This window comes from Mucilaginibacter sp. PAMB04274, assembly GCF_039634385.2.
In the GTDB taxonomy this organism is placed as follows: domain Bacteria; phylum Bacteroidota; class Bacteroidia; order Sphingobacteriales; family Sphingobacteriaceae; genus Mucilaginibacter.
The window spans coordinates 807,117-922,459 of sequence record NZ_CP155081.2 but is presented as its reverse complement, the minus strand read 5'-3'; the positions used below and the strand labels follow the sequence as shown (position 1 = coordinate 922,459).

The following is a 115,343-nucleotide window of genomic DNA, read 5'->3' as shown; positions in this document are numbered from 1 at the left end:
CTTTAACAGAATACAGGTCAAAAACATCAGACATTCTGCTGATGCTGCCCAAACCGTGCCCCATACTGCTTCCGGTCGAATAACCATCCTGCATCATTTTAGCCGGATCGACCATCCCGGGGCCGTTATCAATGGCTATAATTTCCATATAGTCACCAAGAGCATCCCGGCCTACCGAAACCAGTATTTCGCCATCATTAGCATACTTGTGCAAGTTTGAGGTAAGCTCGGCCAGTACAAGATCAAGCTCGGCAAGCCTGCCCGCGTTAAAACCTGCCTGCTGCGCTTTGTGGTGTATATCTTTTTTTAATAACGAAAAGTAACTCCTGTCGCCAGCCGGATAGCTGGTATGTGTTGCATCAACCATTAGCCCACTTAATTATGGTAACTGTAGTACCTTTTCCAGCCTCACTTTTGATATTGAATTCATTAACCAGTCTTTTGGCACCGGGCAAACCCAAACCCAGGCTTTTTCCGGTTGAGTAGCCGTCCATCATCGCTTTGGCAATATCAGGTATACCCGGCCCCTGGTCTTTAAACGTTAACCTGATACCGTTATCGCGGCCACGGGTAACTACTTCAACTACCGTTTCGCCGCCGCCGCCGTACCTGAGCATGTTACGCACCAGCTCGCTTGCGGCGGTAATGAGCTTGGTTTGATTAACCAATCCCATTTTTATTTTAACTGCGTGCTCTTTAACACGATTTCTGAACAAAATAACATCCTGCTCCTTATATACCTTGAGGGTATCTTTAGCTAAGGGCAGTATCGTCATCTTCTTCCTCTTCTGTTTCTTCGTCTATAATAATCAGGCTGCTTAATAGCGCCATGCCTTTTTCAACATTCAGGGCGGTATGCACACCCGGCAGTTCCAGGCCCAGTTCAACCAGGGTTATGGCTACAGCAGGCTGCATACCCACTACTACTGTTTCGGCGTCTAAAAGCTTCGACATACTGGCAATGTTGCCAATAATACGGCCCATGAACGAGTCCACAATGCTAACGGCCGAAATATCGATCAAAACAGCTTTAGCACCAGTGATGCTTACCATTTTTACCAAATCGGCCTCCAGGTCCATAGCCAGCCTGTCGTACAAATCCACCTGTATGGTCACCAGTAAAAAGTGACCCATTTTTAAAATAGGAATACGATCCATGTTTTAATTAATTCGCTTTTTCAACCACTACTCCAGCTTTCTTTTTCACCTCTAATCGCAGAGTAGCAAAAGCAAATTTAAGTGCATGGGCTAATGAAGCCTTGGTTACGATGTTAGAAAGATCTATACCGAGGTGAACAATGGTTTGCGCAATTTCGGGACGAATACCACTGATTATACATTCGGCACCCATTAAGCGGGTAGCGCTTACGGTTTTTATTAAGTGCTGCGCTACAAGCGAGTCAACCGCCGGTACGCCCGATATATCCAATATGGCAATACTGCTACCGGTATCTACAATCTCCTGCAGCAGGTTTTCCATTACTACCTGTGTGCGTGAGCTATCTAAAGTACCAATAATGGGCAGGGCTAAAATGCCGTCCCAAACGCGTATAACGGGTGTAGAGATTTCAGCAATCTCATCTGTTTGACGTAAAATAACTTCCTCACGACCCTTAATAAAAGTTTCAAAAGTGATAATGCTAAAATTGTCAATCAGGCGACTTACTTTAATGCTTTCTTCATACAAAGAAGCCAAGTCATTTTTAAGTTCAGTTTCCAGGATGGAAAGCAGCGCTTCCTTCAGGCTTAGTACGTAAGCTCCTGTTTCGCGTGGGCTGTAACCCTGGCGGGCACGTGTTATAGATATGCCACCCAGTATCTCAATAACACCGTCAAAGTCAGACGACTCGGCATCGGTAATATTATCTGCACTTAGCGAACCAATCAGCGTGTCTACCAGCTCTTCAGATTGTGAGCGTAATTCTTCGTTACTCATCAAATCATCGCGAAGGCCAGCATCAGTTAACTGGTTTTTCATCCATAGTTCCAGGATGTCATTTTTCTTGTTCTTTAAGATCTGTGCAGATTGAGCCATATTGTTCAGATTGAAACTTAGGAATGATTTTAAAATTATAATTGCTGATTTAGCAAAAAAGATAAATCAGTACCTATTAATTAATTCTCGGCCTAAAAGTAGGTATTTTAAATAAGTGATAACGGGATATTTTTCTATATTACATTTAAAGTAAATTTTATTCAGCACGAGCAACAAGTGAGCTGCTTTAATTAAAAAAGGAAAGTCCGGCTCTTATTGACCGGACTTTTAAAGTCTTACTTTTAATATGTAACGCCAGCTTACTTTTTCACCAGTTTAATTTGATACAATTTTGGCCATTTCTTGCCAGTTACAAATAAGCGCTTGCCTGCAGCATCCCAGGCTATGCCGTTCATGACCTCAGCGCCCGGAGAATTTGCGCGCGCATCCTCAGGATACAAGGTACTTAAATCTACCCGCTGTAGCACGGCACCTGTTTTAGGATCAATTACCACAATATCGTTGGTTTCGTACACGTTGGCGTATATTTTGCCATTAATATACTCTAATTCATTAAGCTTATTTACAGGGCCCTGATCATCATATACATCAATAGAACCGATTGCATGGTAATTGTTTTTATCCAGGAACCATATGCGGTTACTGCTATCGTCCATATATAGCTGTTTACCATCATAACACATTCCCCAGCCCTCAATGCCTACATTATTGGTAAAGGTTTGTAGCAGCTTAAATGTGTTAGCATCGTAAACGTAGCCAATCTTTTCGGTGTAGGTGAGCTGTACAATTTTATCGTCTACCAAGGCAATACCTTCAGCAAAAACTTTAGGGTCAACATCTGTTTTTTGCAGCACCTTGCCGGTGGTTAAATCTACTTTACGCAGGCTGGATTGCCCGGTTCCTTCGGCTACCCTGCCACCATCGCTTTCATATAAAAAGCCGTTATGATATACTAATCCTTCAATATAACTGCTGGTATCATGCGGAAAGGTCTTCTCAACCTCGAAACCGTAAGCCTCAGGTGCCCTGGCAGCCAACACGTTTATGTTGGTACTTACCTCCTGCACCTGGCCTGCAGCGTAAATTTTTGCTGTGATGATTTTTGGACCCAGGGTAATGCTATCAGTGGTAAGTTCAAACGCAGATGAGTCTTTACGACTGGCTAAACGAGCCGAATCGAGCAGGTACACTACTGAGTCAGTCTTCATATCGGCGGGGTAAGCAACCTTAATACTTACTTTATCGCCTTGTTTGTAATTGGTGCCGGCCTCGGGGCTAATGCCCAGGTTTACCGATTGATTTTTAGGATTACAACTGTATATGGCCAGCAAACCCGCCGCCAGGTATAAGATATGCTTATGCTTCATGCAAAATTTATAATCAGGCTGTTGGCCAAAAGGCATCTTCAATATGTTTTAATGTATACGTATCTTTAGGTGTAAATAGTATAGCCACAATATCAAATCGCACTTCGCCCTGATGATTCATTAAATAAATATATTCGTCGGCCGCATCGGCCAGCAGCTTCTGCTTTCGGCTATCCACAAAATCTTCGGGTTCACCAAAGCCGTTGCCGGTACGCGTTTTAACTTCGGTAAATATAATAACCTTGTCTTTATAAGCAATTAAATCTACCTCGGCGCGGCCAAAAGTCCAGTTTTCGTCCAGTATCTCATAACTGGCTGCTTCCAGATGCGCCTTGGCTAATGCTTCGCCTCGGCGGCCTAATTCATTGTGGACGGCCATTTTTATTTAATAATAACAGACCCCAGGTAATCTACAATGTGCTTTTCAATCTTCTTCATTTGCAGGTACTGCGTCATGATGATGTCCTGATCGGCCGGTTCCTGGGCATTTTGCAGATCGGTACGCAGCTGGTCTAGTATCTTGCCCACCTTTTGTTTTTTGAGGTGAAATATGGCGCCCAATATAGTGGCTTTCATGTTCATTTGCTCCTCGTGCACAAAAATGCGATGCATGTTATACCAGTTCTCGCTCAATGTATATTTGGTAGCCAGCAGATCTACTGTTAAATCAACAATCTGCTTATCAAGATGATGAATAAAAAACTGTTCTTCGGGCAATACACCGTTCTCAAGCTGTTGCTTATATATTTCAAAAAAGCTTTTGCAGGCGGCGTTCTCAAACTCCACATCGCTTAGCTCTGCTATTACAAACGGACCAATGTAAGTATTGGCAATATTATCCCAGTTAATGATCTGGTTGCCATAAACCAATAATAAACGTATCACTTCGCGCTCTTGCAGGAGGCTGGTTTCAACGGGCTTGGCTGGTGCAACAGGCTCATCAAAAAAGTGCGGTTCATCGGGCGGGGGCAACTCTTCGTATCCATAAGGCCGTTGTTGTTGCTGTTGCTGACCATCCTTTTTACTTTTGGCCAACCGCATCTTATTCAGTTCCGACAACAAAATACGCTCATCAATCTGCAACTGGTGACTGCACTCGCGAATGAATACCGATGCTTTAATAGAGTCGGGTATACGCGCAATGCTCTCCACTATTTCGCGTATTACGTTAGCGCGCTGTATGGGATCGGAGCCAGCTTCTTTAAGTAGGATGCTGGTTTTATATAAAATAAAGTCTTTTTTGTTTTGATCGATATAGCCCTTAAACGCATTGCTGCCAACTTCGCGCACGTAAGAGTCGGGGTCGTGCCCATCCGGAAAGAGCACTACCTTAACATTAAGTCCTTCTTCCAGTATAAGATCAAGTCCGCGCAGCGATGCCTTGATACCTGCCGCATCACCATCGTATAAAATGGTGATATTTTTGGTGAATCGACCAATGAGCCTGATCTGCTCCACCGTAAGCGACGTACCTGATGAAGCCACCACGTTTTCAATACCGGCCTGGTGCACCGACAACACGTCGGCATAACCCTCAACCAGGTAGCAATTATCCTCGTCGCGTATGCTTTTTTTGGCAAAGAAAAGCCCGTATAATACGCTCGATTTGTGATAGATCTCTGACTCGGGTGAGTTTACGTACTTGGGTACCTTTTTATCGGTTTTAAGCGTACGCCCGCCAAAAGCAATTACCCGGCCGGTAAAGCCGTGTATTGGAAACATTACCCGGCCACGATAGCGGTCATACAATGTACCATTATCACGTTTTACCGATAACCCGCTTTCTTCGAGATACTGCGGCTGGTAGCCCTTATTGATAGCTGTTGAGGTAAACGCCTCCCAATTATCGGGCGAGTAACCGAGCTCGAATTTCTTGATGATATCGGTTGTAAAACCGCGTTCTTTAAAGTAGCTCAGGCCAATGCTTTTACCCTCACTGGTATCCCACATGGCCTCCTGAAAAAACTTGGCAGCGTAGCTGGTTACCACCATCAGGTTTTCGCGACGGTTATCGGCCTCTGCATTTTCCGGCCTGTCCTGTAATTCGTCTACCTCGATGTTGTATTTTTTTGCCAGCCATTTTAGCGCCTCAGGGTAGCTGAATTTCTCATGCTCCATCAGGAACGTAACGGCCGACCCGCCTTTACCAGTGGAAAAATCCTTAAATATTCCCTTAGCCGGCGACACCGTGAACGATGGCGTTTTCTCGTTTGCAAACGGCGACAAGCCTATAAAGTTAGCCCCTCGTTTTTTCAATTGCACAAACTCCCCAATCACCTCAACAATGTCGATGGCTTCCATTATACGGTCTATGGTGGCTTTGGTAATCATGCAGGTACAAAGATATAACTAATTGCCCACAGAGTTAAAAACGGATTAGCTCATATCGGCTTTTCTGTTTTTGTGATAGATGTACTTAATGGCAAAAGTGTAAAGCACCAACGCTAACCCAATAAAGCTAATCATTGCATTTATCCAGTGATGGAAATAGTTAACCAATAAAATGCTACCTATAATAAGCACCCCGCCTATTATAAAGGCCCCGTCATGATACCGTTTGTATACCATGGTTTTGGAGTAAAAGATCCACTTTTTAATAATGGCATTGTCGGGTGTTAAAACCAACATCTGGTTAAAATGATCCAGCGCATTTTTGTAAAAGTTTAAATTGTACAGCGCCTCACCTTTAAAAAACATAAGGTGCAGGTACCATTTCTCTTGATTTGGCTGCATTTTTAACAGGCGCATATTTGCATCAAACTCCGTAAGCACAAGATCAACTTCATTAACTACTTTTTGGTACTGCTTGGTTTGCATCAACGCTTTAAAATACTTGCCAACAATGGCAGCCACTTTTAAAAGGTCATCCCGTTCGCGCAACTGGCCCGGTGCAGCCAGCACAGCCGGATTGAGTTCAACAAACTTGATCACGAAAGCCGGACTATCCACAAAATTGGTTTCGTAATCATCAAAGATTTGCTGGAGCGATTTAACGGGCATCTAAAATTTATGGCTGGTTTACTACAAAACTAAACAAATTAAAAAGCACCCCGCGAAGTGCTGATAATACTCTTGGTTCCCGGCTCTTGATTCTTGCATCTAAATTGTATTTTTGCGCTTCTTAAATTTTTAGACATGAGCGATCGAATTAAAATTAAAGCACTGTTGCAAACTATACCTACCGAACAGGAAGTAAACGTTAAAGGATGGGTACGCACCTTCCGTAATAATCAGTTTATTGCTTTAAATGATGGCTCAACCAATAATAACATTCAAATTGTTGTTGATTTTCAAAATACAGACGAGGCTTTACTTAAGCGCATTACCACCGGTGCTGCGCTGAGTGTAACGGGTAAACTGGTTGCCAGTTTAGGCAAAGGGCAGGCGGTTGATGTTAAAGCTACCCACATTGAGATTTTGGGCGATAGCGACCCCGAAAAATACCCCTTGCAGCCCAAAAAGCACAGCCTGGAATTTTTGCGTGAGATTGCACACCTGCGTTTTCGTACCAATACGTTTGGCGCCATCTTCAGAGTGCGTAACAGCCTGGCTTTTGCGGTGCATCAGTTTTTTCAGGAGAAAGGCTTTGTGTACCTGCATACGCCGGTAATTACGGCTTCGGATGCAGAGGGTGCCGGCGAGGCTTTTAAGGTAACCAACCTCGATCTGGCCAATCCGCCAAGAACCGAGACGGGTGAGATAGATTTTAAACAAGACTTTTTTGGCCGTGCCACTAATCTTACCGTATCTGGTCAGTTAGAAGGTGAATTAGGCGCTATGGCCCTGAGCGACATCTATACTTTCGGTCCAACTTTCCGTGCCGAAAACTCCAACACAACCCGTCACCTGGCGGAGTTTTGGATGATTGAGCCCGAAATGGCTTTTTATGACCTGGCCGACAATATGGACCTGGCCGAAGGCTTGTTAAAATACGTGATAAACTATGCCTTAGAGCATAACCGCGAGGATATTGAGTTTTTAACCCAGCGCCTGCAGGAAGAAGAGAAAACCAAACCACAACAGGAACGCTCGGAAATGACCTTGCTGGAGAAACTACAGTTTTGTTTAGATAATGAGTTTGAGCGTTTAACCTATACGCAGGCTATCGATATTTTAAAAGATTCGACGCCGAATAAAAAGAAAAAGTTCCAGTACCTAATTGAGGGTTGGGGTGCCGATTTGCAATCAGAGCATGAGCGTTACCTGGTAGAGAAACACTTTAAGAAACCGGTTATTTTAACCGATTACCCTAAGGAGATCAAGTCCTTTTACATGCGCCAAAACGATGACGGAAAAACAGTTGCCGCTATGGACATTCTGTTCCCTGGCATAGGCGAAATTGTAGGCGGTTCGCAGCGTGAAGAACGTTTGGACAAGCTGGAGCAGCGTATGGACGAGATTGGCATCCCTAAGGATGAGCTTTGGTGGTACCTGGATACCCGCCGTTTTGGTGGCTGCCCGCACGCCGGCTTTGGCTTAGGCTTTGAGCGCCTGGTACTGTTTGTAACGGGCATGGGTAATATCCGCGATGTGATTCCTTTTCCAAGGTTCCCAAAGAACGCCGAGTTTTAATAAAGTACTTACAAATAGAGCCTCCCTTACAGGAGGCTTTTCTTTTTTGTAATAAATCCATTAAAAAAAAGGCATTAAACAGCTTTTTGCCTACTTTTAATGCATTAACTTCTTATTTAACTCACTAAGTGCATGAAAAAACTCCTACTCCTGCTTACTGCATTTGTTTTAGCCCAAAGTACGGTGTTTGCGCAGCAACACTTACTCTGGATGCAGCAACCTACCCTATCTCCAGATGGTAAGTGGATTGCTTTTGAATACAAAGGTAACCTGTTTAAAGTAGCCGCAAGCGGCGGCACTGCTGTTCCCTTAACTATCAACAGCGCCTATAACGGCTACCCTGTTTGGAGCCATGATAGTAAAACTATTGCCTTTGCCTCCGACCGTTATGGCAATTTTGACGTGTATGTAATGCCTGCTGATGGCGGCCAGGCTACCCGCCTTACCTTTGCTTCTGAAAGGGATATTCCAATGGACTTTTCGGTAGATAATCAGAAGGTATATTTTGGCACCGACCGTCATGATATTTATACTTCGGTACGCTTTCCGGGCAATGCTTATTTTGCTAAGATGTACGCTGTGCCGGTTAAAGGCGGACGCAGTGTTATGATTAACTCGGCAGGTACAGAGTATGTACATTTTAACAAGACAGGCGATAAATTTATTTACCAGGACCGCAAAGGGTATGAAGACCCCTGGCGCAAACACCATACCTCAGCCGTTACACGCGACATCTGGGCGTATGATGTAACCAAAAAATCATATACCAAGGTATCAACCTACGTAGGCGAAGACCGCGAACCGGTTTGGGGCAACGGCGATGCCTTTTATTATCTGAGTGAACGCAATGGCAACCAAAACTTGTACCGCGCCTCATTAAGCGATTATAACAACCCTACACAGCTTACCACCTTTACCAAAGACCCGGTACGTAACCTTTCCCGCTCTGATGACGGCCTGTTGGCATTCACCCAAAACGGCGAACTGTTTACCATGAAAGACGGCCAGCAACCGGTGAAAGTAAACATTGGCCTCAGCGCTGATTTTAACGGCGACCAGGTACAAAACATGCCTGTACGCGGCGATGCTACCGAAATTACCGTATCACCGAACGGCAAGGAAGTAGCCTTTGTTTACCGTGGCGAAATATTTGTAGCCTCGGCAGATGGGAACATTACCAAGCGCATTACCAACACCCCTTACCAGGAGCGTATGGTAAAATTTAGCCCGGATGGCCGCACTTTGCTGTATTCGGTTGAAAATACCACATCATGGGACATTTATAAAACCAGCTTAGCCAACCGCAATGAGCCTTACTTTTTTGCATCAACCACGTTGGCAACCGAACCGGTTATTAATTCCTCCAAAGAAGAATTTCAGGGCGTTTACTCGCCGGATGGCAAAAAGATAGCCTACCTGGAAGAACGCAACACCGTTAAAGTGTATGACGTGGCTACCAAAAAGTCGGTCACTGTAATTCCTGCAGGCATTAATTTTTCTTACTCTGATGGCGACCAGTTCTTTTCATGGTCGCCCGATAGCCGTTACCTGGCTGCCGAATCAAGCGAGGGTGCTTATGGCCGTAGCGAAATAGCCTTAATAAAAGCCGATGGCACCGGCGACCGCATCAACTTAACCGAAAGCGGCTTCAATGATGGCCATCCGCAATGGGGACTGAACGGTAAGATGATCTACTGGCTATCCGATAAGCAGGGCCGTAAAAACTTCTCGCGCGGTGCGCAAGATGACGTTTATGCCATGTTTTTTGATCAGGCTGCCTGGGATAGGTTCCAGCTAAGCAAGGAGGACTTGGATATTCGCAAACAGGAAGAAAAGAGAGATTCGCTAAACAGATCATCGGCCACTACCAAATCAACACCTGCTAATGCCAAAACTCCGGCAGGCATAGCTCCTTATGCATATACGCCCAACCTTAAAAATCTGAGCGACCGCACCGTACGCTTAACTTTAACGTCTACCGATATTTCGGACGTTATTATGTCTAAAGACGGCGAAAAGGTCTTTTACCTGGCCCGTTTTGATAAAGGCTTTGACCTATGGGTGAGCATGCCACGTACCAAGGAAAGTAAAGTACTGGCTTCGCTTAATGCACAAGGCGGTTCGTTGGAGCTAACGCCCGATGGTAAAAGCCTGTTTGTGCTGGCTGGTGGTAATGTGATGAAAGTAAACGTTGATGACGGCAAAATAACGCCTGTAAAAATCAACAGCACTATGGATCTGGATGCTGCCGGTGAACGTGCTTATGTGTTTGACCATGCCTGGAAACAAGTAACCAAAAAGTTCTTCGATCCTAAACTGCAGGGCGTGGATTGGGATTACTACCATACCACCTATGCTAAGTTCCTGCCGCACATCAACAATAACTATGATTTTCAGATACTGTTAAGCGAGTTTTTGGGCGAGCTGAATGGCTCACATACTGGCGGCCGCTATTCGCCAGTGTTCCCTAACGCTGATGAAACCGGCGCACTGGGCTTGCTGTACGATCAAACCAAAGGCGGCAACGGCTTGGTAGTGGCCGATATAATAACCGGCGGTCCGTTTGATGTGGCCCGTACCAAGATGAAAAAAGGCTTTGTGATTGATAAAATTGATGGCGAAACTATTACCGATGATGCAGATTGGACAAAGCTATTGAACCACAAGGCCGATAAGTATACGCTAATTAGCTTCCATGATCCTAAAACCAATACCCGCTACGAAGAGAATGTAAAACCGGTACGCCCTGGTTTTGAAAGAAGCGTTCTACTGTACAACCGCTGGATCAGGCAGATGGAACACCTGACTGACAGCCTATCGAACGGACAGGTTGGCTATGTGCATGTACAGGGAATGAATGACCCCAGCTACCGCGTAACAGTTGACAAGGTACTTGGCCGCAACTATAACAAAAAAGCACTAATTGTAGATACCCGCTTTAACGGCGGTGGCTGGCTGCACGATGAATTGGTTACCTTTTTAGGCGGCAAGCTATACTTCCAGCTGCGGCCACAGGGCACACCAACCGAGGGAGGAGAATCATTAAGCAAATGGAACAAACCCAGCTGCGTGCTCATGAGCGAGGGTAATTACTCTGACGCATTTATGTTCCCATACGCTTATAAAGCTTTAAAATTAGGCAAACTGGTAGGTATGCCGGTTGCCGGCACAGGTACCGCTGTTTGGTGGGAACGCCAGATAGACGGCACCCTGGTGTTCGGGATCCCGATGGTGTCCTCATGGGGACCAGGTGAGAACCACCCGACAGAAAACCATCAGCTGGAGCCAGATATTCGCGTTCCGGCTGACTACAGCAAGATTTTGAACGGGCAAGACCAACAACTGGAAGCAGCCGTTAAGGAGATGCTGCAAACGGTAAAAGGTCACTAATCGCCACCCCTTAGAGCGGAGAGAGAGCTTTACAAAACATACAAATAAGCTCATCCATTCAAGATATCTCCCTGCCATTCGAGGTGATAGGTTTTATGGCCTTAAACACAAAGAGCCCGGCATTTGCCAGGCTCTTTGTGTTTTACCATCCGTTAACTCAGTATAAACAGACAACTATAAATGTATTTTACCAACCTGGTGCAAAGCCCATCTGGGAGGGTTGCCAGGATATTACAACAAATCAAATCCAATATCTTTCCTAAAATACTTACCGTCATAATAAATACGGCTTGCATCCAGTGTGGCTTGTTGCAGGGCGGTAAAAAGATCGTCCTGCAATGAAGTAATGGCCAGCACACGGCCGCCGGTAGTTATCACATCTTCGCCCTGCATGCCAGTGCCGGCATGAAAAGCGATGGATCCGCGCACATTATCCAATCCGCTTATTGCTTTATCTTTCAAATACTCGCCCGGATAGCCGCCTGCTACACAAACTACAGTAGCCGCTATTTTGGGTGATATGGTGAATTGTTTTTCAATCAGATTGCCTTCGGCCACGCCCATTAATAAATCTATCAGGTCAGACTCTATACGTGGCAACACGCTCTCGGTTTCAGGGTCGCCCATGCGGCAGTTATATTCAATTACCCATGGCTCACCCTCACAATTCATCAGCCCAATAAAAATAAACCCTTTGTAAGGAATGCCATCCTGCTTTAATCCTTCAACAGTGGGTATCACCACACGCTCTTCTACTTTCCGCATAAAAATTTCATCGGCAAACGGAACCGGCGATACTGAACCCATACCACCTGTATTTAAGCCGCTATCACCTTCGCCAATACGTTTATAATCTTTAGCCTCCGGTAAAATCTTATAGCTGTTACCATCAGTCAGTACAAAAACCGATAGTTCTATGCCTTGTAAAAACTGTTCTACTACTACTTTTGAACTGGCTTCACCAAACTTGGCTTCGGTAAGCATTTCTACCAATTCCTGCTGGGCTTCCTGCAGGGTAAGGCATATTAAAACGCCTTTGCCTGCCGCCAGGCCGTCGGCCTTTAAAACCACCGGCAAACCCTGGGTAGCCAGGTAGCTTAAACCATCCTGCAAGGTATCGCGAGTGAACGTGCGCGATGCCGCCGTTGGGATGTTGTGCCGCTGCATAAACTGCTTCGAAAAATCCTTACTGCCTTCAAGCTGAGCCGCTTCACGCTGCGGCCCAATAACCGGAACGTTTTTCAGTTGCTCATCATTTAAAAAGAAATCGTGTATACCTTTTACCAGCGGTTCTTCGGGTCCTACTATAACCAGGTTAATGCCGTTGCTAAGTACAAAGGCCTTAATACCTTCAAAATCGGTTACTTTAATATCAACGTTGGTACCATACTGGCCGGTGCCTGCATTACCGGGTGCAATAAAAAGCTGTTCGCATTTAGGGCTTTGGCTTAGTTTCCAGGCAAATGCACTTTCGCGGCCGCCCGAACCGATGAGTAGAATGTTCATGGCGGTAAAGATAATAGTTTGGGTTCAGAACCAAGTGCCAAGAGTCGAGAACCGGTTCGTATTTCTATAGCTCATTAAAAAACGTGGTTCCAAACGCTTGTTTCTTGAGTGTTGATTCTTGGCTCTATGCCTAAAAATCACTACCTTTACCTGCCATTATGCCACCCAAGGTGTGGCTGGCGTAATTGTTGGGATAGACGGAGTATTATATCGAAATTATGTTAGGATTTATTAGTAAGCTTTTTGGAAGTAAATCGGAAAGGGATGTAAAAAGCATACAGCCCCTGGTTGAAAAAATAAAAGGCGAATTTGCAAAGCTCGACAACCTCAGCAATGATGAGTTAAGGGCTAAAACAACAGATTTTAAAGCGAGAATTGCCGAAGGCCTTGCTGCCATTGATGAGCAAATACAAGCCATTAAAAGCGAAATTGAATCGGCTGATACCAACCTGGACGTGAACGCCAAAGTGGAGCTTTACAGCCGTGTTGACAAGCTTGAAAAAGACCGCAACAAAGAGCTGGAAGTTATCCTGTTAGATATATTACCTTCGGCTTTTGCCGTAGTAAAAGAAACGGCCCGCCGTTTTGCCAACAACCCTACTATTGAAGTTACCGCTACCGATTTCGACCGCCAGCTGGCTGCTAAAAAAGGCAACGTTGTAATTAAAGGCGATAAAGCCACCCACAGCAATACCTGGATAGCTGCAGGAAACGAAGTTACATGGAACATGGTGCACTATGATGTGCAGCTGATTGGCGGTATTGTACTCCATAGCGGTAAAATTGCCGAGATGGCAACCGGTGAGGGTAAAACCCTGGTAGCTACACTACCTGCATATTTAAATGCACTGGCCGGCCAAGGCGTACATATCGTAACCGTGAACGATTACCTGGCTCGTCGTGACTCGGAGTGGATGGGACCGCTGTACGAATTCCATGGTTTATCGGTTGATTGTATTGACAAGCATGAGCCTAATTCGGAATCACGCCGTAATGCTTACCTGGCCGATATCACCTTTGGTACCAACAATGAGTTTGGTTTTGATTACCTGCGTGACAATATGACACGCACTCCAGAAGAGCTGGTACAACGCAAACTTCACTTTGCTATGGTGGATGAGGTTGACTCTGTGTTAGTTGACGACGCTCGTACGCCTTTAATTATTTCGGGCCCTATACCACGCGGTGATGAGCATGAATTTTACATGCTTAAACCACGTATTGAGCGCTTGGTAAATGCACAGAAAACTTATATAAACACTGCTTTAAACGAAGCAAAAAAACAAATAAACGACGGCAAAACCGGTAGCGATGAAGGTGGCTTGGCCCTATTGCGTGCTCACCGTGGTTTGCCTAAGAGCAAAGCGCTGATCAAATTTTTAAGTGAAGGCGCTAACCGTACCGTTTTGCAAAAAACAGAGAATTATTACATGCAAGACCAAGGCAAGGAAATGCCTAAGGTTGATACGGAATTGTTCTTTGTAATTGATGAAAAAAACAACTCGGTTGAACTTACTGAAAAAGGTATTGAGCTGATCACTGCATCCGGCGAAGATCCTAAATTCTTTGTAATGCCTGATGTTGGTACCGAGATTGCAAAAATTGAGAAGTCTGATCTTTCGCCCGAGGAAAAATTGGCGCAGAAAGATGAGCTGATGCGTGATTTCTCTATTAAATCTGAGCGTATCCACTCTATCAACCAGTTACTAAAAGCCTATACCCTTTTCGAAAAGGATACTGAATACATTCTGGATGAAGGCAAGGTAAAGATTGTGGATGAGCAAACCGGTCGTGTACTGGATGGCCGCCGCTATTCTGACGGTTTGCACCAGGCTATTGAAGCTAAAGAGAATGTAAAGGTTGAGGACGCTACGCAAACCTTTGCAACCATTACCCTGCAAAATTACTTTAGGATGTACCACAAGCTTTGCGGTATGACCGGTACAGCTGTAACTGAAGCAGGTGAGCTATGGGAAATTTACAAGCTGGATGTGGTAGAAATTCCAACCAACGTAGTTGCCCAGCGCGATGACCGCCAGGATTTGGTATATCGCACCATGCGCGAAAAATACAACGCCGTGGCCGAGGAGATCGTAAAGCTTACCCAGGCAGGTCGCCCGGTGTTGGTAGGTACCACTTCGGTAGAAATATCAGAACTATTGAGCCGTATGCTTAAGCTGCGCGGTATCAAGCATAACGTACTGAATGCCAAAATGCACCAAAAGGAGGCCGATATTGTGGCCGAAGCGGGTCAGGCTGGTACTGTAACCATAGCTACCAACATGGCTGGCCGTGGTACGGATATTAAGCTAGGCAAAGGCGTAAAAGAAGCCGGCGGTTTAGCCATTGTAGGTACAGAGCGTCATGAGTCGCGCCGTGTTGACCGCCAGTTGCGCGGTCGTGCAGGTCGTCAGGGCGACCCGGGTTCTTCACAGTTCTTTGTATCGTTAGAGGATAACCTGATGCGTTTATTCGGCTCAGAGCGTATCTCTAACCTGATGGTACGCATGGGCATTGAAGAAGGCGAAGTTATTCAGCACTCTATGATTACCAAATCGATAGAGCGTGCGCAGAAAAAAGTGGAAGAAAACAACTTTGGTATCCGTAAGCGCTTGCTGGAGTATGATGACGTGATGAACTCACAGCGTACCGTAGTTTACGCTAAACGTAAAAACGCCTTATTTGGCGAGCGTTTGGATGTTGACATTAGCAACACCATTTTTGATGTGGTTGAGGATGTAGTTACCGAATACAAAGAGGCTAACAACTACGAAGGCTTCCGTATGGAAATGATCCGCTTGTTTTCGGTTGATCCGGAGATAAGCCAGGAAGAATTTACCGCGGCTAACCTGAATAACCTGGTTGAAGGCACCTTTAATGTAGTAACCGATTTTTATAAACGCAAAACTGAAGGCATTGCCGAGCAGGCATACCCGGTACTGAAAGACGTTTATGAAACCCGCGGTGAGTATGTAGAAAACATTGTAGTGCCATTTACCGATGGTGTACATGGCATACAGGTAGCTGTTCCGTTGAAAAAAGCGGTTGACAATCACGGTCTGGAGGTGTTCAAATCTTTTGAAAAGAACGTAACCTTGTACTTGATTGACGATGCATGGAAAGAACACCTGCGCGAGATGGACGAATTAAAGCAATCGGTACAAAATGCCGTTTATGAGCAAAAGGACCCATTGCTGGTTTACAAGTTCGAAGCTTTCCAATTGTTCCGTCAAATGCTGGCCAATGTAAACAAGGAGCTGGTTAGCTTCCTGTTTAGAGGCGGTATTCCGGTACAGCAGGCTCCCGAAGAAGTGCACGAGGCCCGCCCTATTCCGCGTACCGATATGCGTCAGATGCGGATGAGCAAGCCCGAACTGGTACACGAAACCAACGGCGTGCCCGATGAAGAGATACAGGAGAAACAAACACCTGTACGCGCTGAGCAAAAAATAGGTCGTAACGATCCTTGCCCGTGTGGTAGCGGCAAAAAGTTCAAAAACTGCCACGGCGCATAGGTTTCGTTAACACAAAAATAACTATGTAATGCTGTTTGCAGGATTTGAACACAAGCCTGTAAACAGCATTTTTTGTAAAAAATGGATAGAGGGAAATCATTTGTTAAACGTTATCTGAAGCTTAACCCTAGCGTATGCTTAATAACTTTTATTTGCCTTGCGTTATACCTGCCTGCCCAGGCTCAAACCCAGCAGCGCGGAAAGCTGGAGATAATAAAAGATCCGCGCATTGACTCTTTAATTGCGCACCGGTACAGTAAAAACAAAGGCACCGGCAAAGCTACCCGGAGCGGTATTTCGGCTTACGGCTACCGGGTACAGTTCTTTAGCGGGCCAAATCGCAAAGCCGCCTTTAACGCACAAAACAAATTTCAGCAGCTGCACCCCGAATTGCGCACGTATATTAATTATAAAGAGCCTAACTTTAAGGTAAAAGGCGGCGATTTCCGTTCCCGGCTGGAGGCATCTAAACTGGTGCAAGAGTTAAAGGGAATATTTAGCCCGCTTTATATTTTATCAGAAAAAATAAATTTGCCCAAATTAGATCCAAACACCACCCCGCAATGATGAAGGAACAAATACAGGAACTCTCGCAAAAGATATTTAAGGATGTAGTAGCCAACCGCAGGCACCTGCACGCCAATCCCGAGCTTTCATTCCATGAAGTGGCAACATCAGCTTATGTGGCATCAAAGCTTGATGAGCTGAACATTCCGTATGTACGCATGGCAGATAATGGCATTGTAGGGCTACTGAAAGGAAACAAGCCGTCGGACCAGGTAGTAGCCCTGCGTGCAGATATGGATGCCCTCCCTATTACAGAAGCTAATGACGTGCCTTACAAATCGCAAAACACCGGTGTAATGCATGCCTGTGGCCATGATGTGCATACTTCATCATTGTTGGGTACGGCCACTATATTAACCAGCCTAAAAGACCAGTTTGGCGGTACTGTAAAACTTATTTTCCAGCCAGCTGAAGAGAAGCTGCCTGGCGGAGCCAACCTGATGATACAGGAGGGCGTATTGGAAAACCCCAAACCGCAAGCCGTACTAGGGCAGCATGTAATGCCCCTTATTGATGCGGGCAAGGTAGGTTTCAGGGCGGGCAAATACATGGCCAGCACCGATGAGATTTACGTTACCGTAAAGGGTAAAGGCGGCCACGGTGCACAGCCACAGCAAAATATTGACCCGGTAATTATTACTGCCCATATACTTACCGCACTACAACAAGTAGTTAGCCGGTTTGCCGATCCTAAAAGCCCATCGGTGTTATCTTTTGGTAAAGTGATTGCCAACGGCGCTACCAACATTATCCCTAACGAGGTTTACCTGGAGGGCACTTTCCGTACCATGGATGAAAAGTGGCGCAGTGAAGCTCATATCCGCATGAAAAAAATGGCTGAAGGCATTGCTGAAAGCATGGGCGGCAGCTGCGAGTTCAACATCATGCGAGGTTACCCTTTCCTGATTAATGAAGAAAAGCTAACTGCATCGGTACGTGGCTATGCTGAAGATTATTTAGGTAAAGAAAATGTGCTGGACCTGGATATATGGATGGCTGCCGAAGACTTTGCCTACTACTCACAAGTAGCCGACGCCTGCTTTTACCGCCTGGGCACCCGTAATGAAAGCCGCGGCATCACATCAGCTGTACACACGCCGACTTTTGATGTGGAGGAAAGCGCACTAACAGTAAGTACCGGCCTGATGGCTTATATGGCATTAAAGCAGTTAGGAAATTAATAACGGTAAACAAATACCACTTAGTGGCGCCGTATAAAGTTGTTCTTAAACAACAAAGGCCTTTCGATAAATATCAAAAGGCCTTTGTTGTTTTTTTACTATATGATTTTACTCCGCTTTCGTTTTATCACTCTTAGCTAACACCTCGGCTAGCTTAGCATCTAAAGCATCGCCCCGTAAATTTTTGGCAATTACTTTTCCGTTAGGGTCAAGTAAAAAGTTTTGCGGTATAGCTTGTACACCCCAAGCTTTTGCTACTGCATTTTCCCAATATTTCAAATCAGATACGTGAGTCCACGTTAAACCATCTTTTTGAATAGCCGCCAGCCACTTGGCTTTAGCGTCTGGTCTGTCAAGAGATACGCCTAAAACAGTAAAATTACGGTCTTTGTATTTGTTAAACGTACGTACCACATTTGGATTTTCATGACGGCAAGGGCCACACCATGATGCCCACAGATCAACCAGTAAATACTTACCTCTAAAAGATGATAACTTCACCATCGTTCCGCTGGTATCGGCCATGGCAAAATCAGGAGCAGTGGCGCCAAGGGCTACCCTTTTCATCCCAGCCAATTGTTCACCGAACTTTTTACCGCTTTCGCTGGATTTTACTGATGGCGACAAAGCAGCGTATAACGGCGCTATTTCAGCATAATCGGCACCGTAAGCAATATTGCGCAACAGGTTCAAGCTCATTACAGATTTAGGATGGCTTTTTACAAAGTCCTTGGTAATAGCTTCTGACTTTTCATCAGCTGCTTTATCCATGGCTTCTATTTCCTTTTTAAATTCTGCCGATTCGCGCTGTTGAGGAGTTGCAGCTTTTGCTTTGGCATTCATAGCTGCATAAATATCATTCACTGGTTTGTTGGCATCTCTAAAAGCCTGATTATCCATGTTGGTGGGCGTACCGCTTACTGTTGCCATTTTCATGGTATCAACCTTGCTTTGCACAGTAATTGTTCCTTTCTCCAGGTAAATTAACTGATAGTCGCGGCTTTTATTTAAACCATTACCCGCCGGGTTGAGTAACAAATAAGCTTGTACCGGAGCTGCTGGAGCCGTACCGTTAAATTGAAACTCACCATTTTTAAGCGTCACCGAATCATCGATGGTTTTTCCATCCGCACGATACTCAAGGTAAGCTTTAGCCGGCGCACTTAAGTTTCCAACTTTCCCTTTTACGGTAAAAGTACCGGCAGGCGCCTGTGCCATTACCGCAACTGGTAGTGCAGCAAGGGCGGTTATTATTATTTTTTTCATGTTTGCTTAATTCTTTTTATGACCAATTGAAAGGTGTATAAATTCCAAATGCCCTATTACAAATCTAATATTGTGCTACCTCAATTACAACCATTTAACTGCTTTTATAATATTAACAATTACAAGCTTGTATATATCAGGCCCATTACAAATTCGGCATTATGCATTTCATCTATCAGTACCATGAGGTATTAAGCTGCTAATTTTCAGTTAGAGTAGCCAATTCATGCAAAAAATCATAAATTGCCACTTTACTTAAAATATATCAGGCCATGACTACTGAAACGCTTGACATCAAGATAACCAAATCTGCCCAATCGCGCCTGGCGCAAACCGACTTTAGTAAGTTAGTATTTGGACATACTTTTACCGATCACATGCTGGTGGCCGATTATGCCGACGGCGAATGGAAAAATTTCGAGATTGTGCCTTACGGCGAAATAGGTATGAGCCCGGCTATTTCATCATTGCACTACGGACAAGCCTTTTTTGAAGGGCTAAAAGCTTACAAACATGCCGACGGACAGGTCTCTGTCTTCCGTCCGGATAAGAACGCAGCCCGCTTTAACAAATCTGCTGAGCGCTTGTGCATGCCCGTAATGCCCGAAGAACTTTTTGTACAAAGCATTGCCGCACTGGTTGATGTAGAGCGCGATTGGATCCCTACCGCCGACAATCACTCGCTGTACATTCGTCCGGTTATGTTTGCTACCGATCCGTTTTTGGGTGTTGTTCCCTCAAAAACTTATAAATACGTAATTTTAACCTGCCCTGTTGGTCCTTACTTCAGCAAGCCACTGCGCGTAAAATTCGAAACTACTTTCACACGTTCGGCCGAAGGTGGCTTTGGCTACGCCAAGGCAGCCGGCAACTATGGCGGCGCAATGTTGCCTACCCGCCGGGCTATTGAAGAAGGATTTGACCAGTTGATCTGGACCGACGCCAAAGAACATTTGTATGCAGAAGAAATGGGTGCTGCCAACGTTATGTTTCTGTTGGATGGCAAATTGGTTACGCCATCAACCCGCGATACCATCTTGGATGGTGTAACCCGCGATACCGTAATTGCAATGGCTAAAGACTGGGGCATTACAGTTGAAGAGCGCCGCATATCTATTACCGAAATTTTGGAAGGTGCCCGTAGCGGCAAGTTAACGGATGCCTTTGGCGCCGGAACAGCTGCTACCATTGCCCCTGTTGGTGCCTTTAACTTTGAAGGCGAAGAATATACATTGAGCGATCCTGCTACCCGCGAATTCTCTAACCGTGTATTTAATACCCTGAACGACCTCCGCTACGGCCGTATAGCAGATACGCATGGCTGGAACTATATGGTATAAAACACCAATACGTGCATCAACAAAAAAGGCGTTTCTTTTGATAGAAACGCCTTTTTTGTTGTATTATAGCAAGTGGCTCAAGCCTTGTAGCCAATACACCTGGCAAAAAGCTAATAAATCATGTCAAATTATACGGTCTCTGCTTCGTTCAAAGGAACAACTAATACCGGAACCTTTGATTTACGAACAACCTCTTCAGCCACGCTGCCCATCAACAAGCGGTCGAATCCGCTACGGTGATGGGTGCCTATCACAATCAAGGTAGCGCCAAATTGAGCGCCGCAGTTCACAATACCATCGGCGCTCGAGCCGTAGTCGGTGTATTGGGTTACCTGCAAGTCAGTACCATATTTTTGTACAATACGTCCAAGTAAGCTATCGGCTGCCTGGTTTTGAGTATTCATCATTTCAACGGTGTTTATTTCGGCAGTACCTTCAAAAGGCAAACCAAAAGTGGTATCATTCATGGGCGAAACCACGGCAGGCACAGGCTCTATAATATTTACAATACCTACAGCGGCATCCAGTTTACGGGCAAGGTTAAAACCATACTCGGCAGCGTAGTCGGCATATTTGCTTTCATCTATACCTATCAATATTCGGGTAGTTTCCATCCTAAAAGGTTTTACGGTTTTATTACTTTATAACAGATGAAACAGGATATGTTTTTATTTAGAGAGGCAAGTGTACAGAATCGAGATTATGAACACAAAACTGCGCTTTTATCTCGATTCTATACACTTATTAATATAGCAGCCTAAATTTAATTGTATTTTCTATAGCTTTCAGTTCGCTGAGTATCTGCTCGTCGTAGCCGGAACTTACGTCGGTAATTACATAACCAATTTGTGCGTTAGTAACCAGAAACTCTCCTACAATATTAATATTATGGCGAGCAAAAACCTCGTTTATCTTGGCAAGTATACCCGGTACATTTTTGTGAATGTGTATTAACCGGTGTGCATTATTAATACGGGGTGGCTGCAAATCAGGAAAATTACAACTGGTATGGGTTTTACCCTCGTTCATGAAGGCTATAACCCTTTTAGGGATAAAATCAGCATTACGCGGATTATGCTTCGGATCATCAAAAATAATGATACCATTTTCGCAGGCAGCATCCATCACTTTTCTGCTGTTAACTTTGCCAAAGCAACCTATTACTTTTAACCGGCCTGCATTCTGTAATTGCTCGGGCGTGGGCTGGTGAGCTTCATCGCAAAGTAAAACACCGGCCTCCTGCAAATAGGATTCCTTTATTTCGTCATGATGGCGAATATTGTAACCTTCCTTTTGCATTTGTACCAGCGCCTCTTCTTCAACCTTACCTACCACCAAGCACTTTATACGATTTTTAGGGTAAGATATAGCCCGGGGCAAGCGATTAATGTATAAAAACTCATCGAGGCTGGGCGTTACGTGATCTGCCTTTTCCACTACCGATTTACGTTCGATGTTCTCCGTAAAAGCAAAAAACTTTTTAATAAGACCCGATTCCTTCAACTGAAAATCTGAATAGCCATCGCCAATGCCATGGATCTCGCCTTGTAAATTAAGTTCTTTAAGCAGCTTCACTTTACCGCCTTCTTGTGATAAAGGATTGCTGCGGTCGTAACCTATAATGTCGCCCTGCTCGTTAAACTCAAACGTGTTGGCGTATATATTTTCTTTTTTAATATAATACTCGCTTACAACAGGAGTAATAAATTCTTTAAAACCACCCGATACGATCAGTACCTCGTCCTGGTGATTTTTAAAAAACATACTGTTACGGGAAAAAGAAGGCGACACCTTTTTACGAAGATGTTTCACCAGTTGACTCAAATGCTCGCGGTTAGCGCTTAATAGTCTAATACGCCCTTCCAAACTATCAGCAAAGGAAAGCTTGCCTTCCATTGCCGCATTGGTTAAATCTTCAATCTGCTGGTAAATCTGTTCCCGCCCGGGATGATCTTTTAAACTGATACGCGCCAGTTCATCTAACGCTTCAACCTGTGTAAAGGTGCTATCAAAATCTATAATATAATATTGCCCCATGGTTGCGGCAAATATAGCAGATTGGTTGATTAGTTGAGTGGTTAAATGGCAAGTGGTTCCCTGGTTAAAGCTTGCAATATTGAATAGAATAAATAAAATATCGAACTAATCAGCCCCTTATCCATTCAACTACTTAGCCAGCTTTAGCGCCTCGCAAACCTCTTTGATGGTATTTGCCACAGATTTAAACTCCAGGCCAGTTGCTTTTTTAATCTTACTGTTATCGTAGTTTTGCTCAACAGTAGCAGAGCGGGCGGCAATCTTATCCAGTGAGGGGTCTTTACCTGTTAGCGTGGCTACAAATGCGGCGCTGCGCCAGGCTAGTTCCAGCATCCATGGCTTGGCCTCGGTGGCGGGTGGCTTTATCTGGAAACATTGGGCTATGGTTTGGGTGAGTTTTTTAAACGTCCAGTTCTCGGCATTTATAATGTAGCGCTCGGCTGTTATATCGCTGTTCATCAACATAATCATACAATGGGCTACGTCTTCCACATCCACTAAGCCGCAGCTGCCGCGGGTATAAAATTTCAGGCCGCGGCGTACTGTTTCAAATATTTTACCGCTGCCATCAACACCTGCAGCAGGCCCTATAATTACCGACGGGTTTACAATTACGGCATCCAACCCTTCAGCAATACCGCGCCAAACTTCCATCTCGCTTTCCAGTTTGGAGATGGCATATCCGTTGTTAGCCGGCGTTTCTTCGAGGTGATGTTTCTCACTGATCAACTCGCCGGGCTTGGCCTGCCCTATGGCGGCTATTGAGCTTACATGCAGCAGCCGTACATCATTATCCAGGCACAGGTTTACAACATTAGCGGTACCATTCACATTAGTGTTAATCATTTGAGCCTTATCGGCTTCCTTAAATGATACCCAGGCGGCACAATGGTAAACATGAGTAACGTCTTCAAAAGCATCCTCCAGGGTAGTGCTGTCTAATAAGTCGGCTTCCCGCCAGTCTATCAAATGACTAAAACGTCTCAGAAATTCGGGCGTAACAGAGGTACTGCGCTTAATACATCGGATGGGAATATTTTGCTCAACCAGCTGTCGGGCCAGTACGGAACCTACAAAACCTGTTGCGCCGGTAACCAGAATCATCTATGAGGGTTAGTTTTTATTAAAACAGCGCAATTTAATTTAAAAAATGGATATTTGAACTTTTTGCAAGCACGGATATGTCATTAGCGGATTTCTTTACCCCGGTTGAATTAAACAAAATTGCGCCGAGCGAGGGTTATAAGCCCAGCCAATTGGGTAATAAGATTGAAACCTATACCCAATACTTTCCGGACCTGGAACAAAGGCCCGATCTGGTAGTTTTTGGTGTTCAGGATGATCGCAATGCCGTGGGCAATCCGGGTTGTGCACTGGGGCCCGACTATATTCGTGAAAAACTGTACAACCTGCACGAGGGCGACTACAAATCAAAAATATACGACCTGGGCAATATACGCCGCGGCGCCAGCATAAACGACACCTACTTTGCCCTTAAAACTGTTTTAGCCGAACTGGTGAAACAGGATATAGTAGCCATAGTTTTAGGTGGTGGGCAGGATCTTACCTATGCCCAATACCTCGCTTATGAAGAGATGGAGCAAAAAGTGGATATGGTGGTTATCGATTCGCATTTTGACTTAGATGAACAAGCCGATATGGAGCAGGATGATTCCACTACATCACACTCCTACCTCAATAAGATATTTTTGCACGAGCCTAATTACTTGTTTAATTTCAGCAACCTGGGGTACCAAACTTATTTTGTGAGCCAGGATAGCCTGCGCGTAATGGACAACCTGTTTTTTGATGTGCACCGCCTGGGCGAATTGATGGGCAACGTTAGTGTTACTGAGCCTGTTATACGCAATGCCAACGCAATAAGCTTTGATATTGGCGCCGTACGTTCATCAGATGCGATGGGCAATGCCAACGCCACGCCTAACGGTTTTTATGGCGAAGAAGCCTGCCAGATGTGCCGGTACGCCGGCTTTAACGACAAGTTGAGCTCTATAGGGTTTTACGAATTTAACCCGGCTTATGACAGCAACGGACAAACTGCTATGCTGTTGGCCGAAATGGTATGGTATTTCATTGACGGCTTTTACAACCGTAAAATGGATTTTCCGCTGCAACCCAAATCGCAGTACCTGGTATATAAAACTACGCTTAGGCACGATGAACACGAGATTGTGTTTGTAAAAAGCAAAAAGACCGACCGCTGGTGGATGCAGGTGCCCTATCCTACCGGTGGCTCACTCAACGAGCGCTACCACCTGGTGCCCTGCCGCTATGAAGATTACACGACGGCCATTAACGGAGAAATGCCCGATTTATGGTGGCGGACCTACCAAAAGCTGGCTTAAACGCATCTTACTTATTAACGGATGATTACACTTATACCAAAAGCTATGCCCGTCCGTTAGATATTCATTTTAACAAGCATGCTTAAAAAGTTTTTCCTGTACATAGCTATTCTGTCTCCCTTGTTATTATCGGCACAAACGCCCGAGACGTTTATAGTCAACGGCCGGCTCAATACGGTTAAAACTCCTTTAAGGGTATATTTGAGCTACCTGGTTAATAATAAAAAAGTGCTCGACTCTACCGTACTGGTTGATGGCAGTTTTCAGTTCACGGGCAAAATACCGGCGCCGGTTAGCGCACTTATGCTGGTTGACCACAAGGGAGCAGGTTTTAAAGGTTTTAAGCCAGATGATGACGTACTGAGCTTTTACCTGGAAAAAGGCAATATATACATTGCCGGAGCCGACTCCATCTCCAACACGCAAATTACGGGTTCAGCCATAAATGCCGATAACGAGCAATTGAGTACAGCCATGGCCCCCATATACCTAAAAGGGCAACAACTGCAGGCCGAGCAGCGCGCAGCCACGGCCGACATGCAACGTTCGGCCGTTTATCAGAATACTTTGCAAGATAAGTTTCAAGCTATTCAAAAAGAGCGGGAGGCCGCGCTCAGAACATTCATTATTGCGCATCCCGACAGTTATTTAAGCCTGATGGCCTTAAGCTCAATGGGTGGGCCATCGGCAGATTTGTCTGTTATTGAGCCTTTGTATAACAACCTGGCCACAAAGCTTAAAGAAACCGATGCAGGTAAAAAACTGCAGCAGTCGTTTGTTGGATTAAGGGCAACCGCCATTGGTGTTACAGCACCCGATTTTACCCAGCCAGATACCGCCGGAAACCCGATTAAGTTATCATCTTTAAGGGGCAAATATGTACTGCTCGATTTTTGGTCATCCAACTGCGAACCTTGCCTACAGAGTTACCCAAACCTGGTTAGGGTTTATGAAAAGTATTACAAAAAGTTCACCGTTCTGGGCGTATCGCTTGATAAAGCCACTTATAAAACAGCCTGGTTAAATGCCATCAAGCAAAATAATTTAGATTGGACCCAGGTGAGTGATTTTAAAGAATGGAACAATGAAGCAGCAATGCTGTATTATGTGAACGCCATACCGCAAAACTTTTTGATTGATCCTGATGGCAAGATTGTAGGCAAAAACCTTCGCGGCGCAGCGTTGGAAGGCAAGTTAATTGAACTGTTGTTGAAGTAGTTTTTAACTGTCCGTAACGCAAAGCGCATACATTACTGCAAACATTCTCTTTTTAAATTGCTTACGTTATTATCAAAAAACTTAAGCGCAATGACCTTTGAAGAAGCTGAAATATTACTAGACGAAAGCCGGCACTTAATAGGCGAAGAACATAACGGTTTAACGATACAGGAAATCTTGATTGTTCCATTCCCGGTTGATTACGACAGCCTGACGGCAGACTTATTGCGATTAAAAGACCTGGAGCCCTACATGCCCGATACCACTTACCCTGATTACGTTTTTATGGCAGTACATGATCTGGAAAACTGGTCGATAGGTTCACCCTTGCCTGTTCAGGAACTACCTTACCTACCAAAACCATAAGTATAACTTCTATCTATTTAGCTCCTTCTTCAAGTTAACTACTTGAGATAAGTAAGGCAATTTTATACATTTGCGTTATACCAAAAGGTGATGGTGCTCCACCTAATTGAACCGCTTGCAAAAGCTGATGACGCCTGCCCGGTAAATTGTAATTTATGGCACTGCAGGTTTATGTATAAACTTTTTTCTTCCAGGCATTATTCGGCCTTACAGTATTTACTCCGTTGGACGATCGTAACTATTCCGGTGGCCGTAGCTGTGGGCAGCATGGTTGCCCTATTTTTGTGGCTGCTTAACTGGAGCATTCATTATCGTTTTGCACATACCTGGCTTTTATATCTACTGCCTTTTGCGGGTATTGCTATTCATTTTTTGTATAAGCTTTACGGTCAGTCTGCTGAAAAGGGCAATAACCTGATTATTGACCAGATACACGAGCCGGGAGCCGGTATTCCTAAGCGCATGGCTCCACTTATTTTGGCAACCACCGTAATTACGCACTTGTTTGGCGGATCGGCCGGGCGCGAAGGCACTGCCGTACAGATAGGCGGCAGCATAGCGCACTGGATTGGCAGCTTGTTTAAACTCAACGCTAAAGACTTGCGCATTGTGCTTACGGCAGGCGTAGCAGCGGGCTTTGGTGCCGTGTTTGGTACGCCGCTGGCAGGTACTATATTCGCCATGGAAGTAGTTACCATAGGCCGCATTCAATACAATGCGCTTATCCCCTGCCTTATAGCCGGTTTAATAGGTGATGCTACTGTAGCAGCCTGGGGCGTGCAGCATACCACCTACCATATTCGATATTTAACCACAGGCCAAACCATTTATGGCCATCACATAGCCGTTAACTTTTGGTTGCTTGTAAAGGTTATAGTTTCATCCGTATTTTTTGGATTAGCGGCTTATGCTTTTGCCAAAGCCGTACATGGGATTAAAACATTAGCCAACAACTTCATTAAAACAGGCTGGATGATTCCGGCTGTGGGTGGCATAATCATTATCTTGCTCACGCTCCTCTTAGGTAAGCCCGATTATTTAAGCTTGGGGGTAGAACCCGAATACCCCGGCGCAGTAACCATTGTATCGGCCTTTGAGCAAGGTGGGGCACACTTTTTTAGCTGGTTGTGGAAACTTATCTATACCGCCATTACACTTGGCACCGGCTTTAAGGGTGGCGAAGTTACCCCCCTTTTTTACATTGGTGCCACGTTGGGCAACACCCTTGCCAATATATTTAACGCACCTGAGAGCTTGTTTGCAGCTTTAGGCTTTATAGCTGTTTTTGCCGGCGCATCAAACACACCGTTGGCCTGTACCATAATGGGTATTGAGCTATTTGGCAGCCAGCACGCCCTGCTTTTTGCGGTGGCCTGCTTTACCGCCTATTTTTTTAGCGGCGATACAGGCATCTACAGCGCACAACGTAAAGGCGTGGAAAAATATAGTGTGGATGGAAGTGACAGATTAATGAACGGACTTTTCAAGAAGAACTAAGTTCATCACCAAAATCAAAATTTATAATTCAGGAACGGCAAATACTTTTTAATCCTATTTTATTACATATAAGGAGCGATAGCCAAGTGGTAGTCTCTTAGGTATGATGTACAAATTACATTTTAAATAAGACTTTCTGCTGCTGCTCGAAACACTGAGCGCTATTTAACCTGCAAATTCTTTGCTACCTCGTTAACCAGCATATCTACCCATAACATATACATTTTACCCGACGGATGTAAACCATCGCCAGCAACCAGCGTAGGGTCGGCAATGGCCTGGCGTGATATAGGCGTAATATTAGTATAGCTTACGCCCGCTTTGTCGCTTTCTTCCTTGTTAATGGCATTGTAAGCATTAATTTCTTTGGCTATCTGGGTCATATCACGCCCCTGGCCAAAAGGCGTAACACCCCAGTCAGGAATGGAAATAACAAATACACGCTTTTTATTGCCGTTGGCATATATTAAAGTAGTATTCAGCAATTGCACAAACTCGGTACGGTAGGTATTAATATTATAGTTGCGGTATTGATTATTAACGCCAATAAGCAACGTAACTATGTCAAACTTCCGGGTAATGTTCTGCGCTTTAATTTCGTTAATCAACTCATCAGTTGTCCATCCTGTTCGTGCTATGATAACTGGTTGGGCCGCTTTATAATTAGCTTTATTAAGCGCAGCACTCAGCTGATACGGGAATGACTGCGCAGCGGGTACAGACTCGCCAATGGTGTAGGAATCGCCCAAGGCGAGGTAGCTTACAGCCGAGCCGTCGCCGGTAAAGGTTGTGCCGGGTATTATGGTTGGCACTGATCCATATTGTACATCGTCCATATTTTTGCCGGAGCAGCCCATCAGGGCGGTTATTATTAGCAGGGTTAAACTCAGGTTTCTCATCCAAAAATCTCCATACCAAAAAGTACGGAAATTTCCTGCTTTAGGATTTTTTTTACTTCATTCAAATCTACATCGCGGCCCAGCTCCTGGTTTAAAGAGGCTACAGCCTTATCCTCAATGCCACACGGTACAATGTTTTTAAAATAATCGAGATTGGCGTTTACGTTAAGTGCCAGCCCGTGCATAGTAACCCAACGGCTGCAGCGTACGCCCATAGCACAAATTTTGCGGGCATGCTCATTATCAGCATCCAGCCAAACGCCCGTGTAACCGGGGTAGCGGCCAGCTGTTATACCGTAATGAGCTAATGTGTTTATAACAGCTTCTTCGAGGGTACGCAGGTAAAGGTGAATATCCGTAAAAAAATTGTCGAGATCCAATATAGGATAGGCTACCAACTGTCCCGGGCCATGGTAGGTAATATCGCCACCACGATTTATGGGATAATAAACAGCGTTCTTTTCTTTCAAACCTGCTTCATCAAGCAACAAGTGGTCGGCCTTGCCGCTTTTGCCCAAGGTGTAAACATGCGGATGCTCACAAAACACGAGGTAATTGGGTGTCAGAATATCATCTTCCGGTTCTTGGCCTGCCGCAACGGCCAACTGTTTATTACGCAGTTGTGTTTTAAGTTGCACACTGGCCGAAAACAAATTTTCCTGTTTATCCCAGGCTTCTTTATAATCTATCAGTCCCCAATCCTGATATTCTACCCTCTTGTTTTTCATGGTTTATGCTTTTACGTAACCAATCATGTAATCCTCGTACTGCAAAAAATCAACTTTATAATCTATGTGCAGTTCGCCTTTATGTAAATGCGCTTGCAGGCTACCTTCGGCGGTAAACGGAAAACGCTCTAAAGCAATATTATCTAAGAACGACACTTCCTTTTGTCCGTAACATTTGTAAATGGCCTCTTTGGCACACCAGCACACATAAAGGTGAGCAATCTTGTTATCCGCATCAATAGCAGCCTGTTCCTCATGGCGCAAAAACTTAGGTGCTATGCGCTCCACTTTTTGCTTAATCTGCTCAATATCTATTCCCACCGGTCGGCTTTTGCTTATCATCACGGCAGCATAATCAAACGAATGACTGAGTGAGATATGGTAAGGCATATCATATAGATAGGGTTTACCGTGAGTATCAATGCGGCAATCAATATAGTTAGTAGTATTGAGCATGGTGCGCAGCAGCACCCGTGTACCCAGCCAGTGCAGGTGCCTTTTCCCATTAGCCAACTGATCAACATAAGCCTTTTCCTGCTCGTTTAGCTGTAGTTTATGGTACAGCGTATCAGCATCTTCCTCTATGCGCCAAAGGGCTATTTCGGTATCGGCATCAACCTGCTTTCTGAATGCTATGGCCATATGTTAAATTAAAAAACAGAGCGCAAAATTAGCTTAAATAATTATAATTTAGGCGGTGCAAGCCGTCACCCCAAAATGATTTTATCAGACAAACGTATTTTAGAGGAAATAGAAAAAGGCAGTATAATTATTGAACCCTTTAAGCGTGAGTGCCTGGGCACAAACTCTTACGATGTGCATTTAGGTAAATACCTGGCCACTTACCGTAACAGGGTGCTGGATGCTAAAGTACATAATGAGATAGACCAGTTTGAGATTCCGAAGGAAGGCTTTGTGCTGCAACCGGGCACCTTGTACTTGGGCGTAACGGTGGAGTATACCGAAACACACAAGCATGTGCCTTTTTTGGAAGGAAAATCAAGCACGGGCAGGCTGGGTATTGACATACATGCCACAGCAGGTAAAGGCGATGTGGGCTTTTGCAACACCTGGACCCTCGAAATATCGGTAGCACAACCTGTGCGCATTTATGCAGGAATGCCCATTGGCCAGCTTATTTATTTTGCGGTTGAAGGCGATATAGAAACGCTTTATAACACTAAAGGCAACGCTAAATATAACAATCCTACTACAAGACCGGTTGAAAGTATGATGTGGAAAAATAAATTCTAATTTATACGTTATTAGGTTATAACTAAGTAACTTAACCTCAATTTGCTTGTTATTCTTTAAGTACGCAAACGCATATACCCTGCCTTCATAAAAATGAACCTCAAAAAAATATTTGCCGGCCTGGTTATACTGGCTGTAACGGCTGCAGCTACAGGCTTTGTTAAATTTGATGATGATCCTATCATTAAGAAAATTGTAGACCAGCTTGAAAAATGGACAAGTGACCACCCCCAAGAAAAAGTTTACCTGCAACTTGACAAGCCTTACTATGGCGTTGGCGACAATATTTGGCTAAAGGCTTATATAACCGTAGGCCCCGAACACCGGCTATCGGCCCTGAGCGGTGCTTTGAATGTGGAACTGCTTGATGAGCAGGACTCAGTTAAACAATGGATTAAGTTGCCGGTTACCAGCGGCGTTACCTGGGGCGATCTGGCCCTGAGCGATACCCTACAGGAAGGCAACTACCGCATAAGAGCTTACACCAACTGGATGCGCAACGCCGGGCCAGACTATTACTTTGAGAAAAACATAGCTATAGGCAACGCAGCAACCAATACGGTTTTTACTAAAGCTACCTATAGCTATACTAAAGCCAACGGTGCACAAAAGGTAGATGCTAACATAAATTATGTTGATCTGGACAACGCGCCTTACGCCGGCAAAGAAGTTAGTTATGCGGTTAAACTCAACAACAAACAAATTTTAAAAAGTAAAGGCGTAACTGATGATAAAGGTAACCTGGCGGTAAGCTTCCTTAACACAACACCTGCGGCAACATCATCAGGTAGTATTGTGACCAATATTAAGGTGGCCGATAAAAAGACCGTTACCAAAACCATCAGCTTTAGTTCGGCCTCCGGACAGGTGGATGTTCAGTTTTTTCCTGAAAGCGGCAACCTTGTGAATGGCTTGCGTTCAAGGATTGCGTTCAAGGCTGTTGGACCAGACGGACTGGGCGTAGAGATCAAAGGTACTGTTACTGATAATGACAATCAGGAACTGGCTGTTATAAGCACGCGCCATTTAGGTATGGGCATATTTGCCATAACACCACAAAGCGGTAAAATTTATAAAGCGCAAATCACTTACCCCGACGGCTCACAAAATACAATTACCTTACCTCAGGCTTTACCACAAGGCTATGTACTTACAGTAAATAATAACGATACAGCCAGCATAAGTGTACGGGTAAACGGAGCTGCCGGTGTAGATAGCAAAAATGTATACCTAGTTGCGCAATCATCCGGAGCGGTTTGCTATGTGGCCCGCAACAATGCGGGATCAAATTCCTTTAGCGCTGTGATACCGAAAAGTAAATTTCCATCAGGGATTGCACAGTTCACATTGTTCTCGGCTACAGGAGAACCATTGAACGAGCGCATTGCCTTTGTACAGCGCCAGGACGATTTGCTTAAACTGAGTGTAAACGCCGATCAGCCTAATTCGGCACCGCGCCAAAAAGTTAAGATCAGCTTAAATGCACGCAATAACGGTGGTAAGCCCGTAGTGGGTGTCTTTTCAGCTGCGGTAATTGACGAATCGAAGGTACAAAGCGATGAAACCGCCGAAACCAGCATTATGTCGCAGTTGCTCTTAACCTCTGATTTAAAAGGCTATGTTGAGCAACCCAACTACTACTTTACTAAAGCTACTGAAAAAACTGCCGCTGATTTGGACATATTAATGATGACGCAGGGCTATCGCCGTTTTGAGTGGAAGCCTTTGATGGCTAACCAATTGTCCCCAACTTTGTATCAACCCGAAAAATCTTTACAAATATCGGGCACTTTAAAAACATCAGGCGGCAAACCGGTACCTAACGGTAAAATTATGTTACTCACAACTGCCGGCGGTACTTTTATATTAGACACCGTTGCCGACAGCCAGGGCAAGTTTGCGTTTAAAAATCTGGTATTTAAAGATAGTATCAAGTTTGTACTACAGGCCCGCACAGCTAAGGGCAGTAAAAATGTGGAGATTGCGTTAGACAATCTGCCATCTCAGGCTAAGATGAGCAGCAAAAGGATGCCCGACCTACAAATAAACAGTGTAGCTGCCCTTACATCCTACCTCAAATACAGCAAAAAACAGTATGACGAGGAAGCTAAATATGGCATTGGCAATCATACCATTATGCTTAAAGAAGTTACCGTAACCGAAAAGCGTAAATCGGCGGTGAGCAACTCCTCTAATTTGAACGGGCCAGGTAACGCCGACCAGGTAATTACCAGTGATGCGCTCGATAAAATGGGTTGCGCCACAATTGATCAATGTTTGCAGGGCAGGCTGCTGGGTGTGATTTTTAGAAATGGCATACCGTATTCTACCCGCAGTTTCAACAGCCCGATGCAGTTAATTGTTGATGGAATTTATGTAGAAGGCGATTATTTAACCACTATCCCTCCATCTAACGTAGCTAGTGTTGAAGTACTACGTACCATAGGCAATACCGCTATTTACGGTAGCCGCGGCGGCGGCGGTGTACTTATTATCAACACAAAGCGTGGCGGAGAATACGCTTACAATGCCTCGCAGATCTATTCACCAGGCATAGTGACTTATACCCCTAAAGGGTTTTACAGCGCACGCCAGTTTTATGCGCCTAAGTACGATGATCCTAAAACCAACACCGTACTGGCCGATTTGCGCACAACTATACATTGGGTTCCGAACATACTGACCGATAGTAATGGCAACGCCTCATTTGAGTACTTCAACGCAGGCAGCAAGGGCACCTACCGCGTAGTGATTGAAGGCATAAACGATGAAGGCTTTATTGGGCGGCAGGTATACCGGTACCAGGTGCAGTAGAGGATATAGCCCGCGTAGCGTTTTTTAAGGGATAAGCTTTGAAGTTTGAGGCTTTTAGTATCTTTGCGTTGATATGCCAACTGAAGTACAGGAAGAAACGCTAACGCTTGAAGAGATACTGGCGAGCTTAAAAGAAATGCACCGCCTTATATTGTGGAACGATGATGTGAACACTTTTGAGCACGTGATCTACTGTATGATGAAGTATTTGGATTACACTGAATCGCAAGCTGAAAAAATTGCCTGGAAAGTGCATAATGAAGGTAAATGCGCCGTACTGGAAGGCTCATTCACTGAAATGGAAGTTTACCGCAAAATACTGCAACAGGAAGGGCTAACTGTTTCAGTAGATTAAGCCGTTCTAATTAGCTTCGACCGATCTCCTTTAAATACAACTATATTCTGTCCCCGTACAAGTGCACTCAGCATTTTATAAGGACATATTTACCCATTTAGTGGGTAACCCATTTTGTTCATGATGTTTCACAAAAATTCATGCCCAAAAGGTAGCACAAAGCCTAATGAATAAGTCACCATTTTCGTTACTAATCCCGTAATGTAGGCTTCAGCCATTAGCCATCTTCACTAAGTGTCCTGATAATTAACACTCTGGCAAGCTTATAGGTATATTAATGGCCAAACCGCCATCGGAAGTTTCTTTGTATTTGGAGTTCATATCAAGCGCGGTTTGCCACATGGTTTTTACCACGGCATCTAAGCTTACTTTGGCATTGTCGGGATTACTTTGTAGGGCCAGTTGCGAGGCGGTAATGGCTTTTATAGCACCCATGGTATTACGTTCGATGCAGGGCACCTGCACCAGTCCGCCAATGGGGTCGCATGTAAGGCCAAGGTGATGTTCCATGGCTATTTCGGCTGCCATCAATACCTGTCTTTGCGAACCACCCAGGCACTCTGTTAAGGCCGCAGCTGCCATTGCTGAAGATACACCAATCTCTGCCTGACAACCGCCCATCGCTGCCGATATAGTGGCGCCTTTTTTAAATATACATCCTATCTCAGATGCTGTCAGCAAAAACTGAATGATACGCTCATCGCTAAAGCCATCGCAAAAAGCAATGTAATACATCAATACCGCAGGTATCACACCGGCAGCACCGTTGGTAGGGGCTGTAACCACGCGGCCAAATGAAGCATTTTCTTCATTTACTGACAGCGCAAAGCAGCTTACCCAATCAAGTATGTTCTGAAAACCGTTACCTGTTTGGCGTACCATATTTACCCATTCGTTAAAATTATTGTAGTCGCGGTTACCAATAAGCCTGCCGTTAAGGCCGGCGGCCCTGCGGGCTACGTTCAGGCCTCCGGGTAAATAACCCGTTGTGTGGCATCCCCTGTAAATACATTCTTTAATCACCCTGAAGATTTCTAGCACGCCTTCTTTGGTTTTAGCCTCGGGGCGCCAAGCCAGCTCGTTCTCCATTACCACTTCCGATATTTTCAGGCCTGTTTTGCGGCACCAGTGCAACAGTTCGTCGGCGGTATCAATAGGGAAAGGTAAATCTACTTCCGTTACACAATTGCTTTCGGCCCCCTCTTTAACTACAAAGCCGCCACCTATGGAGTAGTATGTTTCGGAAATAGCCTTGCCGCTGCTTAAAAATGCCTGAAAGGTAACTGCGTTAGGATGAAAGGGCAGACTTTGGCTGTACAAGAATAACAAGTCGTCTTCTGTAAAAAAACTAACCTGGTGACTGCCGCCCAGCTGAAGCTGGTGTAAACGTTGAATTTCTTCAATGCGGTTATCCAGCTGGTCTACCGGAAAAGTTACCGGATCATACCCGCTTAAGCCGAGCAGTATGGCAATATCGGTACCATGCCCCTTACCCGTTTTAGCCAGTGAGCCGTACAATAATATTTTAATTTGAACAACCTCGTTCAAAGCGTCCTGTTGCTGCAAAAGCTGCACAAACTGCTGCGCGGCACGCCAGGGGCCAAGCGTGTGTGAACTGGATGGGCCAATACCAATCTTAAAGATATCAAATACAGAAATCTGCTCTCGTTGCATGTACCGCAAATTTACATATAGCAAATTTGGTAACGCTATTGGTAAAGTAAAATTATATAGATAACTTATGCCACTAAACAAAAACAATCACTCAAAATGGAACAACCTCCTTTTTCTCAGCAACCTTTCTCACAGGCTCCTATGCCACGCCCTAAAAACTGGCTGGTGGAATCAATCCTGGTAACTTTATTTTGCTGCTTGCCATTGGGCATTGTAGGCATTGTAAACGCAGCCAGCGTAAACAGCCGTTATGATGCCGGCGATTACAATGGCGCTTTAGCAGCATCGCAGGCTGCCGGTAAATGGACTAAAATCGGTTTCGGTATTGGTATAGTATTTATTATATTATATGTTATTTTAGTATTTGTAATAGGTATTGGCGGCGGATTGGCCGGATACAGATAACATTTGAAAAAGCTATACTTTGCATTAACAGCACTGGCCGTTGTGTTTTTGCTGTGGCTGTATTACAATTACAACCCGGCAAAGTATAGCTTTTTTTTGCAGTGCCCCTTTCATAAACTTACCGGGTTAGATTGCCCGGGCTGCGGCTCGCAAAGGGCGGTATTTTGTTTGCTGCATGGCGACGTAAAAGGTGCCATACATCAAAACTTGCTGTTAGTTGCCAGCTTGCCTTTCCTGGCCATACAGGCCGGTTATAGAACCAAAAGCTGGCTAACAAAAAAAGACCATAAATGGGCTTTACTTTACCACAAGGTTACCCCGGTGGTGGTTGGCGTAATTACAGTTGCTTACTTCATCATCCGCAATTTGCCCACTTATCCTTTTAAGCACTAAAATTACTATTGCTTGTGGCAACAATGTGGTTATAATCTTTAATTAAGGTTTGCAAAAATTGCAGATCGTCCATAAATGGTTTCGTTTCCACACTCAAATGCTCCTTTACTTTTGCGGCCATGTTATACACAACCGTGGTGTTGCCGGTTTGCATGTAAGTATTAATTACTTCATGCATTAATTCTATATCCCTGTCATTTAACTGCGTAGCTTCCTTATAAACAGGCTCATAGCTTTGATCAACCGGCGCGAAGGCTACCTGATCCATTTGTGTACGTGGCTCAGTTTTAATTAGCGTGGTATTGGCTACAATATCGCCCACACGCTGTTTTTTGTCAGATACGGCTACAGTGATAAGCGCGCAAAGATCGGAGGTTAAGCTAAAATCTACAATCCGGAAAAGCCAGCGCAACAAGTATTGCCCAATGCTGGGCTGCGCACCATCTAAACTTACTACCTTAATCTTCATTACCCGTTTGCCAATACTCTGTCCATTCAAAAAAATTTCGCAAGCCAGATCATAAAACACATACAGTGTAAAATAAGTACCAATTACAAGCCCAATAACAACGTCACCCAGCGTTTTATAATTACTGGCTATGGCAATAATAACCAGCATAATCATTATAATTATAAACAAAGCTATATCTACCAAACGAGCCAGTATACGATCGCCAAGGCTGGCTACTTCATAGTCAATATCGATATTTTGGGAGGTGTGTATGGTAACGGTTTGCATGCTAACAAATATATAAGCAAAACTGAATTTTAAAATTGAAAGCTATTGTTTTTCTATTTATTTTAAGCCGGATTTAATAATTGACCTAACCCATGCGCGAACCCTTGTTTGTAAAGCAAAACACTGCTAAATGGAAAACCTTTGAGCAGGGTATAACCGGCACGCCCGATGAGCTGGCCGACCGCTTTATACAAATAACCGACGACCTGGCTTATGCCAAAACCTTTTACCCTAAATCAAAAACAACAGCTTATTTAAACGGACTGGCGGCTAATCTGCACCAATCTATCTACAAAAACAAAAAGGTAAAGAAAAACCGCTTTAAACTTTTTTGGAAGTACGAGTTACCGCTGCTTTTCAAAACACATGAAAAGCCATTGCTTTATTCCTTCGTCTTCTTTATCGTTTTTTCGTTACTGGGCGCTTTATCTGCCAAGTACGACGACCAGTTTGTACAGCTCATTTTGGGCCCCGAATACGTAAATATGACCAATGAGAACATAGCCAAAGGTGATCCATTCGGTGTTTACAAATCAAGCAATGAGTTCTATATGTTCTTTCGCATTACGATGAATAACATATTTGTATCCTTTGTTACGTTTGTGGCAGGCGTGTTTGGTTCGGCAGGCACGGTGTTCTTTCTACTCAAAAATGGTATCATGCTCGGCTCATTTGAGTACTATTTTTTTAGCAAGGGTTTAGGCTGGCAGTCTATACTGGTTATATGGATACACGGCACCATCGAAATATCTTCAATTATAATAGCGGGAGGAGCCGGCTTGGTTGTGGGTAACAGCCTGCTTTTCCCTAAAACCTATAATCGTATCACATCCTTTAAAAATGGCGCAAAGGATGGCATGAAGATCGTTATCGGCCTATTGCCGTTATTTGTAACAGCGGGCTTTTTTGAAAGCTTTGTAACCCGCCATACCGAAATGCCTTTGTGGTTAAGCCTAACTATATTGGGCGGCTCCTTGGCTTTTATGGTATGGTATGTAATTATTTATCCTAACCAATTGTATACAAATAAAACCTTACATGCAACAGCAGAACATTGAACTTTCAAAAAAACGCGACCTGGGCGAAGTAGTAAGTGACACGTTCACTTTTATAAAGCAAAACTTTAAGCCGCTTTTTAAAGTGGTTCTTACCTTTTGCGGCTTGTTTATGTTGGCCACCGCTGCGGCGTATGCCATGCAGCAGCTTAAGACTTTTGAACTGCAACGTGAGTTATTTAACGGAGCCGGAGCACAAAGTTTCTCTTCACCTCTTGATCGTTTTGGCATTGAGTATCTTTTGTCGATGCTGTTTATGATGCTTAGCTACACTTTAATGACGCTTACCGTGTTAAGTTATATGGCTTTGTACAAGCAAAAAGGAAACGTACCCCCTACCACAGAAGAGGTTTGGGGATATATTAAATACTACTTTTTAAGAGTATTAGGCGGCACTATACTGCTTAGCATTTTATTAATATTAGCTACTGCAGCGTGTATTATACCCGGCGTGTACGTGTATCCTATATTCGGATTAGTGTTCCCCATCATGATTATGGAAAATGCGAGTTTCACTTACGCTTTTAACCGCAGCTTTACTATTATTAAAGAGAACTGGTGGTTGACCTTCGGAACGCTGTTCGTAATGGGCTTAATTACTTATGTGGGTTACATGATCTTTTCTATTCCTACTATCATCATCACTGTGGTTAACCTTTTTACGCATGGTACTAAAACGGCTGCATCTTCGGCTCCTTTACTTATTGTTATTTCGTTAATACAACAAGCCGGACAAATATTATATGTGTTACCGTTAATTGCCCTGGGCTTTTGTTACTATAATTTAACGGAGGTTAAAGAAGGATCTGGCCTTATAGATCGTATCAATCAGTTTGGCACTCACAACCCCGACAGTAATTTACCAGCCGAAGAATATTAAGAATGCGCTTTCTGTACTTATTGCTACTTCTTTTTATACCATTTGCAACCGTTAAGGCGGGCCAACCTGTAAAACTGGTGCCTATAGCTAAAACTAAGGCCAAAGCCGTACTCCGTACCGATAGTTCGGTAGTACAAGTACGGCATTTTGATGCAGCACAGTTAGCCCGGCTCAAACAAAAGCCCGATTTTAGGTATGATGAAGAAGCCTCGGGCCCATCACTCTGGACCCGCTTTTGGCGCTGGTTCTGGCATCTGTTTACTATGCCTAAATTCAGGCCCGAAACCAATATACTGTTCACTGTATTAAAATACTTTTTTATTGCCTTGGGCATAGCTGCCATTGCATTTATTATCCTGAGGCTGGTAGGTGTTGATGTAACCGGCCTGTTTAAGCGTAAGCCTGCAGATGCCAGCGTGCCGTACGAGGAGACGCTTGAAAACATCCATGAGATAAACTTTGATACCGATATTGACAAGGCCATTGCTCAGCACAACTATCGTTTAGCCGTGAGGCTGCTTTACCTGCGCTCATTAAAACAGCTCAATGATGCAGGTTTGATAAACTGGCAAATCGATAAAACCAATGCCGCCTATATTGAAGAGTTAACCAACCCTGAACAGCGTGAGGCTTTCACTGTACTTACACGCCAGTTTGAGTTTGTGTGGTATGGTGAATTTATGATCAACAATTCGGCATTTCAAAACATCAGTGCCTTATTTGGTAACTTTAAACAAACCCTGTCATGAAAGATTTTAAAGTAATCACATGGATAGGGGCTATATTGTTGGCGGCGTACTTATTAGCCGAGTATAACAAACCCAAGCCGGTAAACTGGCAGTCTACCTTGTCATACGGCGATAAAATTCCGTTTGGTACTTACGTACTGCACCAGCAACTCGTAAACCTATACCCTACCGGCAAGGTGATACGTACTAATGAGCCATTGTACAACGCACTGCATCAGAAAAACCTACAGGGCAACTACTTCATCATAGCTAAAACTATCGATTTAACGAAGTATGATTATGCGGAACTAGTGAAATTCATAAAGGCCGGCAACAACGTCTTCATGTCGGCGTTTGTGTGGGATGGCATTTTGCCCGATACGCTTAAACTGCACACCAATGCCGAGTATGGTAAAAGCAATGTGGCCATTAACCTGGTAAACCCGCAGCTAAAAAAGGCCGCCAATTACACTTTCCAGCGCGATATATGCAACCAGTATTTTAGCAGGTTTGATACTGCACATGCTGTAGTGTTAGGTCAAAATTCTATGAAGCATGCCAATTACCTCAGCTTTGCTTTTGGTAAGGGGCATTTATATTTGAGCGCTAATCCGCAGCTGTTTACCAATTACAGCTTACTGTCTGATCAGGGTGCCGATTACGCTGCCAAGGCGCTTTCCTATCTGCCAGCAGCAGCTAACGTTTACTGGGACCAGTATCAGAATAAGGATATACCTTTTGATGACTCGCCTTTGCGGGTAATTTTTAGCCATGATAGTTTGCGGTGGGCTTACTACATTAGCTTAATTACTGCTCTTGTATATATTATTTACGAGGCAAAGCGCCGCCAGCGTATCATACCGGTTATAGAACCCCTCCGCAATAACACGCTCGACTTTGTGAACGTAGTGGGCCAGGTTTATTATGAGCAGCGTGATAACAGCAACATTGCGCACAAAAAGATCACTTACCTACTGGAGCATTGGCGCACTGCCTACTATTTAAAAACCAGCGTACTGAATAAGGAATTTACCGATGCCTTAGCGAACAAAACCGGCATTGAGCCAACCTTTGCCCGCGAACTGGTTAACCTGATTAATTATACCCATGTGCAACAAAAAGTAACCGACAGCGAGCTTATTGCACTGAACCAAGCTATAGAAAACTTTTATTCTCAAACCGGAAAATAATGGAAGAAGAAATATTTGAACAAAGAACTGATCTGAGCAAACTGAGCCATGCGGTTGAGCAAATTAAAGCCACCATTGGCAAAATAGTAGTAGGCCAGCAGGAGACCGTTGATTTGCTGATTGCCGGCATACTAGCCGATGGCCACCTGCTTATTGAGGGCGTGCCCGGCGTAGCTAAAACCTTAACGGCCAAACTCATTGCCAAAGCTATTGACGCTCAGTACTCCCGCATTCAGTTTACGCCCGATTTAATGCCTTCGGATGTGATAGGCACATCGGTATTCAATCCCAAAACCACTGATTTTGAGTTTAGACGCGGACCTGTATTTGGAAACATTGTACTGATTGACGAGGTGAACAGAGCCCCGGCTAAAACACAGTCGGCCTTGTTTGAGGTAATGGAAGAGCGGCAAATTACAGTAGATGGCCATGTTTACCCTTTGCATGAACCTTTTATTATACTGGCTACCCAAAACCCCGTTGAGCAAGAAGGCACCTACCGCCTGCCAGAGGCGCAATTAGACCGCTTCTTATTTAAAGTTGAGGTAAAGTACCCAACACTTGAAGACGAGATAGCCATATTAACCCGTCAGCATCAGCAAAAAACCGCACTGCAGCTTACCGATATTCAGCCGGTATTGTCTGCACAGGATATTATCAGCATACGGCAGCAGGTGCGTGAGCTTTATGTGGAACCTAAGCTACTTGAGTTTGTGGCCAAGATTATTCATGAAAGCCGCAACAATAAATCACTTTATTTGGGTGGATCGCCACGGGCCTCACTGGCTATAGTAAGTGGTGCTAAAGCACTTGCCGCTATGAAAGGCCGCGATTTTGTTACGCCCGAAGACATTATATGGGTTGCCCCTGCCGTGTTACGGCACCGTATTATGCTTACGCCCGATAAGGAAATGGAAGGCGTTACCCCTGACGAGGTGGTTGCTCAAATAATTCAGAAAATAGAAATACCCCGCTAAGCAAGTGAAAAACCTTATCAGCCTGTTTTATACCAACTTGTTTTTAACCCGCCGCTTAACGGCCGCGCTGATAGGTTGCAGCATAATATTTGTTGTAAGCTTTTTTATGGAATGGCTGGGCATTTTGCCTTACCTGTTCTTTGGGACATTGATGGTTTTAATGCTGCTTGATATATTATTGCTATACCGTACCCGCAACGGCGTATTTGCCCGCAGGCAAGCACCCGATCGGCTCAGCAACGGCGATGAGAATGAGCTGGCTGTTTACATAGAGAATTTTTACCCATTCACAATACAAGCAGGCATTATCGACGAAATTCCGCACCAGTTTCAAAAACGCGACGTTTGGTTTAAAACCAGCGTTCAACCGCGCAGGAATAAGACATTAACCTATATACTAAAGCCGCTTAAACGCGGTGAGTATGATTTTGGATTGATACGTGTGTTTGTGCACTCCCCTATTGGCTTGCTAAGCCGGCGTTATAATTTTAAAGAAGAAGAAGTTTTACCCGTTTACCCCTCTTTTTTACAGATGCGGCAGTATGAGCTGATGGCCATTTCTAACCGACTGAATGAACTGGGGATAAAAAAGATAAGAAGGCTGGGTAACAGCATGGAGTTTGAGCAGATCAAAACTTATGTGCCCGGCGATGATTACCGCGACATTAACTGGAAAGCATCTGCACGCCAAGGCAGCCTCATGACCAATTCTTATACTGACGAGAAATCGCAGCAGGTGTACTGCATTGTTGATAAATCAAGGGCTATGAAGATGCCGTTTGAAGGGCTAAGCCTGCTTGATTATGCCATTAACGCCAGTTTAGTACTATCTAACGTGGCTTTGCTTAAAGAGGATAAAGCCGGACTTATTACTATAGGTGAACGCACGGGCGCTGTTATACCTGCCGAGCGCAAGCCTGCCCACATAAACAAAATATTAGAAGTACTTTACAAGGAGAAGACACGCTACCTGGAAACCAATATGGAAATGTTATACAGCACGGTTAGACGCGTTATTAAGCAGCGCAGCCTTGTGGTATTCTTCACCAATTATGAAAGCCTCTCGGCCCTGCAACGGCATTTGCCTTTTTTGAAACGGATAGCCAGCTTTCATTTACTGCTGGTGGTGTTTTTTGAGAATACGGAGCTTAAAAAGGTAAGCCAGGAGCCAGCTACCGATGTGGAGGGCATTTACATAAAAACGATTGCCGAAAAGTTTGCTTATGATAAAAAACTGATTGTTAAAGAATTGGCCAAGCATGGCATACAATCCATACTAACAACGCCACAAAATTTAACAGTGAATGCGGTGAACCGCTATTTGGAACTAAAGGCAAGGCAAAAAATTTAAACAGAACGCTTAAACTTTATTACTGGATAAGGCCGAGCCGATTGGAAGAATACGCTAAAGCTATAAAAATACAGTAGCAAGCGTTTAACCTACGACATTAAACTCACGAACAACTCAGGACCTTTGATGATAACCCATTCAAATATCCTTGTCTGCAACTGCTTCTTTCTTTGGGTAATGTGTTTCATAATACTGCTTACATATCAAATGATATGCCTGCGGATGATTATTGATTATTTTCTACAAAAATACAGTTGTCTCAAGCAAAATTTGTCATTAGTTAATCATTTGATTAATAAATTACAACCTAAAACGCACTTTTTCGTAAACATGCGGTTCTAAAAACAAGAAACCCTGTCTGAAAAATCAGACAGGGTTTCTTTATTGTATATATTATAACGCGTATGATGATTACATCATACCGCCCATGCCGCCCATTGGAGGAGCGCCTGCACCGGCTTTTTCATCTTCAGGATCATCAGCCAACACACACTCGGTAGTTAATAGCATTGATGAAATAGAAGCAGCATTTTCTAAAGCTACGCGTGATACTTTAGTTGGATCGATAACACCAGCACCAATTAGGTTCTCGTATTTATCGGTACGTGCATTGTAACCAAAGTCGGCAGTGCCTTCTTTAACTTTTTGAACAACGATTGAACCTTCGATACCTGCGTTTTCGCAAATCTGACGTAAAGGCTCTTCTATAGCACGTCTGATAATTTGGATACCTGTTTTCTCGTCTTCATTAGCACCTTGCAGATCTGCTAAGGCAGCAACCGCACGGATGAAGGCTACACCACCACCAGCAACGATACCTTCTTCAACCGCAGCGCGTGTTGCGTGTAATGCATCATCAACACGGTCTTTTTTCTCTTTCATTTCAACCTCGGTAGCTGCACCTACATATAATACAGCCACGCCACCTGATAATTTAGCTAAACGCTCTTGCAGTTTTTCTTTATCGTAATCAGATGTAGTAGTTTCAATTTGAGCTTTGATTTGGTTTACGCGGGCTTTAATGCTTTCAGCGTCACCAAAACCGTTAATAACAGTAGTATTGTCTTTGTCAATAACTACTTTTTCAGCAGTACCTAAGTAAGTCAGGTCTGCATTTTCTAATTTGTAACCACGCTCTTCAGAAATAACGGTACCACCGGTCAAGATAGCAAGGTCTTCTAACATAGCTTTACGACGGTCACCAAAACCAGGCGCTTTAACAGCAGCTACTTTCAGTGAACCACGAATTTTGTTAACTACTAAAGTAGCTAAAGCTTCACCATCTAAATCTTCAGAGATAATAACCAGTGGTTTGCCGGTTTGCACTTGTTTTTCAAGGATTGGAAGCAATTCCTTCATTGAAGAAATCTTTTTGTCGTAGATCAGGATGTAAGGATTATCCAGTTCTGCTTCCATTTTATCAGCATTGGTTACAAAGTACGGAGAAAGGTAACCACGGTCAAACTGCATACCTTCTACAGTTCTAACTTCGGTTTCAGTACCTTTAGCTTCTTCAACAGTAATTACACCGTCTTTACCAACTTTGCCCATTGCATCGGCAATCAGGGTACCAATAACCTCATCATTGTTAGCCGAAATACTGGCTACTTGTTTAATTTTGTTATTGTCATCACCCACTGCTTGTGATTGCTCTTTCAGGTTAGCTACCACGGCAGCTACTGCTTTGTCAATACCACGTTTAAGATCCATTGGGTTAGCGCCAGCAGCTACGTTTTTAATACCTGCAGTTACAATTGCCTGAGCCAGTACAGTTGCAGTAGTAGTACCATCACCTGCAATATCAGCAGTTTTTGAGGCTACTTCTTTCACCATTTGGGCACCCATGTTTTCTAAAGCATCTTTTAATTCGATTTCTTTAGCCACAGTTACACCATCTTTAGTAATAGCTGGTGAACCGAATTTTTTGTCGATAATAACGTTACGACCTTTAGGACCTAAGGTTACTTTAACTGCGTTAGCTAAAATATCCACGCCACGTTTTAAAGCGTCACGTGCTTCAACGTTGTATTTAACTTGTTTTGCCATGATTTGTTGAGTTTGAGATTTGAGTACTGAGATTTGAGATTAAACTCTCATCTGCAATTTCAAACCCCTATGTTTTAATAAATTTATTTGAACTAAGTAATCTGCGTTAGATGCAAGAAAAAAGAAGCTGTCTCAAATCTCCTATCTAACGTCTCACATCTGAATTTACAGTATGCCGTAAATGTCAGATTCACGCATCATCAGGTACTCATTACCATCAATTGTAATTTCGGTACCGCCGTATTTGCTGTATAACACTTTATCACCTACTTTAACAGTCATAGGCTCATCTTTTTTACCGTCACCAACAGCTACTACAGTACCTTGTTGAGGTTTTTCTTTAGCAGTATCCGGAATGAAGATACCAGACGCAGTCTTTTCTTCGGCAGGAGCAGCTTCCACTACTACTCTGTCGCCAATAGGTTTAATGTTTAATGACATAACTATAATTAATTATAAATTGATTGAATGTTTGATTGCCATTCATCACTAATTATGCCAACCGTGTAAATGACATGCTTTAACTGTTGAGTTGTCAGTTGCAAAATATTAAGCCTAAAAAGGCAAAGAAATTTTGACTTTACACCGGTGTGACAATGCCATGATGACAGGACAGTATAAAACTAAAAAAGGCTTCGGTAGTACCGAAGCCTTTTCTGTTAATTTATTGTTATACTTTATTTCTTGGTTGTATCAGCTGGTTTAGCAGGCAGGCTCAATGGAGCTGTAGTACCAACCGGACCGCTCGGCTTAGATGCCTTTTGGATCTGATCCCGGTACTCTGAACCACCAGCACTTGTACCGCCGCTTTTAATAGCTACGTTTACCGCTAATGACAATACCATCAGCATTATAGCCAAGATCCAGGTACCTTTTTCAAGAATATCACCTGTTTTTTGAACGCCTAATAGCTGTGATGAGCTTGAAAAGTTTGAAGACAGGCCGCCACCTTTAGGGTTTTGAATTAATACAATTACGCCTAATAGTATACAAACCAGGATGGCAACAATTAATAATACTAAATACATTTTATATGCTAATTAATTTTCTTTTCTAAAACTTCAATCTGGCTGGCAAAGTAACGTCTTTTTTCCGGATTTTTCAACATTAATATTTTATAAGCAGCTATAGCTTTGGAATATAACATTTGGTCGGCATAAATACGGGCTAACGTTTCGGTAATCAATTCTTCCTGATCCTCGGCACTATGTTTGGCTTTATTTTCGGTATCAATTTTATCGCTGGTGGGCGGCTTCATTTGAGGTTCTTCCTGTATAAAGCGATCAACAATATCGTCTGTTTTATGCTCCTCGGCTTCTGGCTTGGATTCGGTTACCGGCCTTAAAGAGTTACCAGCAGTAGAACCGGCATAAGGCCGGTACATAGAGCTGTGTTTGCTGCGGGTTTTATCTAACCACCACAAAAAGCTGTAAGGCATTTTATCGTCGTGGTAGCGGGTAACCTGGCCCTCTTCCATAGTCGGCTGCTCTACTTTAGGCTCGGCAACAGGTTGAACAAGCACTTCGGGTTCGGGGTTGGGCTGGTTACGCTCAACAAAAGCCTGATCAAACACAAAGTAGTCATTAGCGGCAATGCTTTCAATAATCAGCTGCTGTGTTTCGTCTAAAGGTTCATCTTTAAAAATAGGCCTTAGCGGTTGATCTGCTCTGTCGTTACTTTCAACTTTTGCAACGGGCCCGGCATCCGGTGTTGCAACGGGAGCATCGTTTTTAATATTTTCATAAGCATCGGCAGGTTCCGGCTCTTTGGATACAAAAGCTTCTGTAGCAGGCTGCACTGCAGGCTCTGTAACAATAACAGGAGCCTCAGCCACGTCTACAGCCGGCCGGGCTTTTATCTTATTCTCTTTAAATATAATTTGAGCGGGAGATACAGCTGGTAACTTCTCGGGTGATTTGATTACTTTTTGAAGTAACATACTATCACCAAACCAGGCAGCGGCTTCGCTTAGTTGCGTTGCGTTGCCCAACCGTGCTTGTATGGCATGCAACACCCCGCACTGCGGAAAGCTATACAACAAAGTTTGCAAACTATCCCTATGCGCATCGGTAAGCTTGGCTGTACTGCTAAGCACCTGCTTTAAAAGATCGGTAGGATTATGGCTGATATCTTGTTGCACGTGGTTGAAACTAATAAAATGATTACCAGTTAGCAAAGGCTTTGTTAAAAATATCCTCTGTTAACTGCTGGTTGATAATTCTGATCAGGTTTTGTTCCTGCGAGTTAATATCACCGGTAAAATCGGTATAGCGTGAAAATGATTGCTCAAAGTCAGGCGATAGCTTTTTGTCTTTGTTATTGGTGTACTTTACGTTAACGGTTATGGTTAAACGTGTGGCGGTAGCCCTTGGCGCCGTATTATTATCGGTAGCCTGTACAGATACCGGCGCATAGCTAAAGCCGGTTATTGCCCCTTCCATTATAGCATCAGCATCACCTCTCACAATACTAAGCCTGCTTTGCGAGCGTATACGCTCCTTAAGCGCCTCGGTAAAAGATTGACTCATATTGCTAACCACTAATGGGGCCGTGTTTTCAAAAAACACGATGTTAATGGTTTGCATATCGCGCGGTATGGAAGCGCCGTTAAGCGTAACGGAGCACGATGAGTAGATCATGCCTATCATCAATATAGCAAAGCACAATAGTTTCTTTTTAAACATTACAGGTTTAATTCTTTTATTTTACGGTACAGCGTCCGCTCCGATATACCCAGCTCATTGGCTGCAAGTTTGCGCTTCCCTTTGTGCTTTTTAAGCGCCTTGCGTATCAAGTCAGATTCCTTTTCGATAAGTGATAAGGACTCTTCTACCTCTTCAGCATGCGGGGTAATCACAGTTTCGTTCTTATGATTATTTACAACGGGCTGTTGGATGGTAAATTGTGCTTCGGGACGAGCCGGCAGCTCAATATCATGATAAAGTTGATTAAGCGTTTGCGTGCTGCTGGGCGTATATGAGCCAGGAGCACCGCCGTGTTCAATTATCTCGGCTACCAGCTTTTTAAGTTCCACCATATCCCGCTTCATATCAAAAAGCACCTTATATAACAAGTCCCGCTCTGAGAAGTCTTCGCGCGGCTGGTTGTCCAGTCGCATGGGTAAATTACTACGGCCGGCCTCTTGCGGCATATAAGTAAGTAAGGTAGCTGCGTTAATGGTACGATCTCGCTCTAACACGGCCAACTGCTCGGCTACGTTTTTTAGCTGGCGCACGTTACCTGGCCACGTATAGCTAACCAATACCTGCTGAGCGCTTTCGTCCAGGTGTAAGCCTGGCGTTCGGTATTTGTCGGTAAAATCGGCCGAAAATTTACGAAACAGCAAAATAATATCTTCTTTCCGGTCGCGCAAAGGTGGTATACGCAACGGAACGGTATTTAAACGATAATATAAGTCTTCGCGAAACTTGCCTGCTTTTACAGCCTCATACACATCAACGTTGGTAGCTGCTATAACACGCACGTTGGTTTTCTCTACTTTGGATGAGCCCACGCGGATAAACTGCCCCGACTCCAGCACACGTAACAAACGCGCTTGGGTACCCAATGGCATCTCCCCTATCTCATCTAAAAATATAGTGCCGCCGTTTACGGTTTCAAAGTACCCTTTACGCTCGCCAACAGCTCCCGTGTAGGCACCTTTTTCATGACCAAAAAGCTCCGAATCGATTGTACCCTCGGGTATGGCACCACAGTTTACGGCAATAAAAGGCCCATGCTTGCGTGCACTTAACTGATGAATGATATGCGAAAAAGCCTCTTTACCGCTACCACTCTCCCCGGTAATGAGTACCGAAATATCGGTAGGTGCTACCTGGTTTGCAATATCTATAGCCCGGTTAAGCAACGGCGAACTGCCGATGATACCAAAGCGTTGTTTAATTTCCTGTACGTTCATAGATTAGAATAAAGAGTATAGAATCAAGACTAACGCTCTTGTCGCTAAGTATATATTCTCTAAAAAGAGAACAGCATCTCTTGAGTTTATTCAGTTGTAGCTAAACCGTTAATCAATAATTCAACATTCCTATATTTTTTCTTCCTTGGTAAATTATTAATTGAGCTTATAACTCATAATGAAGAAACCGACCTTCAATAAAAATTCCGCAAAATGGATTACTGACTCTGTACTCTTGAATCTATATAACCTTTCCTAACAGTGTTGCGGTTGTGCACCGGTCTATTAATACGTTTACATACTGACCTGGCTTATAGTTTTCACTAACCGGAAAAACTACCATAGCATTGTTATCGCTGCGGCCGCAATAATCGAGGTTTGATTTTTTTGAAAATCCCTCAATCAGTACCCTTTGCACTTTACCAACCTGTGCCTGCAAACGCAAATGCGAATGTTGTTGCTGCTTAATTACTATTTCCTTCAAACGGCGGCTTTTTATAGCCTCGGGTATATCGTCGGCATAACGCTTGGCAGCCAGCGTGCCAGGGCGTTCCGAGTACATGAACATATACGCATAATCATACTGTACAAAATCCATCATGCTTAATGTATCCTGATGTTCTTCTTCCGTTTCACTGCAAAAGCCGGCTATTACATCGGTTGATATGGCACAACCCGGAATAATGCGGCGAATGGCTTCTACCCGGTTCATATACCATTCACGGTCATAAGTGCGGTTCATCAGCTCCAGCACACGGCTGTTACCAGATTGTACCGGCAGGTGAATATACTGGCAAATATTATCGTGTTTGGCAATGGTATACAACACCTCATCGGTAATATCTTTAGGGTGTGAGGTAGAAAAACGAACCCGTAAATCAGGATTAATCAATGCTACCATCTCCAGCAGCTGTGCAAAGTTGGTTCCCTTAATATCGTTAATTGATACTTCTTCACTTTCGCTGGTATCAGGCTTCCATTTATACGAATCCACATTCTGCCCTAACAAGGTAACCTCGCGGTAGCCTTGGTTAAACAGATCGGTACATTCTTTTATAATAGACTGCGGATCGCGGCTGCGTTCGCGGCCCCGGGTAAACGGCACAACACAGAATGAGCACATGTTGTCGCAGCCACGCATAATAGATACAAAGGCATTAATACCATTAGTATTTAACCTAACCGGATTAATATCTGCATAAGTTTCCTCACGTGATAGTAATACGTTAACGGCTTTCTGTCCGTCGTCTACCTGGTCTATCAGGTTTGGTAAATCACGGTAAGCATCAGGACCTACCACCACATCAACCAGCTTTTCTTCTTCCAGAAACTTTGCTTTCAGGCGCTCGGCCATACAGCCGAGTACCCCCACAATCATACCCGGATTTTTAACTTTTGCAATCGTAAATTCTTTTAAGCGGTTGCGCACACGTTGCTCGGCATTTTCGCGAATAGAGCAGGTATTTATAAAAATCACGTCGGCATTGTTAAAGTCTTTGGTGGTTTCAAAGCCTTTATCTAATAAAATAGATGCAACAATTTCACTGTCCGAGAAATTCATGGCGCAGCCATAACTTTCAATGTAAAGTTTACGGCCACTATATTTTTCAGGGGTTTGCTCCAGCATCAACGCTTCACCTTGCCTGCTTTCATCATGTGTTTTTTCCGGAATTAGCAAATCCATCATTTGTTAAAATTTTTGAGTTGCAAAAATACACAAAATTTAAATAATAGCGTGACAGATTGGCAGCATTTTGTAAAAATCGGATATGTTGCAAAAGCTGATAGAACAATACTTTTATTAGCTAAGAATTTAGTTTTTAGGTGTGGCAACAAATAGCTATTTTGGGAAGGAAAATGAGAACTATTGATGCCACACCCGGCTTAAGGTGTGATGGGGGCCGAGCATAAATGAAATTATCCTTTTTAAGACATACTTGGCAAAAGTTTTTAGCAGCCGCTTTCGTAGTATTTTTGTTGATGGTAACGGTAGTGGCTTATTTTGTAAACCGGCACTGGGCACCTATTTTGGCTACAGAGCTGCGCAACACTGTTTTGGCCAGCTCAGACAGCTTATACCAAGCCGATTTCACCGATGCAGAATTACACATTGTTCAGGGTAAGGTAATTGTTCATAATCTTACGCTTAAACCTAACCTATCTGTTTACAACAGGCAGTTAGCCCGTGGTATAGCGCCTAACAATTTGTATACGCTTAAAGTGAAACGTATTGTTTTTAAGCATATCCATCCTTTAAAATTATACTACAAACGCAAGCTGGATATTACGCAGATAGTGTTGAGCGCACCAGAGCTACGGGTGAGTTATCAGCTCAATCATCAGCTAAGCAAACCATCGCAAAAAAAAATAAGCGCCTGGCAGCGTATTAAGGGCTTACTTAAATCGGTACATATAGGTGAGGTGATGTTGAACGATGTAAAACTAACTTACCAGGATTATTCCGGAAACAAGCTGGATATATCGGAGCTAAAAGAAATGAACCTAACCGGTAAAGACCTGCTTATTGATTCGGTTACGCAATTCGATTCTACACGGTTTTATTATTTTAAGGACGTACAGGCCGAACTGAATAACTTTAGCCGGCCTGCAGATAATGGCCTTTATACTTACCGCATTAATCAGCTGCAATATTCAACCCTTACCTCGCAATTAAAGGCAAGAGGTGTAGCTTTACTACCCGCTGCAGATTCTGTTTTTTTTAACCGCCATGTGCGTACCTGGTTTCAGTTTGATGCCGATACCTTAAACTTATCAGGATTTGATTTTAAGAAGTATAACAAAGTGCGTTCACTTAACGCTGCCCGGCTTTTAATAGGCCGCAGCAATTTAACAGTGTTCTCAAACCCCGAAGGCCAGTCAAAAAAAGGCGACCGGCTTATAACTTATCCGCACGTCGCCATCAGGCAGGTAAAAAGTAATTTCAAGTTGGATACTGTTGATCTGCATCGCATCCATATTACGTATAATGGGTACGGTAAAAAGTCGCATAAGCCGGGCTACGTCTCCTTTTACAATACTGAAGGCCGTATTTTTAATATAACAAATGATAGTGCAGCTTTAAAGCGCAACCCCATAACACTGGTAAAGCTTCGTTCGTACTTAATGGAAAGCGGCCCGGTGGAGGCAGAAGTATCTTTCAACCTCACCGATTCGGCCAAATCATTCACCTATAAAGGCAGCGTTGGCCCTATGGATTTGGAAAAGATGAACAAGGCTACCATGCCATTTGGTCTCATAAAAATTGCCTCGGGCAAGCTGGATAGACTATCATTTGATTTTAAGGCCGACCGATATAAAACCAAGGGAAAAGTTAGCTTTTTGTACCACGATTTAAAAGTGCGTATTCTGAAAATGGATACCCTGGCCGACCGTTACCGTCATCGTACTATCGCTTCTATATTGGCTAATGCGCTTGTTGTAAAACGACATAATCCCGATTTTTTAGGCGGAACACCGCGCGAAACTGATGTTACCTATATCCGCCAGCCCGATACGCCCTTTTTTAAAACGGTGTGGAAAAGCCTCGCCATAGGCATAAAAGCCGGAGCCGGTTATGATGCAGCTACTGAAAAAATGGTAAAGCAGCATATAGCCCAACGTATAGACGATAAAAAAAGACGCGAGTTACGCAGGCAGCTGCGCCGCCGGCGGCAGGGCAGGCGTTAAGGCGTCAGTAAATTATTTTCTTTATTTGGTGCAACGGATACCGTCTTACTGCTGTCTTGTAAATAAACCAACCCTCATAACATGATGAAAAAGTTTATCTATACCGCAATTGCTATCTTATTCATGATAGCCGGACAGCAGGCATCAGCACAAAAAACTACTGCACAAAGCCGGCCGGTAAGCAGCTTTGATAAGGTGGCTTCGGCGGGGCCGTTCCAGGTGCAGGTAGTATTGAATGGCACAGAGAGCGTGCGCGTTACAGGTGATGAAGATGTACTTCAATATATTGAAACTGTTGTGGAGAAAGAGACCTTACAAATTAGACTGAAGAAGGACATTAAATGGGACAGAAATATTGGCAAAGTTGAAGTTTATGTTACAGCCAAGAGTTTAAACACGCTTATTAACAGCGGATCGGGCAGCATTAAGGTTGATGGCACTATCAATACCGACCACTTCAAGACTGTAATGAGCGGCTCGGGCAGTATATCAACCGATATAAAAACTAAAGACCTACATGCCGTATTAAGTGGCTCAGGCTTTATTAAACTGAGCGGCAGCGCCCAGGATGCCAGCATGGTTGTAACGGGATCGGGCCAGGTGCTGGGTAAATCATTAGGTACCGAAAAAACTTCGACCGTTATAACAGGATCGGGTCAGGTATATGTGGCGGCGGATAAACACGTAAGTGCTCATATCACCGGATCGGGCCAGGTTATTTACACAGGCAATGCCGAAGTGGAAAGCCGTAGTATAGGATCGGGCAAGGTAACCAAGGCAAACTAAACTTACCGCCCCATTATATATATAATAAAGGCACTGTGAATTCACAGTGCCTTTTTCGTTTAGTCCTCATCGGCTATAAACTGGTATCTCGATGTGATCTCCACGCACAAGGCGTTTGGTGAGCAAATACTGGATATGGCAAGCCGTCGCAAACCATTTGATTCGATGGTGAAATTTGCAGATGCGTCAGGATCGTTTGTTTTTACCAACTTATCCCGGCTGGCATACGGCCCATTAACCGGATCATTAATATAAGACTCCTTATTATAAAATAGAATCGTATTTCCTTGCAGCCGGTACCTGCCGGATGTGTATTGCAGATAACCTAAATAATTGGAGCTATTGGGGTCTTGTACCATCCTGGTAAGGTAGTACTTACCCTGTTTATCAAAAAGATAAAACTCATGTATGTGATTGGCCGCAAGCTGTGGTGCTCCTTCGGTTTCCCACCGCCCTATAATTTTGTTATTAGTTTTGTCCTTTTTGCAAGCAATAACAACAATTATCAACAATGTAAAAACCAGCACGATCTTCTTCATCATAATAACTTTACAGCCAATACGATAAATCATTAAAAGTATAACATTAACAATAAAATTTAACCTCTTGAGCGTTCCTCTTATTGCAGCAATAATTTCAAGTTTACGCCAAAGTTGGTAAACGCCGTGTTAAATGTTTGTGAGGTATAGGGCTTGGTAATGTTCGAGTCGTAGAAAAGGTTGAAGTTAAAACGCTGGTTAATCACATAATCAATAGACGGGCGGATGGTGATATTTTTGGCGCCTGATGATATTTCGGCAGTTTGCACATCAGCACGGTAAATTACAATCTTATTATCGCGCAGGGCAAAGTCCATTTTAAAGTTCAAATCGTTATTCAGCTTAAAATTCCTGAGCAAACCAAACGGAAACCTGAAGTTACGGGTACGATATCCAAAGCCAAACACCATAATATTTTCATTTTGCTGCGCCAGCTGGCTATTCAGCAAGCTCAGGCTCATGGTACGGCTGTTACGGTATTCGGCATTTACGGTCATGCTATTTTTAAAGCGGATGTCAACTCCTAACAAAGGCACAAACTGTTCAAATAAGGTTACTTGCGTAAACTGGTAAAACGGCAAAAAATCGCTGTTTACATCACGTTCACTTGGCGCACCGTTTACTTCGCGGTAACGGATAAGCGAGTTAAAGCTGTTTACGCTGTAAGTTGAACGATAACCATGGCGTAGGTCAAATGAATCAAACAGTTCTTTAAACCAGCTAATTCTGCTTAAGCCATTATAGGTAAGCTGCCAGTTAGGGATAGGTATTTGCGGAAAGCTGTTCAGACTCGACTTGCTGGCATCCTTACCACTATAAGCCGCCAGGAAAGAAGACACTAATACGTCCTGCTGGTTTGGCCCATACCCTTCACGATAACCATCTGCGGTAGTACCACCCGAATTGGCGTTTTGCGCCCCTAAACGCTGCGATATTATACGGCGGTTATTCAACAGGGCCTGGAAAGTACTGGAGTACTTGTTGATACCCTGTTCTTTTGAAAACGCTGTACCTATAGAGAGGAAAGAAACACTGTATGTCCCGGACGTGATGGGACTTAAGCTCTCGAAACCGCCTGATGCAGCGTTGTACTTATAGTTGGTTTGAAAATTACGGTCGCGTGTACGAAAGGCGGTCAGTTCTATATTTAAGTCGGGAAACGGCCTGATGGTGCTCCGGAAGTGCATATCCTCATTCAGCGTGGTCGAATAAAGCTGATTTTGTAAGGTATCTCTGCTTAACCAGCCGTTGGCAATGGCCTTAGGACGCAGATCGGCCTGGCTGCCCAGCAAAAAGCCTATACCGGGTGCATTGTAACTAAAATCCTGACCTGCAAATGAGGTAGTTGGTAAGTAGCCCGGTAAATAAGTGCCTTCGCTACGGGTATACGTTGCGCCAAGGTTTTTAACACTGGTCAGCAAACCCACCAGTAGCTTACTGGCTTTATTTGTTCCCTTGTCATCAGCATTGTTAAACTTGCGCAGGTAAGCAAACTTATTGTAAAGCCCGGTTAAGTTAAGGGTTGGGTTAATTTGAACCGACCGTGAATTTTGAATAGTATTACCCACATTGAGGTTGACATCATCAATAGCAAATTTGGGTTGGGTTTGCCAGTTAAAGTTGGTGCTGTAACGTGCAATAGTGCTTACCCAATCCAGCCCCGGCACCTTGTTAATAGGCACGGTATAGTTAAAATTGATGGTATGGTTGTAATTAGTGGTGCGGCCCAGGCGTTTCAGGTTATCCCACAGGGTGTCGCGCTTTAAACCATTCACCCGCCCGGCAGGTTCATCCACTACCGATAGGTTAGTAGCGTCAATATCCATTTGCAGTGATTTGGTGAGGTTCCAGCCTATACCATAAACACGGGTAATGTTAAAGTTTTTGTTGAAAGTAGTGGTAGGTATGGGTAAAAAGTTATTCGGGTCGTTATTACGCAGGGTATTCTCCGAATAAAATCTATCGAAACTGATCGCAAAATTTAACCTTGATGGTAAAATACTGAAGTTGAAATCGCGCAGCAGTGAGAGCATATTGCTTTTAATTACCTTCTCGAGCGGCGTATAATACCTGGCTTGGTTTAAGTAGTTATAAGCCAATGCCACCTTGTATATTTTTTGATTATCGTTTTCAGTTATAAAATCATGGTGCTCATACTCTGAGTAAGCGTAAGTGGCATTTAAGTTTTCTACATCCCATAAGCGTACCGGCTCGGCGGGGTTGGTTTTAGCTTTGTGCACATTGGTAAAGTTGATGCTTTTGCGCATAGTATAATCCTGAGCCGTGCGTTTTATTTCATCACGCTTTTCATCGGTTGGGGCATTGCGCAGTGCATCTTTCATTTCCACATCGGGCTGAGCCGGGTTATATTGCGGCATGGCTACCTGTTGCGATAAGTTAACATACATAGGTATATGTACACCCGTTTTAGCCGGAAAGAACTTGCCCAGTTCCAGGCTGCCGGCTACGTCAAATGTTTGGTTGTCGCTCCGGCTGCGCTCGCTTACGCGCTGCTCAATAGAACCAAAACCGATAGTAGTTTTGCTGCCAGCCAACGTTACGTCGGCAAAATCGGCCAGCTTGGCGTTAAGCCGTGCAGTGGCTGCCCAGCCGCCGCGCTGGTCAAAATCGGTTAAGCGCAACTCGTTAAACCACACAATGGCCGACTTATCAAAACCACCTGTTGCCCTGTAAGGATTACGTACTCCCAGCATAATGGCACGCAAACGACTCAAATCGGGCTGGCCTTTAATGGTGATGCGGTTGTTGCCTTCCATTATGGTAAAAGGTACCGTTAAAGAAGCCTGACCGGTAGCTATGGCATTATCACGAGCCAGCTTAGCACGTGTTAAAGCCGCCAGCTCCAGGTCTATATTATTAACCTCAGGCCATATAGCTCCTGGGTCTGACGTGCCCGGACGAGTTATTTTCAACGGCACCTCATACTCGTAATAGCTATCCTGGTAATCAACCCCCAAACGTATAAAAGCGCTCAGGTCGTTATCGTTCAACTGATCGCCCTCGGCGTGCACAAACATTTGCAGGCGTTTGTAGGCACGTAAATCATTATAGAAAGTACGATATGCCGCCCTTGAATAACCATTGCGCAGGTTTAATACATTTAAAGAAAGAGACTGCTCATTTAACCGGGTATCAGTACGCAGGTTGTTATAATCGCGCTGACGTTCAATGCCCGGAGGCAGTACGTAAGGTATTGGGCTGCGGTTACCGTTGGCCTCCAGGTTTACAGCTTGTACATTCAGGGTCGAATTATCTATCGGCGCGTTGACCAGTGCAGGATCGGCAATTACCTTAGTGGCATTGTTCTCTACGTTATATCCGCGCCATTCGCCACGTACCAATTGCAGCGTACCCATACGTAACACTGCTGTATCGGCAAAGTTGGTCATGAACATACGCATGTAGCGGATGGCCTTAAAGTCCTGAATATTTCCCTCGCGCGATTGATAAGCTAAAATAGGCACCCTGAACTGGTACCAGTTTACACTCTGTGTGGTACCATCAGCAAGTTTAACCTGTGCGGTTACCTTATCGTTTATAAAGTTTTGTCCCACCACCAAATCCTGCGGCCTTACCGATACCTTGTACTGAAAATATTCATCAGCCTGACTCATGCTGTTGTCACGGTTCAGATCTTCCCCATCTGGCAGAGAGGTTGAAGCGGAAGTAGAAACACCCAGCTCGGCCTGTGATTGCTCGGCAGTTTTGGAGTTACCCTCGGTACCGTTGTAGCGGCTGTAGCGCTGCAAAATGCCGGCCCGGTTCTGATCCTGCTGCGAACCCTGGTAATATTGGTAATTGTCAGATGATGGGTCGGCAGTAAGTGCGTTGGCTGCTTGTGGTGTAAGCTGTGTTCTTACCTGCTGCAAAAAGCCGGAGAATTTGGTTTGCTCGCCGGCATCATTCATGCCATCCAAACCCACATCCTGCAAACGGCGGGCATCGGGGTTATTATCAAAAGCATTAATAACCGGCTGCAGGCGCGGCACGCGTCCCCAAACAGTTTCGTCGGTTTGCGTATTGCTGCCGTCGGGCGGCAAACCGTTTTCTACTGACTTACGGCCGTCTTTTAAAATATCTTCGGTTATGCTGCCCAGGTTTAAATACAGATCACCACCTTGTGAGTTGGGTTTGTAAATGAAAGGGTCCATCATCCAAAACTCAATGTACTGTACGTTGAGCGATTCAAAATCGTTGGTTTCCAGCTTGCGGAACATACCGCCCCAGCGCGTACGCGGATTGAGCAATGTACCATCCGGACTGATGCCTGTGGTAGTATAATTGTACTGACCACGTGTATTAGGGTAAAAAGCCAAATCGAGCGTAGGCAATATCAAGGGCTGGCCGGTTACCGATTGTCGGTAAGGCAACACCTCGGTTTCGAGCACCTGGCGCACGTAGTGGTTTGACAGATCGGCCCGGGTAATGTTAAAGTTAGAACTGGATGTGTAAAATATAGGGTCGATGTTGTAAAAGGCCAGGCGGGCACGGTTGTAACCATAACTCAGATCGTTAAACAAACGCGACTCCGGGAACAATTGCGGCGTGCCCGAAATTTGCCAGTTTAAGGCGCTTTTTAAGTCGATAATGGATTGGCTGCTTTCAAAATCATCGAGGTAGGATGTACCGCCTTTGGAGCCCGCAAAATTCACTGCGCTGGGGCTGCCCGGCATAAGGCGCGCCACCTCTCCCGAAAAGTTAATGAACGAGGGTGCTTTGGTATTGATGAATGGTAATCGATCTACCAAACGCGTTAACCAGCGCGACTCGGTACTATAATTAACATCGAGGCCCATAATCGTGTTGGATACCGACTCCTCGCCAATGATTTGCTTTTGGGTAAGCGGCTGCTCACTTAAGTGCATGATGGTACCACCCAAGGCTAATTTAGGGCTGGCACGGTAATCAAACCGGGAACCATACAAAGTTTTTTGCTGGATGCCAAAGAGCTCGTTATTCTCAATATTAATAGTAAGCGGCTGGCCCGATGATAACAGAGCCTGGTTTAAAACCCTTATACGGCCAATACTGTAGTCAACGGTAAAATCGGTTCCTTCCTGCAAGCGCAGTGCACCGGCATTTACTACTACCGAGCCCTGGGGTATGTTTACCGCATTAAGTTGAAACTCTGAGCCGGACTGTGATGAATAAGTACCTTTAATAATATACCGGTTAAGCTGTGGAAAGTATTGCTGGGCAATAGTACGCGTACTATCGTACAGCGGCTGGTATACATAGCGCCTCACCAAATCCTGCTCTGTTGGCCTGAACCTGCGAGCTAAGTCGCTACCAAATGGCTCTACCACCGGAAACATGATACGCCCGTTCTGCGAATCAATCGTAATACCTTCCAAAAAGTCAAAGTAACCGTCGCCCTCAGGCAGGCGGTCGTTCTGCTGGTTCAGGGTATCCAGGCGGGTAAGTTGCAACCACCGCTTGCCGGTTATGTTGGCCCCCTCGTCAATGTTCTGTTTCTCGATGTTCGTCCGGTCGTCCAAACGGGCAATGGTAAGCCTGAAGTTTACCGGGCTAACCTGGTAAGCACCCAGCGAGTAGATGTTTTTCATCATCAGATCCCAGGTGGGGAGATTAGTTTTCAGTATCTCGTTCTTCAGCAACTTCACATAAAGTGCTTTTGGGTTTACCGGGTCAACGGGTATATCGTTAGAGAACTCCCCTACCTGATATTCAACACCGTTGTAAGTATAGCGGTAGGCAACTGCCAGTACCTCATCGTTATTAAGCGGATAATTTAAGGAGATATAGCCCAACTGCGGATGAAGCGTAAACTCCTTGCTGGTTAATTTACGCGCATAAGGTAGCTTGGCATAGTTATCAGTAGCGCCAGATGACTGGAAAAAATTAGCAACATCATTAGAGTTAGACAAGCGCCCCTGGTTTGGTAAACTGAATAAGCGGTTTAACAATGAGTTAGACTGTTGTGTAAAACCAGGCCCCTGGAAGCCTGCAGGCAAGCCCGAAAAGCCCGGTCCGCCTTGTATTTGAGCGGTGTTGTATGGCCTGTTCTCACCTAAGTCTAACAAGCCGATGATATCGCGCGAATCGGTAGTAGTATTAGTTCGGTTGGTGGTCCAAACCTCCACACGGGTAACCACCACATTGGTGCTGATGAGCGGAATATTTGCTAAAGCCCTGTTATAATTGTTTCTGAAATACTGTGACAGAAAGTAATGGCGGTTGGCCTCATAATCGGCTGGTGTAAGCCTAAACTCGCCTTGCTGTGCACCGTTAGTAATGGTAATTGTACGTGCTTGTGAGCGTTGTTGGGAGAATATGCTGGTTACATCGAGCTTTCCAAATTTCAACATGGTTTTTAAGCCAAACAGCGCCTGACTGCCACGAATAAGGGCGGTGTTCAAAGGCATGCTTACCGTACCGGCCTCAATCTTTTGAATGATCTCGTCAGGTCGGCCGGTATAGTCGAGCTTTACCTGGTTCTCAAACTGAAATTGGGCATCTGTATTGTAATTGGTGGCAATCTTTAATTTATCGCCGATAGCACCCGTAACATTCATTTGGATGCGCTGGTCAAAATTGAAGTTGAACTGCTTGCGCTGCTGGGTATTAAACAGCGGGTTTTGATTGCTGTTTACCTGACCCGCAAATACCAGTTGGGCCGATCCTTGCGGACGAATATCAATGGTATTGCTACCAAATATCTGCTCAAAAGTACGGCTCCTGATTTTTATTTGCGGAATAAACCCAGGCTGCTGAGAACTGTAAGCATAATCGTCAGCAAGTTTTTTAAAGTACTCCCGGCGGTTTTGCTGCTGAGTTAGCTGCAGGTATTCGGTAAAGGTTAAATACCGGGGCGCTCGATAAAGCAAGTTGCCCACCTTCTCAATAAGTATGTAACGATTGGATGAAGCATCATACTGAATGGTACGCACTAAATTCGGCGGATCGTTCTCAAAGCGCCCCTCGCGTAGTTTCGCGTTTTTAGATTGCTGGTTGCGGTACGGAACACTGATGGTAACAGAGTCCTTCCTGCCAGCAGGCTTTTTTTGGGCAAAAACAAAACTTATTCCGCTGCAAGCAGACCACAACACCAACCATGCAACAAACCTTGCAGTAAAATTTCGAATCAAGAACCGTTAAGAATTAAAGATTTAAAACTATAAACTTTTTAAAGCCGATTTAATCAGTTGTTCTACTGTTAAAGTATCTGTGCTCTTACCTATCTCCTGGTCTATAACCTTTTCGGCAGCAGCGCGGGCAAAGCCCAACATTACCAAAGCCGATAGCGCTTCGTCTTTAACCGTATTATTTGATGGCATGGATATCAGGCTATCAGGCCCTTCCTTACGCAATTTATCCTGCAGCTCGAGGATAACACGCTGAGCCGATTTTGGGCCGATACCCTTTATACGCTGTATTTGAGTAACATTACCTTTTACAATGGCAGTCTGGATCTCTTCGGGCGTTATCGATGATAGCATCATGCGACCGGTATTAGGGCCAATGCCCGAAACAGATATCAGGTGTAAAAACAGACGTTTTTCACCTTCATCGGCAAAGCCATAAAGGGTGTGTGCATCTTCCTTTACGTGCAGCCACACGTACAGGCGACAGCGCTCGGCATCAGCAAGTTTAGAGAATGTGTTTAAAGAGATGTTGATTTGATAGCCTATACCGCCTGCATCAATCACCACATAAGCCGGGCTTTTGAATACCAGCTTCCCATCAATATATGCGTACATGTTTTATTCGATATGATGTATTTTTTGTTAAAAATACTAAAACAAACGCTTATACGGTACGCTCTAAAAAAAGATTTGCCTCTGTTTAAATGAACAGAGGCAAATGACTTTAAAATTAAGATGACTAAAATTTACAGGTTGAGCAGCAAGCCTTCGGCATGGGCTTTTTGCTGTGCATCAACCACTGCAATGGTAATCATATTCACAATCTCGCGTACAGAACTGCCTAACTGGAGTACATGAACCGGCTTTTTCATACCCAGTAAGATTGGACCGACCGCCTCGGCACCGCCTACTTCCTGCAACAGTTTATAAGCAATGTTGCCCGATTCGAGGTTAGGGAAAATAAGCGTGTTTGCGGCCTTACCATTTAAGGTCGAGAACGGAAAGTTATCGCTCAGCAAAGCGGGGTTCATAGCAAAGTTAGCCTGCATTTCGCCATCAATTACCATGTCAGGATATTGCTTATGCAATACTTTCACTGCTTCACGGGTTTTATCGGGCACCTCGCCATCGTTTGAGCCAAAGTTTGAGTAAGATAGCATGGCGATACGAGGATTGATGTTAAACTGCTTCACCGAACGCTCTACCAGCACAGTGATATCAACCAAATCTTGTGTTGTTGGGTTTACATTTACTGTGGTATCAGCAAAAAACAACGGCCCCTTCTTGGTAATCATCATGTACATACCGGCTACCTTGTTTACGCCGGTTTCGGTACCGATGATTTGCAAGGCCGGTTTCACTGTGGTTACATAATTTTTGGTTAAGCCGGAGATAAGCGCGTCGGCATCGCCAAACTGCACCATGCTAGCACCATAATAGTTACGGTCGCGCATCATTTTGCGGGCCTCATACAAAGTTATACCCCTGCGCTGGCGCTTTTGGTACAGGTGCTCGGCATACTCCTCCTGCTTTTTGCAGGGCAGCAGTGTATTGATGATCTGCACATCGCCTAAATCAAGCTTATGCTCTTCAATGATTTGCTTAATTTTTTCGGTATTACCCAACAGTATAGGAATGGCAATGCCTTCGTCTTTCACAATTTGGGCAGCGCGTAAAATCTTATAATTATCGGCCTCGGCAAACACCACGCGCTTAGGATCCTGCTTGGCTTTGCCCGATAGATTACGCATCAGTTTATCATCTGCACCAATACGGGCACGTAGTTGCTCGGCGTAAGCATCCCAATCGGTTATAGGCAAACGCGCCACGCCCGATTCAACAGCAGCTTTAGCAACGGCAGATGACACCTCAGTTATGAGGCGCTGATCCATTGGTTTAGGAATAATGTAATCGCGGCCAAAGCGCAAGTTGGTGGTATTATAAGCCAGGTTAACCGCTTCCGGAACCGGCTTTTTGGTAAGCTCGGCAATGGCTTTAACCGCAGCCAGTTTCATTTCTTCGTTAATAGCTGTGGCACGCACATCCAGCGCACCGCGGAAAATGTATGGGAAACCCAGTACGTTATTTACCTGGTTTGGATAATCGCTACGGCCGGTGGCCATTATAATGTCCTGACGAGCAGCTACAGCAATGTCATAAGCTACCTCGGGTTCGGGGTTAGCCATGGCAAACACGATAGGATTTGGCGCCATGCTGCGCAGCATATCCGCATTAACCAGGTTACCTGCCGAAAGGCCAATAAACACATCAGCACCGTTCATCGCATCGGCCAGGGTGGTTATATCAGTACGGTTAGAGGCAAACTCTAAACGGATTTCGTCCAAATCGGTGCGGTTCGGTGTAATTAAACCGCCAATATCGAACATTACCAGGTTCTCTTTTTTCACACCCAGTGATAGATATATTTTGGTACACGATACGGCTGCTGCGCCAGCACCGTTAATCACCAATTTAATATCTTCCAGCTTTTTGCCCTGAATTTCGCAAGCATTCATTAAAGCAGCACCCGATATAATGGCCGTGCCATGCTGATCGTCGTGCATCACCGGGATCTTCATCTCCGCTTTAAGCCGCCGCTCAATCTCAAAGCAGGTTGGGGCCGATATGTCTTCGAGGTTTACACCACCAAAAGTTGGCTCCAAAGCCTTTACAATGTTTACAAACTCATCTACATTTTTGGTGTTCAGCTCCAGGTCAAACACATCAATATCGGCATATATTTTAAACAAAAGGCCTTTACCTTCCATTACGGGTTTACTGGCTTCGGGACCAATATCGCCCAGGCCCAACACCGCCGTACCGTTACTGATTACAGCAACCAAGTTACCCTTGGCGGTGTATTTGTACACATCATCAACGTTTTGTGCAATTTCGCGGCAGGGCTCGGCAACGCCGGGCGAGTAGGCCATTGTTAAATCGCGTTGGGAATTGGTGGGCTTAGTTGGGATTACCTGTATCTTGCCGGGACGGCCTTTAGAGTGGTAATTCAGCGCATCTTGTTTACGTTTCGTATTATTCATTCTTCTCGTATTCAGGTGGGCAAAATTACAATTCCTTTTTTAACCAAATGAAGATTAGGTTAATATTAACCAATTTGGCATAGATTACATGCTAGGAGCGATGTTTTAGCAGGATAAGCAGTGAAGTGGTAAAAATTTCTTAATGGCAAGGCATCTCCGGTATAGCGCAAAGTGCATGCGCTGATGCAAACCCGGTAGCCTACATCCAATTTAAAACTATAATAACAAAAAAGCCTTGGATAGTTTTGCTATCCAAGGCTCCAGGTTCATAGTAGGTTATTGAATATTTAGTTGGCCATACCCGCAGCACCTATGGCGTTGCCCAAGGTGGCCAGTTCTTTGCCTGTTTTAACCGATTTACCAGCCGCCAAACCTGGCGCAGAAACTTTTAGCCTTTGGCCCGGCAGCGCTTTATTGCCGCGTATATTATTCCAAATTCTTAAATCTTCTAAATCAATACCGTATTTATCGGCAATGCCACTTAGCGTTTCGCCTCTTTTTACCGTATGCAATGCAGCGGCGCTTTTATTTACAGCCACAGCTTCTGCAGGTGCATCATCAGGCAATGAAGCGTATACCGGCTGGGCACTTACGCTTAAAGACTCGCCATTAAGCGCGCTATAAAGCAAACTATATTTCTCTTTACCTAATTGCGGTATAACCATACGGCGCGGTGCTTTGGTAGTACCGTTTACAATGCGTTGTGTATAAGCCGGGTTTAACTTGGCTAACTCATTAGCGTCCAGGTTTAATATACGGGCTACGTTGTTGATCGATACAAACTTGTTTACCATAACGGTATCGGTATTCATGGTCATGTTGCAGGCCTGCGGCATAATGCCGTGCTGGTTGTAATATTTCATTACATACATGGTGGCAATGAAGGCGGGCACGTAGCCACGGGTTTCGGCCGGAAGGTATTGGCGTATAGACCAAAAATCAACCGCGTTGGCTTGTTGCATGGCGCGTTCTACACTGTTTTTACCACAGTTGTACGATGCGATAGCCAGCAGCCAATCGCCAAATTCCTGGTAGGCATCTTTTAAGTAAGCTGCAGCTGCATAGCTGGCTTGTATAGGATCGCGGCGCTCATCTACATAGTTGTTCATGTTGAGCCCGTACATTTTAGCTGTGGAGTACATGAACTGCCATGGGCCTGTAGCGCCAACACGCGAAACTGCATTAGGGTTTAATTGCGACTCCACAATCGAAAGGTATTTGATCTCGTCGGGGATACCGGCATCGCGAAAAGCCTTTTCGTAAATAGGAAAGTAATATTTGCTCAAGCCCATTACCCGCCCCATTTCGCCGCGGCGATTGGGTGAGGTGTAGTTATTAATAAAGGCTTGTACGTACTCATTATAGTCCAGTTGAACGTCTTTTTGTATAGAATCCAGACGAATTTTAAAGGCTGAATTTTCGTAAGCGTTTTGTTGTAACTGTGCTGCTACTTGAGCGGGTACGGGTGTTGTACGTTTATAGCTCTGTAAAAAACTTTGGCCTAATCCTTGCTCGTATGAAGTGTCCTGGTAGGCGGGCTGCGCCAACGCTTTATAGGACTGTAAGGCTGTAAGACAAAAAACAATCGTAAATAGTTTTCTCATTATCAGGGTACTATAAATACGGCTATTGGGTTAATTTCCGCATTTTACTAAATTATTAACTTTTACGCAAACCCCCAAAATAAGTTGCAAAATTTAACAATTCGGTTTCGTTAAAAGCTTTGGTGATGAATTGTAAGCCTAACGGCAAACCCTTGCTATTGTTTTGAACCGGTAACGAAATTGCAGGAACCCCGGCCAGTGATGCCTGTACGGTAAATATGTCTTCTAAATAAGTAACTATCGGATCAATATCTTGCCGACCTATCTTAAAAGCAGGCTCAGGCGCAGTGGGCGTCAATATAAAATCGTATTCCAGTAAAATTTCGTTAGTACGGTTCTTTATAAGCCTGCGTACTTTTTGCGCTTTGGCATAATAGGCATCGTAGTAACCGGCACTCAGTACAAATGTGCCCAGCATAATACGGCGTTTAACCTCGGTCCCGAACCCCTCCGAACGCGAACGTTTATAAGTGGTAACGAGATCGACCGCATCAGGACTGCGGTATCCATAATGCACCCCGTCATACCGTGCCAGGTTTGATGAGGCCTCGGCCATGGTTAGTATATAATAGGTTGGCACCACATAATCCAGGTACTCGAACGATACTGGCTCAACTGTGTGGCCATCGGCTTTCAGATCGTCTATTGCTTTTAATAATGCTGCCTTTACTTCAGCATCCAGACCTTCGCTGTCCAGCACTTCCTGTAAATAAGCTACTTTCTTTTTGTCGGTTGATGCCTGTAAGGTTTTGGTGTAGCTGGGCACAGCTTGTTGCGATGCAGTGCCGTCATAAGCGTCGGGCCCGGCCATTACTTCCAATAACAGCGCAGCGTCTTCAACACTTTGGGTTATAGGCCCGGGCTGATCGAAAGAAGATGCGTAGGCTATAATACCATGCCTTGATACGCGGCCATAGGTGGGTTTTAACCCAACCACACCGCAAAATGATGCAGGCTGGCGGATGGAACCTCCCGTATCGGTACCAATGGCCGCATGGCACATACCCGCTTGTACAGCCACCGCCGAACCGCCCGATGAGCCACCCGGTACGCGTGTTTCATCGGCCATGTTCTTTACGGGGCCAAAATAAGAGTTCTCGTTGGCGCCGCCCATGGCAAACTCGTCGCAATTGCAACGACCAATAATAATGGCATCTTCGGCCAACAACCGCTCAACAACGGTTGAAGAGTATATAGAAGTAAAGTTTTCTAATATTTTAGAAGAGGCGGTAACGGTGTGCCCTTTGTAGCAAATATTGTCTTTTATAGCAACAACCATACCGGCAAGCCTGCCAGTAGGTGCACCGCTTTTTAAGCGGCTATCCAACTCTTCGGCTTTTTGTAAAGCTTCATCCGCAAATACCTCGTTATAGGCATTTAAGTGTGCGTATTGCTTAATGTTAGCCAGGTATTGGTTTACCAGTTCTTTAACGGTTGTTTGTCCGCACTGCAAATCCTGCTGTATATCCGTTAAAGTGGTGTAAATTTTAGCCATAGGCCGCTAAAATAAAAAAACTTATCAGTTGATAATAAATAATTATCTACCGATAAGCTTAATTTATGAAGAATAAAGTATCGTTTATCCGATTAGGATTGCACTTTAGTTTTGTCTTCTTGCGTTTCCTTTGTGTTCGATGCATCTTTAAATTCTTTAACGCCCTGGCCTAATCCTTTCATTAGCTCAGGAATTTTGCGTCCTCCGAATAAAATTAAAATTGCAACGATAATCAGAATGATTTCTGGTGCGCCTAATCCCATGATTGATAATTTTTATATTTAAAATTCTTTTTTGATAGAGTGTTCCGGCTCAACTGTAACCGTTTCGGTATTGGCAGCAGGAACCGTGTTTTGTGTCTCGGTCTCGGCCTCAATAACAGAAGTACGCACTACAGGCTCAGACGGTTTTTCATCAAAGCTATTTATTTGATTATGTATCTCCCGTTTCACCCCTTCCGACGCATCTTTAAAGTCGCGTATACCTTTGCCTAAACCCCGTGCCAGTTCAGGAAGCTTGTTACCACCAAAAAGCAATAAGGCTACAAACAGAATTAATATTAGCTCCGGTGTGCCAATGTTCAAAAACAAAAAAACCGAACTGAACATGAGTAATTTATTTAAAGGTACAAATATATACAATTATAACTGTACAATGTTTCACTTATTGTGATGCCAACCAAGATTTTGGATTAACCGGCGTACTGCCATTATACAACTCAAAGTGAACTGTGGTTTCGCCGGTAGCAGCATCAGTTGCAGCTGCACCGATAGTTTGGCGTGTACTTACCTTTTGACCCGCACTTACACTAACCGACTTTAAGTTAGCGTAGCCCGTAAAATAAGAACCATGCTGTATAACCACCAGGTACGTACCGCTAATATCGTTTACGGCAGCTACGGTACCTTCAAACACCACACGTACAGGCGCACCGCCCGACGTACGGATATCAACACCGCGGTTGTCATTCCTAATGCCTTCTGGCGTGGTGTAAATACCAAAGCCCTGAATAATTTGCCCTACACCTACCGGCCACGGCAAACGGCCTCGGTTACCTAAAAAGTCGTTTGAGAGTTTGGCGGCAGCTGGCGTAGCCGACAGTACTTCTGAGTCGGTTTTACGGGTAATAGGTTTAGGCTTAGCGGCAACGGCAATTTCAGCAGCCGATTTATTGTCGGCCCGGGCTTTATCGGCAGCTAAAGCGGCACGACGGGCAGCCTCGGCGCGCGCTTCCTCTTCAGCTCGGCGGCGAGCCTCAGCAATCTCACGGCGTATGGCGGCCGAAATTTGCTGATCTACCTTGCGGCGTTGCGCCAGTACAGCTCTTTGTTGTTTTTTAAGCTGCCCCTCCTGTTTAGAAAGATCGGCTACTACGGCTACCTGGTTATTGCGCTCCTTACCTAAGGTTTCCTTCTCTTTTTCCTGTTCTTGCAGCAAACTGCTTTTTTGGTTCTTGGTACGGTCCAGCTCGTTTATTTTGACGTGAAGATCCTTTTGGGTGCCTTGTATAGATTGAGCCTGACGCTCGCGGTAAGTACCAAATTGTTGCAGGTATTTGAGACGCTTATAAGCCTGATTAAAATCCTTGGATGCAAAAACGAACATTAACTTGTTGTAGGCGCTCTGGTTATGATAAGCAAACACAATCATGGCTGCATATTCCTTCTTTAGCTGATTTAGCTGTTGTTGCAGGGTTTGAACGGTATTGCTGTTCTCGCTAATCTCGTTGTTAAGCAACCTGATCTCCGAGTTAACATTCCTGATCTTTTCTTCGCGAAGGCCTATTTGTGCTTTTAGGATGTTAAGTTGCTTGATGGTCGATTTTTTATTGCTTAAGGTAGCGCGATACTCGCGGTTCAAATCTTCCAACTCATTATTTAACTCGGCCCGGCGGCGTTTCAGTTCGGCACTGCTTTGGGCGTGCGCATCAAAAATGCAGAAGGCAAGAATTACAAACAGTACAAGCTTTATAAATTTCATTAATCCAAAAGTACCTATTTTAATTGGCAGGTTCAAATCCATCCGGTATGCTGAACGGGTATTCTAAAGGCTGGTTAAACTCGGTGCGGTTGTACTGCAGCGAGGCTTCAATGCTTTTATCACGCACGTTAGACAGAATGTTAATCTGCGATGGAATGATCTTATTATCGGCCTGGATAAACTGGCTATTGGTTACCTGCAGCGATTGGCGTGCAGGTGCATTGGCAAAACTGGTTTGCGTAACCTTCGAGTCAATCCCTACCAGCAACCGGTAAGCAATCTCATTTAAATTACCGGTTATAGTTATACCACCGCCCGGTGCACTTTCAATTTTTCCGTTCTCGCTTAGCAATTCGTTTATTGCATTGCCAACCAGCAACGATTCAACTGTTTGGTAATTTACCTGCCGACTGGCGTAGTTGTTTATGTAGCTGAAAGGCTTTTTCAGATATACGCGCTGCAGGCGGTTTACAACCACTATACTATCAGGCGTGATTTGCGCACGGGCAACTTCTATACCTAACAGAGCTGTTATAGAAACCCATATCTTTTTACCGTGTTGTATACGGATATTCAGGGTAACATCATTGCTTTTACCGTCAATAGTAAGCTTAGTTTTGGCCCTGCCCGAAAACGTATTAAAAACAGTTTGCTTAGAACGAATAGCCTCTAAACGTGCCAGCATAGGGTTTACAGCTTTCGCGGTTACGGTTGAATCGGCTTTACGAACTACCAGTTGCTTCTTTGCCTTGCATCCAAACAGTGCTGCCAGGCATAATGTCAACAGCAGCTTATTCAACATATTTCTTCTCATTTATCTTACGATCTAAAACTGACGATTGCCCGCCATACTCCTTTGCTTTTTTCCAGTTTTGTACCGCAGCTTCGGTATTGCCCAGGTAAAACATAATATCGCCGTAATGCTCGGTTTGTACGGCATTACCGTCTTTACTATGCGTTAACGCTTTTTCTATCCATTGGCGTGCGTCTGCATACTTTTTTTGCCTAAACAAAATCCAGGCATACGTATCTTCAAACGATGCTGTATTAGGTTGCAGATCAATACTATGTTTCGACATTTGGGCAGCCTTTTCGAGCTGCTCACCACGTATAGACAGATAATAGGCGTAGTTGTTTAATGCATAGGCGTTATCCGGATTATAAGTTAATGCTTTATCGTAAGCAGCGTCAGATTTTGTATTATCCTTCAGTTCGTGATAACAATCGCCCAATGCGGCATAACTTTGCGCCGAAAGGTCTTTATCATCCAGTTCAAGCGCTATGGTATATTTTAAATAACCTAATGCCTTGGCCGGTTGCTTTTTTTGCAAGTACGCTATAGCTACCAGGTAGTTCATCCACGCCTGATTAGGAAATAACGACAAGGCATTGTCTCCATCTTTAATGGCTTCATCTATCGCATTTTCGCCGAGCTCCAGTCGTACTAGCTGCTCATGCACCATATAGATCTCCGAGTTCAGTTCTACCGATTTTTTATAAGCGGCTTTAGCTTCCTTCAGCTTATTGTTTTGCGCCAGCATATCGCCATAAATGGCCTGCGCTTTGGCATCATTAGGATGAACGTTGGTGGCAATACGACTTAGCTCCAATGCACTGGCTTTAGCGTTAGCATCCGGAAACTTGGGCGTATAACCGAGTATAATGCGTATCTTTTGGTCTATATCCAGACCCGGCGCTTCAAAAGCCAATTGCAGTTGTTTGTAACTGGCCTCAATTTCTTTTTTGTTGCGGTAAGCATCGGCCAGGGCCAGGTGCAGCATGCCGTTGTTAGGCAATACCTTTTCGCCGCGTTGCAATACTTTAACGGCCTTATCAGTAAGGTGGTTAGAATTATAAATTTCGCCCAGCAGCAGGTAATACCTCACCTGGTCGGGATTTGAGGCAATCAGTTGCTCCAACTCCGCCGCGGCTTTTTCTACGTTATTTTGTTTCAGATATACCTTTTGCCGGTTAATTACTAGGTCATCGGTTAAACCGGTTAGCTGCTCCAGCTTGGCATATACGGCCAGGGCCTCGTCATACCGCTTTTCCAGGAAAAGGGCATTGGCTTTGTCATAGTAATAATCGGTTTTATCGGGGTTAAGACGCAGTAACTCGTCAAAAACATGCTCCAGCTTGGGCATGCTGCTGGTTTTCTCGTAACTATCGGCCAGGGCTACCCAATACCATTCATTATTGGGTTTCAGGGTTACGGCTTTTTCAAGTAGTTGCTGTACATCAGCATGCTTGTTTTCCATACTGCGCAAGCCCGACAACTGGTACATAGCTGCATCATTATTGGCATCAACCTGCAACACACGTGCAAAAAGCTCGGCAGCGCCTTTAAGATCTTCTATCGTTTTTTTGCGCAGGGCCTCATAATAAATTTGCTGCACAGCCATGCTGTCAACGGATGTTACCGGCTTACGGGAACTCAAGTTTGTGCCATTGGTTTGTGCAACCGCCATAGCCGGAATGAGTAATAAGCCTATACCAAAGTACCCGATTTTCATATACTTATTTATACTACGCCTGTATGCCCATAACCGCCAGCACCGCGCGATGTTTCACTCAACACTTCAACTTGTTGCCACTCCACTTTTTCATGCTTGGCTACTACCATTTGTGCAATACGGTCGCCGGTGTTGATCTCAAAATCATTATCCGAAAAATTAATGAGCAACACTTTTATCTCGCCGCGGTAATCGGCATCAACCGTACCCGGAGAATTTACAATGCCAATACCATGCTTAAACGCTAAACCACTACGTGGGCGTATTTGTGCTTCAAAACTTTCTGGCAGTTCAATGTGCAGGCCGGTTGGAATTAGTTTACGTTCCATGGGTTTTAGAACCACAGTGTCTTCTATATCGGCGCGCAGATCCATACCGGCAGCATGCAAGGTTTCATAAGCCGGCAGGTCATTTTTAGAGTTATTGATGATTTTGATGGTCATTACTATCTTTTTAGTATGGCCAGTATTCTTTTCCGCTCAGCCATAAAGGCAGCCCCTGCAAATAACACAAGCAGGGCATTACCTACCACTAAACTGCGATGAAAAACACTGAATGATAAAAATACGATTATGATTGAACTTATAATATAGGTTAAGTTTTTTTTGACGTTGTATGGTATGGGATAGTTTTTTTGCCCCCATAAGTAGGACAGCACCATCATAACCGTGTAAGCAATTAAAGAGGCCCAGGCAGACGCCATGTAACTGTACGCCGGGATAAAAACAACGTTGAGTACAACAGTAACTAAAGCGCCTACACCAGATATATATAAGCCATACTTGGTTTGGTCTGACAGCTTATACCAAATGGACAAATTCATGTATATACCTAAACTTACATACCCGAAAAGCAGCAATGGCACTACATTAAGACCCGACCAGTATGATTTGCCTATAAAATACTTAAGCAATTCTATATTAGCCATTAAACCCACAAAAATTACCGACACGGCAATCACAAAGTAATTCATGATTTGCGCATATGTATTTGCAGCATTCTCTTTTTTTGCCTGGCTGAAAAAGAATGGTTCTGCGCCCAGCCTGAACGCCTGTACAAACAAGTTTAAAAAGATGGCGATTTTGGCACAGGCATTATAAATACCCAATTGTGTACTGCTGATATTCTCCGGCAAAAGCTTCCCTATCAATATCTTATCGAGATTTTCATTAATAATAAAGGAGAAGTTGGCAATGAGCACCGGCCAGCTATAGCGCAGCATGTCTTTAAACATGGGCGCATCAAAATTAGGTTTCAGTTTTAGCAGTTCAGGCAACAGCATTACAAAGGTGAGCAAACTGGCTACTACATTAGATAGGAATACATACCCCAGCCAACCCGGCCTAAACCAAGACTGAATCCATACCGCCCCTGGTAATTGGTGGTTTACTACATAAGGCAGCACCAGTATAAAAATAAGGTTAAGCCCAATAAATGTAAATATGTTCACCAGCTTTAACAAGCCGTATCGCCCCGGCCGCCCATCTGCACGTAGCTTGGCAAAAGGGATAACACACCAGGCGTCAATAACCAGAATGGCAATAAAAAAGCGGGTGTAATTATCATAATCAGCAACTGATGTTTGGGAATCTACCCTGATCCAATTGGTTATAGCGCTCACAAAAGGCAGCGTAGTAAACAAAAAAAGCAAGGTGATAATGAATATGGCAGCAAAGGAGTTGTTGTAAACCTGCTGCTTATCGTCGGCTCTTTTATTAAGGTACCTAAAGTAGGTGGTTTCCATACCAAAAGACAGCAAGGCATTGAGCATAGATGCCCAGCTGAACATGTTTCCGAAAATACCATACACGCGCGGTGGGTACGCCCGGGTGTATAACGAGGTGAGGAAGAAATTTAACGTTCGGCCTGCAACGGTTGTTAACCCATATACAGCAGTTTGACCGGCAAATTTTTTAGCAGTAGACAAATTGTTTGAATTTAGCGTCCGTAGATGATGGTTGACAACTCATAGTATGCGAAAGTCCTTAAACCGTCGTAAACTGTGAATTACAAACTAAGACCTTATTTTCATCTTTTAACTACTTCAAAGTTACGATAGTTTTTGATTTCGCCTTCCTCACTGTTTACCGATGTTACGCGTGCCCGTTCGGGTCCTTCATTGCACCATTCTAAAAACATTTCGAGCATAGCGGGCTCGGCCTCTGCTTCGATGTATACATCGCCATTGGCTTCGTTACGGGCAATACCACGTACGCCTAACTGATCAGCCACGGCCTTGGTTGAGGCACGAAAAAAAACGCCCTGTACTTTGCCTTGCACGGTTATATTTAAATGCTTTATCATACAGCCTTATAAATTAACTGCAATAATACGGCTTATGACACAATGGGAAGTGATTAAAGTAAACGTTTTACCTGCGTTTCGGGTGTAATTTTCAACCCATCTAACCCGGTTAATAAGTTCAACCCTGGTGTTTTACCGGGCTCTAATGTACCATACTCATCATCGATTCCTAAAAAGCGGGCCCCATTTATAGTGCCCCACTCCAGCAATTTAGCAATAGTTAGTGATGGAAAAGCGCCTTGCAGAGTGCGCATCTCGCTTAAAATACACAGTTTATCGTTGGATGCCAGGCTATCGGTACCTAAGGTAAGATTAAAACCTTCGTCTAAAAACAGTTCAACTTTAGGGAGGCGGCCTTCAATGTACAAGTTAGCATTGGGGCAAAAGCACCAGTTTATTTTACGGTCAAACCGTTTTACAAAATAAATATCTTTTAAGTTGGTACAGGTGTTATGTACCATTAAAATCTCGCTTCGGCTGCTCAGCAGGGGCACTATTGATTGAAGGGAATTACGGGCCTGAGGTTTGAAATAGCTGATATCCATTCCAAATGACTCATAAAGGTCAATAAACTTTCCGTTTTTGTAACGGTAAAATTTATTCTCATCCTCGCACTCCTGGTTATGCATGCTCAGAAGATTATCGTAATTATCGCTATAGGCCTTAATTAGCCTAAAAAGTTCTTTAGATACCGAGTAAGGTGCATGGGGAGTAATGGATGTAGCCATTGGCTTGAACTGCTTTTGCAGCTCGAGCGCATTTTGAAAGGCAATTTCTGCCCGTTCGGGCAAAAAGCTAAACATCTCAATAAACGTATGGTAATATAATTTACTGCCCTGTTTAGCAGCTAAACTGTTGGCACTGTTGGAGATATCACCAACAGCTACAATGCCATTGTCAAACATCTGCTGATCGGCCGCTGCTGCTGCTTTCGCTATAGCATCGTCATCAGCAACGCGCAGCTTTTGCACGTCCTTAATAAACTCTACAAGGCCTGTACCTTTTTGAGTTTGGCCCTGTAAGTGAGATAGTTCCACATGGCAGTGGGTATTCACAAACCCAGGGCAAAGTATACCGTTCAACTGCTCAACCTCAACTCCGGGTTGTGCGAAAGTACTTACTGAAATGATCTTACCTTCATCGTCAACGGTTACAATTCCATTTTTTATCGGATCGGCTATTATTGAAAAAACGTAATCGGCTCTAAAACTTTTCATTTAATGAAATTTATCTTTCAAACTCCCCACCTATCCAGAACATTATTTAAATGTAGCAACATAACTGTGTACTACAATTAACTTTTAGTTGTTGTTTTTTAATTTTACAATTCTAAAACGAAGCTTTAAAAGCCGCCCAACTATTTTATTTATCTTTGTATTGTGAACGCAAACAATAGTAAGATTGATATCCGCAGCCTAAGTTTAGAAGCTCTGCAACAACACTTTATAAGCATGGGCGAAAAGGCCTTTCGTGCTAAGCAGGTGTATGAGTGGCTTTGGAAAAAATCATGTTTTTCATTTGAGGACATGAGTAATATTTCAAAAGAACTACGCCAGAAACTGGAGGCGCAATTTACTATTAATAATGTGATTATTAACAACTCACAGTTTAGCGCGGATAAAACTATAAAAAATTCCTTTAAGTTGTATGATACACACTTAATTGAGGGTGTGTTGATTCCAACTACAGACAGAATGACGGCCTGTGTGTCATCACAAGTTGGTTGCAGCCTCACTTGTAAGTTTTGTGCTACCGGCTATATGGACCGTAAGCGCAACCTTAACCCGGATGAAATTTATGATCAGGTTGTTTTATTAAGCCAGCAGGCACAGCAAAATTACGGCATACCGCTTACCAATATTGTTTACATGGGCATGGGTGAGCCTTTACTTAATTATGCCAACGTACTAAAATCTATTGAACGCATTACCGCCGAAGATGGACTCAATATGGCTGCTAAACGCATTACGGTATCAACCGCTGGTATTGCCAAGATGATTAAAAAGCTTGGTGACGATCAGGTGAAGTTTAACCTGGCATTATCCTTACACGCTGCTAATGACGAAAAGCGCAACCAAATTATGCCCATTAATGAGCAAAACTCACTAAAAGCGTTGGCCGAGGCTTTAAAATATTACTACAACAAAACTAAAAACTCGGTTACTTACGAGTATATTGTATTTAACAACTTTAATGATGAATTGCAGGACGCCATGGAACTGGCCCGTTTTTGCAAGCACCTCCCCTGCAAGGTAAATATCATTGAATACAATCCAATCTCATTTGCCGACTTTGTAAATGCTGGTGAAGACAAAATTGATGCCTTTGCCGCTTATTTGCGTAAACAAGGCATTATTACCAACGTGCGCCGTAGCCGCGGTAAGGACATTGACGCCGCATGCGGTCAGTTAGCGGTAAAAGATGGCGATAAAGTAAAGAGTGAACAATCGGCAGAAAAAACGCTGGTTGTTTAAAGCTGCAATCACCTATTGTGCACTGATAGTTTGCTTTTTTAGTACTGCATCTTTATTCTTGGTTACTGAAGCTTAAACAAAAGTGAATCTGCGCAACACCTATCTCGGTAATTTTTTAAACCTGCTTTTCCCGAGGTTGTGCCAGGCCTGTCGGGCCAGTTTGCTGGGTACCGAAGATCTTCTTTGCACACACTGCCTTTATGATTTGCCTTATACCAACTTTGCCAGCCAACCGGGCAATATTGTAGCGCAACAATTTTGGGGCAAGGTTAATGTACAATTTGCCTACGCCCTGCTTTATTTTGAAAAAGGAGGCAAAGTACAGCACTTAATACACCAGTTTAAGTATAAAGACATGCCCGCCATTGGCAATAAGCTGGGCAATATAGCAGGCGAACAATTAATTGTCAATCCATCACTCGGCACAGTTGATTATATTATCCCCGTGCCGTTACATAAGAACCGCTTGCGCGAACGTGGTTACAATCAAAGCGCCCGCTTTGCACAAGGATTAGCCGATAAGCTTTCAGCGCCTGCATTGGAAAACAATTTGGTGCGACTGGTTAAAACTTCTACCCAAACGCGTAAATCGCGTTTTGAAAGGCACGAAAATATGAAACAGGTTTTTGCTGTATTGAAACCAGAACAGCTTGCCGGCAAACATATTTTACTGGTTGATGATATTGTAACCACCGGCTCCACGCTGGAAGCCTGCGCGCAAGAATTATTAAAAGTGCAGGGGCTCACCTTAAGTATTGCCACCATTGCCTACGCGGTGTAAGTTTGAATTATAGATGGTCTATTTCAGATTATCTAACCTGAATATAGGAATTAAACAGATGTTTTTTATCACATCACACACCTTAAGAGCGCTTTTTTGGCGAGGAATAAGCAATCAAAAATCCAACATCAGAAATCTGAAATATTTTTGAAACTTTCTGAGAAACAACTCCGTACAAGTACATGGAGCGTTTGATCATAATTAATGGCAGGAGTTCGTTGTAAAAAGCGGCTCCTGTTTTTTGTTATCATATAACCACAAAAAAAGCCGGCAAAACCGGCTTACATGCTTTCAAGATTCTTTTACTGCTGCTGGTAGCGGCTCAGCTTATCGTACAAATTTTTCGGATCGAACGGCTTCAGAATAAAATCATTCATACCCACCTCTTCAATCTGATTTAGCTGATTGCTTAACATAGACGCTGTTAAAGCTATAATAGGCACATTTTTAAAGTACTCATCGTCCTTACCGCGCAAAGCCTGTGTAGCTTCCAGGCCGCCCATTTCGGGCATATGAATATCCATCAAAATAACATCATAATTGCGGTTGGCAACTGTTTTTTGCACAGCTTCTAAGCCATTTTCGGCAAAATCGGCTTGTATACCCCACTTTTTGAGCACCTTATTAATTAACAGACGGTTAATTTGATTATCATCGGCCACCAGTACATTTATTTTTAAGCCAATCTCGGCTGCATTATCATTTGCCATGGTGTAATTTTCCACTTTTTTGAAGGTAATAGTAAACCAAAAAGTTGAACCCTGCCCCAGCACGCTGTCGACGTTAATACGCGAATCGTGCAGTTCGATCAAGCTTTTTGTTATAGCCAGCCCTAAACCTGTACCACCATACTTACGGGTAGTATCGGTAGAAGCCTGTTTAAATGACTCAAATATAGTATTAGTTTTGTTAGCAGGAATGCCTATGCCGGTATCAGTTACGGCGAAACGTATGCGTACCTCCTGCGAGGTTTGCTCTAACACTTTCAAGTCGATAGTGACACCGCCTTTTTCGGTAAACTTAACCGCATTACTTGCCAGGTTAAGCAGTATTTGAACCAAACGGGTACGATCGGCAAGTATGCGTTGCGGCACCTCGCTGTCTACGCTTTCTTTAAAATAAATTTCTGTAGCATTAAGCTTATACTGCATAGAGCTTACCACGCTATGCACCAGCTCACGTAAATCTACCGGCGTTTTTTCGAGCTCTATATTGCCGGTTTCAATTTTGGCAAAGTCGAGCACATCGTTAATCAACGTCATCAAGTTCTCTGCCGAGAATTTCAGAATATGTAAATTCTCTTTTTGTGACTCTGTCGGGTTATCTTCTGACAATAGGTGCGACATACCTATCACGGCGTTCAACGGCGTACGTATCTCATGGCTCATTACCGATATAAACATATCCTTAGCCTTGCTTAGCTGCAGTGCTTCTTCTTTGGCCGCAATCAGCTCCAGCTCGGCTTTTTTCTTGGATGTTATATCAATAATTACTTCAATAAACTTTTTAACCTTACCCGTTTCATCTAAAATAACCGAATTAATTACAGATATCCACAATGGCTGCCCGTCCTTTCGGTACACCAGCAAATCCACTTCAAACGACTGCTTGTTTTTTGAAAGCTCCCGTGATTTCTCAATGATACTACAGTCAGTAAGTTCTCCCTTCAATACATCGCCTAGATGGGTGCCTTTTACAACGTCCAGGTCGTACCCTGTAATTTTCTCGAAGGCATCATTTACCCATTCTACGTTGCCTTCGCTATCATTAATTACTATGCCGCTCACCGTGTTACTGGCCACTAATGAGAGTAGCGTTAATTCTTCTTCGTTTTTCTTACGGTCGTTGATATCCACACATACAGTAACCTGTCTTTCTAATTGTCCGCTCTCGTTAAAGAAAGGACTGTTAGACAAGAATACCCAGTGTGGGGTACCATCTTTTTTGTAGATTAGGATCTCTATTTCGTAAGGTGTGTTGTGGGCATAAGCTTCTTTGGCTTTTTCGAACACATTAAGGTCGGTATGTTCACCAACCAGCATATTGCCAAACATCCTGCCTTTCATCTCTTGCAGGGTGTAACCTAAAGCCTCTTCCAGCGCCTCATTCATCCAAATCACCCGGCCTTCGCGGTCGCGGATGAGAACACCGCTTGGCGATTTGGCTGATGCAAATGATAAAACTTCGAGGTCCTGCTCGGCCGTTTTACGTGCAGAGATATCAAGAAGGATTTTAATGTACTTTTCAACCTTGCCTTCGCTATTCAATATAGGCGAATTTGTTACCGATACCCACATAAAGTGGCCATCCTTATGCTGAATTTTAATCTCGATTTCGAAAGCTTTTTTAGACTGCAGCAGTTCGTTTAACCGGGTACTGATAGCATGATCGGTATAATCACCTTTAAACACTTCGCCCATCTGCTTATTCATCAAATCGGCCAGGTTATATCCGGTAATGCTTTCAAAAGCTTCGTTGGTCCATATCACCTTGTTATCGGCGTTGGTAATAGCGACGCCGTTGCTCACCTTACTGGCAACCAGCGAAAGCTGTTCAATTTGGGCCTGGGTCTTTTTCTGGGCTGTTATATCGCGTCCACTAGCATACCATTTACCGTCGCGGTTTATGGCTGTCCAGCTTATGCACTTTTCTTCCTGACTTTTAGCAAGTACACAGGTTTCAAGCTCGAATGCTTTTTTAGTACGCAAACCCGACTCAATTAACTGTGCAAACTGATTACGGTCATGATCAACTACAAACTCCCATAATGAGCGGCCTATCAGTTGCTCGGGTTTGTAACCCAGCACATTTTCAACAGCATTGTTAATCAGTTCAATCTTCGAAGTTTCATCAGCGATGTAATGTATTTCAGATGAACTGTTAAACAGCGTAAAAAAATCTTTATGCCGCTCCAGGTTTTGTTCCAGCTCCTTTTTTTGCCTGCGAAGCGAAAGGTGTGAGATGACCTCGCCGGCCAGGGTTTGCAGGGCGTCGCGTTGCTCTGGGCTTAATGTTTTCGGCTGATTATCAAAAACACAAAGTGATCCCAAACGGTAACCGTCGGGATCAACCAATGGTGCACTTGCATAAAAACGTATGCCCATGCCGCCTTTCACGAAGTCACTTTCTGCAAAAATTTCATGCTTGCTGGCGTCGTTAACCTCTACCAGCACATCATCCATAATGGTATAACGGCAAAAGGCGTCGGCCCGCGGTATTTCATCAACCGGCAAACCTATTTTTGATTTAAACCACTGCCTATTTCCATCAATAAAGGTAATAAAGGCTAAAGGCGCCTGGCAAATGTATGAAGCCAAACGGGTGAGCGCATCATACTCCTCTTCCGGAAACGAATCCAGAATATCGTAAGAATGAAGCGCTTTTAAACGTTCATCTTCATTGGCAGGAACAGACGACCGGTCAATTACCATGTATTACTTTAATGATTATACGTGCTTAACTATACAAGGGAAACTTTTCAGTTAACGCATGTACACTTTTACGTACTTTCTTTAAAGATTGTTCGCTTTCCGGATCTTTAATTACATCATCAATTAATTCGGCTATCTGCTCCATTTGTTTTTCTTTCATGCCGCGGGTAGTTACCGCTGCGGTACCTATACGTATACCTGAAGTTACAAAAGGCGATTTATCATCAAACGGAACCATGTTTTTATTTACGGTTATATCTGCCTGCACTAAGGCATTTTCAGCAGCTTTGCCCGAAATATTTTTGTTACGAAGATCAATTAATATCAAATGGTTATCCGTACCGCCCGATACAATTTCGTAACCCAGTTCGATCAGTTTTTTAGAAATGGCCTGTGCATTAAGTTTTACCTGCAGCACATACTTCATATAGCTGTCGCTAAGCGCTTCCTGAAAAGCCACAGCTTTAGCAGCGATAATATGCTCCAGCGGGCCACCCTGTGTGCCGGGGAAAACAGCGCCATCCAACAAAGCCGACATTTTTTTGATCTCGCCTTTAGGCGTTTTCAGGCCCCATGGATTATCAAAATCCTTACCCATCATAATCATACCGCCACGTGGGCCGCGCAAGGTTTTGTGGGTAGTTGTAGTTACAATATGACAATGCGGAAGCGGATCGGTTAATAAACCACGCGCAATTAAACCTGCCGGGTGAGAAATATCGGCCAGTACTAAAGCACCTACCTCATCGGCCACCTGGCGTATAAAGGCATAATCCCAATCGCGCGAGTAAGCCGAAGCGCCGCAGATGATCAGTTTAGGTTTCTCCTGCAATGCGGTTGCACGTAGTTGCTCATAATCAATCAAACCTGTTTCTTTAACTACACCATAAAAGAACGGCTGGTACAATTTACCCGAGAAGTTTACAGGCGAACCATGGGTTAAGTGACCGCCGTGCGACAGGTCGAACCCTAATATCTTATCGCCGGGCTGTAATACGGCCAGCATAACAGCGGCATTGGCTTGCGCGCCCGAGTGCGGCTGCACATTTACCCACTCGGCATTAAACAGTTGCTTGGCACGCTCAATGGCAATGGTTTCAATTTCATCCACAATCTGGCAACCGCCATAGTAACGCTTACCGGGTAAGCCTTCGGCATATTTGTTAGTTGCTACCGAGCCGGCAGCTTCCATTACCTGCTTGCTTACAAAGTTTTCTGACGCAATAAGCTCTAAGCCTTCTTCCTGGCGTTGTTGCTCAGCATCCAGTAATTCAAATATCAGTTTGTCTTTTTTCATGGTCTTTACAAGGCGCCTAAGTTAATCAAAATCAGTGTGGTGTTCGGGGCGCAATCCAAAAATTATTATAATCCAGTCCTAATTGTATATCTATTAACTCCTGCTGCAGCATCTCCAGCATGGCCAAAAAGTTATAAATAAAATGCACCCGGTTCTCTGAGTTTTTCACCATGGCATTAAAATCGAGCTTGCCATTAATACGCAGCAGATCATCAATCACTTTCTTTTGTTGCTCAATGGTGTAAGGGTATTGCACTACCGTGTGCGTTACTTCCTCTGAGCGGCTAAGGTAACGTCGTGTAACCCGTTCGTAAACCTGCATCAGGCGGTAAAGGGTAAGTTCTGAAAGCTCTTCGCCGGGGGTAGCTACGGCTTCAATGCCAGCAAGTTCGGCCGCGATATTGCCACGGCGCTCCTGCTTAAAGCGCTCATCCTCAAGTGGCCGCAACTGCTCGCATATATCTTTAAACTTTTTATACTCAATCAGTTTTCTGATGAGGTCCTCTTTGCTGTCAACCTCGTTCTCACCATTTTCGGCCTCATAACGGGGTAATAGCATTTTAGCCTTTATGCGCATAAGGGTAGCGGCCACAAATATAAACTCGCTGGCCAGCTCCATATTCAGGCTATTCATCTGGTGTATGTAGTCCAGAAAATCGTTGGTGATGCGGGCTATGGCAATCTCATGTATATCCAGCTCATCTCTTTCAATAAAAAAGAGCAGTAAATCGAAGGGGCCTTCAAACTGCGGCAACCGGATAGCAAAACTCTCATCGGCCATAGTATACCAAAGATAAGATTATTATAAATTGACCTTACAAATTTCTTTAATTCACCCCCTATTGCACGTAACCACATACAACGGTTATTGTAAAGTATCTATCAAACCATAATGCATAACTGATTTTTTTGATCCACCCGGGTAATTATCAAAGGCGGTATACTGCAGATACTTTTTGTCTGAATCAATACCCGGCATCACCTGGCCTATTACCTTCCTCAGCTGCATATTTTCCTTTTTCAAGGCAGCGGTATCTTTTAAGTTCAGTTTTGATACGTAATAAATCATCGGAAACATACCTTCATCCATAGGCTGGTTAAACACCCTAAATATTTTAGGCTGTGTAGGCAATTGTTTCACAATAAGCGGAAACTTGTAGGCAGCCTCCGCTTCAGTAATTACCTTACTATAAAATTCGTCAATCTCCGGCTCTTTGGCATAGCGCCATATAGTGCTGGGCAGCGCGCAACTGCGTGACAGGTTAAGCGTATTAACAACGTCCATAAGGTAGCCCTTGGCATATTTTTGTTTAGCAACTTCGTAAAGCTCCGGAGCGGTTTTACCTTGTATAGCGTGAGGGTTTAATTCCAGCTCGGTTAGTTTCCAACCGTAATCCAGTTTGTTATAATAAGCTGTCAGCAACCATTTATCAGTTCCATTTTTTAATAGATAAAAGGCAAAGTACATCTCCTTAGTACCGGGCTGATAATTGAGCGAATAATTGTTAGCCCCGTGATGGTTAGCTTTAATAACGTTAGGGCGCTTATACTGATGCACTACGTAAAATTCATCGAGTAAGCTGTTTTGGCCCGATTGCATGCGTATGCTGCACAGCTCAACCGTGCGGTTAATATTTACATCCTGCAACATAGTGCGCGACATGATATCCTCAAACAGCTTGGCATTGTTGGCTTTTAAGCCGGCTAAAAGTGTTTGGTTCATGTTATGAAAATCACCGGCGATGCCCGACGGAATTTCCTCATTTTTCCAGGTACCTGGACCATTTTTACAGGCGTTTAACGCAACAAGCACCGCCATTAACCAGCCAATAAAGCAACGGCTTCTTGAAAATATCATAGCAATTAATCAGGTTGATAATCTATTTTCAAATATGGCAATTATAGCTGGTTATGGACATAGACTTCAATACGTTACAATCATTTTTTATAATAACAGGAAAAAGGCCATAAAATAAATCCCGCATCACACTTTCAAATTAAAAGTACTTTTATATATATTTGCATACAGCAATTTCAGGTTGTGCTTGATATTAAAAACGTAGTCTCCTTAGCAATAATAGCGGCATGAGCATTAAACGAAAAATATGGATTGGTATAAAAGTGATTATTACCGTAGGCGCAATATGGCTATATATTAGGTGGAAAGACGCCAGCAACTACGGCGGCCAGCGATATAAGGAGCCTTTCCGCATAGCCGGCAACCTTTATTACGTAGGTACACGCGATGTAACTTCATACCTGTTGGCCGGACCAAAAGGCCACGTGCTGATTGATGGTGGCTACCCGGGAACTGCGCCTATGATTATAAAGAGCATTACCCAACTCGGCTTTAAAATTACGGATGTAAAAATACTGCTCAACTCACATGCTCACGTTGACCATGCAGGTGGCTTGGCCCAACTGCAAAAAGCATCGGGGGCACAATTGTGGGTGAGCGAGAATGATGCCGATATTATTGAGTCGGGCGGCGCAAGTTACAGAAACCCGGGCCCGTTAAATTTACTGATGCATCTGGGTATTATAGGCTATCCTGCTGCCCGGGTTAACCACCGGTTTAAGGACGGAGCCCAAATACGCCTGGGACCAATTGAACTTACCGCACACGTTACCGGCGGCCACACGCCTGGTGCCACTACCTGGGCAATCCCGGTTCAGGAAGGTAACCGCAAATTGCTTGCGGTTGATATGTGCGATTTACAATTGCCTATGCCCCAGTCAATTTTTAATTGGAATTATGATACACAAATTCAGAAAGAATTTGAACGTGGTTTTAAAACACTGCGCAGCTTGCCCACCGACATTTACCTTGCCAACCACGCCCGAACCTACAGCCAGAAGCGTAAGCTGGCCGAACGCAGCATTGCAAAAGACCCTATAGCACCGTTTATAGACAGGCAGGGTTATTTGGACGATATTAATAAGGCTGAAAAGAAGTTCATACAAACCATAAAAGAACAGAAGCAATCTGATTAACGGTTAAAACATACGTACAACTAGCTTACAACCACAAGCTATTTTACTGGCTAATTAAATTCAATGCCCATAAAAACAAATAGCTTTAACAAATTGTCAATTCAAATACCAACAAAAATAGCTTACTTTGTAAGTTAATTATCTGTATTCAATTCATGCAAGTACCGGCCGGCGATTTACTCCAAAAAATAAATTCACCATCTGATTTAAAGCAGTTTAGTGAGGATGACTTAGAGCAGATCTCGCAACAGCTACGCCAATATATCATTGATGTGGTGTCGGTAAATGGCGGCCATTTTGGCGCCAGCCTGGGTGTGGTTGAACTAACTGTAGCCCTGCATTATGTACTGAATACCCCTTATGACCAACTGGTTTGGGATGTAGGCCACCAGGCCTACGGGCACAAGATACTGACCGGCCGTCGTGATAATTTTCATACCAACCGTATTTACGGAGGTTTGAGCGGGTTTCCTAAACGTTCAGAAAGTGAATATGACACGTTTGGCGTAGGCCACTCTTCCACTTCTATATCGGCTGCATTAGGCATGGCCGTTGCTTCGCATTATAAAGGTGAGAAAGACCGCCAGCACGTAGCCGTAATTGGCGATGGCGCCATGACTGCCGGTATGGCCTTCGAGGCATTAAATCATGCCGGTATTGCCAACAGTAACCTGCTCGTTATACTGAATGACAATAACATGTCTATTGACCCTAACGTGGGTGCTTTAAAAGAATACCTGGCCGATATTACCACCTCAAAGCCGTATAACAGCTTTAGGGCCGATATTGGCTATGTGCTTTCCAAGCTTTCGGCCATTGGGCCCGACGCTTTGAAGTATGCTAAAAAGATAGAAAAAAGCATTAAGGGAACTTTACTTAAACAAAGCAATTTGTTTGAGGCCTTAAAATTCAGGTATTTTGGTCCTATTGACGGCCATGATGTAAAACACCTGACCAAAGTGCTGCGTGATTTGCGTGATATACCTGGGCCCAAATTATTGCATTGCGTTACCGTTAAAGGTAAAGGTTATGCTTTGGCCGAAAAGGACCAAACCAAGTGGCACGCCCCCGGCTTATTTGATAAAATTACCGGCGAGATTAAAAAGACTTACTATGAAAAGCCCCAGCCACCTAAATTTCAGGATGTGTTTGGGCACACGATGATTGAATTAGCGGAGCAAAACGCTAAAATTATGGGTATTACCCCGGCCATGCCATCGGGCTGTTCTTTAAACCTGATGATGAAGGCCATGCCCGACCGTGCTTTTGACGTAGGTATTGCCGAACAGCATGCCGTTACTTTTTCGGCCGGATTAGCGTCCCAGGGCTTAGTTCCGTTCTGTAACATATACTCCAGCTTTATGCAGCGGGCTTTTGACCAGGTGGTACATGATGTAGCTATACAAAAGCTGAACGTGGTGTTATGCCTTGACCGTGCCGGCCTGGCCGGTGCCGACGGACCAACACACCACGGCGCTTATGATTTGGCTTACATGCGCTGTATTCCTAACCTGGTGGTATCATCGCCCATGAATGAGGAAGAGCTACGCAACCTGATGTTTACTGCACAATTGGAAAACGCAGGTCCGTTTGTAATACGCTATCCGCGTGGTAATGGGGTAATGGTAGATTGGCAACGCCCTATGAAAGCAATCCCTGTAGGCAAAGGCCGCAAAATTTGCGATGGCGAAGAACTAGCTATCCTGTCTATTGGCGCCATTGGAAACGAGGTAGTTAAAGCGACAGGCGAATTAAATAATGACGGCATCTATCCAGCCCATTATGATTTGCGTTTTGTAAAACCGCTTGATGAAGCTATGCTACATGAAGTGTTTACCAAATACAGCAAAGTAATTACGGTAGAAGACGGCTGCCTGGAAGGCGGTGCCGGAAGCGCCGTACTAGAATTCATGGCTGACCATAAATACCAAGCCGAAGTAGTACGCTTAGGTATACCAGATGCAGTGATTGAACATGGTGAGCAACCCGAACTTTGGGCCGAATGCGGTTACGATGCAGCAAGCATAATACGCACGGTAAAAAGCATGGGTGTTAAGCAAAACCAACATATCATTGCTTCTTAGGCGCAGCGTTGAGAGAGCCAAGAGTCGAGACAGAGAACCTTTAATTAGTAGTATTAGTAAATAGTTTTACAGCAAACTTAATAGCTATTACAGTAACCTATGCGGTTACCCTTACCACTGTTTGCCCAAACCTGAGCAGGTCAGGGTCAAGATTCAGGCTAGCCATGTGATCAGGATCCAGGTCTATTACCACGCCGCGCTCGTGTGTGCCTCTGCCGCTAAACTCCACCTCAACGCCCATTTGCTGGAATGCAAGCCGGATGGCTTCGCGGAGGGTTATTCCGTCGGCAATCATTAGCTCCATATCTACCGTAAATATTTGTATTTGGCGGCCTTCTACAACGGCGGCAACACCTGCGTCTATTTCTTGTTGAGTCATGTTTATGGGTGCAATTGTACCTATTATTTAGAAAAAGCACAATGGGGATGATGAGTCTTTTGCCTTAAACGTTATAGCAGTAATAAAAGTCAGGTATCAAGGTATTAACCATGTACCATCCCACCCGGCACCTTGCCAGCTAAACTTAGCCCGGCGGTTGCCATCGCGACTCAGTTGCAGATATTCCAAATAATTCACATTTATTTTAACCACAGCAAAGTTTTCATATCCGGCGGCGTCGGCATCATCAAACTTTCGATTCGATAGATGTAATAATCCATCCGTTGCCTCCTCAACAGATGTTGTGGGCGCTGGCTGAGCCAGGTAAGACCTCCGGCTTCTGTAACCGTCCTTTTGCCAGTAAAATGCAGCAGTATCATTCTGAAAATGTATTTCGGCCTCCCCTTTCAAAATCAGTTGTATCTTTTGCTCATCGTTATAGCTAATTACGGTGAGTTTATTATTTTGCTTTATGTCCCCTACTTTCGGTGAGCGTACGTCGGTATAAAAAATGATCGAGCGGTTATCTGCCGAGCCTTCTCTTAAAACCACCGTATAAGCATCAATATAATCGGCTGCATAACTACATACCTGGATATACTTAAAACCTGCATTATCACCGTCTCTTTGGCCTGTTAGCTTCTTCCAGCTAGCATTAATTATGTCTTCCAGATCCTCATTCATGTAGCTATAAAAAAAAATTATTTTTTTTGTGTAACACTTTGTAATACAGTGCGTCTTATCGGTACTTTTAAAAGTATTTGTTGTTCTTTATAAGGTCAGTTAATGATAAAAGGTCTGTTACAAATACACCAGGCCTTTTATTTTTATAGCATTTTAGCTACTGTAGCCGGTATACGTGCAGCAACCTGCCCCGGTAATACAACCTGTAAACGGTTAGGCAACGCCAACTCATCCCCCGCCTTGCCATGCAAATACACGCCCATTATACAAGCCTGTTCGGGCGTAAATTTCTGCGCCAGTAAAGCCGTGATAATACCTGTTAACACATCGCCCATGCCGCCTACTGCCATGGCCGCATTGCTGGTGGAGTTAAAATACAGGTTACCATCGGGTGTGCCGGTTATGGTATAACTATTTTTTAGCACGATGCACAGTTTCAATTCCTGCGCTTTCAACCTTAGCGTTTGCAGGCGTTGCCACCAACTGTCATGTTCGCCAAACAAGCGGTCAAACTCTTTCATGTGTGGGGTAATGATGCTACCGGCCGGCAGCTCACAAAGTAATTTAGAATGCGTGGCAAGCAAGTTCAGTCCGTCGGCATCAACTACAACGGGCTTATCATATTCATTCAAAACATGCTGTAGCAGGCTGAGTGCATCCTCATCTTTACCTAACCCCGGGCCAATGGCCACAGCGCTGTACCTATCCAGTTCCAGATCGGGCAATTCATACTCCTGCCGCACAATGGCCATAACCTCGGCCTGGTAACTGTTAAGTGCGGTTAGTCCGCTTTGGGGTATACATGCGGTGGTTAAACCGGCGCCAGTATAAACACAGGCCGACGAGCACAGCAAAGCCGCACCCATTGTTTTGGCCTGCCCTGCAATAATAAGCGCATGCCCAAAGGTACCCTTATGACTAAACCGCTGCCGGGGTTTAAGCCATGCTTTAATATCCTTCTCTTCTACCAGCTGATAGGGCGATTGCAATGATTGAATGTAGGTCTCGTTCAATCCTATATTTACCGCTTCCCAACAATTTATGTAAGGCCCCGATTCGGGCAGCAAAAAATTTATTTTAGGCTGCTGAAAAGTGATGACCAGATCGGCTTTCAGCACAGTAGCATCAGGCATAACTTCACCGTCGGTAAAAAACCCGGTGGGCACATCAATAGCTACTACCGGCTTTTCAAGACTGTTGAGGTAGGTGACCAGTCTTTCGTAATCGCCGCTTAACGGTTTATTAAGGCCACTGCCTAACAGGGCATCTATTAAAATATCGCTGGTTTCACTGAGTTCCTGATAACCGGCTGTTAACTCAGTTATAGTTACCGGCAGCAATTGTAAGCGCTGCAAGTTGGTACTAAAATCATCAGATGTGCGGTCAGAAAAGCGAGCAATTTTTACATTGAGAAGGGTGTAGCCATGCTCATGCAGCAGCCGGGTAATAGCCATGCCATCACCTCCATTATTACCGGTACCGCAGTATACGGTTATAGACTTCCGCTTATCGGAAAAGTGGTTGATAAACCAGCTTACAAAAGCTTTAGAAGCACGTTCCATCAAGTCAACAGAACTGATGGGTTCATGCGCAATGGTATAAGCATCCGCTTCGCGAATTTGAGGAGCTGTTAATAAGGGTAACATAAGGTAAAAAGCAGATAAACAGACCCTTTGTTTTAAGAAATAAAATCCAAAACAATTCTAATTAAGCCAAACTGATACAAAAATACACTTTCTGTTTAAATAAATTACCAACACTTTGTTGATAATAACTTTCGTCAAAGTATAAACCTTACAGCTCGGAAGTAGTTGTTACTCAACATCTAATTTACAGAAATCATGTCAGAAACTAAGTCAGAAGAACAACATTTAGAAAAAACCATTGAAGCGTTAGAAAACAGTATTGAAAAAGAATCGGCTACTGGCTCTTCAACCAGTATTAACAGCTGGATTAAAACACTTTCAGATCATAAAGGGTACCAAACCATTGTACATGATCTGGAAAAATTAAAAGATGCCATTGCAGACAAGGACGGAAAAAAGGTTTATACTTTACTGGAAAAACTAGGTAATGAAACTGTTAAAGCGGCCGAAAAAGCGGATGGTAAAGAAAATGCCGCTATCAAAAAACTGGGCAAAACCTTGCTCAAGGGATCTAAACTGGTAGAAAAATTAGTTGGCAAAGAGTAAGCCTACTATTTGTACAACAAAGGCTGCCATAGCTGGCAGCCTTTGTTTTTTATTTAGAAGCTTTAGCAGGTTCCATTTCCTTTGCCAAGAACTGACCGGTGAAGCTTTCTTTAACTTTACACAAACCTTCAGGTGTGCCTTTAAATAAGATCTGGCCGCCGCCGGATCCACCTTCGGGGCCAAGGTCAATCACGTGGTCAACTACTTTAATTACATCCAGGTTGTGTTCAATAACCAATACGGTATTTCCTTTATCAACCAATTGCTGCAGTACACCTAACAGTACGTTAATGTCTTCAAAGTGCAAGCCTGTGGTTGGTTCATCCAATATATAAAAGGTGTTACCCGTATCTTTTTTAGATAACTCGGTAGCTAGCTTAACGCGTTGTGCTTCGCCACCTGAAAGTGTTAACGAAGACTGCCCTAAGGTAATATACCCTAAGCCTACATCATTCAAGGTCCTCACCTTGCGGTAAATAGATGGGATATGTTCAAAAAATGCCGTAGCATCCTCAATGCTCATATCCAATACGTCACTAATGGATTTCCCACGGTAGCGTACTTCGAGCGTTTCGCGGTTGTAGCGTTTGCCGCCGCACTCCTCGCAGGGTACCTGCACATCAGGCAAAAAGTTCATTTCGATAACCTTCTGACCGGCACCCTGGCAGGTTTCGCAACGGCCGCCTTTTACGTTGAACGAAAAACGCCCTGGTTTGTAGCCCCTTATCTTCGACTCGGGTAGTTGTACATATAATGCACGAATATCAGAGAAAACACCAGTGTACGTAGCCGGGTTTGAACGTGGCGTACGGCCAATAGGCGTTTGGTCTATTTCAATTACCTTGTCAATGTTCTCTAATCCCTCAATTTTATCGTAAGCCAAAGGTTGCTTTTTAGCCCGGAAAAAATGGTGATTCAGAATCGGATACAACGTCTCTGTAATTAAACTGGATTTGCCACTGCCCGATACGCCGGTTATACCAATAAGCTTACCTAACGGAAATTCAACCGTTACCTTTTTGAGATTATGACCGGTAGCTTTTTTAAGCGCCAGCGATTTGCCATTGCCCTTACGGCGGGTTTTCGGAACGGCAATCTCCCGCTCACCGTTCATGTAAGATGTGGTAAGCGTATGCGCGCTCATTAGCTCTTTAGGCGTACCCTCGGCCACTACCTGGCCACCGTGTACACCAGCTGCCGGCCCCATGTCAATTACATAATCGGCCTCCAGTATCATGTCTTTATCATGCTCAACCACTAAAACGGTATTGCCCAGGTCGCGCAGGTTTTTAAGCGCTTTTATAAGCCGGTCATTATCCCGCTGGTGCAGGCCAATACTCGGTTCATCTAAGATGTACATTACATTCATCAATTGTGAGCCAATCTGCGTAGCCAGCCGGATACGCTGCGCTTCACCGCCCGATAGCGTACGTGCGGTACGGTCGAGCGTTAAGTAGCTCAGTCCCACATCCAGTAAAAAGCCAATGCGGGCACGTATCTCTTTGAGTATCTCACGGGCAATTATGTTCTGGCGTTCATTTAGGCGTTCCTCTAAACCGGTAAACCAATCCTGCAGCGTGCGGATATCCATACAGGCCAGCTCAAATATATTCTTCTCATCAACCTTAAAATGCAGCGATTCCTTCTTTAAACGGGCGCCTTCGCAAACCGGGCAGGTTTTCAGCACACGGTAAGCTTCCATATCATCAGATATATCTTCGCTTTTGCGCTCCTGCTGCTCTTCCAGCATGCGGATCAAACCATCAAACGTTACCTGGTAGTTCTGTACATTCCATTTATTGTACTCAACTGCCACGGTAATGATCTCGTGCGAGCCATTTAAGATGATATCCAGCTTCTCGCGCGGAATTTTCTCGATAGGCACCGACAATGAGAATTCATATTTTTTGGCCAAAGCTTTCAGCACATGAAATATCCATGTTTCACGATACTCTCCTATAGGGGCCAGGCCGCCATTGATGATACTCAACTTAGGGTTGGGTATAACCGAAGCCTCATCAACAACAAATATGTAGCCTAAGCCATCGCACTTATCGCACGCGCCATAAGGCGAGTTAAACGAAAAAGTATTGGGCTGTGGTTCATCGTAAGAGATGCCCGAAACCGGGTCCATCAAAAACTTACTAAAATAGGATACGTTGTTATCCTTATCGGCAATACGGATAATGCCTTTGGCTGTTTTAAGCGCCGCCTGAACCGAAGTATATAAACGCTTGCTGTCTTTTTCGGTTACCACCAGGCGATCTACCACAATATCAATATCGTGTATTTTGTAGCGGTCTACCTGCATTTTGGGTTCCACGTCCACAATAGCACCATCAACATATACTTTTAAAAAGCCTTGTTTGCGTATCTGCTCAAAAAGTTCGCGGTAGTGGCCTTTACGCCCTTTTACCACCGGCGCCAGTATGTTTACGGGTTGGCCGTCAAACTTCTCGGTAATGGTGCGCAGTATTTGGTCTTCGCTCATACGCTCCATTTTTTGCCCGCTTATGTAGGAGTAGGCCTCGCCGGCACGGGCATAAAGCAAACGCATAAAATCATAGATCTCGGTAATAGTACCTACCGTTGACCGCGGATTTTTACTGGTAGTTTTTTGCTCAATGGCAATAACCGGACTCAGGCCTGATACTTTATCTACATCGGGCCGCTCCATACCGCCCATAAACTGGCGCGAGTAGGCCGAAAACGTTTCCATATAACGGCGCTGCCCCTCGGCATATATGGTATCAAAAGCTAAAGACGATTTGCCGCTGCCGCTCAGGCCGGTGATAACAACCAGCTGGTTGCGCGGAAAAGAAACATCGATATTTTTTAAATTATGTACCCGGGCCCCGTATACCTCAACTTCACTTTGTTCGCCCAGATCAATTGTTTTTTCGCTCATATTTTGTTTAGCAACAAGTATGTAAACTTGTAAAAGGCCGCTAAGTTTTTAGCCGCCTGTAAATAACTCAGATAGAGGCGCAAATATACGAAAAAGGCCGGCTTACACAATGCAAGCCGGCCCAATTTGCTCCGTAAATACTAATTTTTTTAGTTGAGTGACAACACTTGCGCAGGCTTAAGATTTGCCCACATGTTGCCGTAGCCGTTCTCGACTGGCTTGTCAATCACTTCTTTCATGGCAACCAGTTTGTATACATACATACTGGTTTCGCGGTTGAGGCGCATGTAAAAATAATTGCCTTTGTTTTTTCGATTAATGGCTTTTTGCACCCTTGGCGAACCAGCATTGTAAGCGGCGGCGGCCAAAGTCCAGCTATTAAATTGAGCATACAGCTCTTTAAGGTATTTGCAGGCCGCAATGGTTGACTTACGCGCATTTAAGCGATCATCCTTACCATGGCCCACTTTAAGGCCATACTCGCGGGCGGTACCGGGCATAAATTGCCATATACCTGCTGCACCGCGGGGAGAACGGGCTTGTCTTTCAAAACCCGACTCCAGCAAAGGGATATACTTAAAATCTTCGGGTATACCATAAATCTTTAGGATGGGCTCAATTACAGGAAACCATTTTTCGGCTTTGGTCTGTAAATCATCAGTTTTCAGCACATGATGACTATGCTTCCAGATAGAGTACCTGATTTTGCGTTTTACTTTCGCATTAGTTAAAGGCAACTCCTCATCGGCAAAGTTTAAGGGAGTAGCGTTTGTACTTTTTTTAAACTCTAAAAAGTTAAAAAGAACAGGACTGTTTTTCAATGGCTTCTTGTCAGGAACACTAAAGACAAAGAGCTTTGAAATGATAAACAGCACACATATTACGGAGCACGTAACTAGGTGTTTTTTAATCATTCAATTAATTTTAGTTCAACAATACAGGTCTAGATGTGTTGGCAAAGATACAAAACCTTACACATAATCAAACACTTAGGCATACTTAGTGTTTGGAGCACTGTTGAAAACTTTTAAAAACACTGGGTTTAAACGCCCGTAAGCCAAGTTTTCGATGTGGAAATTTTTTTTATTAAATGGCAAATTTTCGTACCTTTGCTGCCCGCTTTTAGCGCTTTAACAAAAAAATATGGTGTTCAAAAAACCAGGGAACAGTCGCGACGACAAGTCCAACAAATCAGCCGGTAGGCGTACCGGCAGTGGCGATCAGCCACGCAACAGCTCTTCTCCACGCACCCGTAATGCAAATTCAGGTTTTAAAAAGTCAGACGATGGCAGCGCTCCTAAAAAAAGGTTCGGCAGCGATACTGATAAAAAGCCGTTTTCTGCATCACGCAAACCTTCAACCGGCAGCTATAATGCCGACGACCGGCCTAAAAGGAGCTACGGTGCATCAACCGATAAAAAGCCGTTTGCGCCCCGTGGCAGCAGGCCAGACCGCGAAGGAGGAGACAAACCTTTTAAAAGACCTGCACAAGGCGCAGACAGGCCATTTAAAAGAAATGCAGAAAGCGGAGATAAACCTTTCCGAAAAAGTTCTGAGGGTGGTTTTAAAAGCGACAGAGATTCTTCATTTAAAAAACGTACCGGCGGTGAGCAGCGCGAGGGCGGCGACAAAAAGTACAGCCGACCTACTGCATCATCACGTACCTGGAGCGAGAAACCAGCTGATTTTCAAGACAAGCCATTCCGCGAGCGCATTGAGCGTTCAGAGGACCGCAAACCGGCTCGTAACGAGAATGCCGATGAACGCCCTACTCGTGTATTAAGGGGCCGCAATACGAAAAAGGCATCTGATAAAGACGAAAGCCACTTAATTAGATTGAACCGTTATATATCTAACGCCGGTATTTGTTCGCGCCGCAAGGCCGATGAGCTGATTGCCGCCGGTGTGGTTTCTGTTAATGGCGAGGTAATTTCTGAACTGGGCCATAAAGTGGACCCATCAAAAGATGTGATACGCTACAACGGCGAAACACTTAAAAGGGAAAAGATGGTGTATGTTCTATTGAACAAACCTAAAGATTATATCACCACAACCGAAGACCCGCAGGAACGCCGCACGGTAATGCACCTGGTAGAAAAAGCCAGCCGTGAACGTATTTACCCTGTTGGCAGGTTAGATCGTAACACTACCGGCTTACTACTCATGACCAATGACGGTGAATTAGCCGACAAGCTTTCGCATCCGCGCAACAGCATTACTAAAATATACCAAGTTGAACTAAACAAGAGCTTAACCCAGGGCGACCTGAACAAGATAAGCTTTGGTTTAGAACTTGAAGACGGCCTCATTAAGCCTGATACCGTAAGCTATGTACAAGGCGGCACTAAACGCGAAGTGGGTATACAGATCCACAGCGGTAAAAACCGTATTGTACGCCGTATCTTTGAACACTTAGGTTACGAGGTGGTAAAGCTGGATCGCACCATCTACGCCAACCTAACTAAAAAAGATCTTCCACGCGGCCGCTGGCGTTACCTGGATGAAAAAGAAATTATCCAACTGAAGCACCTGGTTCAGGTTTAGTTTATTTTTGGAATATAGAATATATGAGAATACAGCCTTTGCAGTTATGCAAAGGCTTTTTTTATGGATAAACTTCCCTTTCAGGTGGCTTAAAATAAAACTAACAAAATCCTCATCGCGACAAAAGATTGAATGTACGGGCCGGAAAGATCAACACCCTAGGTTGGCAAGCTAATCATCTTGCAATAACTTATCAAAATACTTTACTTGCAGAAACCCTTCATCTAATAAAAACCGTTTTTGCTACCTTGCGTTCTTCAAAACCAAAATTCCAATGAAAAAACTGTTATTACTACTGTATATGATACCTGCAACACTTGCTGCACAGCCTAAGCCGCCTAAAACGCTCGATCTGTTGATTGGCACTTACACCACCAATGGCAGCGACGGTATATACGTTTATCGCTTTTACACCGAAAGCGGAAGGCTGGCTTACTTAAGCAGAACAGAAAGAAATGTGGATAACCCATCGTACCTGTGCGTATCAGCCAACGGCAGGTTCATCTATTCGGTAAACGAAATTGGAGATGACCGTAAAGGCAGCGTGAGCGCTTTTTCATTTGAGCCTAAGGTTGGGAAAATTGAGCTGCTTAATAAACAAACAACTGGAGCAGGTCCTTGCTATATTTCGGTAGACAAGGCGCAAAAGCATGTTTTTTCTGCCAATTATGCTGGCGGTAGCATGTATGTATTCCCTGTAAACAAAGATGGCTCTTTAGCGCCGGCCTCGCAGGTTTTACAAGGGCCGTCAACAGGTTTGGGACCAAATAAATCCCGACAGGATAAGCCACATGTACACACGGCTATTTTATCTCCTGATGAGAAAAACCTACTCTGGACCGATTTGGGTGCCGACAAGGTGAACATTTACCGCTACAAGGCATCTCAAGCGCAACCACTTACACCAGCTTCGCCGGCTTCTATAAGCGTTGCACCTGGCGAAGGCCCAAGGCATATCGATTTTACACCTAACCGTAAGTACATGTACCTGGCTACCGAAATGGGCGGTAATGTAATTGCCTACGAGTACAACAACGGCCAGCCCAAACAAATTCAGAGCATAAGCATGATACCCGATGGTTATACCAAGCAAACAGGTGGCGCGGATATACATGTATCACCCGATGGTAAATTTGTATATGCTACAAACCGTGGCGATGCCAACGAGATTATTGTTTACGCTATAAATTCTGAAACCGGCCTGCTTACTTTTATAGAGCGCCAGGGTACGCTGGGCAATCACCCTCGTAACTTTGTTATCGATCCAACCGGTAGCTATCTTTTGGTGGCCAACCAAAAGAGTAATAATATTGTTGTTTTTAAGATTAACAAAACCACAGGTAAGTTAACCCCTACCAGTACGCGCTTAGAGATAAGCAGCCCAAGCTGTTTAAAGTTCGCATCAGCCGAGTAGAGATTATGATGGTGTTAAGCAGAGGCGTTTGCCGGCGGGTCAGGCTTCCACTAATTTAGCCTCCTAACCAGCATCTTGCTTCATTGCTTGAAACATGAAGAATACGTGTAATGACACGGCTTATCATGGCTCTGAATTGAATTAAGAAGGGGCATGTAAAAAACTAATCAAACAAAAACGCCGGCAATTGCCGGCGTTTTTGTTTGATTAAATATTGATCCCTATTGCTTACTGAACGAGTACACAATGTAACCCGTACCGTTGCCAATACTAACAGGCGAACGAAGTACCATATTGTTACCATCATTGCTGTTTACCAGCAACTGGTAGCCTTGTTGCACGTTTTTGGCTTTATCGCCTTCAAAAATCTTTTTAAATTGGAACATCTGTCCGCTAGGGCCTGAGTTATTTACAGACCAGAAAATAGTTTGCGAAGTACCATCGGCTAAAGTATACATACCGTTGCCGCTGTTGGTCAGTTTCCAGGTACTACCCACAAATGCCGACGGACGAGCCTGATCGAATACATTTGATACAGCGCTTTCTACCAAACCCTGGTAGCTTACATTATTCAATGTCCAGGTGCCGGTAAATTTACCCCGGCCTACATTACTTACACCAGTAGCGGCATTTTGAGTTGAGCAAGCCGTAACGGTAAGCCCGATTACTACAGCCATTAAAATAATTTCAAGTATCCTTTTCATATGTTGTGATGTGTGTTCTTGGTATTATACACAAATCTTGCCAAGCTTGTTTTAGCGCTGTTAAAACCGCTTGCTGCTTTCAATCACTTCCATATAGTAGTTTTCATACTGTGGCAGTATATTAGCCAGGTCAAATTTACGGGCATGCGTAAGGGCGTTCTCCTTAAAGGTGTTCAAACGCTCTTCATCCTGCAACATGTAAATAGCTTTTTCGGCCATGCCGTCAACATCGCCTACATCACACAAATACCCGGTGTAACCCTCTACATTTAGCTCGGGCAAACCGCCGGCATTACTGCTGATGACCGGTACGCGGCATGCCATAGCTTCCAACGCGGCCAAACCAAAACTCTCAGATTGTGAAGGCATCAGGAACAGGTCAGATACCGACATGATCTCTTCTACCGCGTCCTGCTTGCCCAAAAAGCGCACATTCTGGCTCACACCCAGGTCGCGTGCCAGTTGCTCACACTCGGGGCGGTCTTGCCCATCGCCTACCATTAACAGTTTTGACGGTATTTGCGCATTTACCTTGGCAAATATGCTAATCACGTGAGACGTGCGTTTAACCCTCCTGAAGTTGGACGTATGCACCAGTATCTTTTCACCCTCAGGTGCAATGGCTTTTTTAAAGTGTTCTTTAGGCGTATGGTTAAAGCGGCTCAGGTCAATGAAGTTGTAGATCACTTTAATGTCCTTTTCTATCTCAAAAAACCGATAAGTATCCTTCCTCAAATGCTCCGATACCGAGGTTACCCCATCGCTTTGGTTTATAGAGAAGGTAACTACCGGCTTGTACGTACGATCATTACCTACCAGCGTTATATCGGTACCGTGCAGCGTTGTAATTACCGGGATATGAATTCCATAAGTGGCCAGTATTTGCTTAGCCATAAAAGCGGCCGAAGCATGCGGTATGGCGTAATGCACGTGCAACACGTCCAGCTTTTCAAAGCGCACCACATCTACCAGGCGGCTGGCCAGGGCAAGCTCGTAAGGTGGGTATTCAAATAAAGGATATTTGCTAACGGCAACCTCGTGGTAAAACAGGTTTTCGGAAAAGAAATCTAACCGAACGGGCTGATTGTAGGTTACAAAATGCACCTGATGACCCCTATCGGCCAGGCCTTTGCCCAGCTCGGTGGCCACCACACCGCTACCACCAAAGGTTGGGTAGCATACTATGCCTATTTTCATGCAGAAAATCTGATTTAAGTTAAAATGAAACTACCCGATTTACCCGAAGTAAAATCTGTACCAGGTGAGTTTATGCCCGCAAGTTTAACAGCATTTTGCGGCAAATGTGTTAAGCGTATGTAATCTTTACAAAGCTCGATTCTTATGCATCAGATTGTTACACGGCTGTGGTTTTGGCTTACTCACTTTATTTAAAACGCAACATTTTTATGATGTTACAGGCAAATTCTTAACTTGCATGTACTTTAAACCTAATCCTAAAAATCATGGGCCTTTTTTCACCAGAAGAACCACTGCACTACGAAATTGACGGTAAGCAACTCATTTGTATGTTTTGCCAAAACGATTTCTTTTTTACCCGCCAAGAACAACTGCATAGCCCATCGCGTACGTTTTTTGACCTAGAATGGACTGATAAGACCGCTACCTGCTTTATTTGCAGCGAATGCGGCTACATTCATTGGTTTATGCGGTAGTGCGTTCCATGCTCCTATCACTTATCTCAACTTTAACTACAAAACCTGCGATATCCACCACGTATTACCAAAAGCATCCAGCACGCCTGCACTGCGGCCATAATCCTGATTAGCGGGTTCCATAATACTGCTGGCGCCGTTAGCTAACGCTTTTTGGTAGGTAGTATCACAATCGGCTACGTAAATAAATAAGCCGGCATTTTGTACCGGATAATCTTCGGTAGCATCGGTAAACATAATGGTGCTGGTACCTACCTGTAGTTCGGCATGCATAATGGTCGTTTCATTGCGCATAACCTTTAGTTTCTCGGTAGCGCCAAAAACGGTTTGCATAAAAGGTAAAAAAGCGGGCTGCATCTTTTACAATCAGGTAAGGCATTACACGTTGATAGCCCTCGGGAATATTAAGCTCTTGCATATTTTAGGCTGATATAAAGCAAGATAAGAACAAAAGCTGATTAACAAATAAACTTTTGTTGCCTTGTTGCCACCCTATATACTACTACAGTCCTTTTGCAATAGCCTCGTAAAACACGTCCTGTATACGCGGCCGGATGCGGCGGCTTACCAACAGTTGCGAATCTTTAGGATATACACGGTTGGAAAGGAAGATATAAACCAGGTTTGTCTTAGGATCAACCCAGATACAGGTACCGGTATAACCGGTGTGCCCATAGGTTTGTGGCGATGCCATGGCTGATGGATAGTGTTTGCTTACCTCAGGATCCCACATATCGAAACCCAGACCGCGACGGCTAACGTTCGATTGCCTGGTGGTAAACTGCTTAACCGTTTCGGGCTTAAAGTACTGTATACCGCCGTAAGTGCCACCGTTTAATACCATTTGATAAAGTATGGCCAGGTCATTTGCCGAGGCAAACAAACCTGCATGACCAGACACGCCACCCACCATAGCTGCACCCTGATCGTGCACATAGCCGGTTAAAAGCGTGCGTCTGAAGTAAGTATCGTTCTCGGTTGGGATGATCTGATCGCGGCTGAAACGGTTTCGGGGTAAAAAACCTGCTGTTTGCATGCCCAGCGGATTGTAGAAATTATCCTGCACGTAAACGTTTAACGGCGTAGCGGTAACCGTTTCTACAATCTCTTTCATAAAGTACATGCTCAGGTCACTGTACACATACTGCCCCCGCGTGCGTAAAGACGAATTGAGCATTTGCGGCCACATTACATCCTTAAAGTAATCCTTGCGCATGTAATACCCGTCGGCCACCTTGGTTGGGTATGCTGCTGATGAATCAGAGCTGTGATCGGTTGCTTTTATGCGTTCGTAAAAAGGAATATAAGAAATTAAACCTGCCTGGTGCAGCATCAGCTCTCTCACCCTGATGTTGTTTTTATTAGTGGGTTTAGCTAAAGCCAGGTAACTACCCACGGTAGAGTCAAGGCTTAGTTTACCCTGCTCAACCAGTTTCATTACCTCCATAGTAGTGGCCGATATTTTAGTAACGGAAGCGATATCAAAAATATCAGTAATTTTATCAGGCTGCGTTTTATCATAGGTATGAGAGCCGTACGCCTTGTTAAATATTACCTTACCATCTTTGGCAGCCAAAACTACAAAACCTGGTGTGGCCTGGTCGCCAATGGCTTCGCGGGCAATGTTGTCTATAGCTAAAAGGTTTTCGGCCTTCATTCCTGCGGCTTCGGGCACGGTGTACTGTAGCCGGGTTTTAGCCGTAAGAAAACCCGAGCCGGCAGTGTATTTGGCCGACACGCTTTTCTCCAGCTTATGTGTAACAGCTACGCCACCAAATACAGCCTGTGCTGCATAAGCTGCAGCAACCGGCGTTACCCTCGAGCACCAAATAACAGGTGTAGTTACCGGATCAAGCTTACTCAATGCCGCTCCGCTACCCCAATAAACAACCACCAGTTTTTTTAGCTTATCATTCATGGTAATGAAATTAAGCAACTGTGCGTTACTCAAATCCACATCCGTTATTTGCAATAATACTGTGTTATAAAGCTTTAAATCGTCGGTTAACTTACCTATAGTCAGGTAAGACAAAGCGTTAAAGCTTTTAACTTTGGTATACTTGTTCAGCAAACTATCAAATATGGCGTCGTTTGCATGGTTAAAACGCACACTGGCTATAGTGCTTTTATCCAGATCTTGTAAAGGAACCAGATTCTGTTCGTTATTCAGCAACACGGTAAATTGCTCGGCCAGCTTCTCTTCATTCACGTAAGCCAAACCAGTAAGATTAATTAGCGGCGGCTTTTGTGCGCAAGCGGTGCTTAAAAATATAAATCCGGATAGGGCAACAAATATTAAGGTACTTAACTTATTTCTTCTCATAAACTTTCTCACCATTCACGTAGGTCTTTAATACTTTAATGTGCGGTAAATCTGCGCCTTTCGCCTTCATTAAATCCTGTTCTAATATCACAAAGTCGGCGTATTTACCTACTTCTATGCTACCCTTCTCTTTTTCCTCAAAGTTGGCGCGGGCCGCCCAAATGGTCATCCCTCGCAGGGCTTCGACACGCTTCAATGCATTCTCGGGCTGAAAGCCTCTGGCAGGCAGGCCCTTCATGTCCTTACGTTCTGTGGCCGAATAAAAGGTATAAAGCGGATTGATATCCTCTACCGGAAAATCGGTTCCTAAGGGTAGCCAGCCATTTTGCTGTAATAATTGCTTGTAAGCATAGGCGCCTTTTAAACGCTGGGCACCCAAGCGCTCGCCTGCCCAGTTCATATCTGACGTGGCATGCGTTGGCTGCACCGATGGTATGATGCTATTTTCGCCAAAATATTTAAAATCGGCTGCGTCTATTATCTGGGCATGTTCTATACGCCAGCGCAAATCATTCTTACCTTTAAGGGCATTAGCATAAATTTTCAGGATGGTGCGGTTGGCCGAGTCGCCAATGGCATGGGTACACATCTGGAAACCCTTGCCGGCAATACGTGTGGCCACATCTTCGAAATGCTTTTGACTACTTAATAAGAAACCTTTCCAGCCTTTTTGATCATTGTAATCATGCAGCAGGCAAGCCCCTCTTGATCCCAACGCACCATCAGCATACACTTTAAACGAGCGTACGTTTAAGCCTGGTGTTTTGTAAACACCCCGTTTAAATAGGTAATTTATATTTTCTTCATTATCAGACAGCATTACATACATGCGCATTTTTAATGCTTTTTTGTGCTGCAGCTCGGCAATGGTATTAATCATAGGATAGTCCAGCCCGCAGTCATCAACCGTGGTTAAACCCACGGCAAAGCAATTACGCTGTGCGTTAAGTAAAGCACCTTGTACCTGTGCATCGGCTGGCTCGGGTATTTTGCGGGTAACCAGGTCAACGGCATTATCAACCAATATACCGGTAAGCTTGTTATTAACGGTTTGTATCTCGCCCCCTTCCAGCTTTTGGCCGGGCTTAATACCAGCAATGTTTAAAGCCGCCTGGTTAGCAATAGCGGCATGGCCATCAATCCGGTTCAAAATAACCGGCCTAACCGGAAACAGGGAGTCGAGCTTGGTTTTGTCTGGAAACTGTGTGCCTTTCCAGTCGTTTTGGTCCCAGCCACGACCTATGATCCAGCCCTCGGGGTTACGGGCGGAATAGGATTGTACTGAATCTAAAATTTCATCCCAGCCTTTGGTGCCTTCCAAATGTACTTCTTGCAGGCCCAGGCCATAGCGGTAAAAGTGAGTATGCGCATCTATAAAACCAGGGTATACGGCTTTACCATTCGCATCCACCACTTCGCGGGCCAGGTAAATTTTTTCCAAACTGTCGGCTTTGCCTACGGCCACTATTTTGCCGGCGTTTACCACAAAGGCTTCGGTAGTACTAAAGTTGCTGTCAACAGTGTACACCAACGCATTTTTCACCAACAGATCGGCATTATACTCCTTTTGTTTGCAGGCTACAAAAAGTATCAGCAACAACCCGGGCCAGAATTTTTTCATACAGTAGACTAAAATAAAAAAACATTCGCATCAAAAGCCACACCAAACCTTGCTATCGCTTATACAGCGGCAGGCGCTTTTATGTTACGCTTTTGATTGCATTGCACGGCGTACTTATGCCGTCCAGCTAAATATACAACGCACCAAAGGTAAAGTTATGCCATCAAATTTTTAATTTAGCCCCTCGAAATTGAAGGGATTTTTTTGATGTCAGATATAATACAGCTTTTACCAGACGCCGTAGCTAACCAGATAGCCGCGGGAGAAGTAGTGCAGCGACCAGCGTCGGCCGTAAAAGAACTGGTAGAGAATGCGATAGATTCGGGCGCTGACAAAATACAGCTCATTTTAAAAGATGCCGGTAAGGCGCTGATACAGGTAATTGATAACGGTTGCGGCATGAGCATGACTGATGCCCGCATGTGCTTTGAACGCCATGCCACCTCTAAGATACGCAAAGCCGAAGACCTTTTTGCCATACGTACTATGGGTTTCAGGGGCGAGGCCATGGCCTCCATAGCTGCTATTGCCCAGGTGGAGATGAAAACCCGCCGCCGCGAGGACGAGCTGGGCACCTGCATTATTATTGAAGGCTCGGAAGTAATTAGCCAGGAGGCTTGTGGCACCAGCGGCGGCACCTCTACCTCTATCAAAAATCTGTTTTATAATACCCCGGCACGCCGTAACTTTCTAAAAAGTAATCCGGTTGAGCTACGCCACATTATTGACGAGTTTCAGCGGGTAGCACTGGCTAATCCGCAAATATTTTTCACCATGCATCATGACGGGCAGGAGGTATATCACCTGCCCGCTACGCAGCTTAAGCAGCGCATTGTTCATTTGTTTGGCAACAATTACAACCAGCGTCTGGTGCCTGTTGAAGAAGATACCACCATTATTAACCTGCGCGGCTTTGTAGGGAAGCCCGAGTTTGCACGCCGCACGCGGGGCGAGCAGTTCTTTTTTGTAAACAACCGCTTTATACGCGATAATTACCTTAACCATGCCGTAATGACGGCTTTTGAGGAACTGTTGCCAGAGGATACTTATCCTTTTTATGTGTTGTTTATTGATATTGACCCCAGCAAAATCGATATCAACGTACATCCTACCAAAACGGAAATCAAATACCAGGACGAGAAGGCCATTTATGCCATCATCCGCTCGGCTGTAAAACGTTCGCTGGGCAGGTATAACATTACCCCTACCCTGGATTTTGATCAGGAGAATAGCATTGAGCACCTGATAACGCATAAGCCGCTGGAGCAAATTACGCCGCCGGGCATTACCTTTAACCCCAACTTTAATCCGTTTGATAGTGCGCCCAAAGCACCTGCACAGCGCGAAAGCAGCTACCAGCAGTCGCACAACCCTTACAAAAGCGGCATGCCGCAAAATTGGGAAACCTTGTATGAGATAACGCAGCAAGCGCCAAGTCAGCAACAGCAAATGCTGCCTGATGATAGTTTTGAGGTAAACGACCAGGCCATAAGCAAGCCAAGCGAGCGGCAATTGTTCCAGATTCATAACCGGTACATCCTGTCGCAGATAAAATCCGGCTTCATGCTCATAAACCAGCAGGCTGCACACGAGCGCATTTTGTATGAGCGTTTTTTGCAGCAACTGCAAAATCACTCGGGCGTTAGTCAGCAAAGTTTATTTCCGCAAACAGTAACCCTTAACAGCAGCGACTTTACGTTACTGAAAGAGCTTTTGCCCGACATTAAAGCATTAGGTTTTGATATACGCGAGTTTGGTAAAAACACAGTAGTGGTTGATGGCATACCGGCCGATTTAAACCAAGCCAGCGAGCACCAGTTGCTCGAGCATTTGCTAGAAGGATTTAAAAACAATCTGGCTATATTGAAGTTAGATAAGCGCGACGCCTTAGCCCGTACACTGGCCCGTAATGCGGCTACTAAAGCCGGCACCCGGCTTACTTTAGAAGAGATGAATTTACTGATTGACCAACTTTTTGCCTGCCAGATGCCCAACATAGCTTTGAACGGCAAACCGGTAATTAGTACATTTACCCTGAACGAACTAATGGAGCGCTTTGAAAAATAAGAGCTAACGAGCGCCGGAGCTAAAATTAATAATGAGGACATCAAACAACATGATTATTTCAACTACCCAACGTCTTGTTTCGTGACTCTCGTGTCCGGCTCTAAAAAGAAAATACATCTATGAATGCATACAGGCAAAACCCATTCGCTAACCTTACACCAGTTGTACAGAACTTACTAATCATAAATGTTATATTCTTTGTAGGTAACTGGTTCTTACAATCAGCAGGTATTAACTTAGAGCCTTACCTGGCAGCGCATTACTTTAATGCTCCAATTTTTAGGGTATGGCAAATTATCACCTACATGTTTATGCATGGTGGCCTGATGCATATTTTCTTTAATATGCTCGCCCTTTACATGTTTGGTCCCACACTGGAGTATACCATGGGGCCTAAGCGCTTTTTACAATATTATTTTATTACCGGTATAGGCGCTTTGGCATTGCAAATGCTGGTTCAGGCTTTGGAGGTTTACCAGGTTATTGGTACATTCACAGTGCCCCACGGCGATATATCCCCTTACTTTGCTACGCCGGGTTATGAAAAACTTGTAGAAATTTATAGTCCGTTAAGTGGTATAGTTGGTGCATCAGGTGCTATATTTGGTTTGCTTGTAGCCTTTGGCATGCTTTACCCTAATGTGGAATTATTTATTATGTTTATTCCGCTGCCTATTAAGGCCAAATATGCTGTAATTGGTTACATACTGCTTGAGTTATACTCGGGCGTGGCGCAATATGCAGGCGATTCAGTAGCGCATTGGGCGCATTTGGGCGGAGCGTTGTTTGGGTTTATTTTAATAAAAATTTGGGGTATGCAAAGGCCAAACAATTTTTATTAACTAATGTAAGTTTAAGTAATAAAACAGCTTCTATTTTATGAACTCCTTCTGGCAAGATATACGTTATAAGATGCTTCAATCCGGCAGCCGCATTAACCTGCTTATTGGCATTAACGTACTGGTTTTTTTATTAATCAATATCCCTGGCACGTTCCTGTATTTATTTATGGGAAACCCCATGCTGAACGAGTTTGCCAATGAATATCTTGCCCTGCCCGCAAGTTTGCCCAAACTGGCCACCCGTTTTTGGACGCCCGTTTCTTACATGTTTATGCATGCTGATATATTCCACATCCTGTTTAATATGCTTTGGCTGTTTTGGATGGGGCAGATATTTGAAGAGTACCTGGGCAAAAAACGCATACTTGCCCTGTACATCATGGGCGGTTTAGCCGGCGCTGCGCTTTACATCCTATCTTTTAATGTATTCCCGGCTTTTGCAGGTGTTTTACCAGTAAGCTATGTGGTAGGCGCATCGGCCAGTGTAATGGCTATTATTATTGCTACAGCAACGTTACTGCCTAATTATACTATTTACCTGATGTTTTTGGGCCCGGTTAAATTGAAGTGGATTGCCTTATTTTATGTAGTAATTGACTTTTTGAGCATAGTTGGCCCCAATGCCGGTGGAGAGATTGCACACCTGGGCGGTGCATTGCTAGGCTTTATTTATATTAAACAACTTAACCGTGGGCATGATTGGGGCCGTTCGGTAGATTCTGTTTTTAACCAGCGACCAAAGGTTAAAGTGGTATCGCAAAACAAAACTTATCAGCAGCAAACTTCATCCGTGCCCCGGCAGGAAGAAATTGACCGTATTTTAGATAAAATTTCGCAAAGTGGTTATGACAGCCTGAATAAGCACGAAAAAGAAGTATTGTTCCGGGCTAGTAAACATGACGGGTAAAAAAAAGAAGCTTAATATTCTAGATAGGTTATTTTTATGGCTGAGCGTTTTGCTCAGCCTGGGTTTACTTATCAGTTACCTTTCGCCTGTAACCGATCCACGCACGTTTTGGCCAATTGCTTTCTTTGGCTTAGCCTACCCTTTCCTTTTGCTAGGTAATTGCCTGCTGGCGCTTTACTGGCTGCTACGCAAAAGCAAGTACATTGTAGTACCCGTAGTTTGCGTACTCCTAGGGATAAGTACCCTTAAGGACAACATCGGGTTCCGGTCATCAGGTAAAGCCGATGAAAATATAGAGTCTGCAAATTCGGTTAGGGTAATGACCTACAATGCCCATAATTTTAAACCATACGGCGAAAAAAACGACCTCGCCACCAAGCAACAAATGTTGCAGTTAATTAGTGATGAGCAGCCCGATGTAATAGGCATACAGGAGTTTTACAGCCGTAAACGCGGTCAGTATGCTATTAAAGACTCGATGTGTAAGATCATGCAGTCGCAGGTTTACTATTTTGAGCCATTTAGTTTCAGCAATGAGGATGAGGCGATGGGCATAGCCGTGTTTTCAAAATATCCAATCGTTAACAAGGGTAACATTATTTTATCCGAAGAGAGAAACAGCGGCAACCAGTGCCTGTACGTTGATATCAAAAAAGCCAACCACACCTTTCGCTTTTATAGCATTCACCTGCAATCTATTCAATTTGACCCTACTGATTATGATTACCTGAGCAAGGTATCTAAAGATGGCGGCGCTAACCTTGGCTCGTCTAAACGCATTGGCGGTAAACTAAAACGTGCATTTTTAAAACGCAGCGAACAGGTAATTAAAATAAAGAATCACGCTGCCAGCTGCCCCTACCCGTATGTTATTGCAGGTGATTTTAACGATACGCCCGCATCATATGCCGTGCACCAAATGGCCAAAGGACTTAAAAATGCATTCCGCGAGAAAGGATCGGGTTTTGCACGTACGTACAACGGTAGTTTTCCTAACTTCCAGATAGACTATATTATGGCAAGCCCTAATATGAACGTTGCCAGTTATCACATTGTAAAAAAGCGCCTGTCAGACCATTATCCGGTTTGCAGCACCTTGCTGTTTAAGTAAGGATTATGCCATTTCTAACAGCATAGTTTACTGCAAACATTACTACCCTGAATTAAAAATTGTAAGTTTGCGCCCATGACACAAACGGTATTTGTTTACAATACTTTAACCCGTACCAAAGAAGAATTTATTCCGCTTGATGCCCCTTATGTAGGCATGTATGTTTGCGGCCCTACCGTGTACAGCGATGCCCATTTGGGTAATGCCCGTACGTATATATCATTTGATCTGATTTTCCGCTACCTTACGCACTTAGGTTACAAGGTACGCTATGTACGCAATATAACCGATGCCGGCCACCTGGAAGGTGATGGCGATGAAGGCGAAGACAAAATTTCAAAGAAGGCAAAACTGGCTAAGCTGGAACCTATGGAAATTGTGCAAAAGTACAGCACTGGCTTTCATGATATAATGCGCGAGTTTAACGTATTGCCTCCCAGCATTGAGCCTACTGCCACCGGCCACATTATTGAGCAAATTGAGCTGGTAAAGATTATGCTGGATAAGGGCTATGCTTACGAAGTAGATGGCTCTATTTATTTTGACGTTGAAAAATATAACCAGGGAACTGATTATGGCGTACTAAGTGGCCGCCACCTGGAAGACCTGTTAACCAATACCCGTACCCTTGGTGGCCAGGATGAAAAGCGCGGCAGGCTCGATTTTGCGCTTTGGATTAAAGCCAAGCCCGAGCACTTAATGAAATGGCCCTCACCCTGGAGTGTGGGTTTTCCTGGCTGGCATTTAGAATGCTCGGCCATGAGCCATAAATATTTAGGTGAGCAATTTGATATTCATGGTGGCGGTATTGATTTAATTCCAACCCATCACACCAATGAGGTAGCTCAAAACACAGCCTGCTATGGTAAAAACCCGGCCAAGTACTGGGTACACACCAATATGCTTACCGTGAACGGGCAAAAAATGTCAAAATCATTAGGCAACAGCTTTTTACCACATGAGTTATTTAGCGGCAACAACAGTATCCTGAATAAAGGCTACAGCCCTATGACGGTGCGTTTCTTTATGTTGCAAGCTCATTACCGCAGTACGCTCGATTTTAGTAATGATGCTATGGAAGCCTCCGAAAAAGGTTTCAAACGGTTAATGAATGCTTATACTTTATTGGATGGCTTAAAGCCTTCTTCCGGAACTGAGGTAGAAATACAACCCTTATCTGACCGTTGTTACCAAGCCTTAAACGACGATTTTAACAGCCCGGTGTTAATTGCCGAATTGTTTGAAGCTTCGCGTATTATTAATTCAGTGCATGACGGCAAGCTAAAAATTGACGAGGCGAACCTGCAATTGCTAAAAACCTTGATGCAGACCTTTGTGACCGGCATTTTGGGCTTAAGGAACGAACAGGCCAGCACTGATGAACTACCCCAGGTGCTCGATTTTATTGTGAATCTGCGAAGCGAAGCTAAGTTTAACCGCGACTATGCCACTTCAGATAAAATACGCGATGGCCTGCAAAAAATAGGTTTTCAGCTTAAAGACAGCAAGGAAGGCACTACCTGGAATAAAGCCTGATATCATTATAAAGTATTGTAATAATCAAATATTTTAGCCAGGTCTTCATCCTTTTTAAAGTTAAGGCCTGCTGTTTTTAAGTAAACGTCCAGTTCAGTTTTCTTATCGGCCAGCGCAGTTAATACTGCGCTTTTGCTTTTTTCAAGCTTTTCAAGCTTGTTTTTTTTATAAACATAGTAATTGGTATAATCCTGAAATTTCCTGGTTTCGGTGGCATCGTAATTTTTCACTTTGTTGAGTAGTTTGCCCTGATGTTTGAGTAAAGCCACTTTACCATTGCTCGATAATACCTCGTAATAAGAACCTGCTGTTTGCTTATCTATTGCCGGATAGCCGTTGGCAAACGTTGGCGATAGCGGCGTATAAATAGTGAAAGACTTTATTTGGTCTTCAAACTTCATGGCTTTGTCGCTGGTATCATAAACAAAGAGCAACATATCATCATACAAATTGTAATTCAATTTTATATTGTCATACACCTTGCCCGTAGTTGTTACGGCCTTACCTGGCAGAAACTTGTTGTACATAAACGGGGTTCCATCCACATCCTCGTAAGTCCCTTTCCTAATTAGTCCGTTTTCGCCATTCACAAAATATTCCACAACTGTGGATGTTGATTGTGCGCTAACCTTAAATACTGTTAAAAGTAAAACAAAGAAGAATAAGGCGGGTTTAGATAGGTTCATGACTAAAAGCTGTTAATGTTAATGAGAATAGTGTATAGGGTATGTAATGCCATTAAAATGCCGGCAAATAAATCACTAACAAAATAGTGATGATTGGCCACTTATCAAAAAAATCATAGCTTATTTGATTTAAAGATCAGACAATTAGCGTTTCGTATAGTTCCATTCACAATATTTTCAACCAATTTTAGTTATATCAATTTGCATTTATCGCTTTAATTTAAGTAATCTTACCGCTTCATTTAAGCAAAGCTTCAATCTAAATATGAAAATGAACAAAGCTATATTGGCTGTAGCCTCCCTGAGTTTTTACGCCTTAACGGCAACTGCGCAAAAAAGCGCCTCTGTACAAACCGTAGTTAAAGCCGAAGAAGATTTTGTAAAACAGACCAGCCGCAAAGGCATCAAAGAAGCATTCCTGGCAGTAGCCGATGCCGAGGGCATTGTTTTTAAACCAGAGCCCATTAAAATAACTGATTTTTACGGCCGTATTGATAAGCAGCCGGGTACCCTTACCTGGCAGCCAAAATTTGCACGTATATCTGCCAACGGCGATTTGGCTTTTACGGCCGGCCCATATGTTTACCAAAACGGCAAAACCGATGATGACAAGGTATATGGTGACTATGTATCGTTATGGCGTTTGGATGCAGCTACCAATAGTTTAAAGCTGCTGATGAACATGGGTATACAACACCCGCCAAGCACCAGAACACAGTTAACTGATATTAAGGATCCTAATTCCACAACTTTGGTAGCCGCCAGCAAAGATCCATTTAATCCTAAAAAGATTATTATGGATAACGACCGCCAGTTTAACCAGGGGCTTAAAATATCAACTTTAGGCGCTTACAAAGAATTTTTTACGCCCGAAGGTCACTTATACTTTCCTGGTTTTGAACCCATGTCGGGCATAGATCAGTCCTTGAAATTTGTAGCAAATCAGGCTATCACTATCTCTGGCGAAACCATAAATGCAGGTCGCGCAACCAGCAATGATCTGGCTTATAGCCAGGGTCGTGCCCGCATTCGCAAGGGCAACATTGTAAGCAATTACAACTACCTGCGCGTTTGGGAAATGGATAGCCAACATCGTTGGAACATCATACTGGAAATTTACTCGGCTATAGAGAACGAATAAACAATTGTACCATAAAACACAAAAGCCTGCTTTGTAAGCAGGCTTTTGTGTTTTGTAACATTATTGGCTGCAGCTCATCTAATGGCATAAATACTGGCAATATACTTTGTATATTTCACCCAAATGATGATGTTATGAGTGATACTCCATTAATACAAATACGCAACCTTTCCAAATTGTATGGCAGCAAATTGGTGCTCAAAAATTTGTCGCTTGATATTTACCCCGGGCAGGTTATTGGTTACATAGGCCCAAACGGTGCAGGCAAATCTACTACAGTTAAAATACTTACCGGGCTTATACCCGAGTTTGGCGGCGAGGTACTGGTTGATGGCATCAGCATGCAGCAGGATCCGCAGGAGATCAAAAAACGCATTGGCTATGTACCTGAAAATGCCGAGTTGTACGACGTGCTCACCCCAATGGAATACCTGGACTTTATTGGCAAATTGTATGACATGGATGAGGATCAATTGCATACCCGCGCGGCACGGTTACTTACTGCCTTTGGCTTGGGTAATAATAAAGACGACCGTATGGACACCTTCTCCAAAGGAATGAAACAAAAGGTGCTGCTTATATCGGGCATTATACACAATCCGCAAATCATCATACTTGACGAGCCGCTCTCGGGTTTGGATGCCAACGCGGTAATTATGATCAAGGAACTGATTATGCGCCTTTCGCAGGAAGGAAAAACCATATTTTATTGCTCACACATGATGGATGTGGTTGAAAAAGTATCAGACCGTATCCTGCTTATAAACAAAGGAGAAATTATTGCCGATGGCACATTTGAGTCGTTAAAGCAAAACCATGCCGACACGCTGGAACGCGTTTTTGCCAAACTTACCGGCCGCGATGAAGACACCAGTGAGGCTGATGCCATTATTAACGCATTTGATTAACAACGGCCTGGTATGAATAAATTACTACTAAAGCTGGTAAACCTTTTAATGCCCCTGCTCGAAAGGACTGGGGTAGATACTTATCAGCTCTATCATATACTGCGGATAAAGCTGCAAATGGACGATCGCAGACCGAGCGCTATGTTTAGCCACCGCCGTAAAGCTGCAGCAACACCAGGCAAGGCCACCAGTTCCTGGGCTGTATCATTGGTTACGGTATTTGTAGGCGGCTTTATGGGGGTAACTTTATTGTTGTTCAAGGGCCCCATGAGTGGTCAAACAGTTTACTTCAGCATGTTTATGGTAATGATGGCTTTAACGCTCATTACCGATTTTACCACCGTACTGCTTGATGTACGCGACCAGTACATTTTATTACCCCGCCCTGTGAGTGACCGTACACTGGCTATATCGCGTATTTTACACATCAGTATTTATGTTTTCAAGCTAGCCTTGTTGCAGGGTTTGGCAGGTATAGTAATTATAGGCTTTGTTGATGGTTTGCTGGCCGTGCCGTTATTTATTGTACAGATTATACAGATCACCTTTCTGAGCATTGTACTGGTAAACGTGGTATACCTTATACTCATGAGAACCGTATCACCCGAACGGTTTAAAGATGTAATCAGCTATTTCCAAATCGGATTTTCGGTTGTTATTTTTGCCGCCTATTACCTGCTGCCCAGGTTGATTGACGTATCAGATTTAGCCAGAATAGAGTTACTACATCATACTTGGTCGTACTTTATACCACCGGTTTGGATTGCAGCCCTTAACGAAGTTTTAATCCATCCCAACAGGGCTACGCTTATAACCAGTTTAATGGCAATAATTGGCGTTACTGCTCCTTTGGTTGGTTTATGGCTGGTAGCGAAAGTATTAGCCCCGGGCTTTAATAAACGCCTGGCTGTAGCGGCCACATCCGATGGCAATTCTACCGGCCCGGCTCCTGCCCACGGTGCCGGCAAAAAGCCAAAATTCGACTTGGTTGGTAAAATGGCCAATCTTTTAGCACCAAACCCGGTAGAAAATGCCGGCTTTCGTATTACCTGGAAACTGGCTGCCCGTGTACGCGAATTCAAATTAAAAGTATATCCTGCCTTTGCCTATGTGCCCATCTACTTTGTATACTTTGCCTTAAATGGCAAAGGTAGCCTTGCCGACAGGTTTCATAAATTACAAGCCGGCTACTACTACATTTTTTTAATTTACTTAAGCACATTTATTGTTTCATCAGTACTTCAGAACATTTCGTTTTCGGAAAAATTCAAACCGGCATGGATATATTATGCGCTGCCCGTTAAGCAGCCGGGCAAAATTTTATCGGGCATGTATAAGGCTGTAGTGGTATTGTATTATTTGCCCTACTGCATTATACTGGGTGGCATAAGTATAGCCATATGGGGCCCAAAAGTTATAAACGACATTATACTGGCCTTTTTTGTAGGAATGATATACGGCATACTGATGGCGCTTTTTATGGTAAAAGGGTTGCCGTTCTCTAAACCGGTGTTAATTAAGCAATCGGGCGGCCGCATAATTACTTCACTGCTCGTTATGAGCTTTATACTGGTAATAGGCGCCGGGCATTATGCGTTGATTAAGTTTGGCTTTGATATGGTTATCTGGATATTAATTATCCCAGCAGCTATTGTATTTTGGATAATGCTTTACTACTATAAGCGCCAGGGCTGGGACAGTATTGAACTGGAAGAGTTTTAATACCGGCTGATTTATTTACCCCTTGCTTAGCAAACTTAAACGCTGAGCCGAACAGATTCATATAACAAAAAAGCCCTGTATTGCTACAGGGCTTTTTTGTTATATGAGAATATTAATTTTAGTAACCTACTACAGTTTTAAAAATCGGAAAATCAACCAAGGTTTGATAGATAACACGGTGGCCGTTATTATTTAAATGTATGCCATCACCAGCCGAATAGTACTTTAAAATACTCCATGTTGGCGAGCTTAA

General features: G+C 44.1%; 95 protein-coding genes and 1 riboswitch (2 of these 96 cut by a window edge). Of the genes, 39 read left to right on the top strand and 56 right to left on the bottom strand.

Annotation, left to right across the window (positions count from 1 at the left end):
* The 8 genes from ABDD95_RS03870 to ABDD95_RS03835 form a co-directional block, all read right to left on the bottom strand.
* Positions 1-367, bottom strand: the 5' portion of a protein-coding gene (locus ABDD95_RS03870; protein ID WP_345950586.1) for a SpoIIE family protein phosphatase. 653 nt of this gene lie to the left of the window's left edge; the window shows 367 of its 1,020 coding nt (coding positions 1-367); it begins with the start codon at positions 365-367; the stop codon falls past the left edge of the window.
* Positions 360-776, bottom strand: coding sequence for an anti-sigma regulatory factor (locus ABDD95_RS03865; protein ID WP_345950585.1), 417 nt, complete (start codon positions 774-776; stop codon positions 360-362). The genes ABDD95_RS03870 and ABDD95_RS03865 overlap by 8 nt, the downstream gene beginning before the upstream one ends.
* Entirely contained in the window at positions 754-1,158 is a 405-nt protein-coding gene (locus ABDD95_RS03860; RefSeq protein ID WP_345950584.1) for an STAS domain-containing protein, read from the bottom strand. The genes ABDD95_RS03865 and ABDD95_RS03860 overlap by 23 nt, the downstream gene beginning before the upstream one ends.
* A gap of 7 nt (positions 1,159-1,165) precedes the next feature.
* Complete coding sequence (locus ABDD95_RS03855) at positions 1,166-2,035, bottom strand: STAS domain-containing protein (RefSeq protein ID WP_345950583.1); 870 nt, start codon at positions 2,033-2,035, stop codon at positions 1,166-1,168.
* A gap of 260 nt (positions 2,036-2,295) precedes the next feature.
* The gene (locus ABDD95_RS03850) at positions 2,296-3,363 is read right to left on the bottom strand and encodes a glutaminyl-peptide cyclotransferase (protein WP_345950582.1); all 1,068 of its coding nucleotides are present in this window, start codon (positions 3,361-3,363) and stop codon (positions 2,296-2,298) included.
* 13 nt (positions 3,364-3,376) lie between these two features.
* Positions 3,377-3,742: a YraN family protein gene (locus tag ABDD95_RS03845; RefSeq protein ID WP_345950581.1), complete on the bottom strand. Its 366-nt coding sequence runs from the start codon at positions 3,740-3,742 to the stop codon at positions 3,377-3,379.
* A gap of 2 nt (positions 3,743-3,744) precedes the next feature.
* Positions 3,745-5,694 (bottom strand): DNA primase, encoded by a 1,950-nt coding sequence (gene dnaG, locus ABDD95_RS03840; RefSeq protein WP_345950580.1) that lies wholly within the window; start codon positions 5,692-5,694, stop codon positions 3,745-3,747.
* A 45-nt stretch (positions 5,695-5,739) separates the two neighbouring features.
* Complete coding sequence (locus ABDD95_RS03835; RefSeq protein WP_345950579.1) at positions 5,740-6,363, bottom strand: hypothetical protein; 624 nt, start codon at positions 6,361-6,363, stop codon at positions 5,740-5,742.
* 135 nt (positions 6,364-6,498) lie between these two features.
* Between ABDD95_RS03835 and asnS the strand changes: the two genes are divergently transcribed.
* Together asnS and ABDD95_RS03825 are read left to right on the top strand one after the other, a co-directional pair.
* The gene (asnS, locus tag ABDD95_RS03830) at positions 6,499-7,935 is read left to right on the top strand and encodes an asparagine--tRNA ligase (protein ID WP_345950578.1); all 1,437 of its coding nucleotides are present in this window, start codon (positions 6,499-6,501) and stop codon (positions 7,933-7,935) included.
* A 132-nt stretch (positions 7,936-8,067) separates the two neighbouring features.
* Complete coding sequence (locus tag ABDD95_RS03825; RefSeq protein WP_345950577.1) at positions 8,068-11,325, top strand: S41 family peptidase; 3,258 nt, start codon at positions 8,068-8,070, stop codon at positions 11,323-11,325.
* 231 nt (positions 11,326-11,556) lie between these two features.
* Here ABDD95_RS03825 and purD read toward each other — a convergent pair whose 3' ends face one another.
* A complete protein-coding gene (gene purD / locus ABDD95_RS03820) occupies positions 11,557-12,831 on the bottom strand; it encodes a phosphoribosylamine--glycine ligase (protein WP_345950576.1) in 1,275 nt (424 codons plus the stop codon).
* Positions 12,832-13,049: 218 nt separating this feature from the next.
* Here purD and secA point away from each other — a divergent pair, with 218 nt between their 5' ends.
* The 3 genes from secA to ABDD95_RS03805 all read left to right on the top strand — a co-directional run bounded on the left by secA (position 13,050) and on the right by ABDD95_RS03805 (position 18,094).
* Entirely contained in the window at positions 13,050-16,346 is a 3,297-nt protein-coding gene (gene secA / locus ABDD95_RS03815; protein ID WP_345950575.1) for a preprotein translocase subunit SecA, read from the top strand.
* Positions 16,347-16,427: 81 nt separating this feature from the next.
* Positions 16,428-16,913, top strand: a complete 486-nt coding sequence (locus tag ABDD95_RS03810) for an SPOR domain-containing protein (protein WP_345950574.1) — start codon at positions 16,428-16,430, stop codon at positions 16,911-16,913.
* Positions 16,910-18,094, top strand: a complete 1,185-nt coding sequence (locus ABDD95_RS03805) for a M20 family metallopeptidase (RefSeq protein WP_345950573.1) — start codon at positions 16,910-16,912, stop codon at positions 18,092-18,094. Before ABDD95_RS03810 ends, ABDD95_RS03805 begins: the two co-directional genes overlap by 4 nt.
* A 108-nt stretch (positions 18,095-18,202) precedes the next feature.
* On the opposite strand, the gene ABDD95_RS03800 is transcribed toward ABDD95_RS03805, so the two are convergent.
* Positions 18,203-19,360: a TlpA disulfide reductase family protein gene (locus ABDD95_RS03800; protein WP_345950572.1), complete on the bottom strand. Its 1,158-nt coding sequence runs from the start codon at positions 19,358-19,360 to the stop codon at positions 18,203-18,205.
* A 272-nt stretch (positions 19,361-19,632) separates the two neighbouring features.
* Between ABDD95_RS03800 and ABDD95_RS03795 the strand changes: the two genes are divergently transcribed.
* Entirely contained in the window at positions 19,633-20,700 is a 1,068-nt protein-coding gene (locus ABDD95_RS03795; protein WP_345950571.1) for a branched-chain amino acid aminotransferase, read from the top strand.
* A gap of 128 nt (positions 20,701-20,828) precedes the next feature.
* On the opposite strand, the gene ABDD95_RS03790 is transcribed toward ABDD95_RS03795, so the two are convergent.
* The 3 genes from ABDD95_RS03790 to ABDD95_RS03780 all read right to left on the bottom strand — a co-directional run bounded on the left by ABDD95_RS03790 (position 20,829) and on the right by ABDD95_RS03780 (position 23,841).
* Positions 20,829-21,314, bottom strand: coding sequence for a universal stress protein (locus ABDD95_RS03790; RefSeq protein WP_345950570.1), 486 nt, complete (start codon positions 21,312-21,314; stop codon positions 20,829-20,831).
* A gap of 130 nt (positions 21,315-21,444) precedes the next feature.
* Positions 21,445-22,737, bottom strand: coding sequence for an HAD-IB family phosphatase (locus ABDD95_RS03785; RefSeq protein WP_345950569.1), 1,293 nt, complete (start codon positions 22,735-22,737; stop codon positions 21,445-21,447).
* Positions 22,738-22,866: 129 nt separating this feature from the next.
* Positions 22,867-23,841: an NAD-dependent epimerase/dehydratase family protein gene (locus ABDD95_RS03780; RefSeq protein WP_345950568.1), complete on the bottom strand. Its 975-nt coding sequence runs from the start codon at positions 23,839-23,841 to the stop codon at positions 22,867-22,869.
* 77 nt (positions 23,842-23,918) lie between these two features.
* Here ABDD95_RS03780 and ABDD95_RS03775 point away from each other — a divergent pair, with 77 nt between their 5' ends.
* The 4 genes from ABDD95_RS03775 to ABDD95_RS03760 all read left to right on the top strand — a co-directional run bounded on the left by ABDD95_RS03775 (position 23,919) and on the right by ABDD95_RS03760 (position 28,184).
* Positions 23,919-25,103, top strand: coding sequence for a formimidoylglutamase (locus tag ABDD95_RS03775; protein WP_345950567.1), 1,185 nt, complete (start codon positions 23,919-23,921; stop codon positions 25,101-25,103).
* A 78-nt stretch (positions 25,104-25,181) separates the two neighbouring features.
* Positions 25,182-26,321 (top strand): TlpA disulfide reductase family protein, encoded by a 1,140-nt coding sequence (locus tag ABDD95_RS03770; RefSeq protein WP_345950566.1) that lies wholly within the window; start codon positions 25,182-25,184, stop codon positions 26,319-26,321.
* Positions 26,322-26,411: 90 nt separating this feature from the next.
* A complete protein-coding gene (locus ABDD95_RS03765) occupies positions 26,412-26,687 on the top strand; it encodes a hypothetical protein (RefSeq protein WP_345950565.1) in 276 nt (91 codons plus the stop codon).
* A 77-nt stretch (positions 26,688-26,764) separates the two neighbouring features.
* A riboswitch (Fluoride riboswitch) is annotated at positions 26,765-26,831 on the top strand.
* Between the two features lie 27 nt (positions 26,832-26,858).
* Positions 26,859-28,184: a voltage-gated chloride channel family protein gene (locus ABDD95_RS03760; RefSeq protein ID WP_345950564.1), complete on the top strand. Its 1,326-nt coding sequence runs from the start codon at positions 26,859-26,861 to the stop codon at positions 28,182-28,184.
* Between the two features lie 161 nt (positions 28,185-28,345).
* On the opposite strand, the gene ABDD95_RS03755 is transcribed toward ABDD95_RS03760, so the two are convergent.
* Genes ABDD95_RS03755 through ABDD95_RS03745 form a run of 3 tightly spaced genes read right to left on the bottom strand, consistent with a single transcriptional unit; the run spans position 28,346 to position 30,453 of the window.
* Positions 28,346-29,083, bottom strand: a complete 738-nt coding sequence (locus ABDD95_RS03755) for an SGNH/GDSL hydrolase family protein (RefSeq protein WP_345950563.1) — start codon at positions 29,081-29,083, stop codon at positions 28,346-28,348.
* Positions 29,080-29,811 (bottom strand): lipoyl(octanoyl) transferase LipB, encoded by a 732-nt coding sequence (lipB, locus tag ABDD95_RS03750; RefSeq protein WP_345950562.1) that lies wholly within the window; start codon positions 29,809-29,811, stop codon positions 29,080-29,082. The genes ABDD95_RS03755 and lipB overlap by 4 nt, the downstream gene beginning before the upstream one ends.
* Before the next feature lie 3 nt (positions 29,812-29,814).
* Positions 29,815-30,453: a 4'-phosphopantetheinyl transferase superfamily protein gene (locus ABDD95_RS03745; RefSeq protein WP_345950561.1), complete on the bottom strand. Its 639-nt coding sequence runs from the start codon at positions 30,451-30,453 to the stop codon at positions 29,815-29,817.
* A gap of 75 nt (positions 30,454-30,528) precedes the next feature.
* Between ABDD95_RS03745 and dcd the strand changes: the two genes are divergently transcribed.
* The 3 genes from dcd to ABDD95_RS03730 all read left to right on the top strand — a co-directional run bounded on the left by dcd (position 30,529) and on the right by ABDD95_RS03730 (position 34,234).
* Complete coding sequence (gene dcd, locus ABDD95_RS03740; RefSeq protein ID WP_345950560.1) at positions 30,529-31,065, top strand: dCTP deaminase; 537 nt, start codon at positions 30,529-30,531, stop codon at positions 31,063-31,065.
* A 93-nt stretch (positions 31,066-31,158) separates the two neighbouring features.
* The gene (locus ABDD95_RS03735; RefSeq protein WP_345950559.1) at positions 31,159-33,879 is read left to right on the top strand and encodes a TonB-dependent receptor plug domain-containing protein; all 2,721 of its coding nucleotides are present in this window, start codon (positions 31,159-31,161) and stop codon (positions 33,877-33,879) included.
* Positions 33,880-33,952: 73 nt separating this feature from the next.
* Complete coding sequence (locus ABDD95_RS03730) at positions 33,953-34,234, top strand: ATP-dependent Clp protease adaptor ClpS (RefSeq protein WP_345950558.1); 282 nt, start codon at positions 33,953-33,955, stop codon at positions 34,232-34,234.
* A gap of 246 nt (positions 34,235-34,480) precedes the next feature.
* On the opposite strand, the gene ABDD95_RS03725 is transcribed toward ABDD95_RS03730, so the two are convergent.
* On the bottom strand, positions 34,481-35,908 hold the full coding sequence (locus tag ABDD95_RS03725) for an L-serine ammonia-lyase (protein ID WP_345950557.1): 1,428 nt from the start codon (positions 35,906-35,908) through the stop codon (positions 34,481-34,483).
* Between the two features lie 96 nt (positions 35,909-36,004).
* On the opposite strand from ABDD95_RS03725, the gene ABDD95_RS03720 reads away from it, so the two are divergent.
* Both ABDD95_RS03720 and ABDD95_RS03715 read left to right on the top strand, forming a co-directional pair.
* Positions 36,005-36,313: a CD225/dispanin family protein gene (locus ABDD95_RS03720; RefSeq protein WP_345950556.1), complete on the top strand. Its 309-nt coding sequence runs from the start codon at positions 36,005-36,007 to the stop codon at positions 36,311-36,313.
* A gap of 3 nt (positions 36,314-36,316) precedes the next feature.
* Positions 36,317-36,706, top strand: coding sequence for a DUF2752 domain-containing protein (locus tag ABDD95_RS03715; RefSeq protein WP_345950555.1), 390 nt, complete (start codon positions 36,317-36,319; stop codon positions 36,704-36,706).
* Here the strand turns inward: ABDD95_RS03715 and ABDD95_RS03710 are convergent.
* Positions 36,696-37,445, bottom strand: coding sequence for an RDD family protein (locus ABDD95_RS03710; protein WP_345950554.1), 750 nt, complete (start codon positions 37,443-37,445; stop codon positions 36,696-36,698). The two genes, ABDD95_RS03715 and ABDD95_RS03710, sit on opposite strands and share 11 nt — an antisense overlap.
* Before the next feature lie 92 nt (positions 37,446-37,537).
* Between ABDD95_RS03710 and ABDD95_RS03705 the strand changes: the two genes are divergently transcribed.
* Genes ABDD95_RS03705 through ABDD95_RS03680 form a run of 6 tightly spaced genes read left to right on the top strand, consistent with a single transcriptional unit; the run spans position 37,538 to position 43,626 of the window.
* Entirely contained in the window at positions 37,538-38,503 is a 966-nt protein-coding gene (locus ABDD95_RS03705) for a stage II sporulation protein M (RefSeq protein WP_345950553.1), read from the top strand.
* Positions 38,484-39,380, top strand: a complete 897-nt coding sequence (locus ABDD95_RS03700) for a hypothetical protein (RefSeq protein WP_345950552.1) — start codon at positions 38,484-38,486, stop codon at positions 39,378-39,380. The genes ABDD95_RS03705 and ABDD95_RS03700 overlap by 20 nt, the downstream gene beginning before the upstream one ends.
* 2 nt (positions 39,381-39,382) lie before the next feature.
* Positions 39,383-40,129, top strand: a complete 747-nt coding sequence (locus ABDD95_RS03695; protein WP_345950551.1) for a DUF4129 domain-containing protein — start codon at positions 39,383-39,385, stop codon at positions 40,127-40,129.
* Complete coding sequence (locus ABDD95_RS03690; protein WP_345950550.1) at positions 40,126-41,298, top strand: DUF4350 domain-containing protein; 1,173 nt, start codon at positions 40,126-40,128, stop codon at positions 41,296-41,298. Before ABDD95_RS03695 ends, ABDD95_RS03690 begins: the two co-directional genes overlap by 4 nt.
* Positions 41,298-42,275, top strand: coding sequence for a MoxR family ATPase (locus ABDD95_RS03685; RefSeq protein ID WP_345950549.1), 978 nt, complete (start codon positions 41,298-41,300; stop codon positions 42,273-42,275). The genes ABDD95_RS03690 and ABDD95_RS03685 overlap by 1 nt, the downstream gene beginning before the upstream one ends.
* Before the next feature lie 4 nt (positions 42,276-42,279).
* Complete coding sequence (locus tag ABDD95_RS03680) at positions 42,280-43,626, top strand: DUF58 domain-containing protein (protein WP_345950548.1); 1,347 nt, start codon at positions 42,280-42,282, stop codon at positions 43,624-43,626.
* A 411-nt stretch (positions 43,627-44,037) separates the two neighbouring features.
* On the opposite strand, the gene groL is transcribed toward ABDD95_RS03680, so the two are convergent.
* The 7 genes from groL to miaB form a co-directional block, all read right to left on the bottom strand.
* Positions 44,038-45,675, bottom strand: coding sequence for a chaperonin GroEL (groL, locus tag ABDD95_RS03675; protein ID WP_345952092.1), 1,638 nt, complete (start codon positions 45,673-45,675; stop codon positions 44,038-44,040).
* A 162-nt stretch (positions 45,676-45,837) separates the two neighbouring features.
* Complete coding sequence (locus ABDD95_RS03670) at positions 45,838-46,113, bottom strand: co-chaperone GroES (RefSeq protein ID WP_345950547.1); 276 nt, start codon at positions 46,111-46,113, stop codon at positions 45,838-45,840.
* A gap of 236 nt (positions 46,114-46,349) precedes the next feature.
* Positions 46,350-46,700 carry a preprotein translocase subunit SecG gene (gene secG, locus ABDD95_RS03665; protein ID WP_345950546.1) on the bottom strand — a complete coding sequence of 117 codons (351 nt, stop codon included), beginning with the start codon at positions 46,698-46,700 and terminating at the stop codon, positions 46,350-46,352.
* Positions 46,701-46,708: 8 nt separating this feature from the next.
* Entirely contained in the window at positions 46,709-47,812 is a 1,104-nt protein-coding gene (locus tag ABDD95_RS03660; protein WP_345950545.1) for a hypothetical protein, read from the bottom strand.
* A gap of 22 nt (positions 47,813-47,834) precedes the next feature.
* Positions 47,835-48,356: an LptE family protein gene (locus ABDD95_RS03655; protein ID WP_345950544.1), complete on the bottom strand. Its 522-nt coding sequence runs from the start codon at positions 48,354-48,356 to the stop codon at positions 47,835-47,837.
* Positions 48,356-49,591, bottom strand: coding sequence for a sigma-54 dependent transcriptional regulator (locus tag ABDD95_RS03650; protein WP_345950543.1), 1,236 nt, complete (start codon positions 49,589-49,591; stop codon positions 48,356-48,358). Before ABDD95_RS03650 ends, ABDD95_RS03655 begins: the two co-directional genes overlap by 1 nt.
* Positions 49,592-49,832: 241 nt before the next feature.
* Entirely contained in the window at positions 49,833-51,278 is a 1,446-nt protein-coding gene (gene miaB, locus ABDD95_RS03645; protein WP_345950542.1) for a tRNA (N6-isopentenyl adenosine(37)-C2)-methylthiotransferase MiaB, read from the bottom strand.
* 224 nt (positions 51,279-51,502) lie between these two features.
* Between miaB and ABDD95_RS03640 the strand changes: the two genes are divergently transcribed.
* Together ABDD95_RS03640 and ABDD95_RS03635 are read left to right on the top strand one after the other, a co-directional pair.
* On the top strand, positions 51,503-53,278 hold the full coding sequence (locus ABDD95_RS03640; protein WP_345950541.1) for a hypothetical protein: 1,776 nt from the start codon (positions 51,503-51,505) through the stop codon (positions 53,276-53,278).
* Positions 53,279-53,359: 81 nt separating this feature from the next.
* Complete coding sequence (locus ABDD95_RS03635) at positions 53,360-54,064, top strand: head GIN domain-containing protein (RefSeq protein ID WP_345950540.1); 705 nt, start codon at positions 53,360-53,362, stop codon at positions 54,062-54,064.
* A gap of 59 nt (positions 54,065-54,123) precedes the next feature.
* On the opposite strand, the gene ABDD95_RS03630 is transcribed toward ABDD95_RS03635, so the two are convergent.
* From ABDD95_RS03630 to ABDD95_RS03560, 15 genes are all read right to left on the bottom strand, one after another.
* Positions 54,124-54,606, bottom strand: a complete 483-nt coding sequence (locus ABDD95_RS03630; RefSeq protein WP_345950539.1) for a hypothetical protein — start codon at positions 54,604-54,606, stop codon at positions 54,124-54,126.
* A gap of 77 nt (positions 54,607-54,683) precedes the next feature.
* Complete coding sequence (sprA, locus tag ABDD95_RS03625) at positions 54,684-61,733, bottom strand: cell surface protein SprA (protein WP_345950538.1); 7,050 nt, start codon at positions 61,731-61,733, stop codon at positions 54,684-54,686.
* A gap of 27 nt (positions 61,734-61,760) precedes the next feature.
* Positions 61,761-62,345 (bottom strand): Holliday junction branch migration protein RuvA, encoded by a 585-nt coding sequence (gene ruvA, locus ABDD95_RS03620; RefSeq protein WP_345950537.1) that lies wholly within the window; start codon positions 62,343-62,345, stop codon positions 61,761-61,763.
* Positions 62,346-62,476: 131 nt separating this feature from the next.
* The gene (locus tag ABDD95_RS03615) at positions 62,477-64,771 is read right to left on the bottom strand and encodes an NADP-dependent malic enzyme (protein ID WP_345950536.1); all 2,295 of its coding nucleotides are present in this window, start codon (positions 64,769-64,771) and stop codon (positions 62,477-62,479) included.
* 287 nt (positions 64,772-65,058) lie between these two features.
* Positions 65,059-66,375, bottom strand: a complete 1,317-nt coding sequence (locus tag ABDD95_RS03610) for a transglycosylase SLT domain-containing protein (protein WP_345950535.1) — start codon at positions 66,373-66,375, stop codon at positions 65,059-65,061.
* A 55-nt stretch (positions 66,376-66,430) separates the two neighbouring features.
* Entirely contained in the window at positions 66,431-67,870 is a 1,440-nt protein-coding gene (gene gatA, locus ABDD95_RS03605) for an Asp-tRNA(Asn)/Glu-tRNA(Gln) amidotransferase subunit GatA (protein ID WP_345950534.1), read from the bottom strand.
* 92 nt (positions 67,871-67,962) lie between these two features.
* Entirely contained in the window at positions 67,963-68,133 is a 171-nt protein-coding gene (gene tatA / locus ABDD95_RS03600) for a twin-arginine translocase TatA/TatE family subunit (RefSeq protein ID WP_345950533.1), read from the bottom strand.
* Positions 68,134-68,151: 18 nt separating this feature from the next.
* Positions 68,152-68,478, bottom strand: a complete 327-nt coding sequence (gene tatA / locus ABDD95_RS03595) for a twin-arginine translocase TatA/TatE family subunit (RefSeq protein WP_345950532.1) — start codon at positions 68,476-68,478, stop codon at positions 68,152-68,154.
* Positions 68,479-68,533: 55 nt separating this feature from the next.
* Positions 68,534-69,850, bottom strand: coding sequence for a peptidoglycan DD-metalloendopeptidase family protein (locus ABDD95_RS03590; protein ID WP_345950531.1), 1,317 nt, complete (start codon positions 69,848-69,850; stop codon positions 68,534-68,536).
* A 19-nt stretch (positions 69,851-69,869) separates the two neighbouring features.
* Entirely contained in the window at positions 69,870-70,664 is a 795-nt protein-coding gene (locus tag ABDD95_RS03585; RefSeq protein ID WP_345950530.1) for a DUF4292 domain-containing protein, read from the bottom strand.
* A complete protein-coding gene (locus tag ABDD95_RS03580; protein ID WP_345950529.1) occupies positions 70,642-72,363 on the bottom strand; it encodes a tetratricopeptide repeat protein in 1,722 nt (573 codons plus the stop codon). The genes ABDD95_RS03585 and ABDD95_RS03580 overlap by 23 nt, the downstream gene beginning before the upstream one ends.
* Positions 72,364-72,371: 8 nt before the next feature.
* Positions 72,372-72,806, bottom strand: coding sequence for a dUTP diphosphatase (dut, locus tag ABDD95_RS03575; RefSeq protein WP_345950528.1), 435 nt, complete (start codon positions 72,804-72,806; stop codon positions 72,372-72,374).
* A 2-nt stretch (positions 72,807-72,808) separates the two neighbouring features.
* Complete coding sequence (locus tag ABDD95_RS03570) at positions 72,809-74,290, bottom strand: polysaccharide biosynthesis C-terminal domain-containing protein (RefSeq protein ID WP_345950527.1); 1,482 nt, start codon at positions 74,288-74,290, stop codon at positions 72,809-72,811.
* A 101-nt stretch (positions 74,291-74,391) separates the two neighbouring features.
* On the bottom strand, positions 74,392-74,664 hold the full coding sequence (locus tag ABDD95_RS03565; protein ID WP_345952091.1) for an acylphosphatase: 273 nt from the start codon (positions 74,662-74,664) through the stop codon (positions 74,392-74,394).
* Positions 74,665-74,720: 56 nt separating this feature from the next.
* On the bottom strand, positions 74,721-75,884 hold the full coding sequence (locus ABDD95_RS03560; protein WP_345950526.1) for an amidohydrolase family protein: 1,164 nt from the start codon (positions 75,882-75,884) through the stop codon (positions 74,721-74,723).
* 162 nt (positions 75,885-76,046) lie between these two features.
* On the opposite strand from ABDD95_RS03560, the gene rlmN reads away from it, so the two are divergent.
* Together rlmN and ABDD95_RS03550 are read left to right on the top strand one after the other, a co-directional pair.
* A complete protein-coding gene (gene rlmN, locus ABDD95_RS03555; RefSeq protein WP_345950525.1) occupies positions 76,047-77,141 on the top strand; it encodes a 23S rRNA (adenine(2503)-C(2))-methyltransferase RlmN in 1,095 nt (364 codons plus the stop codon).
* Positions 77,142-77,223: 82 nt separating this feature from the next.
* Positions 77,224-77,922: a phosphoribosyltransferase family protein gene (locus ABDD95_RS03550; protein WP_345950524.1), complete on the top strand. Its 699-nt coding sequence runs from the start codon at positions 77,224-77,226 to the stop codon at positions 77,920-77,922.
* A 302-nt stretch (positions 77,923-78,224) separates the two neighbouring features.
* Here ABDD95_RS03550 and ABDD95_RS03545 read toward each other — a convergent pair whose 3' ends face one another.
* The 4 genes from ABDD95_RS03545 to ABDD95_RS03530 form a co-directional block, all read right to left on the bottom strand.
* Positions 78,225-81,353, bottom strand: coding sequence for a PAS domain-containing protein (locus tag ABDD95_RS03545; protein WP_345950523.1), 3,129 nt, complete (start codon positions 81,351-81,353; stop codon positions 78,225-78,227).
* Between the two features lie 25 nt (positions 81,354-81,378).
* A complete protein-coding gene (gene glyA / locus ABDD95_RS03540) occupies positions 81,379-82,650 on the bottom strand; it encodes a serine hydroxymethyltransferase (protein WP_345950522.1) in 1,272 nt (423 codons plus the stop codon).
* A 31-nt stretch (positions 82,651-82,681) separates the two neighbouring features.
* Positions 82,682-83,431, bottom strand: a complete 750-nt coding sequence (locus ABDD95_RS03535; protein ID WP_345950521.1) for a segregation/condensation protein A — start codon at positions 83,429-83,431, stop codon at positions 82,682-82,684.
* 84 nt (positions 83,432-83,515) lie between these two features.
* The gene (locus ABDD95_RS03530; protein ID WP_345950520.1) at positions 83,516-84,508 is read right to left on the bottom strand and encodes a hypothetical protein; all 993 of its coding nucleotides are present in this window, start codon (positions 84,506-84,508) and stop codon (positions 83,516-83,518) included.
* Between the two features lie 227 nt (positions 84,509-84,735).
* On the opposite strand from ABDD95_RS03530, the gene bla reads away from it, so the two are divergent.
* Positions 84,736-85,644, top strand: coding sequence for a subclass B3 metallo-beta-lactamase (gene bla / locus ABDD95_RS03525; protein ID WP_345950519.1), 909 nt, complete (start codon positions 84,736-84,738; stop codon positions 85,642-85,644).
* Between the two features lie 155 nt (positions 85,645-85,799).
* Positions 85,800-87,728, top strand: a complete 1,929-nt coding sequence (dxs, locus tag ABDD95_RS03520) for a 1-deoxy-D-xylulose-5-phosphate synthase (protein ID WP_345950518.1) — start codon at positions 85,800-85,802, stop codon at positions 87,726-87,728.
* Between the two features lie 97 nt (positions 87,729-87,825).
* Here dxs and ABDD95_RS03515 read toward each other — a convergent pair whose 3' ends face one another.
* From ABDD95_RS03515 to ABDD95_RS03505, 3 genes are all read right to left on the bottom strand, one after another.
* Positions 87,826-88,107: a hypothetical protein gene (locus ABDD95_RS03515; protein WP_345950517.1), complete on the bottom strand. Its 282-nt coding sequence runs from the start codon at positions 88,105-88,107 to the stop codon at positions 87,826-87,828.
* Positions 88,108-88,203: 96 nt separating this feature from the next.
* Positions 88,204-88,791: a pyridoxamine 5'-phosphate oxidase family protein gene (locus ABDD95_RS03510; RefSeq protein WP_345950516.1), complete on the bottom strand. Its 588-nt coding sequence runs from the start codon at positions 88,789-88,791 to the stop codon at positions 88,204-88,206.
* A 143-nt stretch (positions 88,792-88,934) separates the two neighbouring features.
* Entirely contained in the window at positions 88,935-90,437 is a 1,503-nt protein-coding gene (locus ABDD95_RS03505) for an NAD(P)H-hydrate dehydratase (RefSeq protein ID WP_345950515.1), read from the bottom strand.
* 195 nt (positions 90,438-90,632) lie between these two features.
* Here ABDD95_RS03505 and ABDD95_RS03500 point away from each other — a divergent pair, with 195 nt between their 5' ends.
* Positions 90,633-90,983: a hypothetical protein gene (locus tag ABDD95_RS03500; protein WP_345950514.1), complete on the top strand. Its 351-nt coding sequence runs from the start codon at positions 90,633-90,635 to the stop codon at positions 90,981-90,983.
* Between the two features lie 49 nt (positions 90,984-91,032).
* On the opposite strand, the gene uvrA is transcribed toward ABDD95_RS03500, so the two are convergent.
* Together uvrA and ABDD95_RS03490 are read right to left on the bottom strand one after the other, a co-directional pair.
* Entirely contained in the window at positions 91,033-93,891 is a 2,859-nt protein-coding gene (uvrA, locus tag ABDD95_RS03495) for an excinuclease ABC subunit UvrA (protein ID WP_345950513.1), read from the bottom strand.
* 149 nt (positions 93,892-94,040) lie between these two features.
* Positions 94,041-94,712, bottom strand: a complete 672-nt coding sequence (locus tag ABDD95_RS03490; RefSeq protein WP_345950512.1) for a lytic transglycosylase domain-containing protein — start codon at positions 94,710-94,712, stop codon at positions 94,041-94,043.
* A gap of 322 nt (positions 94,713-95,034) precedes the next feature.
* On the opposite strand from ABDD95_RS03490, the gene ABDD95_RS03485 reads away from it, so the two are divergent.
* Positions 95,035-96,435 (top strand): pseudouridine synthase, encoded by a 1,401-nt coding sequence (locus ABDD95_RS03485; protein WP_345950511.1) that lies wholly within the window; start codon positions 95,035-95,037, stop codon positions 96,433-96,435.
* 274 nt (positions 96,436-96,709) lie between these two features.
* On the top strand, positions 96,710-97,849 hold the full coding sequence (locus ABDD95_RS03480) for a lactonase family protein (protein WP_345950510.1): 1,140 nt from the start codon (positions 96,710-96,712) through the stop codon (positions 97,847-97,849).
* A gap of 221 nt (positions 97,850-98,070) precedes the next feature.
* Here ABDD95_RS03480 and ABDD95_RS03475 read toward each other — a convergent pair whose 3' ends face one another.
* Positions 98,071-98,553, bottom strand: coding sequence for a hypothetical protein (locus ABDD95_RS03475; protein WP_345950509.1), 483 nt, complete (start codon positions 98,551-98,553; stop codon positions 98,071-98,073).
* A gap of 60 nt (positions 98,554-98,613) precedes the next feature.
* Complete coding sequence (gene bshA, locus ABDD95_RS03470) at positions 98,614-99,750, bottom strand: N-acetyl-alpha-D-glucosaminyl L-malate synthase BshA (RefSeq protein WP_345950508.1); 1,137 nt, start codon at positions 99,748-99,750, stop codon at positions 98,614-98,616.
* 266 nt (positions 99,751-100,016) lie between these two features.
* Between bshA and ABDD95_RS03465 the strand changes: the two genes are divergently transcribed.
* Positions 100,017-100,226 carry a hypothetical protein gene (locus ABDD95_RS03465; protein ID WP_345950507.1) on the top strand — a complete coding sequence of 70 codons (210 nt, stop codon included), beginning with the start codon at positions 100,017-100,019 and terminating at the stop codon, positions 100,224-100,226.
* A gap of 36 nt (positions 100,227-100,262) precedes the next feature.
* Here ABDD95_RS03465 and ABDD95_RS03460 read toward each other — a convergent pair whose 3' ends face one another.
* The 3 genes from ABDD95_RS03460 to ABDD95_RS03450 form a co-directional block, all read right to left on the bottom strand.
* Positions 100,263-100,559 carry a VOC family protein gene (locus tag ABDD95_RS03460; RefSeq protein ID WP_345950506.1) on the bottom strand — a complete coding sequence of 99 codons (297 nt, stop codon included), beginning with the start codon at positions 100,557-100,559 and terminating at the stop codon, positions 100,263-100,265.
* 169 nt (positions 100,560-100,728) lie between these two features.
* Positions 100,729-102,549 (bottom strand): serine hydrolase, encoded by a 1,821-nt coding sequence (locus ABDD95_RS03455; RefSeq protein WP_345950505.1) that lies wholly within the window; start codon positions 102,547-102,549, stop codon positions 100,729-100,731.
* Positions 102,536-104,170: an amidohydrolase gene (locus tag ABDD95_RS03450; protein WP_345950504.1), complete on the bottom strand. Its 1,635-nt coding sequence runs from the start codon at positions 104,168-104,170 to the stop codon at positions 102,536-102,538. The genes ABDD95_RS03455 and ABDD95_RS03450 overlap by 14 nt, the downstream gene beginning before the upstream one ends.
* Positions 104,171-104,377: 207 nt before the next feature.
* Here ABDD95_RS03450 and mutL point away from each other — a divergent pair, with 207 nt between their 5' ends.
* The 5 genes from mutL to cysS all read left to right on the top strand — a co-directional run bounded on the left by mutL (position 104,378) and on the right by cysS (position 110,633).
* Positions 104,378-106,237: a DNA mismatch repair endonuclease MutL gene (gene mutL / locus ABDD95_RS03445; protein WP_345950503.1), complete on the top strand. Its 1,860-nt coding sequence runs from the start codon at positions 104,378-104,380 to the stop codon at positions 106,235-106,237.
* A 119-nt stretch (positions 106,238-106,356) separates the two neighbouring features.
* Positions 106,357-107,079: a rhomboid family intramembrane serine protease gene (locus ABDD95_RS03440; protein ID WP_345950502.1), complete on the top strand. Its 723-nt coding sequence runs from the start codon at positions 106,357-106,359 to the stop codon at positions 107,077-107,079.
* Positions 107,080-107,116: 37 nt separating this feature from the next.
* Entirely contained in the window at positions 107,117-107,986 is an 870-nt protein-coding gene (locus ABDD95_RS03435) for a rhomboid family intramembrane serine protease (protein ID WP_345950501.1), read from the top strand.
* A complete protein-coding gene (locus ABDD95_RS03430; protein ID WP_345950500.1) occupies positions 107,976-109,097 on the top strand; it encodes an endonuclease/exonuclease/phosphatase family protein in 1,122 nt (373 codons plus the stop codon). The genes ABDD95_RS03435 and ABDD95_RS03430 overlap by 11 nt, the downstream gene beginning before the upstream one ends.
* Positions 109,098-109,172: 75 nt before the next feature.
* The gene (cysS, locus tag ABDD95_RS03425) at positions 109,173-110,633 is read left to right on the top strand and encodes a cysteine--tRNA ligase (RefSeq protein ID WP_345950499.1); all 1,461 of its coding nucleotides are present in this window, start codon (positions 109,173-109,175) and stop codon (positions 110,631-110,633) included.
* 5 nt (positions 110,634-110,638) lie between these two features.
* Here the strand turns inward: cysS and ABDD95_RS03420 are convergent, their stop codons facing one another.
* Complete coding sequence (locus ABDD95_RS03420) at positions 110,639-111,319, bottom strand: hypothetical protein (protein ID WP_345950498.1); 681 nt, start codon at positions 111,317-111,319, stop codon at positions 110,639-110,641.
* Between the two features lie 265 nt (positions 111,320-111,584).
* On the opposite strand from ABDD95_RS03420, the gene ABDD95_RS03415 reads away from it, so the two are divergent.
* From ABDD95_RS03415 to ABDD95_RS03405, 3 genes are all read left to right on the top strand, one after another.
* Positions 111,585-112,460, top strand: a complete 876-nt coding sequence (locus tag ABDD95_RS03415) for a hypothetical protein (RefSeq protein WP_345950497.1) — start codon at positions 111,585-111,587, stop codon at positions 112,458-112,460.
* A gap of 134 nt (positions 112,461-112,594) precedes the next feature.
* Complete coding sequence (locus ABDD95_RS03410) at positions 112,595-113,368, top strand: ABC transporter ATP-binding protein (protein WP_345950496.1); 774 nt, start codon at positions 112,595-112,597, stop codon at positions 113,366-113,368.
* A 12-nt stretch (positions 113,369-113,380) separates the two neighbouring features.
* Positions 113,381-115,090, top strand: coding sequence for a hypothetical protein (locus ABDD95_RS03405; protein ID WP_345950495.1), 1,710 nt, complete (start codon positions 113,381-113,383; stop codon positions 115,088-115,090).
* A 118-nt stretch (positions 115,091-115,208) separates the two neighbouring features.
* On the opposite strand, the gene ABDD95_RS03400 is transcribed toward ABDD95_RS03405, so the two are convergent.
* Positions 115,209-115,343: the 3' end of an SGNH/GDSL hydrolase family protein gene (locus ABDD95_RS03400; RefSeq protein WP_345950494.1), read on the bottom strand. Its footprint extends 648 nt past the window's final position; only the last 135 of its 783 coding nucleotides appear in the window; its start codon lies off the right edge, out of view; its stop codon occupies positions 115,209-115,211.

Excerpts from the sequence above, each read along its gene's own strand:
- ABDD95_RS03475 (WP_345950509.1), bottom strand. The coding sequence starts at position 98,553 with ATGAAAAGGATACTTGAAATTATTTTAATGGCTGTAGTAATCGGGCTT.
- ABDD95_RS03860 (WP_345950584.1), bottom strand. The coding sequence starts at position 1,158 with ATGGATCGTATTCCTATTTTAAAAATGGGTCACTTTTTACTGGTGACC.
- ABDD95_RS03730 (WP_345950558.1), top strand. The coding sequence starts at position 33,953 with ATGCCAACTGAAGTACAGGAAGAAACGCTAACGCTTGAAGAGATACTG.
- ABDD95_RS03455 (WP_345950505.1), bottom strand. The coding sequence starts at position 102,549 with ATGAGAAGAAATAAGTTAAGTACCTTAATATTTGTTGCCCTATCCGGA.
- ABDD95_RS03450 (WP_345950504.1), bottom strand. The coding sequence starts at position 104,170 with ATGAAAAAATTCTGGCCCGGGTTGTTGCTGATACTTTTTGTAGCCTGC.
- secA (WP_345950575.1), top strand. The coding sequence starts at position 13,050 with ATGTTAGGATTTATTAGTAAGCTTTTTGGAAGTAAATCGGAAAGGGAT.
- ABDD95_RS03850 (WP_345950582.1), bottom strand. The coding sequence starts at position 3,363 with ATGAAGCATAAGCATATCTTATACCTGGCGGCGGGTTTGCTGGCCATA.
- ABDD95_RS03835 (WP_345950579.1), bottom strand. The coding sequence starts at position 6,363 with ATGCCCGTTAAATCGCTCCAGCAAATCTTTGATGATTACGAAACCAAT.
- ABDD95_RS03615 (WP_345950536.1), bottom strand. The coding sequence starts at position 64,771 with ATGAATAATACGAAACGTAAACAAGATGCGCTGAATTACCACTCTAAA.
- ABDD95_RS03480 (WP_345950510.1), top strand. The coding sequence starts at position 96,710 with ATGAAAAAACTGTTATTACTACTGTATATGATACCTGCAACACTTGCT.
- ABDD95_RS03865 (WP_345950585.1), bottom strand. The coding sequence starts at position 776 with ATGACGATACTGCCCTTAGCTAAAGATACCCTCAAGGTATATAAGGAG.
- ABDD95_RS03640 (WP_345950541.1), top strand. The coding sequence starts at position 51,503 with ATGAAATTATCCTTTTTAAGACATACTTGGCAAAAGTTTTTAGCAGCC.
- ABDD95_RS03685 (WP_345950549.1), top strand. The coding sequence starts at position 41,298 with ATGGAAGAAGAAATATTTGAACAAAGAACTGATCTGAGCAAACTGAGC.
- ABDD95_RS03510 (WP_345950516.1), bottom strand. The coding sequence starts at position 88,791 with ATGAATGAGGATCTGGAAGACATAATTAATGCTAGCTGGAAGAAGCTA.
- ABDD95_RS03430 (WP_345950500.1), top strand. The coding sequence starts at position 107,976 with ATGACGGGTAAAAAAAAGAAGCTTAATATTCTAGATAGGTTATTTTTA.
- ABDD95_RS03785 (WP_345950569.1), bottom strand. The coding sequence starts at position 22,737 with ATGGGGCAATATTATATTATAGATTTTGATAGCACCTTTACACAGGTT.
- tatA (WP_345950533.1), bottom strand. The coding sequence starts at position 68,133 with ATGGGATTAGGCGCACCAGAAATCATTCTGATTATCGTTGCAATTTTA.
- ABDD95_RS03650 (WP_345950543.1), bottom strand. The coding sequence starts at position 49,591 with ATGAACGTACAGGAAATTAAACAACGCTTTGGTATCATCGGCAGTTCG.
- ABDD95_RS03630 (WP_345950539.1), bottom strand. The coding sequence starts at position 54,606 with ATGATGAAGAAGATCGTGCTGGTTTTTACATTGTTGATAATTGTTGTT.
- ABDD95_RS03590 (WP_345950531.1), bottom strand. The coding sequence starts at position 69,850 with ATGAAATTTATAAAGCTTGTACTGTTTGTAATTCTTGCCTTCTGCATT.
- ABDD95_RS03765 (WP_345950565.1), top strand. The coding sequence starts at position 26,412 with ATGACCTTTGAAGAAGCTGAAATATTACTAGACGAAAGCCGGCACTTA.
- ABDD95_RS03435 (WP_345950501.1), top strand. The coding sequence starts at position 107,117 with ATGAACTCCTTCTGGCAAGATATACGTTATAAGATGCTTCAATCCGGC.
- ABDD95_RS03560 (WP_345950526.1), bottom strand. The coding sequence starts at position 75,884 with ATGAAAAGTTTTAGAGCCGATTACGTTTTTTCAATAATAGCCGATCCG.
- ABDD95_RS03805 (WP_345950573.1), top strand. The coding sequence starts at position 16,910 with ATGATGAAGGAACAAATACAGGAACTCTCGCAAAAGATATTTAAGGAT.
- ABDD95_RS03405 (WP_345950495.1), top strand. The coding sequence starts at position 113,381 with ATGAATAAATTACTACTAAAGCTGGTAAACCTTTTAATGCCCCTGCTC.
- ABDD95_RS03745 (WP_345950561.1), bottom strand. The coding sequence starts at position 30,453 with ATGGCCATAGCATTCAGAAAGCAGGTTGATGCCGATACCGAAATAGCC.
- ABDD95_RS03580 (WP_345950529.1), bottom strand. The coding sequence starts at position 72,363 with ATGAAAATCGGGTACTTTGGTATAGGCTTATTACTCATTCCGGCTATG.
- ABDD95_RS03440 (WP_345950502.1), top strand. The coding sequence starts at position 106,357 with ATGAATGCATACAGGCAAAACCCATTCGCTAACCTTACACCAGTTGTA.
- ABDD95_RS03795 (WP_345950571.1), top strand. The coding sequence starts at position 19,633 with ATGACTACTGAAACGCTTGACATCAAGATAACCAAATCTGCCCAATCG.
- ABDD95_RS03545 (WP_345950523.1), bottom strand. The coding sequence starts at position 81,353 with ATGGTAATTGACCGGTCGTCTGTTCCTGCCAATGAAGATGAACGTTTA.
- ABDD95_RS03500 (WP_345950514.1), top strand. The coding sequence starts at position 90,633 with ATGTCAGAAACTAAGTCAGAAGAACAACATTTAGAAAAAACCATTGAA.
- mutL (WP_345950503.1), top strand. The coding sequence starts at position 104,378 with ATGTCAGATATAATACAGCTTTTACCAGACGCCGTAGCTAACCAGATA.
- glyA (WP_345950522.1), bottom strand. The coding sequence starts at position 82,650 with ATGAAAAAAGACAAACTGATATTTGAATTACTGGATGCTGAGCAACAA.
- ABDD95_RS03535 (WP_345950521.1), bottom strand. The coding sequence starts at position 83,431 with ATGGCCGATGAGAGTTTTGCTATCCGGTTGCCGCAGTTTGAAGGCCCC.
- ABDD95_RS03735 (WP_345950559.1), top strand. The coding sequence starts at position 31,159 with ATGAACCTCAAAAAAATATTTGCCGGCCTGGTTATACTGGCTGTAACG.
- ABDD95_RS03710 (WP_345950554.1), bottom strand. The coding sequence starts at position 37,445 with ATGCAAACCGTTACCATACACACCTCCCAAAATATCGATATTGACTAT.
- ABDD95_RS03635 (WP_345950540.1), top strand. The coding sequence starts at position 53,360 with ATGATGAAAAAGTTTATCTATACCGCAATTGCTATCTTATTCATGATA.
- asnS (WP_345950578.1), top strand. The coding sequence starts at position 6,499 with ATGAGCGATCGAATTAAAATTAAAGCACTGTTGCAAACTATACCTACC.
- ABDD95_RS03610 (WP_345950535.1), bottom strand. The coding sequence starts at position 66,375 with ATGAGAAAACTATTTACGATTGTTTTTTGTCTTACAGCCTTACAGTCC.
- ABDD95_RS03585 (WP_345950530.1), bottom strand. The coding sequence starts at position 70,664 with ATGAGAAGAAATATGTTGAATAAGCTGCTGTTGACATTATGCCTGGCA.
- uvrA (WP_345950513.1), bottom strand. The coding sequence starts at position 93,891 with ATGAGCGAAAAAACAATTGATCTGGGCGAACAAAGTGAAGTTGAGGTA.
- ABDD95_RS03515 (WP_345950517.1), bottom strand. The coding sequence starts at position 88,107 with ATGACTCAACAAGAAATAGACGCAGGTGTTGCCGCCGTTGTAGAAGGC.
- ABDD95_RS03465 (WP_345950507.1), top strand. The coding sequence starts at position 100,017 with ATGGGCCTTTTTTCACCAGAAGAACCACTGCACTACGAAATTGACGGT.
- ABDD95_RS03770 (WP_345950566.1), top strand. The coding sequence starts at position 25,182 with ATGCTTAAAAAGTTTTTCCTGTACATAGCTATTCTGTCTCCCTTGTTA.
- ABDD95_RS03755 (WP_345950563.1), bottom strand. The coding sequence starts at position 29,083 with ATGAGAAACCTGAGTTTAACCCTGCTAATAATAACCGCCCTGATGGGC.
- ABDD95_RS03855 (WP_345950583.1), bottom strand. The coding sequence starts at position 2,035 with ATGGCTCAATCTGCACAGATCTTAAAGAACAAGAAAAATGACATCCTG.
- ABDD95_RS03725 (WP_345950557.1), bottom strand. The coding sequence starts at position 35,908 with ATGCAACGAGAGCAGATTTCTGTATTTGATATCTTTAAGATTGGTATT.
- bshA (WP_345950508.1), bottom strand. The coding sequence starts at position 99,750 with ATGAAAATAGGCATAGTATGCTACCCAACCTTTGGTGGTAGCGGTGTG.
- bla (WP_345950519.1), top strand. The coding sequence starts at position 84,736 with ATGAGCATTAAACGAAAAATATGGATTGGTATAAAAGTGATTATTACC.
- ABDD95_RS03460 (WP_345950506.1), bottom strand. The coding sequence starts at position 100,559 with ATGCAAACCGTTTTTGGCGCTACCGAGAAACTAAAGGTTATGCGCAAT.
- cysS (WP_345950499.1), top strand. The coding sequence starts at position 109,173 with ATGACACAAACGGTATTTGTTTACAATACTTTAACCCGTACCAAAGAA.
- ABDD95_RS03670 (WP_345950547.1), bottom strand. The coding sequence starts at position 46,113 with ATGTCATTAAACATTAAACCTATTGGCGACAGAGTAGTAGTGGAAGCT.
- ABDD95_RS03655 (WP_345950544.1), bottom strand. The coding sequence starts at position 48,356 with ATGTTTAAAAAGAAACTATTGTGCTTTGCTATATTGATGATAGGCATG.
- ABDD95_RS03720 (WP_345950556.1), top strand. The coding sequence starts at position 36,005 with ATGGAACAACCTCCTTTTTCTCAGCAACCTTTCTCACAGGCTCCTATG.
- ABDD95_RS03800 (WP_345950572.1), bottom strand. The coding sequence starts at position 19,360 with ATGAAAAAAATAATAATAACCGCCCTTGCTGCACTACCAGTTGCGGTA.
- ABDD95_RS03700 (WP_345950552.1), top strand. The coding sequence starts at position 38,484 with ATGCAACAGCAGAACATTGAACTTTCAAAAAAACGCGACCTGGGCGAA.
- dut (WP_345950528.1), bottom strand. The coding sequence starts at position 72,806 with ATGACCATCAAAATCATCAATAACTCTAAAAATGACCTGCCGGCTTAT.
- ABDD95_RS03780 (WP_345950568.1), bottom strand. The coding sequence starts at position 23,841 with ATGATTCTGGTTACCGGCGCAACAGGTTTTGTAGGTTCCGTACTGGCC.
- ruvA (WP_345950537.1), bottom strand. The coding sequence starts at position 62,345 with ATGTACGCATATATTGATGGGAAGCTGGTATTCAAAAGCCCGGCTTAT.
- ABDD95_RS03810 (WP_345950574.1), top strand. The coding sequence starts at position 16,428 with ATGGATAGAGGGAAATCATTTGTTAAACGTTATCTGAAGCTTAACCCT.
- dcd (WP_345950560.1), top strand. The coding sequence starts at position 30,529 with ATGATTTTATCAGACAAACGTATTTTAGAGGAAATAGAAAAAGGCAGT.
- ABDD95_RS03705 (WP_345950553.1), top strand. The coding sequence starts at position 37,538 with ATGCGCGAACCCTTGTTTGTAAAGCAAAACACTGCTAAATGGAAAACC.
- tatA (WP_345950532.1), bottom strand. The coding sequence starts at position 68,478 with ATGTTCAGTTCGGTTTTTTTGTTTTTGAACATTGGCACACCGGAGCTA.
- ABDD95_RS03845 (WP_345950581.1), bottom strand. The coding sequence starts at position 3,742 with ATGGCCGTCCACAATGAATTAGGCCGCCGAGGCGAAGCATTAGCCAAG.
- ABDD95_RS03410 (WP_345950496.1), top strand. The coding sequence starts at position 112,595 with ATGAGTGATACTCCATTAATACAAATACGCAACCTTTCCAAATTGTAT.
- dxs (WP_345950518.1), top strand. The coding sequence starts at position 85,800 with ATGCAAGTACCGGCCGGCGATTTACTCCAAAAAATAAATTCACCATCT.
- ABDD95_RS03415 (WP_345950497.1), top strand. The coding sequence starts at position 111,585 with ATGAAAATGAACAAAGCTATATTGGCTGTAGCCTCCCTGAGTTTTTAC.
- ABDD95_RS03695 (WP_345950551.1), top strand. The coding sequence starts at position 39,383 with ATGCGCTTTCTGTACTTATTGCTACTTCTTTTTATACCATTTGCAACC.
- ABDD95_RS03825 (WP_345950577.1), top strand. The coding sequence starts at position 8,068 with ATGAAAAAACTCCTACTCCTGCTTACTGCATTTGTTTTAGCCCAAAGT.
- ABDD95_RS03530 (WP_345950520.1), bottom strand. The coding sequence starts at position 84,508 with ATGATATTTTCAAGAAGCCGTTGCTTTATTGGCTGGTTAATGGCGGTG.
- lipB (WP_345950562.1), bottom strand. The coding sequence starts at position 29,811 with ATGAAAAACAAGAGGGTAGAATATCAGGATTGGGGACTGATAGATTAT.
- ABDD95_RS03485 (WP_345950511.1), top strand. The coding sequence starts at position 95,035 with ATGGTGTTCAAAAAACCAGGGAACAGTCGCGACGACAAGTCCAACAAA.
- miaB (WP_345950542.1), bottom strand. The coding sequence starts at position 51,278 with ATGATGGATTTGCTAATTCCGGAAAAAACACATGATGAAAGCAGGCAA.
- ABDD95_RS03505 (WP_345950515.1), bottom strand. The coding sequence starts at position 90,437 with ATGTTACCCTTATTAACAGCTCCTCAAATTCGCGAAGCGGATGCTTAT.
- ABDD95_RS03775 (WP_345950567.1), top strand. The coding sequence starts at position 23,919 with ATGTCATTAGCGGATTTCTTTACCCCGGTTGAATTAAACAAAATTGCG.
- secG (WP_345950546.1), bottom strand. The coding sequence starts at position 46,700 with ATGTATTTAGTATTATTAATTGTTGCCATCCTGGTTTGTATACTATTA.
- dnaG (WP_345950580.1), bottom strand. The coding sequence starts at position 5,694 with ATGATTACCAAAGCCACCATAGACCGTATAATGGAAGCCATCGACATT.
- ABDD95_RS03690 (WP_345950550.1), top strand. The coding sequence starts at position 40,126 with ATGAAAGATTTTAAAGTAATCACATGGATAGGGGCTATATTGTTGGCG.
- ABDD95_RS03760 (WP_345950564.1), top strand. The coding sequence starts at position 26,859 with ATGTATAAACTTTTTTCTTCCAGGCATTATTCGGCCTTACAGTATTTA.
- gatA (WP_345950534.1), bottom strand. The coding sequence starts at position 67,870 with ATGGCTAAAATTTACACCACTTTAACGGATATACAGCAGGATTTGCAG.
- ABDD95_RS03790 (WP_345950570.1), bottom strand. The coding sequence starts at position 21,314 with ATGGAAACTACCCGAATATTGATAGGTATAGATGAAAGCAAATATGCC.
- ABDD95_RS03420 (WP_345950498.1), bottom strand. The coding sequence starts at position 111,319 with ATGAACCTATCTAAACCCGCCTTATTCTTCTTTGTTTTACTTTTAACA.
- purD (WP_345950576.1), bottom strand. The coding sequence starts at position 12,831 with ATGAACATTCTACTCATCGGTTCGGGCGGCCGCGAAAGTGCATTTGCC.